The organism is Saccharopolyspora sp. MMCC62 (genome assembly GCF_057736575.1).
Window position 1 is genome coordinate 399,510 of the sequence record NZ_JBYKCM010000002.1, and the last position, 112,371, is coordinate 511,880.

Genomic DNA, 112,371 nt, shown 5'->3' on the forward strand with positions numbered 1-112,371 from the left:
GGGCCGCGGCGAGCTCACCGCGGGCGACCGCGTCCAGCAGCCCCGCCAACGGGGTGCGCAGCAGCGCCAGCACGGCCTGCGTCTCCGGGTCGCCGAACCGGCAGTTGAACTCGATGACCTGCGGACCCGACGAGGTCAGCGCCAGGCCCGCGTACAGCAGGCCGGAGAACGGGGTGCCGCGTTCGGCGAGCTCGTCCACCACCGGTTGCACCACGGTGCGCACGACGTCCTCGGTGAAGCCCTCCGGCGCCCACGGCAGCGGCGCGTAGGCGCCCATGCCGCCGGTGTTCGGGCCCGCGTCGTCGTCGCCGACGCGCTTGAAGTCCTGCGCGGGCAGCAGCGGGACCACCGTGGTGCCGTCGACCAGGCAGAACAGCGAGGCCTCCGGACCGTCCAAGAAGGACTCCAGCAGCACCGGGTGCCCGTCGTCGAGCAGCGTCAGCGCGTGCGCGCGCGCCGCGTCGAAGTCGGTGGTGACCAGCACGCCCTTGCCGCCGGCGAGCCCGTCGTCCTTGACCACCCAGGTGGGGCCGAAGCGGGCCAGCGCGGCGTCCAGCTTCGCCGGGTTGTCCACCGTCTCGCTGTGCGCGGTGGGCACCCCGGCCGAGATCATGACGTCCTTCGCGAACGCCTTGGAGCCCTCGATGCGGGCGGCGCCCTTCGACGGCCCGAAGCAGGGGATGCCCGCGGCGCGGACGGCGTCGGCGGCTCCGGCGACCAGCGGGGTCTCCGGGCCGAACACGACCAGGTCGGCCTTCCAGCCGGTGGCGAGCTCGGTCACCGCCGCCGGATCGGCGACGTCCACCGCGTAGGGCTCGGCGAGCGCGGCGATGCCCGCGTTGCCGGGAGCGCAGGCCAGGGCGGTCACCGACGGGTCCTTCGACAGCGCCAGCACGATCGCGTGCTCACGGCCGCCTGCCCCGATCACCAGGATTCGCACGAGCGGAAGCGTAGAGCGTCCCGCGCGCCGCCGACGGCGGCCCCCCGGCGCGATGTGGTGAACCGGACATGACCGGCCGGTGACCGGCGGAGATCATCTCGCGGTACGTTTCCCGGCCTCCCGGTGCGGCAGCCGCGAACCGGGCCCGGCGCGGGAGTGCGCGGGCGGAGGCGTGTCGCCGTTCCTTCACCCCGTCGTCGGATGTTCTTGTCCCGTTGGTCGCCCGCCACCGCGAAGGTCGGGCCGGGCGCGCGGCCCTTCCCCGCGCCACGAACTCGCTGGAGGACAGATGTCGATCCGGGTGCGCCTGGCGGCGCTCGCCGTGACCACCGCCGCCGTGCTGAGCGCGATCGCCCAGCTGCCCGCCGCGGCGCCCACCGCGACCGCCGCTCCGGAGGCCGGTCGCGTCGAGGTGTTCGGGCACCGGGGCGCCTCCGGCTACCGCCCGGAGCACACGCTGGCCTCCTACGAGCTGGCGGCGCGGATGGGCGCCGACTTCATCGAGCCGGACCTGGTGCCCACCAAGGACGGGGTGCTGGTGTCCCGGCACGAGAACGAGATCAGCGGCACCACGGACGTCGCCGACCACCCGGAGTTCGCCGACCGCAAGACCACGAAGACCATCGACGGCGCCGAGCTGACCGGCTGGTTCACCGAGGACTTCACCCTCGCCGAGCTGAAGGCGCTGCGCGCGAAGGAACGCATCCCGCAGCTGCGGCCGAACAACACGATCTACGACGGCCGCTTCGAGGTGCCGACGTTCCAGGAGGTCGTGGACCTCTCCCGCCGGTTGTCGGCGGAGCTCGGCCGCGAGATCGGCGTCGCCCCGGAGACCAAGCACCCCTCCTACTTCCAGCGCATCGGCCTGCCGCTGGAGCCGCGCGTGGTGCGCGCGCTGGACGAGAACGGGCTGAACCGGCCGGACGCGAAGGTCGTGGTGCAGTCCTTCGAGGTCGCCAACCTGCGGGAGCTGGACCGCTCGCTGCGGGTGCGGCTGGTGCAGCTGATCGCGGACAGCGGCGCGCCGCAGGACTTCGTGGAATCGGGCGACCCGCGCACCTACGCGGACCTGGTGACGCCGGAGGGCCTGCGCGGCATCGCGGAGTACGCCGACGTGATCGGCCCGGACACGAAGGTGCTGCTGCCGGTCGACGAGTCGGGGCACCTCACCGGGCCGACCTCGGTGACCGCGGACGCGCACGCGGCGGGCCTGCAGGTCGTGCCGTACACGGTGCGCGCGGAGAACGACTTCCTGCCCGCGGACTTCCGCTCCTCCGCGGTGCCGTCCGAGTTCGGCGACGTGCTCGGCTACTTCGACGCGCTGTTCGCCCAGGGGATCGACGGGGTCTTCAGCGACTTCCCGGACATCGCGGTGGAGGCCCGCGGCTGAGCCGGTCCGGTCAGGGCCGCCGCGGGGCGGCCCCGACCGCCCGGAAGTGCGCGTTCGACGCGGGCACGAACAGGAGCACCAGTCCCGCGCACACCGCGACCAGGTGCGCGGCGCGCAACGCGGCGAACGTCCACGCCCACGGCCCGGTACCGGTCAGGAAGGCCTGCTCGACCGGGAGTCCGCCCAGCACCTCCGCGATCGGCGGGCCGACCATGCTCGCGGTGCCGAGGCCGCCGACGAGCACCGCCACCGCGATCCGCACCCCGTTCCCGCCGCGCCGCAGCCGCAGCACGAGGACCAGCACCGCGGCGTAGACGGCGCCACGCAGCACCAGCTGCCCGGCGAGCCCCTCGGCGGGCGCCCCCTCCGCGACGAGCCGCCCGACGTGCAGCACCGTCTCGGCGACCCCCGCCGCCACGGCGCAGGTCCAGGCGATGATCGAGCGGCGCACCGCCGCCGGTGCTGCGTCCTTCGGTTCCACGGCCCGTCTCCCCACGTCGTCCCCCGGCTGCGGGTCGAACGTAAGCGGCGCGGCGGGGCGCGGGGATCGGGTTCGTCCCGGATCGCGGCTCGGGGTGGTCCCGGACCGGGCTCAGGAGGCGGCGACCGGGCGGGGCGCGGGGGTCGCGGCGGACTCGGACCCGGCGAGGAGGCCGCGGCGGGCGAGGATCGGGCGCACGCCTTCGCCGAACCGGTACGCCTCCTCCAGGTGCGGGTACCCGGAGAACACGAACTCCTCCACGCCGACGTCGTGGTACTCGGACATCAGGTCGGCGACCTCCTCGTGGCTGCCGACGAGCGCGGTGCCCGCCCCGCCGCGCAGCAACCCGACGCCGGACCACAGGCCCGGGTGCACTTCGAGCTTCCGCGCGTCCTCGTGCAGCACCCCGCCGTGCAGCTCGGCCATCCGCCGCTGCGCGGTGGATTCGGTGGCGGCGAACTTCGCCTGCGAGGCGGCCACGTCCGCCGGGTCCATCTGGTCCAGGAAGCGCTGCGCGGTCGCCCACGCCTCGGCGGAGGTGTCCCGGGTGATGGTGTGCGCGCGCAGCCCGAACCGCAGGGTGCGGCCCTCCGCGGCGGCCAGCTCCCGCAGCCGGGCGATCCGCTCGCCGACCTGCGCGGGCGGTTCGCCCCAGGTCAGGTGCACGTCGGCGCGGCGGGCGGCGACGGGCAGCGCCGCCGGGGACGAGCCGCCGAAGTACAGCGGCGGCACCGGGTCCGGCACCGCGTGGGCGGTGGCGCCGCGCAGCCGGTAGTGCTCGCCGTCGAAGTCGGCCGGTTCCCCCGACCAGATGGCGCGCAGCGCGGCGAGGAACTCGTCGGTGCGCTCGTAGCGGCGGTCGTGGTCCAGCCAGTCGCCGTACCGGCGCTGCTCGGTCGACTCGCCGCCGGTGACGATGTTGAGCAGCAGCCTGCCGCCGGAGACCTGCTGGTAGGTGGCGGCCAGCTGCGCGGCCAGCGTCGGGGTGAGCGAGCCGGGCCGGAACGCGACGAGGAACTTGATCCGCTTGGTGCGCCCGAGCAGCGCCGCGGTGGTCACCCACGCGTCCTGGCACCAGCTGCCGGTGGGGGTGAGCATGCCGGTGAACCCGAGGTGCTCGACGGCCTGCGCGACCTGCGCCAGGTAGTCGATGTCCGGTTCGCGGGGCGTGTTCGCGGCGGCCGCCGTGACGTGCGGTCTGTCCACGATGGACCGTCCGTCGCCGTGGGTGGGCAGGAACCAGTGCAGGGTGATGCTCATGCGTCTCCTCCTGGTCAGCGGACGGCGGCGAGCCGCTGCGCGAAGCGGGTGTCGACGTACTCGGCGAAGTCGAAGCTCCGCGGGATCTCCCCGGCCTGCACGAACGCGTCGGCGAGCTCCTGCGAGGAGCGGACCACCGCGTCGTCCAGCGGGATCGGCAGGTTCGGGCCGGCGTCGGTGGCGCGGCGGGTGACCTCGATCGGCAGCCCGGTGTCCTCGGCCCACGCCCGCGCGCGCTCCGCGCGGTGCGAGTCGGAGAACAGCTGGGCCTGCGCGACGCGGACCACGTAGTCGGCGAGCGCGGTGTTCTTGGCGGCGTCCGCGAGCGCCTCGTCGCTCGCCACCTGGAAGTCGAGGCCGTTCGAGATGCCGGTGCCGTCGGTGAGCACCTTCGCGCCGGTCTCCAGCTGCACCTGCGCGAAGTACGGGTCCCAGATCGCCCAGGCGTCCACCTCGCCGCCGTTGAACGCGCCGAGCGCGTCGGCGGGCTGCAGGATCACCAGCTGCACGTCGTCCGGGGTGAGCCCGACCTTCCGCAGGCTCAGCAGCACCTGCCCGTGCGCCGAGCTGCCGCGGGCCAGCGCGATCTTCTTCCCGCGCAGGTCCTCGACCCGCCGCAGCGGGGAGTCCCGGGGCACGATCAGCGCGTCGCTGGTCACGTTGCCCTTCGACGCGGACACGACCTTCACCTCGCGCTTCGCGGCGGCCGCGAACAGCGGGGGCGTGTTGCCGACGCCGCCGATGTCGATGGCCCCGGCGGACGCGGCCTCCAACAGCGGCGGGCCGGAGGTGAACGTGGCCCACTCGATCGCGTAAGGCGCCCGGTCCAGCCCGGCGGAGCGCAGCAGGGACTGCGAGTTGCCCTTCTGGTCCCCGACGCGCAGCCGCACCCGGCGCAGCTCGTCGTCGCCGACCGGCGGCGGGACGGGCGCGGTGGCCGCATCGGGGCCGCGACCGCACGCGCCGAGCAGCCCGGCGGTCGTGGTGGTGAGGGCGAGGGCGGCGAGGAATTCCCGACGGTGCACGGTGTCATCGCTTTCGCTGAGCAGAGCGGAACCCGGGCCGCGCGGGGCGTCCCGGACGAACTGGTGACCGCCCGTCCTTCAACCCGCCCGGTGGGTGGTGTCCGTGTCTCGTCAGCGGCGGAGCCGCTGAGCCGCCGACCACCTGATCAGCCGGACCACCCGCGGGCTCTCAGCGGTTCCCTCGCGAGGACGGCGATTTCGCTGTGTACGGACCGGTACATGAGAAATCGCGGCCACACCGGGAAAGCGGGCAGCGAGGGAACCGCTGAGGTTCCGCTACCCGAGCACTGCGCAACAGAAGTTGAAAGACGGGCGAAGAAGACCCTCAGCGGAGGCGACAGAGGGCGCTGGCCTGCCGCCGGAGGTCGACGTGCAGGCGCCCGGTCAGTGCGGTGCGCGCGGTCATGCCCAGCAGGTTCGCACCGGCGCGATCTCCCGGTCAACGCCCGCCGGACCGCGTCCCACCAGGTGGCACCGCAGCGCAACGCCCCGCCCACCACGGAGGTGAGCGGGGCGCGGGTCCGGCGTCGACGACGATCAGCAGCTGCCGAGCGCGTCCTTCAAGGCGGTCTTCTCGGCTTCGGTGACGGTCAGCTCGTACTTGTGCTTGGAGCCGATCCACATCGAGGCGTAGGTGCAGTGGTAGCCGGCTTCCGGCGGCATCCACTGGTCCGGGGTCTTGTCGCTCTTGGACTGGTTCACGTTGTCGGTGACGGCGATCAGCTGCGGGCCTTCGAGGTCGTTGGCGAAGGCCTCGCGCTGCTCGTCGGTCCACTCGGAGGCCCCGGAGCGCCAGGCCGCGGCCAGCGGCACCACGTGGTCGATGTCCACATCGGACGGTTTGGTCCAGCTCCCGCCGTCGTATGGGCTGTTCCAGGTGCCGGAGGTCGGGTAGCAGTCCGAACCGACCTCGACGTCCTCCCCGTCGCGCTTGAGCACCGACTCGCGGGTGTTGCAGCCGTCGGGGCCTTCGATCCAGTGCGGGAACCGGTCCCGGTCGTAGCCGTCGAGGGAGCCTTCGGGGGCGACCTGCAGCGCGTCGAGCTGGGTCTGCGCGGTCGCCGCGTCGGGGATGCCGGGCGGTTCCGCACCGGCGGGCACGGCCAGGCCCAGCGACAGGGCGCCGGCCAGGGGGAGAGCGGTCAGGGCTGCGCGAAGCGAACGTGTCGGCATGGGGTCCTCCGCTGGGCTGATCTCGCCGATGTCGATCCTGACCTTCATCGAGCGAGGTGGCCATGGCAATGCCCCGAAGTGACTAGGCGGTGACCTGTCGTGAAACCGCCACCGGCGCCGCGCCGGTTCTGGGAAAACCGTGTGTGCGCAGGGGTTTTCGGTCTCCGGTCAGGGCCGCACGAGCAGCAGGTCCTCGGTGTGGCGGTACCAGGCCCACTTGGTCACCGGCCGCGGGTGCGGCACGCCGTCGCGGAGCACGGTCGCCTCGCGGAACCCGGCCTGCACCGCGCGGCCGCGGGTGGTGTCCCGGCGGGTGCGCAGCAGGCCGCGGTGCACCGCGGTGACCCGCAGGCCGTCCGCGGCCGGGTCCAGGTTCGCCGACATCGGGTCGGAGGTCGGTTCCGGCAGCGGTTCCGCCGCCGGGTCGGGGGTGATCTCCAGGCTCCGCGCCGGGCCGTGCAGCACCCGCTGGTCGTCGCAGTACACCTGGCCGGTGATCGGCTCCACCCGGCCGCTCGCGATCAGCAACCCGCCGTTGTCGTCGCGCACCAGCGCCGACGGCCGGGCCGCCCCCTCGAACGCGAGCCGCTCGGCGTCCGGGCCCACCGGGATGCCCCACAGCCGGGTCGCGGGCGACTCGGCCACCGGCACGTAGCCGACGGCGAGGTCGGCGATGCGGTTCCGGCGCAGCAGCCGCAGCACCACCGCCGCCAAGTCCGCATCGGTACCCTGGACGACGACTCGCCCGGGGCCGTCGGGCAGCAGCGCATCGACCTCGGCCTTCCCGGGAGCAGGCGGAACCGGATGCCACTCCACGTGACCGCCCGGACGCGTGGGGTGGTCACCGTTTGTGCAGCACAGTGCAGTGGTACTCACGTTTCGCTCCTGGTTTACCCTGATCGACCGGCATCAGTGTCGCGTCGGAGCGGGGAGTCGCTCGCGCGGACCCACAGTCCAGGTTGGAGTTTCACATGCCGGCGATCGTGCTGATCGGAGCCCAGTGGGGCGACGAGGGCAAGGGCAAGGCGACCGACCTGCTCGGTGAGCAGGCGCAGTGGGTCGTGCGCTACCAGGGCGGCAACAACGCGGGTCACACCGTGGTGCTGCCCGACGGGCAGGACTTCGCGCTGCACCTCATCCCCTCCGGCATCCTCACGCCGGGCGTGACGAACGTGATCGGGAACGGCGTCGTCGTCGACCCGGGCGTGCTGCTCGACGAGCTCGCGGGGCTGGAGGAGCGCGGCGTCGACACCTCCCGCCTGCTGCTGTCCGCCGACGCGCACATGATCATGCCGTACCACGTGGCGATCGACCGCGTCACCGAGCGCTACCTCGGCAAGAAGCAGATCGGCACCACCGGCCGCGGCATCGGCCCCGCCTACCAGGACAAGGTGGCCCGCGTCGGCGTCCGCGTGCAGGACCTGCTGGACGAGAAGATCCTGCGGCAGAAGGTCGAGGCCGCGCTGGAGTTCAAGAACCAGCTGCTGGTCAAGGTCTACAACCGCCGCGCGCTCGACGCCGACGAGGTCGTGGACACCGTGCTGGAGCAGTCCGAGCGCTTCGCCGGCCGCATCGCCGACACGAAGCTGCTGGTCAACGAGGCGCTGGAGCGCGGCGAGACGGTGCTGCTGGAGGGTTCGCAGGGCACGCTGCTCGACGTGGACCACGGCACCTACCCGTTCGTGACCTCCTCGAACCCGACCTCGGGCGGGGCGTGCGCGGGCTCCGGCATCGGGCCGACCCGGATCAACGCCGTGATCGGCATCCTGAAGTCCTACACCACCCGCGTCGGCGCGGGCCCGTTCCCGACGGAGCTCACCGACGAGGCGGGCGAGAACCTGCGCAAGCAGGGCGGCGAGTTCGGCGTCACCACCGGGCGCTCGCGGCGCACCGGCTGGTTCGACGCGGTCATCGCCCGCTACGCGACCCGGGTCAACGGCATCACCGACTACTTCCTCACCAAGCTGGACGTGCTGTCCGGGCTGGAGACGATCCCGGTGTGCGTCGGCTACGACGTGGACGGGCAGCGGGTCACCGAGATGCCGATGACGCAGACCGGCGTGCACCACGCGGTGCCGGTGTACGAGGAGCTGCCGGGCTGGTCCGAGGACCTCAGCGCGGCCCGCAGCTTCGAGGACCTGCCGGTGAACGCGCAGAACTACGTGCTGCGCCTGGAGGAGCTGGCGGGCGCCCGCATCTCCGCGATCGGCGTCGGCCCCGGCCGCGACCAGACGATCGTCCGCCACACGATGGCGTGAGCTGAGCACCGAACACCGCAGGTGAACGGCCCGCCCACCCGGTTCTGCCGGACGGGCGGGCCGTCCCGCTCCGCGCGGGCCCTCGCACCCGGCGCGGCCGGTCACCTCCGGCGCGGACCGCTCACTTCGCGCGGGGGTGCAGCGGCGGCAGGGCGGCGATCGCCTCGGTCCGGGTGAGGCCGGTGGCCTGCAGCAGGTCGACCGCGATCGAGCGGACCTGCAGCACCACCACCTGCATCGAGAAGTCGCCCTCGCCGAGCAGCTCCACCGAGGACTTCCGCGCCACCGCGCGCGCCGCCTCCCGCGCCTGCAGGGGCTCGTTGCCGCCCGCCAGCTCGTCGCGCAGCAGCACCACCGACCCGGCCAGCTCCTCCAGCAGGCCCGGCAGCGGGCGCGGCACCGGCTCGTCGTCCCGCAGCGCCGACATGGCGCGCCGCGCCAGCACCCGGGTGTTCCGCAACGCGCGGTCGATCGGCGTGGCCGCGGCCTCGTAGCGCTTCAGGTCGCCGCGGCGGCGCCAGCGGATCGGCGCGATCTTCGCGATCTCCCCGCCCGCGTCCAGCGCGGTGCGGAACTCGTCCACCAGCTCCTGGCTCTTGCGCACCTTCGCCAGCGTGTCCGAGGCCAGGTCGGTGTCCCGCCGCGACACCGCCCACGCCACCCCGCGCAGCCCGTCGGTGAGCGCCCCCAGCACCAGCCTGCCGTTGCGGTGCGCCACCGCCAGCGGGTTCGCGGGCAGCAGCGCCGCCACCGCGAACCCGATCAGCCCGCCGACCGCGGCATCGATCATGCGGGTCAGGCCACCCGCCGAAGCAGGCGGCAGCAACGTCGCCACCAGCACCGACGAGGACGCGGCCTGCAGCACGATGATCGCCCCGCTGTCCGCGAGCACCGCCGTGCTCATCGCCAGCGCCACCACCAGCGCGATCTGCCACGGACCGGTGCCGATCGCCGAGATCAGGATGTCCCCGACCCCGATGCCGATGCTCACGCCGACGACGAGCTCCAGCGCCCGCCGCAGCCGCTGCCCCAGCGACACGCCCAGCGACACCACCGCGGCGATCGGCGCGAAGAACGGCGCCGGATGCCCCACCAGGCTCTTCGCCACCGCCCACGCCAGCCCGGCGGCGACGGCGCACTGCACGATCGGCACCCCCGACCGGAACAACCGCCGCAACCGCCGACTCAACTCCTGCCGAACCCGATGCACGAGCCCATTCTCCGCCACGTCGATCGTGGACGGGAACAGCGCCGGAACGTCCTCCCGATCGCTCCGCGGTGGACGCTTCGGCGCTACCCGCCGGGGTGGATGGAAATCGCTTCGTCGGGGCCGTTCAGCCGGATGGCGGGCACCCCGAGGTAGCGGGTGAGCCCCGGGATGAGGTCGGGCAGCTCCGGGGTGGCCGGGTAGTCCATTCCCACCAAACCCTCCCGGGAACCGCCGAACCGGTGGTCGCGCGCGTGCGATTCGCCCACCACCGCCGCGTACGCCCCGGGGTGCCGGGCCTGGTCCTGCTCGATCTCCCGGGCCGCGAAGGCGTTCATCAGCCCGGCCCGTTCGTGCTGGGTCCAGCGCCGCCCGTCCTCGGGGTCCGCCGCGAGCACGAATCCGCGCTGCACGTTGAAGGAGTCGATGCCGCGGATGCGGACGCCACCGACCTGGCGCGCCGCCCGCAGGAGCCGTTCCGGGCCGGGGTTTCGCAAGCTGGCGAGGAACGAGGTGAGCGGGTCCGGCATCCGGGCCTGCTCGTCCGCGAAGTACTCGTCCACCAACCGCTGGACATCACCGGCGCGGAGGATTTCGAGGTAGATCGTCCGGAGCCCGAACGACTTCGCCGCTTCCAGGTTGTTCGCGAGGAACAGGTAGGCGCTCGGGTCGGTGTGCCGTTCACCGATCAGCAGGCCGTCGCGGCCGTCCTCCTGGAGGACTTCGCGCAGCAGGTCCAGCGACGGGACCGACGGCCGCCCCCGCATCGGGTCCGGCGGCTCCACGGCCCCGGCCGCCGTGCCGGCCCGTTCGACCGCGGCGCCGCGCCCCAGCGCCACCCGCTGCTCGTCCGCGTCCTCCCAGTAGCCGCGGGTCGACTCGACGCCCTGGCCGTACCGGGCGAACGCCCGCGCCCGGTCGGCGGGCAAGCGTTCCCCCTGCTCGCCCTGCTCCTCCGCGTGCAGCGTCGCCGCGCGGGCGCGGAGGACGTCCGCCAGCTTCGGGTAGATCTGCGGGAGCAACCGGGCGTCGTAGCGCACCAGCACCGTTCGGGTGCCGCCGTCGAAGCGGATGTCCTCGTCCTCAGCGAAGCGCGGGTTGTCCTGCTCCGCCGCGTCGAGCACCGTGTTCCACTCGTCGGCGACGTCCGCGTCGGGGGACCGTCGTCCGGTGCCGCAGCAGAACAGCTGCGACCAACCGCTCTGCCGCTCCGGCAGCGGTCGCGGCGGGAAGCCGACCTCCAGTGAGTGCGTCGGCGCCGATGGCCCCGCCCGCCCGGGCGCCGGGGCCGGGCCGCCGAGCTCGGACAGCTCCACGCCCTCCTCCGCCGCCCGCGCCACCACGGCGTTGCCCACCGTGCGTTGCAGGGCCAGCAGTCGTCGCTGCTCCGGTGAGCCGGAGAGCACGCGCCGCACCGGGGACCGCCCGGACCGCCGCGCGGGCTCGGCCGGCACCGCCTCCACGTCGCGCACGGCACGCCTCCTGCTCCCGGCAACCCGAGTGCCCAGCGTCGCCGGTGCGGGCCAGGGACCGGAAGGGCTCCGAGCCCCCAGGCGGGGGCAGCGCCCTTGCGCGAACGGGCAGCGGGAGGCACCGGCACCCCCGGTTCCTCCCGCGCAGCCCGTTCCCGCCCAGGCGTCACGCGACTCCGGTGGCCTCCACCGACGCCGGGTCGCTGTCGAGCAGGAGCTGGCGGCAGCGGTCGAACTCGTCGGTCTCGCCGATCGCGCCCGCGGCCTTGGCCAGCACGGCGACGGCGCGCAGCACGCCCTGGTTGGGGCGGTGCCGCCACGGCACCGGGCCGAAGCCCTTCCACCCGGAGCGGCGCAGCGCGTCCAGGCCCCGGTGGTAGCCGGTGCGGGCGTAGGCGTACGCGGCGATCGTCTCGCCGTTCTCCAGCGCGGCCTCGCCGAGCTGCGCCCACGCGGCGCTGAAGGTGGGGTGCTCGGCGGCCACCAGGGCCGGGTCGGTGCCCGCGTCCAGCGCGGCCTGCGCGGGCTCGTTCTCGGGCAGCAGCGTTTCCGGTGGCTCCAGCAGGTTCGTCATGGCGCCATCTTGTCACCGGACGCACGAACGCCACCCCGGCGGCCGGGGTGGCGTTCGACGAGCGGTGCGGCGGTCAGCCGGCCAGCATGCGGCCCGCGGACTTGAGCGTTTCGCAGCCGTGCGCGACGCGCGCGGCCATCGCCTGCTCGGCGGCCTTCAGGTAGCTGCGCGGGTCGTAGACCTTCTTGTTCCCGACCTCGCCGTCGATCTTCAGCACGCCGTCGTAGTTCTTCAGCATGTGGTCGGCGATGGGCCGGGTGAACGCGTACTGGGTGTCGGTGTCGATGTTCATCTTCACCACGCCGTAGGACACCGCTTCGTGGATCTCCTCCAGCAGCGAACCGGAACCGCCGTGGAAGACCAGGTCGAACGGCTTCGAACCGGCGGGCAGGCCCAGCTTCTCGGAGGCGACCTCCTGGCCCTGCTTGAGGATCTCCGGGCGGAGCTTCACGTTGCCCGGCTTGTAGACGCCGTGCACGTTGCCGAACGTCGCGGCCAGCAGGTAGCGGCCCTTCTCACCGGCGCCGAGCGCCTCCACGGTGTGCTCGTAGTCGCCCGCGGCGGTGTAGAGCTTCTCGTTGATGTCGTTGGCGACGCCGTCCTCCTCGCCGCCGACGACGCCGACCTCCAGCTCCAGGATGATCTTCGCCTTGGCGGCGAGGTCCAGCAGCTCGGAGGCGATCTGCAGGTTCTCGTGCAGCTCGATGGCCGACCCGTCCCACATGTGCGACTGGAACAGCGGGTTCTCGCCGCGGTCCACCCGCTCCTGGCTGATCTGGATCAGCGGGCGGACGTAGCCGTCCAGCTTGTCCTTCGGGCAGTGGTCGGTGTGCAGCGCGATGTTCACCGGGTACTTCGCGGCCACGACGTGCGCGTACTCGGCGAGCGCGGTGGCGCCGGTGACCATGTCCTTGACCTTCGTGCCGGAGGCGAACTCGGCGCCACCGGTCGAGACCTGGATGATGCCGTCGCTTTCGGCCTCGGCGAAGCCGCGCAGCGCCGCGTTGAGCGTCTCCGACGAGGTCACGTTGATGGCCGGGTAGGCGAATTCACCTGACTTCGCCCGGTCCAGCATCTCCGTGTAGACCTCGGGGGTCGCGATGGGCATCGGTCGTCCTCCTCGGGGGATGGAGTCGTTCTTGGCAGCGGGGAGCCGCGCCGAATCCTACGAGGGCGCGCGGGGTCCGCGCGGGCCCGTGTCGATCAGCGCTACCCGTTCGCGTCATAGGGAAGACCACTGGATCGGTGCGGATCTGCACCCCTGTCGGAATCCTCACACCTTCGGGGGTGCGGGGTCGCCTGAACAGGCCAGTGGATCAGGAAACCCAGGAACCGGTGATCGCGTGCCACTCCCGGATCGCGGTCGACGCGAGCACCCCCTCCCGGAGGTACGGGTCGGCGTCGAGCAGGCGCTGCACCGCCGCCTCGTCCTCGGCCTCGTACACCAGCTGCGCTCCGGCGCCGTCCGCGTACGGGCCGCCCGCGAGCAGCACGCCCTGCTCGGCCAACGACTTCGCGTACACCCGGTGGTCCGGACGCACCGCGAGCCGCCGTTCCTCGTCATCGCCGTAGACCATTTCGACCACGAACTTCGCCATTTCGGACCTCCCTGATCACGAACCTCGGGCGGACGCTACCCGGCCGAGGGACAGCCGCCCGGTGAGCCGGTACTTTCAGATCATGTTCGGGGATTCCTCATCGGGGGTCGAGCGCAGCGTCGAGCAGACGCTGGGCCACCTCCGCGCCATCGACACCGCATCCACTCCCACCGACCAGCCGCTCACCCTCGAAGACCTCTACCGCCAGCAGCGGATGCGCATGGTCCGGCTGGCGATCCTGCTGGTCGACGAACCGGCGACCGCGGAGGACGTGGTGCAGGAGGCGTTCACCGGGCTCTACCGCAACTGGTCCGGGCTGCGGGACGCGAAGGCGGCGATCGGCTACCTGCGCACCGCGGTGGTCAACGGCAGCCGTTCGGTGCTGCGCCGCCGGAAGACGGCCCGCGAGTACCAGCCGCCGCACCAGGCCGACGCGCGCTCCGCGGAGTCGCTGGCGATGCTCACGGCCGAGCACCAGGCGGTGGTGGCCGCGCTGGGCGAGCTGCCGCCGCGGCAGCGCGAGGTGCTGGTGCTGCGCTACTACGGCAACCTCACCGAGGCGGAGATCTCGGAGGCGACCGGGGTGTCCAAGGGCACCGTGAAGTCCACCGCCAGCCGCGGCCTGGAAGCGCTGCAGAAGGTCATGCGCTCGCACTGACCGCCGTCCGCCCACGTCAGCGGTCGCCCGCCGTCGTGCGACCGCTGATCAGGTGAGCCGGGTGCGGAGCGCGAGCAGCGGACACCACCGCGCCGCGCTTCCCGCACCGCCACCGCGACCGGCGCGGAGCCCGCCTCCGGCTGATCGAGATCACCCGATCCACACCGGCCTTTCACCCGGACGCCGCCGCGACCGGGCGACCCCGCGCCGCTCCGGATGAAGACCACACCGGAATGGTGTAGACCACCGGAGTGCCGGTGCCGGAGGATGGACGCCGGACGTCGACCGCACACCCGAGCGCCGCCCGCCGCGCGGCGCCGCCCGCACCCGCGGATCGCGGGACGAGGGCCGAACGAAAGTGGGGACCCCCCGTGAGCAGCGCGCACGACACCGGCGCAGGCACCCTCACCGCGAGCCGCATCGTCACCCCGGAAGGCGTGCTGGAGGACGGCTGGATCCGCCTGTCCGGTGGCACCATCGCCGAACTCGGCACCGGCCCGGCCCCCGCGGGCGCCACGGACCTCGGCGACGGCTGGCTGGTGCCCGGCTTCGTCGACATCCACTGCCACGGCGGAGGCGGCGGCGCCTTCACCGGCCGCGACGCCGAGCAGGCGCGGGCAGCGCTCGCCGCGCACCGCTCGCACGGCACCACCACCATGCTCGCCAGCCTCGTCACCGCACCCGTCCCCGACCTGGCGGACCAGGTCAGCGCGCTGCACGACCTCGTCGTGGACGGCCTGGTCGACGGCATCCACCTCGAAGGCCCCTTCCTGTCCGAGGCGCGGTGCGGCGCCCACGACCCGGCGCTGCTGCGGGCACCGGACCAGCACTCCGTCCGGACGCTGCTCGACGCGGGACGGGGCTCGATCCGGATGGTCACGCTCGCCCCCGAGCTCGACGGCGCGGTGGACGCGGTGCGCACCCTCGCCGAGCACGGCGTCATCGCCGCCATCGGCCACACCGACGCCGTCCGCGAGCAGGTGCTGCCCGCCGTCGACGCGGGCGCCACCGTCGCCACCCACCTGTTCAACGGGATGCGCCCGCTGCACCACCGCGAACCCGGCCCGGTCGGCACCCTGCTCGACGACGAGCGCGTCACCGTCGAGCTCATCTGCGACCTCGTGCACCTGCACCCCGCCGTGGTGGCGTTCGCCGCGCGGCACGCCGGCACCGGGCGGACCGTGCTGATCACCGACGCGATCAGCGCCACCGGGGCCGGGGACGGCACCTACGAGCTGGGGAAGCTGCCGGTCACCGTGGTGGACGGGGAGCCGCGGCTCGCGGACGGATCGCTGGCGGGCAGCACGCTCACCATGGACGTCGCGTTCCGCAACCTCGTCGAGGGCGCCGGGCTGCCGGTGACCGATGCCGTGCACGCCGCGTCGACCCGGCCCGCCGAGCTGCTCGGCGCCGCCGACCGGGTCGGCTCGCTGCGCCCCGGCCTCGCCGCCGACTTGGTGCTGCTGGACGACGACCTCCGCCTCCGGCGCGTCATGAAGTCCGGGATCTGGCTGGACTGACCGCGCCCGCCGTGCCCGCCTCGCCACGCGTCCGCGATGTCCGGCCGCGCCCCTCGCGGTGGTTAGGCTGACCGGTATGGATAGCTCGCGGGACACCCCGGAAAGCCTGTTGTCCGCGGCGCTGCGCGCGCAGGCGGTGGGCGGGCAGCCCGGGAACGCCGCCCCGACTCCGCCGCCGATGCCGATGGCGCCGCCGCCGGCCCCCGCGCGGCGCAGGCTGCCGGTGGGCCAGGTGCTGCTGTTCGCGATGCTGCTGGGCATCGCGGCCGGCGGCGTCGTCGGCGTGCTCACCCTCGGCTGAGCGGCCCGCGCCCGCGCCACCTGCGATACCGGACGAATGGGACGTTCGACGCGGAGCACGCGGGTTCGGATCCGGCGGGCTCCCGGCGTGGCGGCTTGCGCCGAGCCCGGTGGCCGAGGTCGGGCTGGCCGTTCGCGCTCAGCGGGCACCGGTACCGTTGGCGAGCGTGACGACCGAACTCCCCGCGATGCTCAACGCCGCCGGAACGTCCACGCTCGCCCTGCTGCCCTCCTGGCTGGATCCGGAGACCATCGTCAGCTCGCTCGGCCCGTTCGCGCTGATCGGCGTCTGCCTGATCATCTTCGCGGAGTGCGGCCTGCTGATCGGGTTCTTCCTCCCCGGTGACTCGCTGCTGTTCGTGACCGGCCTGTTCGTGGCGACCGGGGCGATCTCCACGCCGCTCTGGCTGACCTGCCTGCTGCTGGCCGCGTGCGCGTTCATCGGCAACGTGACCGGGTACTGGATCGGCCGCAAGGTCGGGCCGACCCTGTTCAACAAGCCCGACTCCAAGCTGTTCAAGGCCGAGCACGTGGACAAGACCCACGAGTTCTTCGAGCGCTACGGTGCGCGGGCGATCATCCTGGCGCGCTTCGTGCCGATCGTGCGCACGTTCATCACCGCCGTCGCAGGCGTCGGGCAGATGGACCAGCGGAAGTTCTTCGCCTACTCGGCCGTGGGCGCGGTGCTGTGGGCCGCGGGCATGACCGTGCTGGGCTTCTTCCTCGGGAACATCCCGATCATCAAGGAGAACCTCGAGGCGATGGCGATCCTGATCGTCTTCATCTCGATCGTGCCGATCATCATCGAGTACGTGCGCGGCCGCCGGGCGAAGGCCAAGGACGCCGCCTGACCCACCGACCACCCGAAAGCCCGGCCGCCTCCCGGCCGGGCTTTTTCACGTCCTCACCAGGCGCGGGACGGGTCCGCGTGCTGCGCGATCCACGCGTGCATCGCGATCCCCGCGGCCACCCCGGCGTTGATGGACCGGGTGGAGCCGAACTGGGCGATGGACACCACCAGGTCCGCGGTGCCCCGCGAATCGGCGCCGAGACCGGGGCCTTCCTGGCCGAACAGCAGCACGCAGCGCTCCGGCAGCGCGGTCCGCTCGATGGGCGTCGCGCCGGGGATGTTGTCCACCGCGACGATCGCGAGCCCCTGCTCGGCGGCGAACTCGCGCAGCGACACCAGGTCCGGGTGGTGGTGCACGTGCTGGTACCGGTCGGTGACCATGGCGCCGCGCCGGTTCCAGCGGCGGCGGCCCACGATGTGCACGGCCCGGGCGGCGAACGCGTTCGCGGTGCGCACCACGGTGCCGATGTTGTGGTCGTGCTGGAAGTTCTCGATGGCGACGTGGAAGTCGTGCCGCCGGGTGTCGAGGTCCGCGACGACGGCGTCGCGGCGCCAGTAGCGGTAGTGGTCGACGACGTTGCGGCGGTCGCCGTTCGCGAGCAGCTCCGGGTCGTAGCGGTCGTCGTCCGGCCAGGGGCCGGGCCAGGGGCCGACGCCGACCTCGGGGCCCCACTCGGTCGGGCCCGGTTCTGCGGCGGTCGGTTCTGCGGCGACCGGCTCCGCGGCCACCGGCTTTCCGGCCACCGGCTCCCCGATCACCGGATCTCCGCTCGACCGCTCCCCGGCCACCGGTTCCCCGGTGCGGCCGGGCGCGTCCACGTCCTGGTTCATCGCCCGGACAACTCCTCCCACGGCACGGCGCCGTGCAGGTCGACCAGCAGGTCCAGCATCGGCAGCACCGACTCCGGCGTCGCCGCCCCGGGCCGGAACGCCACCAGGTGCTCCGGCCCGAACTCCAGCACCACGCCCGCGGTGCGCTCGTCACCGAGCAGCGAGCGGGCCGCGGCCGCGGGCAGCGCGCGCCGGGCGAAGTCGGCGTCCGTCGAGGTCAGCAGGTAGGCGCGGTCGAACTCCGCGTCGCCCAGCTCGACCCGCAGGTCCTGGCCGAGCGCGCCGAACACGCCGGACCGGGCCAGCCGCAGTTCCGGACCGGGCACCGGCCGGGGCAGCGCCACCGCCACCCCGAAGGTGAACACCCGCTGCCCGACGCCCGGCGGCCGCCGCAGCTGCACGGCCTCGAAGGGGAGGCCGCGGTGCTGCCCGGCCAGGTGGAAGTGGTCCTGCAGGCCGCGGGAGCTCGCGAACTCGCGCAGCGCCCGCACCCGCTGCCACAGGTCGTCCGCGGGCACCTGCCGCCAGCCCGCACCGGACCGCAGCAGCCGCTGGTAGTTCCGGACGGAGCGCTTGCGGCCGAGCACGGCCACCGCGACACCGCCCGCCAGGATCAGGACGATCAGCAGGAACGCGAGCGGGACGACGGCACCCACGGGATCAGCTCAACCCGAGGTCGGAGAGGTCCAGCAGCGAGCGGTAGGTCAGCCCGGCGGCCTCGATGGCCTCCTGGGCGCCGGTGCCGCGGTCCACCACGGTCACCACGCCGACGATGTCGGCGTTCTCCTCGCGCAGCGCTTCCACGGCGGTGAGCACGCTGCCGCCGGTGGTGGACGTGTCCTCGACGGCGAGGACCTTGCGGCCCGCCACGTCGGGGCCTTCGATGCGGCGCTGCATCCCGTGCGCCTTGGCGTTCTTGCGCACCACGAACGAGTCGAGCGGGCGGCCGGACGCGTGCATCATGGCGGTCGCGACCGGGTCGGCGCCCAGGGTCAGCCCGCCGACGGCGGTGTGCTCCCAGTCCGCGGTGAGCTGCCGCAGCAGGGTGCCGATGAGGGGGGCGGCGGCGTGGTGCAACGTCGCCCGGCGCAGGTCGACGTAGTAGTCGGCCTCCTTGCCGGAGGACAGCGTCACCTTGCCGTGCACGACGGCGATCTCGGTGACGAGTCGGGCGAGTTCGGCGCGTTGTTGCTGGTCGACCTGAGTCACGAGCCCCGATCCTACTGGCGCCGCGCCGCGCCGGATCAGGTGCGGCCGGGAACGGTGCGGCGGACCACGGCGCGCTGCACCCGGTGCGGGATGAGCCGGCCGACGGTGACCAGCGCCTTGTACTGCGGGCCGGGGATGGACACCGACCGGCCGCGGCGCAGGTCGGCGAGCCCTTCGTGCACCACGTCGTCGGCGCGCAGCCAGAACGCCTTCGGCAGCCGGTCCATGCTCAGCCCGGCGCGCTGGTGGAACTCGGTGCGGGTGAACCCGGGGCACAGCGCCATGACCCGCACCCCGCTACCGGTCAGCGCGGAGGCGAGGCCTTCGGAGAACGTCGTCACCCACGACTTGGTGGCCGCGTAGGTCGAGCCCGCCACCGAGAAGAACCCGGCCACGCTGGACAGGTTGATCACGTCGCCGCCACCGCGGGCGCGCATCCCGGGCACGGCCGCGTGGGTCAGCCGCAGCACCGCGGCCACGTTGAGGTCCAGCTGCTTGCGCAGCGTCGCGGGCTCGGTGTCCCAGAAGGCGCCGCCGGTGCCGAAACCGGCGTTGTTGACCAGCAGGTCCACCGGTCGCCGCTCGTCCGCGACGCGCCGCTCCACCTGGGCGAGCTGCGCGTCGTCGGCGAGGTCGGCGACGAGCACTTCGACGGTCACCCCGTGCCGGTCGCGCAGCGCCGCGGCGAGCTCTTCGAGCCGCGCGCCGTCGCGGGCGACGAGCACCAGGTCGTGCCCCTCGGCGGCCAGCCTGCGGGCGAAGGCGTTGCCGATTCCGGAGGTGGGGCCGGTGACGAGTGCGGTAGGCATGCTGCGCACCGTATCGCCTCGCCGGCCCGCACCGGTCAGGACTGGTTCTCGGAGTGCTCGGCCCGGTCCACCCGGACCGTGGCGTTGGTGTCCGCCGGGGAGCTCGCCCCGGTGGCGCCCTTGAGCTGCCGCGTCGTTTCCTCGGCGGCGGGTTCGGGCTCGTTCGGGTCGGTCTCGAACGGGTCGATGATGTCGGCGAGTTCGCCGAGGGCGCGCAGCAGGCGTTCGAGGCGGGCCGGGTCGGCGCTGTCGGGTTCGATCGCGGCGAGCACCCAGTCCTGCTCGAGCCACACGACGGTGACGTCGGCGCCGACCTCTTCGGCCGCTTCGACGAGCGACGGGGTGACGAGCGGGCGGGCCGCGGCGACCTCGGTGACGAAGGCGTAGCGGGACCCGACGGGGCCGAGCAGGTCGAGCCCGGAGTCCTGCGGCACCGGCACGTCCGGCTGCCACAGCTCCAGGGTGGTGCCGATGCTGCGGCGGCAGCGGACCCCGGCGAGCACGGTGGCGACCTTGCCGTTGGTGGTGAGGTCGAGGACGTAGACCTGGCGTCGCCCGTCGGCGGTGAACGTGGAGCCCGCGACGACGTCGGTGGCGGTGCCACCGGCGTGCTGCGCGAGGGCGCCGCGCTCCCAGCGCGTTGGCAGCACCTGGTCGACTTCGGCGAACTGCCAGCCGCGCAGCGCCGCCCAGCGACGTCGCTCCCGGTTGTTCGGGGCGCGTCGTGCGCGGTCGGCGATCAGCAGCGCGATGCCCGCGGCGATCGCGAGGACGGCGACGAGGAACCAGACCCAGGCAGGGATACCCACACCGCGCAGGGTAGTCCCGTCCGCATCGTCCGCGAAGATCGCCGGGGTCCCGGCCCCGGAATTGCGCCATCCGTGCGAGCTGCGCTGCACGGATGGTCCGCGGCGGTGCGCGCTCCGGAGGCGGCCGGGTCCGGGGTCGTCCGTTTCGCCCGGCCCGGTCGGCGATGGGGTGATCACCCGGTCGTCCGGGGGTGGACGTGAAGAAGGACGGGTGCGATGTCCGCATCCCGTCCTCGTCTACTTCATGCATCGGCTCGCGTGATCGGCTTCTGGAGCGGCCGATCGGGTGAACGTCGGATCAGGTCTCGCCGCGGCGCATCGCGTGCACCTCGGACCAGTCGGGTGCCGCGCCCGGCAGCGGGGTCCGGTCTCCGGCGTCCCGATCTCCTATTCCCCGGCCTTCGGCGCCCCGGCCTTCGGCACGGAGCCCTTCGACGACGGCGGCCAGGTAGCGGGCCCGCAGCTCGGCGCGACGCGGTTCGGCGACGGGCAGCGCCGGGTTGAGGTGCTTGAACAGCAGCACCACGTCGGCGGCGGTGAAGTCGGGGCGCAGTTCGCCCGCCTCGTGCGCGGCCCGCACCACCTCGTCCACGGAGGCGGCCATGTCGCGGCGCGCGGCGAGGTAGTCGGCGGTGTGCTCGACGCCGGGTTCGTCCGGGGGCAGCACGGTGCCGACGCCGCTGCCTTCGGCGAGGCAGCGGCGCAGGAAAGCGGTGAACGCCCGCCACGGGTCGGGTTCCTCCGCACGGGCCGCGGCGGCTTCGTCGACGATCCGGCGCAGGCAGCTGATCCGCACCTGTTCGGCGAGGTCGGTCTTGCTGGGCCAGCGGCGGTAGATGCTGGCGACGCCGACTCCGGCCCGGTGCGCGACCTCCGCGATGGGGGCGTCGAAGCCCTGCTCGGCGAACACGTCCCGCGCTGCGGCGATGACGCGCTCGGCGTAGCCGGCGGAGCGCTGCGCTGTGGTCATGACCACAGGCTACGCGGGAGCGGAATGTTCCGGTCCGGTCCCGGGTTGGTGCGGAGCGGAATCATCCGTTCCGCACGAGGAGAGCCATGACCACCCCGGAGCTCGCACTCGACCGCCCGCTGCGCGCCGGTCTCGCCCGGCCGGTGCTGACCCGGCGCGGCGCCTTCTGGTTCGCCGGCGCGCTGCTGGCCCTGTTCCTGATGGCCTCGACCGCACCGTCCCCGATGTACGCGATCTACCAGCAGCGCTGGGGGTTCTCCGCGACGGTGCTGACCGAGGTGTTCAGCGCCTACATGGTCGGCATCCTCGCCGCGCTGCTGCTGGTGGGAGCGCTGTCCGACCGGGTGGGGCGGCGGCCGGTGCTGCTGGCCGCGCTCGGCCTGGAGATCGTCGCGGTGCTGGTGCTGGCGTTCGCACCGGACGTGGGCTGGTTGTTCGCCGGGCGCGCGCTGCAGGGCATCGCGACGGGGGCGGCGACGGGGGCGATCAGCGGTTCGCTGCTGGACTTCCAGCCGCCCGGCACCAGCCGCGGCGCCACGGTGAACGGGGTCTCCGCCGGGGCCGGGATGGCGCTGGGGTCGGGCCTGTCCGGGGCGCTGGTGCAGTTCGCGCCCGCGCCGACGGTGCTCGCCTACCTGCTGCTGGTGGGCGGGTTCGCAGTGGCGGTGCCGCTGGTGTGGCTGATGCCGGAGCCGGTGCGCGGCAGGCGGCTCGCGCTGCGCGTGGCGCTGCGACCGCAGCGGCCCGGGGTGCCCGCGGGGCGCGGGCGGGCGTTCGCGCTGCTGGCGACGACGATGCTCGCGGCGTGGACGGTCGGCGGCATGTTCATGTCGCTGGGGCCGTCGGTGGCGAAGAGCCTGGTGAGCGGTTCGCCGTACCTGGTGGGCGGGCTGTCGGTGGTCGCGGTGGCCGGGGTCGGCGCGGTGTCCCAGCTGCTGCTGTCCGGATGGCTGGGCCAGCGGGCGGTCCGGGTCGCGGCGCCGGTGCTGATCGTCGGGCTGGCCGTGGTGGCCGGGTCGGTGCCCGCGGGCAGCGCCGTCGGGTTCTTCGCCGGGTCGGCGGTGGTCGGCGCCGGCTGGGGGATGATGTTCATGGGCGGGTTCCGGCTGCTCACCGGGCTGGCCGATCCGGAGAACCGGGCGGCGACCTCGTCGATGATCTACATCGTGGCGTACCTGTCGGCGACGGTGCCGAGCATGCTGCTGGGCATCCTCACCACCTACGCGGGCCTGGCCACGACGACCGTGGTCTTCGCCGCCGTGGCCGCCCTCTTCGCCGCCCTGGCCTGGCTCAGCACCTACGTCCGCCACTGACCGGCGAACTCTTGACGGAGTCTTTCCACTCGGGTGGCGGAGTGCTCGGATGGCGGAACCCCAGCGGTTCCCCCGCTGCGGGATCGTTCTCACCGGTGGCTCGGCCACAGGCGACAACGCCGTCCTCGCGGGGGAACCGCTGAGAACCCGCGGGTGGTCGGGCTGCGCAGGTGGTCGGCGGTTCAGCGGCGTCGCCGCTGACAGGAAACCGGCAAGACCCGCAGCACCGGATCAGAGGCGGGCAGTGCGGTTCCGCCGAGCACCCCCGGGCCGAGCCGAGCAGGCGATCACTCAACCCGGACCGTGAGGGCCGAGTTGTCGTCGGCCACGTCCACGCGGACCTTGTCCCCGTCCCGCACCTCGCCCGCCAGCAGCTGCTTCGCGAGCTGGTCGCCGATCGCGGACTGCACGAGCCGCCGCAGCGGCCGCGCCCCGAAGATCGGGTCGAACCCGTTGAGCGCCAGCCAGTCCCGCGCGGCGGGCAGCACGTCCAGGGTCAGCCGCCGCTGGGAGAGCCGCTCCGCGAGCCGCTGGACCTGGATGTCCACGATGGACGTCAGCTCCTCGGTGGACAGCGAGTGGAACACCACCATGTCGTCGAGCCGGTTGAGGAATTCCGGCTTGAACTGCTGGCGCACCACGGCGAGCACCGCTTCGTCGCGCTGCTGCTCGGTGAGGTTCGGGTCGGCGATGGCCTGCGAACCGAGGTTCGAGGTGAGCACCAGGATGGTGTTCCGGAAGTCCACCGTGCGCCCTTGGCCGTCGGTGAGCCGACCGTCGTCGAGCGCCTGCAGCAGCACGTCGAACACGTCCGGGTGCGCCTTCTCGACCTCGTCGAGCAGCACCACCGAGTACGGCCTGCGCCGCACCGATTCGGTGAGCTGGCCGCCCTGGTCGTAGCCGACGTAGCCGGGCGGGGCGCCGACGAGGCGGGCCACCGAGTGCTTCTCGGAGTACTCGCTCATGTCGATGCGGATCATCGCCCGCTCGTCGTCGAACAGGAACCCGGCGAGCGCCTTCGCCAGTTCGGTCTTGCCGACGCCGGTGGGCCCGAGGAACAGGAACGATCCGGTGGGCCGGTCGGGGTCGGCGACGCCGGCGCGGGCGCGGCGCACCGCGTCGGACACGGCGCGCACGGCTTCGCTCTGGCCGACCACGCGGGTCTCCAGCTCGTCCTCCATGCGCAGCAGCTTCGCGGTCTCGCCTTCGAGCAGCCGCCCGGCCGGGATGCCGGTCCAGGAGCTGACCACGTCGGCGACGTCGTCGGGCGTGACCTCCTCCTGCAGCATGGCCTTGCGCTCGCTCTGCGCTTCGGTGGCGGTGCCGAGCTCCTTCTCCAGGGCGGGGATGCGACCGTAGCGCAGTTCGGCGGCCTTGCCGAGGTCGCCGTCGCGTTCGGCGCGGTCGGATTCGCCGCGGAGCTGTTCGAGCTGCGTCTTGAGGTCGCGGACCTTGTCGATGGACTCCTTCTCGCCCTGCCAGCGCGCGGTGAGCTCGGAGAGCCGTTCGCGCCGGTCGGCGAGCTCGCCGCGCAGGGTGGCGAGCCGGTCGACGGAGGCGGCGTCGGATTCCTTGGCGAGCGCCATCTCCTCGATCTCCAGGCGGCGCACGGCGCGTTCCACCTCGTCGATCTCCACCGGCCGCGAGTCGATCTCCATGCGGAGCCGGGACGCGGCCTCGTCGACGAGGTCGATGGCCTTGTCCGGCAGGAACCGCGCGGTGATGTAGCGGTCGGAGAGCGTGGCGGCGGCGACGAGCGCGCCGTCGGTGATCCGCACGCCGTGGTGCACCTCGTAGCGCTCCTTGAGGCCGCGCAGGATCGCGACGGCGTCCTGCGGGCTCGGTTCGCCGACCATGACCTGCTGGAAGCGGCGTTCCAGCGCGGCGTCGGTCTCGATGTGCTCGCGGTACTCGTCGAGGGTGGTGGCGCCGACCATGCGGAGTTCGCCGCGGGCCAGCATCGGCTTGATCATGTTGCCGGCGTCCATCGCGCCTTCGCCGGTGGCACCGGCGCCGACGATGGTGTGCAGCTCGTCGATGAACGTGACGACTTCGCCCGCCGAGTCGGTGATCTCCTTGAGCACGGCCTTGAGCCGCTCCTCGAACTCGCCGCGGTACTTGGCCCCGGCGATCATGGAGCCGAGGTCGAGGGCGATGACGCGCTTGCCGCGCAGCGATTCGGGCACGTCACCGGCGACGATGCGCTGGGCGAGGCCTTCGACGATGGCGGTCTTGCCGACGCCGGGTTCGCCGATGAGCACGGGGTTGTTCTTGGTGCGCCGGGACAGCACCTGCACGACGCGCCGGATCTCCGAGTCGCGGCCGATGACCGGGTCGAGCTCGCCGTTCCGGGCGCGCGTGGTGAGGTCCTGGCCGTACTTCTCCAGGGCCTGGAAGGTGCTCTCCGGGTCGGGGCTGGAGACGCGCGCCGAGCCGCGCACCTTCGCGAAGGCGTCGCGCAGCGCCTCGGGGGTGGCGCCGTGCCTGCGGAGCAGGTCGGCGACCTGGCCGCCTTCGGCCGCGAGACCGACCAGCAGGTGCTCGGTGGAGACGTAGTCGTCGCCCATCTCGGTCGCCAGGTGCTGGGCGTGGGTGACGGCCTTGAGCGCGTCGCGGGATAGCTGCGGCGCGGACACGGTCGAGCCGGAGGCCGCGGGCAGCGCGTTGAGCAGCGCTTCGACGTCGCGGCGCACGTCCGCCACGTCGGCGTCGACCGCGGTCAGCAGCGGCGCCGCGATGCCGTCCCCCTGCGCGAGCAGCGCGCCGAGCAGCCGGGCGGGGCCGACGTCGGGGTTGCCCGCCACCGTGGCGGCCTGGGCCGCCGAGGAGATCGCCTGTTGGGTTTTGGTCGTCGGGTTGAAAGCGTCCATTCCTCCACCTCGCCGGGGCGTCGCGCACGAGCTCCCATGCTCGCGCCGGACGCCCGCCGTGCAACACCGGCGGAGGTCCGGAACGGCAGCAACGGCACCTCCGCATGAAAGTTGAGTCCGTTGCGCTCAAGCCTACACCCGCTGCGGCTCGCGGGGCACCTCTACGGCTGTACGCGCAATTTCACTCACCCATTTGACGGGTTTCCGGTCACAACGAGTCACAAAACGGGTGCGATTTTACGGACTGATCACCCAAAAGTATTGAGTCACCAATGTCGCCTTGGTCCACTTCCCGCCATGCCCGACACATCCGGCCCGCTCCCGGCGAGCCCACCCCCGCACATCGAGGTGCTCGCCGCCGGAGACGGCGCGCTCTCCGATGTCGAGAACACCATCAACACCGTCTTCGAACCGATCTCCACCGGGTTCTCGAACCTCGTGTTCGGCGAACTCACGCTGTTCGGCGTCACGTTCCCCTGGATCGTGGCCTGGCTGGTCATCGCCGCCGCCGTGTTCACCGCCGCGTTCGGCTTCATCCAGTTCCGCTCGCTCGGCCTGTCGCTGGCCCTGGTCCGCGGGAAGTACTCCCGCCCGGACGACCCCGGCGAGATCACCCACTTCCAAGCGCTGTCCTCCGCGGTCTCCGCGACGGTCGGGCTCGGCAACATCGCCGGGGTCGGGGTCGCCGTCACCGTCGGCGGCCCCGGCGCGACCTTCTGGATGATCGTGTGCGGTCTGCTGGGCATGTGCACCAAGTTCGTCGAATGCACCCTCGGCGTGAAGTACCGCGACATCCACGAGGACGGCACCGTCTCCGGCGGCCCCATGCAGTACCTGCGCAAGGGCATCGCCGAACGGTTCCCCGGCGGCTTCGGCGCCCGGCTCGGCAAGGTGCTGGCCGTACTCGCCGCGATCATGATCCTGTTCTTCGGCATCGCCGGGGGCAACATGTTCCAGGCGAACCAGACCTTCGCCCAGCTGCGCAACGTCACCGGCGGCGAGCAGGGCTGGCTGGGCGGGGACGGCGCCGCGCTCGTCTTCGGGCTGGTGCTGGCCGGGCTGGTCGGCGCCGTCATCATCGGCGGCATCAAGTCCATCGGTGCCGTCACCAGCAAGCTGGTGCCGACGATGGCGATCATCTACGTGGTGGCCTGCCTGATCGTGATCGGCGTGAACATCACCGCGGTGCCCGCCGCCGTCGGCGAGATCGTGCGCGGCGCGTTCACCCCGGCCGCCGGGTTCGGCGGGGCGATCGGCGTGCTGATCATCGGATTCCAGCGGGCCGCGTTCTCCAACGAGGCAGGCCTCGGCTCGGCGCCGATCGCGCACTCCGCGGTCAAGACCCGGCACCCGGTCACCGAGGGCTTCGTCGCGCTGCTCGAACCCTTCGTGGACACCGTGATCATCTGCACCATGACGGCGCTGACCATCGTCATCGCCCGCACCGAGTTCTGGCTCGACGCGCAGCAGCAGGTGCTCGGCGGCGGGGAGACCCCGGACGGGGTCACCGTCACCTCCGAGGCGTTCGCGACCGTGCTGCCGTGGTTCCCCTACGTGCTGACGCTCGCGGTGGCCCTGTTCGCCATCTCCACGATCATCACCTGGGGCTACTACGGGCAGCGGGCGTGGCTGTTCCTGTTCGGCAAGTCCAAGGCGAAGGAGACGGCCTACAACGTGCTGTTCTGCGCGTGCACCGTGATCGGATCGGTGCTGACGCTGACCAGCGTGCTCGACTTCGCGGACGCGGTGCTGTTCGCGCTCGCCCTGTTCAACATCATCGGGCTGTACCTGCTGCTGCCGGTGGTCAAGCGCGAGCTCCGGAGCTTCCGCGAGAAGCTGCGCACCGGGGAGGTGACCCCGGTCGAACCGCCGGAGAAGGTGGGCTGACCGCCCCCGGACGTGCGAGAGGGGCGCTCGCCCCCGGCGAACGCCCCTGCTCACGTGTTCCACCCGCCCCCGTGCGGGCGGAACCTCTCCGCGCGGCCGCTCCGGCCCGGCCCCGTCCGGGACCCGGAGCGCCGCGAGGTCTCCGGCTCAGTCCTGCCGCACCGCCTGCACGTCGATGTCCACCCGCAGGGTGGTGCCGATCGCGGCGATGCCGGTGCGCAGCGCCTGGTTGAAGGTGATCGCGAAGTCCTCGCGCCGCAGCTCCGCGGTGGCCGACGCGGACGCCCGCGAGCCGCCCCACGGGTCCGGCCCGACGCCCGCGTAGTGCGTGTCCAGCACGACCGGCCGCGTGACGCCGCACAGCGTCAGCTCCCCGGCGAGCTCCCAGCGCTCGCCGCCCGCGGGCCGCAGGCCGGTGGCGGTGAACGTGATCTCCGGGTGCTGCTCGACGTCGAGGAAGTCCGCGGTGCGCAGGTGCGCGTCCCGCTGCTCGTTCGCCGTGTCCACGCTGGCCGCGACGATCCGCACCGAGACCCCGGTGGCCTCGATCGGGTCGCCGACCCGCACCTCACCGCTGAACTCGGTGAAGCGCCCGTGGATGCTGGTGATGCCGAGGTGGCGGGCGCTGACCCGGATCGAGGAGTGCGCCGGGTCGATCGCCCAGGTCCCCGGCGCGGGCAGCTCGTTGCCGCCCGCCCGGCTCAGCTCCAGCACGCCCAGCGCCGCCTCCTGCCCGGACCGGACCAGCGTGGTCCGGGCCAGTGGCTCGTAACCGAGGTTGGTGACGATCGCCGTGTAGGTGCCGGGCGCGAGCCCGTCGGCGACGGCGCCGCCGTCCTCCGCGGTCTGCACCCGCGCGGCCTGCGCGCCCGCCCCGTCGATGAGGGTCAGCGCCGCCCCCGGCACCGGCCACCCGTCTCCGGTGCGCACCTGCGCCGTCACCGTTCCGGCTCCGCTCACCTGCGCACCGCTCCTTCCGCTCTGCACCGCGGTCATGCTCAGTGCCCCAATTCGACGTCGTGCGTGGTGCGCGCCCCGGCGAGCCGCAGCGGGGCCGCGACCGGCGGGTAGCCGGTGGCGATGACCGTGTAGTCCCCGTCCGGCAGGTCGGTGAACGCGTAGCCGCCCTCGGCGTCGGTGGTGACGGCGCTGACGACCTCACCGGCGGCGTCGAGCAGGGTCACCCGGGCGTCCGGGACCGGCAGGCCCAGGTTCGCCGAGCGCACCACACCGGTCAGCGCGGCCCCCGCTTCGAGCTCCACGTCCAGCGCGACCCGTTCGCCGTCCGCGACGGCCACCGGGGTGGCGACCGGGCGGAAGCCCTCGGCGGTGGCGGTCAGCGCGTAGGAGCCGCCGACGAGGTCGGTGAACGCGTAGCTCCCGTCCGGGCCGCTGGCACTGGACCCGACGACCTCGCCGCGCAGGTCGGTCAGCACCACGGTCGCCCCGGAGATCTCGCGGTCGCCGCAGTGCACGACGCCGCCGACCCGGCCGGACCCGAACATCCGCACGTCGTGGCGGACCGGCTTGTCGCTGACCACGACCATCGAGGCGGTCGGCTGGTAGGTCCCGGCGGCCGCGATCAGCACGTAGGTGCCGCCGCGGGGGACGTCGAGCCGGTAGCCGCCGTCGGCGTCGGTGCGGGCCCGCTCCACCTGCCTGCCGAGCGAGTCGGTGAGGGTCAGCACCACCCCGGCGACCGGGTTGCCGGTGGAGTCCTGCGCGGCCCCCTGCACGTACAGCCCGCCGCCGCTCGTCCCGGCACCGGCGAGATCGCCGGCCAGGTGCCGCCCGCCGCCGTTCCCGTTCACCCCGGCTTGCGTCGTTGACCAGGCACGGGAGTGGTTGCCCACAGAGTTGTCCACAGGCTCGCCGAAGTGCGGTGCCGCGGCGTGCGACCCCCCTGCAAGCTGCGCGGAACCACTCTGGCGGGCGACCGGCGTCGTCTCCGCGCCGATCGAGTTGTCCACAGGAAGCGGTTGGTTGTCCACAGTTTCCGCCCGAACTTCGTCTTGGGATTCGATGGTCCGCCGCAGCGGGACCTCCTTGATGAACACCACCGCCAGCAGCGTGATCACCGAGATGCAGGCGGAGACCAGGAAGATGTCCCCGATCGCGTCGCCGTAGGCGGAGCGCACGACCTCTTGCAGCGGGCCGGGCAGCGCGCCGATGTTCAGCGAACCGCCGCCGCCGCCCGCGCCGGTCGGAATGCCCCTCGCGGCCAGGCCGTCGTTGACGTAGTCGGTGACCCGCGCGGCCAGCACCGCGCCCAGCACCGACACCCCGGCGGAGCCGCCGAGCGTCCGGAAGAACGTGACGACCGAGGTCACCGAACCGACGTTCTTGCCGGTGGTGACGTTCTGCACGGTCAGCACCAGGTTCTGCATCAGCGAGCCGACGCCGATGCCCATCAGCGCCAGGTAGAACCCGACCAGCACGAGGTTCGTGGTGTGGTCCATCGTCGACAGCAGGCCCATGCCCACCACGAGCACGATCGAACCGAAGATCAGGAACGGCTTCACCTTGCCGCTGCCCCGCGAGATGATCTGCCCGGAGATGGTGGAGGACAGGAACAGCCCGAGCACCATCGGCAGCGTCATCAGCCCGGCGTGCGTGGGGCTGAAGCTGCGGGCGATCTGGAAGTACTGCCCGAGGAACACCGAGCCGCCGAACATCGCGGTGCCGACCGCGACGGTGCCGATGGTGGCCAGCGTGACCGTGGGGTTGCGGAACATGCTCAGCGGCACGATCGGTTCCGGGAACCGCGATTCGATGATCACCGCGATGATCAGCGAGAGCACCCCGCCACCGACGTACAGGGCGGTCTCCGTCGAGGCCCAGTCGAACTGCTTGCCCGCCATCGAGACCCACACCAGCAGCAGGCTCACGCCGCCGACGAGGAACAGCGCGCCGAACCAGTCGATGCGCACCGGCCGCTTGATCACCGGCAGCTTCAGCGTGCGGCCGAGGACGATGAACGCGATCACCGCGATCGGCACGGTCACCCAGAAGCACCAGCGCCAGCCGAGCCACGAGGTGTCCACGATGAGCCCGCCGACCAGCGGCCCGCTGACCGTGGCGACCGCGAAGGTGGCGCCGATGTAGCCGCTGTAGCGGCCGCGCTCCCGCGGCGACACCATCGCGGCGATCACGACCTGGATCAGGGCCTGCAACCCGCCCATGCCGATGCCCTGCACGGCGCGGAACGCGATGAGCTGCGGCATCGTCTGGGCGAAGCCGCCGAGCACCGAGCCGAGGGTGAACACGGTGATCGCGATCTGGTACAGCAGCTTCTTGCTGAACAGGTCGGAGAGCTTGCCCCAGATCGGGGTGGAGGCGGTGGAGGTCAGCAGCATCGCCGTGACCACCCAGGTGTACTGGCTCTGGCTGCCGCCGAGGTCGGACAGGATGCGCGGCAGGGCGTTGGACACGATCGTCGAGCTGAGGATCGCGACCAGCAGCGCCAGCATCAGTCCGGACATCGCCTCCAGGATCTGGCGGTGCGTCATGGACGAGCCGGTGGTGACCTGGTGGCGGCCTCCGTCCCGGTGCGCGGCGGACCCGTCGTCGGCGGGCCTGCCGGTCGGCGGCGAGCTCGTCGACGTGGCTTCGCCGATGGTCGAGCGGGTCATCGAGTTCCTTCCTGGGACGACGCGGTGGGGCGTCGGTCGTCGGTGGGCACCTGCGGCCGGGCCGGGTGCGAGGTTTCTTCGTGGGCCGCGGCGTGCTCGGGCAGCACGGCGCGGCGGAGGTCGGAGGCGGCGTGGTCGAGCAGCTCGGCCAGGTCGCGCACGCGGGAGTCGTCCCAGTCGCTGAGCGCGCTGCTGAGCCATTCGGCGCGGTGCCGCTCGATGCGGGCCAGCGCCTGCTCGCCTTCCTCGGTGGCGCGCAGCAGGGATACGCGGCGGTCCTGCGGGTCGGCGCGCCGGGTGATCAACCCGGCGGTCTCCAGCTGGGAGACCTGCCTGCTGACGACGGACGCGTCGACGAAGCGGTGCGCGGCGAGCTCGGAGGCTCGCGATTCCCCGCAGTGCACGAGTTCGCCGAGGAGTCCGCTGGCCGCGTACGGCAGGTCGGTCCGGGCTTGTTGGTTGAGGATCTGCACCGCGGTCTGCTTGAGCCCCATCAGCGCGCGGAGGGGCCGCAGCAGTTCGCTGCACGTTTCCGGTGTCGGTCCCACGAGCCACTCCTTTAGTTGCTGCACGCAACTATAAAGAGGTTAGTTGCAGAAGGCAACTTATCCAGAAGTGGGACGCCCCACCCCCGCCACCGGGAATACCGAAGCGGAACGACGAGCCGCGAGGGCTGCCTGCCTGGGAACCCGCCCGGCCGGTCACATCCGTTGCCGGTCAGCGGCGAAGCCGCTGAGCAGAAACCACGCACGCAGCAGGACCACCCGCGGGTTCTCAGCTGCTTCCTCGCGAGGACAGCGATTTCTCCTGTGGCGGAGCCACCGGTGAAATCGATCCCGCAGCGAGGAAGCAGCTGAGGTTCCGCCACCCGACCACCACGCAGAACGAGCCCGAAGAGACGATCAGTCAGAACATGCGGTTCAGTTTTGCCAGGAGGCGGGACAGGTCCTGCAGGTCCTCGGTGCTCCAGTGCGCGAACTCGCCGTGCATGTGCTTGCGCCGCTGCTTGCGGACCTGCGCCAACCGGGACCGCCCGGACGCCGACAACTGGATGCGGCGCGCCCGGCCGTCGTCCGGATCGGGAACCCGCTCCAGCAGGTCCAGCTCGACCAGCGTCGCGATCTGCCTGCTGACCGTCGACTTGTCCAGGCCCGTCCGGTCCGCCACGTCCATCCCGCGCAGCGAACCCGCGTCGTCGACCATCAGCAGCAGGCTGTACGACGCCGGATCCAGGTCCGGGTGGACCTGCGAGGCCACGGTCATCGAGAAGTTGCGGGCGCGCCGGAACATCATCACGAGTTCGCGTTCGACCGCTTCGGCCGCGCCCCTGCGCTCCCGGTCCGACGTGCCCGCACCGGTGGCCGGGCTGCCCGCCGACGTTTCGATCCGCTCGATCACGGCTGTGTTCTCCGCCCGCCGTCCTGCACTGGCGCGTCGCTCCGCGCAGCACCAGTGTTCCTGCTGTCCAGTGTCCCCCCGCCCCAGGGGTGCACCGGGGCCGCGTTCCCCGGCGCGGGCGAGCGATCATTCGGTGAAGTAGTTGCCGCCCTTGCGCTTCGCGTCGTCGGTCCCCCAGCTGCGCTTGCGCAGCACCGGGACCATCCGGGGGATGTGCTTGCGGCAGTGGATGTAGGCCTCCTCGACCTCGACGACCACCCAGCGCTCCGGCGTGCGGCCGCGGTCGAACTCGACCGGCAGCTCCGGGTGCCGCTCGCGCAGGTCGGCGTCCTCCACGATCTCGGCGGTGCCGTTGACGTGCAGGCCGATGAGGTCCTCGGTGAAGTCGACCATGAGCATGCCCAGGTGCGGGTTCTCGCTGATGTTGCCGAGGCTGGCCATCACGCCGTTGCCGCGGTACTCGGGGTAGGCGAGGTGGTGGTCGTCGAGGACCTCGATGAACCCGGGCGGGCCCGCGCGGAGGCTGGAGTCGCATTCCCCGCCGCCGTCCGCGGTGGCGACGAAGGCCATCTCCATCCGGGCGATGAACTCGCGCATCCGGGTGTTGAGGTGGTCGAGGACCTGGTCGTCGTAGAACCGCCGGGCCCGCTTCTCGGTGCCGTGGGCCTCCTGCAGCACGTGCTCACCGGCGGAGCCGGGCAGTTCCGCCGCGGGGCGTTCGTCGACCTCGGTGGCCCGCCGCCCGCGCCGCACGTGGTCGGGGCCCGGGGCCGTCCGCTGCCGGTTCACGTGCTCGGCGCGGCCGGCGGGCTCGGCGGTCTGAGTTTCGGGACGCACGCGCACAGAGTGTCATGCACACCGGCCGGCACACACCAGCAGACGCAGGTTTCCCCGCTACATATCCGCCGTTGTCGACGTTGCGTAGTCGAAACGCCCTCAAACGTGGCATCAATAGTGTGAGGACACGACGAGGCGTTATGGTCCTCGACGTCGGGGGACATCACGCAACGCAGCAGTGTGCACCTGACCGGATGCTCACCGACCTCGTGGAGACCGCGACCGAACCATGCCAGCGAACGCCGTACTGAGCCCGGGCCCCCGTCCCAACCGGCCGACGCCGGAACGCGCGAGCCAGATGGTCCACCTGATCCGGGAGAGCTGGGCAGGCATCGACGCCCGCTCCGACGAGGTCGCCAGGTTCTTCTACGCCATGCTGTTCAGCATCGCGCCGAACACCCGCGAACTGTTCTCCGCCAACATGGAGACCGTTCGCGACCGGCTGATGCGGGCGCTGGTGCACATCATCCAGATGATCGACCGGCCCGACGACCTGCTGCCGTTCCTGCACCAGCTCGGCCGGGACCACCGCAAGTTCGGCGTCGTCTCCCAGCACTACGAAGCGGTCGGCACCGCGCTGCTCGCCGCGATCAAGAAGCACTCCGGCCCCGCCTGGACCCAGGAGGTCGAACGCGCCTGGGCCGAGGCCTACACCGTGATGGCCACCGCGATGATCAGCGCGGCCAACGAGGACGACGGGCCGGCCTGGTACGACGGCGAGGTCATCGGCCACACCCGGATCAACCGCGAACTCGCCGTCATCCGGGTCGAGACCGACCACCCCGTGCCCTACCACCCCGGCCAGTACGTGAGCGTCGAAGTGCCGCAGCGGCCGCGGCTGTGGCGCTACCTGAGCCCGGCGAACATGCCCGGCGACGACGGCGTCCTCGAATTCCACGTGCGCGCCGTCGACGGCGGCTGGGTCAGCCGCGCGCTCGTCGGGCACGCCCAACGCGGCGACCGGTGGCGGATCGGTTCGCCGATGGGCCAGCTGCACGTGGACCGGGAGAGCGAGCGGGACGTGCTGATGATCGCGGGCGGCACCGGGCTCGCCCCGATGCGCGCGATCGTCGAGGACCTCGCCCAGTACGGCGAGAACCCGCAGGTCCGGCTGTACTACGGCGGCCGCACCCGGGACGACCTCTACGACCTGGCGAACCTGCAGCGGGTGGCGATGACCAACCCGTGGTTCACCGTCGTCCCGGTGCTGGAGCACGACCCGGGCGCGATCGGCGCCGAACAGGGCACGCTGGCCGACGCGGTCGCCCGCTACGACTGGTCGCAGCACGAGGTGCTGCTCAGCGGTTCCCCGTCGATGGTCCGCGCCACGGTGTCGAAGCTACTGGTCACCGGTGTTCCGCTGGACCAGATCCACTACGACCCGTTCTCGCTGGACTGACCGCCCCCGCACGCGCGAACGCCCCGGACCGGGAGCGGTTCGGGGCGTTCGAAGGACTGGCGCGGCCTACCGGCGCGAATCCGGTTTCCAGACGACCAGGGCGGTCTCCTGGTGCACGGGCACGAGGTCCCGGCGGTAGGAGGCGTGCACCTGCGCGGCGGTCTGCTCGGCCGCGGCGTGCGCGGCGGTGAGTTCCTCCAGCAGGCCCTGCACCTTGTCCCGCAGGGCGTCCACCTCGTTCTCCAGCTCGATGATCCGCTTCACGCCCGCGAGGTTGACGCCCTCTTCCTGGGACAGCCGCTGCACCTCGCGCAGCAGGGCGATGTCCCGCGTCGAGTAGCGCCGCCCGCCCGCCGGGGTTCGACCCGGCGAGACCAGGCCGAGCCGGTCGTAGCTGCGCAGCGTCTGGGCGTGCAGCCCGGAGAGCTCCGCGGCCACCGAGATCACGAACATCGGCGTGTCCTCGTTGGCCCCTGGCGGGAATCCGATCGTCACGTTCAGCCGCGCGCCCCGTGGACCGTCACCCATGACTACCTCCCGAGCAGCTCGTCCCACTCCGCACGCGGATCGTGCTCCGCCGTGGCCTCCGCGTAGGACCGCAGAGCGTCGGCCGCCGCGTCGTCCAAGCTGGACGGCACCGCGACCTGCAGCGTGACCAGCAGGTCACCGCTGCCGCCCGCCTTCCGGCCGACTCCCTTGCCGCGCACCCGCAGGGTCCGGCCGCTGGCCGTGCCCGGCTGGACCTTCAGCGAGACCTTCCCGTCGAGCGTCGGCACGGTCAACGTAGTTCCCAGCGCCAGCTCGGGGAAGGTCACCGGGCACGTCACGGTGAGATCATCACCGGATCGTCCGAACACCCGGTGCGCGTTGACGTGCACGACGACGAACAGGTCGCCCGCCGCCGCGCCGTTGCGCCCCGGTTCGCCCTGACCGGCGAGCCGGATCCGCTGGCCGTCGTTCACCCCGGACGGGATGCGCACGGTCAGGGTGCGGGTGCGGGTCGCGACCCCCTCGCCCCGGCAGTCCGGGCACGGGTCGTCGATGATCTGCCCGCGGCCGCGGCAGTCCGGGCAGGGCTCGCTGAACGCGAAGGCGCCCTGGTTCCGGGTCACCAGGCCCGCACCGGAGCAGGTGCTGCAGGTGCGCGCCCGAGTTCCCGGCTTCGCGCCGGCCCCGTGGCAGGTCAGGCAGGTCGCCGGGCTGGACAGCCGCAGCGGCACGGTCGCACCGCGCACCGCCTCGGCGAAGTCGATGCGGACCTCGGTCTCCACGTCGGAGCCGCGCTGCGGTCTGCTGGCGCTCGCGGCACCACCGCGGCGACCGGCGCCGCCGCCGCCGAACAGCCCGCCGAACAGGTCGCCGAGCCCGCCGGCACCACCGCCACCGCCGCCGGGTCGCGGTCCGGCGCCGCCGCCGAACAGGTCGCCCAGGTCGAATCCGCCCGCGCCACCGGCTCCCGCACCGCCGCCGAAACCGCCGAAGCCGCCTTGGCCGCCGCCGAAACCGCTGCCGAACAGGCGGCGCGCCTCGTCGTACTGCTTGCGCTTCTCCGGGTCGGACAGGACGCCGTACGCCTCGGAGACCGCTTTGAACTTGGATTCGGCCGCGCTGTTGCCGGGGTTGGCGTCGGGGTGGTTCTCCCGCGCCAACTTCCGGTAGGCCTTCTTGATCTCGTCAGCACTCGCGTCGGACGAGACGCCCAGCTCGCCGTAGAAATCCTTGTCGAGCCATTCCCTGGCACTCACCGGGCGCCCCTCCTTCCACTTCGCTGTCGCATCGGGCCGGTCTGGGCCGGCGTGGTCGTCGCCATCGGCGCGAACCCGACCCCGCCCGGCCGCGCGGGCCAGGCGAGGCCACGCGGGACGCGGCCTCCCGTATCGGTCGTGCCGCGTTCCGCCGAGCGGGGTCGTGGTCTCACTGTGCCGTGTCCTCGCCGGTCTCGGCACCGCTCTCCGGTGGTGCCGCCGCTTCCGGCTCGTGGTCGGTGACGGCGACCATCGCGGGCCGCAGCACCCGGTCGCCGAACCGGTAGCCACGCCGCATGACGGTCGTGACGGTCGGTCCGGACACCTCCGAGGAAGTGGTGTGCTGCACGGCCTCGTGCACCGACGGGTCGAACTCGTCGCCCTCGGCGCCGAAGGCCACCAGGCCCGCGTTGGTCAGCGAACCGACGAGCTTGTCGGCCACCGACTTGAACGCGCCGGTGAGGTCGCCGTGCGAGTCGGCCCGCTCCAGGTCGTCGAGCACGGTGAGCAGGTCACCGGCCACCGACGCCTTGGCCGCGTTGACCACCGATTCGCGGTCGCGCTCGGTGCGCCTGCGGTAGTTGGCGTACTCGGCGGTGACCCGCTTGAGGTCCTCGGTGAGCTCGTCGACCTGCTTGCGCAGCTCGGCGTCCGCACCGCCGGCCTCGGGCTCCTCGGACGTCGCCTCGGCGGCGCCCTCGTTCACCTTGGCCAGTTCCTCGTCCAGCGTGCCGGACATGCTCTCCGTCACCTGCCCCTGCTCGGTGGCGGCCCGGGGTTCACCGGTCTGCGGATCGATCCGCCTGCGGTCCCGGACCACCACCGGCTCCTGTTCGTCCTGCGCCGGCTGCTGCCGGTCGGAGTCGCTCGAGCTCTCGGAGGTCACTTCTTCTTCTTTTCGTCCTCGTCGTCCACGATCTCGGCGTCCACCACGTCCTCGGCACCACCGCTGGTCGCACCGGCACCGGCGGTCGCACCCGCCGCGTCACCGGCCGCCCCGGCCGCACCGGCGGCGGCAGCGTCGGCACCGGCGTCGGCGTAGAGGGCCTGGCCCAGCGCCTGGGACTCGGTGGCGAGCTTCTCGACCCCGGTCTTGATGGCGGCGACGTCCTCGCCCTTCAGGGCTTCCTTGACCTCGTCGACGGCCGCCTTGACCTTGGTCTTGGTCTCCTCGGGCAGCTTCTCGTCGTTGTCGGTGAGGACCTTGTCCGTCTGGTAGACGAGGGTCTCCGCCTGGTTGCGGGCCTCCGCCTCCTCGCGGCGGTTCTTGTCCTCCTCGGCGTGCGCCTCGGCGTCGGAGACCATCCGGTCGATGTCCTCCTTCGGCAGCGCGGAGCCGCCGGTGATGGTCATCGACTGCTCCTTGCCGGTGCCGAGGTCCTTCGCGTTGACGTGCACGATGCCGTTGGCGTCGATGTCGAAGGAGACCTCGATCTGCGGCACGCCCCGCGGCGACGGCGGCAGCCCGGTGAGCTCGAACATGCCGAGCTTCTTGTTGTGCGCCGCGATCTCGCGCTCGCCCTGGAAGACCTGGATCTGCACCGACGGCTGGTTGTCGTCCGCCGTCGTGAACGTCTCCGAGCGCTTGGTCGGGATCGTGGTGTTGCGCTCGATCAGCTTGGTCATGATGCCGCCCTTGGTCTCGATGCCCAGGGACAGCGGGGTGACGTCCAGCAGCAGGACGTCCTTGACCTCGCCGCGCAGCACACCGGCCTGCAGGGCGGCGCCGACGGCGACGACCTCGTCCGGGTTCACGCCCTTGTTCGGTTCGCGACCACCGGTGAGCTCCTTGACGAGCTCGGTGACCGCGGGCATCCGGGTGGAACCACCGACGAGGACCACGTGGTCGACGTCGGCGACCTTCACGCCCGCGTCGCGCACCACGGCCTCGAACGGCTTGCGGGTGCGCTCCAGCAGGTCGGAGGTGATGCGCTGGAACTCCGCACGGCTCAGGGTCTCGTCGAGGAACATCGGGTTCTTCTCGGAGTCCACCGTGATGTACGGCAGGTTGATGTTGGCCGTGGAAGAGCTGGACAGCTCGATCTTGGCCTTCTCCGCGGCTTCCTTGATCCGCTGCAAGGCCATCTTGTCCTTGGTCAGATCGATGCCGTTGGAGGTCTTGAACTTCTCGACCAGCCAGTCGACGATGCGCTCGTCCCAGTCGTCGCCACCGAGGTGGTTGTCACCGCTGGTCGCGCGGACCTCGACGACGCCCTCGCCGATCTCCAGCAGGGACACGTCGAACGTGCCGCCACCGAGGTCGAAGACGAGGATCGTCTGCTCCTTCTCGCCCTTGTCGAGGCCGTAGGCCAGCGCAGCGGCCGTCGGCTCGTTGACGATGCGCAGCACGTTGAGGCCCGCGATCTGGCCGGCCTCCTTGGTGGCCTGCCGCTGGGCGTCCTCGAAGTAGGCGGGGACGGTGATCACCGCGTCGGTGACGTCGTCGCCCAGGTAGGCCTCGGCGTCGCGCTTGAGCTTCATCAGCACTCGCGCGCTGATCTCCTGCGGCGTGTACGCCTTGTCGTCGATCTCCGTCTTCCAGTCGGTGCCCATGTGGCGCTTGACCGACCGGATGGTGCGGTCCACGTTCGTGACCGCCTGGTTCTTCGCTGGCTGACCCGTGAGGATCTCGCCGTTCTTCGCGAAGGCGACGATGGACGGCGTCGTCCGCGAGCCCTCGGAGTTGGCGATGACCGTCGATTCACCGCCTTCGAGGACGGAAACGACGGAGTTGGTCGTCCCCAGGTCGATGCCGACCGCTCGCGCCATGGATGGTTCCTCCTGCTTCCCTGATCTTGCGCCCCGGACCGGGTAGTCCGTTGAGCCTTGCCGACTCAAGTTTTACCCCCGGCCCGCTCCGGTCGTCAAACCGGGTTGAGCGCAGTCCGCTCAATGTTTCTGCCTGGACAACGCCTGAGCTGCGGCGGAAGTTCCCGGCGGGCCGCCGAGATCCGGGTCACGCCCCCTCGCCCGCGGCCGAGCCCCTCCGGTGATGAGCCGAGACCACTCCGGTGATGAGCCGGGACCATTCCGTCCGGCGGCCGGGACTCCTTCGTTCGGCGGCCGGGACCGGAGTCGGCGCGGCGGAGGCCCGCCGTCAACCGGCGGAGACGCGGACCGAACCGGTCCCGGAGCGCAGTTCGAGCCGCCGCGGCGAGCCCGGATCGGTGGGCACCTCGACATCCGCCGAACCGAGCCCCGCGCGCGCGTCGACCCGGTACGCGCCGTCCGGCACCTCCAGTTCGACGGTGCCGGTCCCGGTCTCGGCCCGCACCGCGCGCGGCGCGGTCAGCTCGAGGTCGATGGAGCCGGTCCGCGCGTCGGCCACCACGGTCCCGCCGGCGAGCCCCTCGCCGTCGATCCGACCGGTCCCGGTGGACACCTCGACGTCGCCGCCGAGCTCGTGCAGCTCGATGCCGCCCGCGCCGCTGCGCACCCGCACCGGGCCGGGCACGCCGGAGATCCGCACTTCGCCCGCGCCCGCCTCGACCTGCGCGGCGGCCATGCCGTCGACCTCCACCGCGCCCGCCGCGCCGGTGCCGTCGACCGGGACGGCCGCGGGGAGGTCCACCTCGTAGTCGACCGAGCAGTCGTCCGGGCAGCCCGGCAGCACGAGCACGCCGTCCTCGACGCGGTGCAGCGGCTCGGCGCCCGCGGGCCGGTCGCGGGACCGTTCGCGCACCTCGCCGCGCCCGCCGGCCACGTGCCGGACCACCACGTCGCCGTCGGTGCGGTCGAGGTGCACGGCGGTGATGCCGGGCAGCTCGGCGATGACCTCGGACCGCTCGCCGCGGTCGCCGTCGCCCCGGTCGCCCCCGTCGCCCCGGTCGCCGTCGCCTTGGTGGACGTGCACGCCGCCCCAGTTCACCTCGCCGCCGTGCCCGCTCCAGCCGCCGGTCCGCTCGACCCGGTCGCAGCCGATGACCAGCCCGGCCACCAGCAGGCAGGCCGCTCCGGCGGCCGCGAGACCCGTTCGCACCATGCACCTCCCGCTCCGCCCGCACGGTAACGACCGCGGGCCGTCCCCGGACGGGCGATCGCCGAGGTGTCGCCCGGTCAGCGGACGCGACCGACGTCAGCGGTGGCCGGGACCAGGGGCGGTCGAGGGCGGCGGCGATCAGGACCAGGGGATCCGGACCGAGTGCGACCGGGCTCGGCAGCTGTCGGAGCCGACGGCGGTCAGGACCGACGGCGATCGGGGCGAGGGATCGGGACCAGCAGCGACCGGAACCGGCGACCGGCGTCGGAGCGACCGGGTTCAGCGCACCTCGGCGCCCAGTGGCCGGAGCAGGAAGCGCAGCACCGGCTCGAAGTCCGCGGCGCCGGGCGGCTCGTCGGCGATCAGCGCCTGCATCAGCAGCCCGTCCACCGCCGCGAAGAACGCCGTGACCAGCTCCGGAGGCACGTCGAGCCGCCGGTCGGCCTGCCCGGCGGCGACCTCGATCCACCGGCGGGCGGCCGGGCGCAGCGCGGGCCTGCGGGCGGCGAGCAGGTACAGCTCGTACTCGGCGATGGTCCGCGCCCGCCTGCCGTCGACCAGCAGCGCGAGGTTCTCCGCGATGGTCCGCGCCCACGCGCCCGCGTCCGGCGGGGTGCGGGCGCGCATCCGGCCGATGTCGGCGACGAGCAGGTCGACGCTCTCCAGCAGCGTCGCGACCAGCAGTTCGTCGATCCCGGCGAAGTAGTAGGAGATGGAGGCCGCCGGGACGCCCGCCTCGCGGGCGATGGCGCGGTGGCTGGTCCCCGCGATGCCGTCGCGTTCGACGACCCGGAGGGTGGCGTCGAGGATGGCGCGCCTGCGGCGTTCGCCCTTGGCGCGGCGGCCGTCGGTCTCGGCGGTCAATGCGCGCCGCCCAGCTCCAGCGCCAGCACCCCGCCGATGATCAGCGCGAGCCCGCCGAGCTGCACCGCGGTGATGCTCTCGCCGAGGAAGGCGACGCCGATGAGCGCGATCAGCGCGACGCCCGCGCCGGACCAGATCGCGTACACCACGCCGACCGGCAGCCCCGCCTTGAGCACCAACCCGAGCGCGGCGAACGCGGCGCCGTAGCCGAGCACGACCAGCACCGAGGGCAGCGGCTTGCTGAACCCCTCGGAGAACTTCAGCGAGACGGTGCCGATCACTTCGGAGCAGATCGCCAACGCCAGCAGCAGGTACGCCACCCGGTCCCCCCTCGGAGAAAGCTGAACAGATGCCCTAGTTCTTTCTCCGGCAGGTTACGCCCGCTCCGGCCGTCCGCGGCAGGTCCGTTCAGCGCTCCGACCGGCGCGCGTCCGGCTCGTCGCCGTCCTCGTCGCCGGAGCCGCCGTCCTCGTCGGAGTCCTCGTCGTCCTTCCCGAACAACGCCTGCGAGACGAGCGCGATGGCCCAGATGCCCAGCGGGAAGATCGGGAAGAAGAAGATCGGCCCGCCGCCGGCCAGCGAGATCACGAGCCAGATCCCGACCAGCAGGACCGCGGTCCGCCCCCAGTCCCGCCACTCCTTGGAGATCGGCGGCACGCGGAACCGCTTGGCCGGTGGCGCGGCGGCGGGCTCGGCGGCGGGCAGGTCCGCGGTGAGCGGCACCAGATCGGCCCTGGTGACGGCCGCGTAGGCGTCGCGTACCCGCTCGTCGTACTCGGCGAGGCCCAGCCGGCCCTCGTCGAAGGCCGCCCGCAGCCGCTCGGCGACCTGGTCGCGGTCGGCGTCGGACACGCGCAGGGCGGGGTACTCGGCGTCGTCCATCGTGTTCCCCCACGGCTCGATGACGTCGCGACGTCCGATCGCCGCTCGTCCGAGAGCTCTCAGGCTACGCGGCGGCGGACGTCCGGGAGCTCGTGTCGATCGAACGCCGGCCGGTTCGGGAGTAAGTGGTGAACGTCGCACTCGTCCGCATCGGGCGTCGTGCGGCGGGGTCCGCGGCGCGGCGGTGGCGCCGATGCGACCCGGGATGGTGCACTCAGCAGCGAGAACGCGGCACTCGGTGCCGTTACGCCGTGGCCGCCACCACGGCGAACATCCCCCCGAGCGCAAAGCTGCACGATCGCCCAACTAGTTTTTCGGCAGGGGGTTGCGCAGAATCACCCCGTTCCCACCACGCCGGAGCCCCGCTGGTTACCGATCGGTAATAAGGCGTACGCTCCTCAAACGGACAACCCCCGAACATGGAGGCCGCGAGCATGGGTGCTCTGCAGCTGGTCCTGGGCCTGATCTGCCTGGCCGTGACGGCCGTCGCGGTGGTCATGGTCGTCAAGACCGTGCGGCGGATGATCTCGTCCATTCGCCTCGGACAACCGGACCCGACCAGGCGCGGCCCGTTCGGGGCGAGGTTCGGCAACATGGTCAAGGAGATCTTGGGCCACACCAAGATGCTCAAGTTCGGCCACGTCGGCGTCGCGCACTGGTTCGTGATGGTCGGCTTCGGCGGCCTGAGCCTGAGCGTGCTGGAGGCCTACTTCGAGGTCTTCGTGCCGACCTTCGAGACCCCGCTGCTGAGCTGGTTCGGCCCGTGGAACCTGATCGTCGAACTGCTGGGCATCACCACGGTGCTCGGCGGGTTCTGGCTGATCGGGGTGCGCCAGCTGAACCACCCGCGGCGCGCGGACCGGGTGTCCCGGTTCGAGGGCTCCAACTTCGGGCAGGCCTACTTCGTCGAGGCCGTCGTGGTCCTCGAAGGCTTCGGGATCATGGGCCTGCGGGCGTTCAAGCAGGCCTCCGGGCTGTTCGAGGCGCCGTTCTGGTCCTCGCCGCTGACCTACGCGCTCGGCGGCATCCTCCCGTCCAGCACCGCCGCGATCTCGATCTTCGCCGGCTTCAAGATCCTGTCCGCGATGATCTGGGTGATCGTGATCGCCTCGAACATCACGATGGGCGTGGCCTGGCACCGCTTCACCGCGTTCTTCAACATCTACTTCAAGCGCGAGGTCGGCGACGGCCGGGCGCTGGGCGCGCTGCAGCCGATGATGTCCGGCGGCAAGGAGCTCGACTTCGAAGAGGCCGACCCCGACGAGGACGTGTTCGGCGTCGGCAAGGTCGAGGACTTCAAGTGGAAGGGCTGGCTGGACTTCACGACCTGCACCGAGTGCGGTCGCTGCCAGTCCCAGTGCCCCGCCTGGAACACCGCGAAGCCGCTGTCGCCGAAGCTGCTGATCACCTCGCTGCGCGACCACGCCTACGCCAAGGCCCCGTACCTGCTCGCCGGTGGCAGCAAGGACATGGCCGGGGACGAGGTCGGCATCACCGGTGACGGCGCCGAGGAGAAGCTCGCGGGCATCAACGCGCTCGCGCTGGCCGAGGCGGAGCGCCCGCTGGTCGGCGGCCCCGAGGAGATGGGCGTCATCGACCCCGAGGTGCTGTGGGCCTGCACCTCCTGCGGCGCCTGCGTCGAGCAGTGCCCGGTGGACATCGAGCACGTCGACCACATCGTCGACATGCGCCGCTACCAGGTGCTGATCGAGTCGAACTTCCCCACCGAGCTCGGCGGGATGTTCAAGAACCTGGAGAACAAGGGCAACCCGTGGGGCCAGAACTCCAAGGACCGGCTGAACTGGACCGAGGACCTGGACTTCGAGGTGCCGGTCTTCGACGGTGAGCTCGCCGATGACACCGAGTACGTGTTCTGGGTCGGCTGCGCCGGCGCCTTCGAGGACCGCGCCAAGAAGACCACCCGCGCCGTCGCCGAACTGCTGCACATGGCCGGGGTGAAGTACACCGTGCTCGGCGGCGAGGAGACCTGCACCGGCGACCCGGCGCGGCGCGCGGGCAACGAGTTCCTGTTCCAGATGCTCGCCCAGCAGAACGTCGAGGTGCTGAACTCGGTGTTCGAGGGCCGCGAGCCCGGCAAGCGCAAGATCGTCGCGACCTGCGCGCACTGCTTCAACAGCCTCGCCAACGAGTACTCGCAGCTCGGCGGGAACTTCGAGGTCGTGCACCACACCCAGCTGCTGAACAAGCTGGTGCGGGAGAAGCGCCTCGTCCCGGTCGCCCCGGTCGCCGAGGACGTCACCTACCACGACCCCTGCTACCTGGGCCGCCACAACAAGGTCTACACGCCGCCGCGCGACCTGGTCGGGGCCTCCGGCGCGAACTTCCGCGAAATGCCGCGGCACGGCGACCGCTCGATGTGCTGCGGCGCTGGCGGCGCCCGCATGTGGATGGAGGAGAAGACCGGCAAGCGCATCAACGTGGAGCGCGTCGACGAGGCGCTGGGCACCGCGCCCCAGAAGATCGCCACCGGCTGCCCGTTCTGCCGCGTGATGCTCAACGACGGTCTCACCGCCCGCCAGAACGAAGGGGCGGCTTCGGAGAGCGTCGAGATCATCGACGTCGCGCAGCTGCTGCTCTCCTCGGTCAAGCGCGGCGGCGACGGCGCCTCCGCCCCGGTCGCCGACGACCCCGCGGAGACCGGCGGCGCGGAGACCGGCGGCGAAGCCGAAGCCAACGGCAAGGCCGACGTCCCCACCGACGCCGAACCGACCGGCACCCCCCTCCCGGACCAGGACAAGTCCGAGAACTGACCCGCACCGAGCAGAAGGGGCAGGCCCGTGGCGGGCCTGCCCCTTCTCCGTTCGGTCCGACCCCGGTGAGGTGGCGGGGTCCGCGACCGGATCTCGCGGTGCGCGAGGTCAGCCGGCGATCTTCCCGGCGACGAAGTCGCTCACCGGCATGCCCTTGTGCCAGCCGGCCTTGCTGCTGTCATTGCCCGCACCGTTGCCGTTCACCCCGCTGTGGTGCACTCCCACGTTGGTGCCGTCCTGGTTGTTGGTGACGTACCCGTCGGCGAGCGCCGCGGGGGCGGCGAGGGCGCTCAGGCCGAGCATGATTCCGGCGGTGGCTGCGGTCTTCGCGAACTTCGAGAGCTGCATGACTACCTCTCCGTCGTCCTGTGGGTGTGGCGCCGAGCTGTGTCGATCGCCGATTTCAGTCCTACGGGGTGAAGGTCGACTCAGCGCGCTCCACCTCGATCTGCCACCCGACCCGGTGGTCCTAATCGCGAGAACGGGGATACTTCCGAACCGCCGAGCACGCGCGGTGACCAGCATTCGTTCCCAGGTTCGAGTGCTCGGCTCGACAACGCTTGCGGGATCGAGCCGAGGTCGTGTCGCTGCGCTCGGGCGACGCTGGATGCCAGGTGCACGCCAAGGCGCCGCCGTTCGAGGCCGAGGTCCCGTTCCCGTTGTCCTTCGACCCGGCTGGTTGGTGGAGGACTGATCCCGCGAGGCGGCGGGCTCAGTGCGGCAAGCGCCGGAGGAACGCACTCCACGCCTTCGCGGAGAAGGCGAGGGCGGGGCCGGCGGGCTCCTTCGAGTCCCGCACCGCCACCGCAGGCCCGGCGAAGGCGACCTCGACGCAGTTGTTCCCAGTACCACCACCAGAGCGGCTGCTCTTTCGCCAAATTGCCTGCGTGGAAGCGACTTCGACGCACGCGTTTCCTGAGCCATTTCCGCTGCGGCTGCTCTTCCGCCAGGAGACTGCCGTCAGATCAATCGAGTACATCTGGCCTCGCTTCGTTCGAGTCACCCAAGAACGCGTCAGCAGCTCGTCCGATCAACTCCCTGGATGCTTCGGCTGAGAGCGCTCCGGCGGACAGCTGATCGAACACGAGTCCAGCTTCTCTGACCTCAGTCTCCTTTTCAACGTGCACAGCACCGGCCGCATAGGCGACGAACAGCACGTCGCAGTCCTGTGGGTCGGGGAAAACGAGGAGGGTGAAGGCCCCTTCCATCCCAGCGTGCGGCCTGTCGCTTTGCGCGAGGATTCGAACGTCGACCGAGTCGGTGCGATCGATCAGGTCCACCACGTGCTTGAGCTGCTCACCCATCACCTGAGCCCCGCCGATCGGCCTCCGCAACGCCGCTTCGTCCACGAGAGCGGTGAGCGACACCGGAAAGTCGTCGTCGTCCAGCCGTTGCTGCCGGATCAACCGCACCGCGATGTCGTCCTCCGTGCAGCGCTTCGCCTGGTCACGCCGCTGGGAAACGAAGATCGCCCGCATGTAGTCCTCGGTTTGGAGGAGGCCGGGGATGTACATGAGGGAGAGCTCGCGGACGTGCGACGCCTCGGTCTCTAAGTCGACATAGCCACGATCTTCCACTCCGTACGCCCGCCACCAGCCCTTCTGCTTGGCGGCACGGGCGAGTTCGAGGACATCGGGGTCGTAGCCGTCGTAGAGGTCCATCATCGAGCGCACCTCGTGCACGGTGGCCGCGGTTTCGCCGGTCTCCTTGCGGCTCAACGCGCTCTTGGACATGTCCAGCTCGATCGCGGCCCGGTCCTGGGTCATCCCGGCCTGCTCGCGCAGCCGCTTGATGGTGCGCGCGAGCCGTCGCCGGCGGAACGTGGGACTGGTGCGGGCCACCGGACCTCCCGGGCGGGCTTCGATGCCGCCACCATGATCGCAGCGGGATTCCGGCAGCGGGATTCCCGAATCCGGTGATCCACACCTGCGCACCGGAGGCACGCGAGTCCCGTGTGGACAGTGGTTCCCGAGTTGTCCGCTGATCGGGAGGAGCACCCCATGGCACGCGCGAAGTTGTTCGGCCTGGCCGAGATCGACCCCGACACCGAGGAACCCGACCCCGAGCAGGTCCACTTCTGGGGCATGGAACTGCCGGACGGCCACGCCGTCCTCTACTTGCGCGCGGGCGGCAAGAGCCGGGTCGCCACCTTCGGCTCGGCGCGCCGCGCCGCCCAACGCTTCGGCCCGCTCTACGACCTCGCCCTCGTCTACCTCTGAACCCACCCCACCCGCACCGCTCCCGAGTGAACGGACCGTTTGCCCAATCCCACTGGACGAACGGTCCGTTCACTCGCTTATCGGCGTCGCTTCGCCCTCAGCGCGGCGAGAGCGGTTGGAGTGAACGGACCGTTCGCCCAATCCCGTTGGACGAACGGTCCGTTCACTCGGCGGCAGCAGGCTCGTGTCGGGCGGGCGGGGCGGTCAGCGGGGCAGGGAGGTGAAGAACTCGCGGACGTCGGCCGTGAACAGGTCCGGGACTTCGGCGGCGGGGAAGGTGCCGCCGCGGTCGTGCTCGGTCCAGCGCACGATGTTGTTGAGGCGTTCCGCGAACGGGCGCACGGGGGCGAGCACGTCCTTCGGGAACACCGCGACGCCGTGCGGGACGCGGCCGACCTCCAGCGCGTCCAGCGCGCCTTCGGCTTCGGCGTGCTCGGCGCTGTCGGGGGTCTCGACGAAGGACCGCGCCGCCGAGTGCGCGGTGCCGGTCAGCCAGTACAGCATCACCGTGGTCAGCATCCGGTCGACGCCGAGCGCCTCGTCGGGGGACTCGACGCAGTCGGTCCACTCCTTGAGCACGCCGACGATCCACGCCAGCTGCCCCACCGGCGAGTCCGCCAGCGAGAAGGCGAGCGCCGCCGGTTTGGTGGACTGGATCAGCTTGTAGCCGTACAGCTCGGAGGTGTACCGCTGCCACGACGCCATCCGCGCGTGGTCGGCTTCGGTGAGCTCGTCCATCTCGCCGGGCGCGCCGGTGGGGAAGGTGATCATCCCGTTGGTGTGCACGCCGACGACCCGGTCCGGGGCGCGCAGCGCGACCTCGCGGGAGATCCAGGTCCCCCAGTCGCCGCCCTGCACCCCGTAGCGCCGGTAGCCGAGGCGGTGCATCAGCTCGATCCACGCCCGCGCGATGCGCTCCGCTCCCCAGCCGAACTCGGTGGTGGGCCCGGAGAACCCGTAGCCGGGCGGGGATGGGATGACCAGGTGGAAGGCCTGCGCCGGGTCGCCGCCGTGCGCGCGCGGATCGGTGAGCGGGCCGATCACGTCGAGGTACTCGGCGATCGAGCTGGGCCAGCCGTGCGTGAGCAGCAGCGGCAGCGCGTCCGGCTCGGGGGAGCGGACGTGCAGGAAGTGCACGCGCTGCCCGTCGATCTCGGTGGTGGCCTGCGGGTGCGCGTTGAGCAGCGCCTCCTGGGCGCGCCAGTCGTAGCGGTGCCGCCAGTGCTCGACGAGCTCGCGCAGGTAGGCGACGGGCGGCCCGTGGCGCCAGCCGGTGCCCGCGACCTCGTCCGGCCAGCGGACGTGCGCCAGCCTGCGGTCGAGATCGTCGAGCTCCTCCTGCGGAACCTGGATGCGGAACGTCTCCACCAGCGCCTCCCCATTTGCGTACTCTGTACGGTACACAGTACGCGAACACTGCGGGCGTCGACCGGTGAAGATCTCGGGATGGGAACGCGAAAAGGCGCCCCGGGAACACCCGGGGCGCCTTCGACGGTGGAGGGGAGCGGTCAGCTGCCCATCTCCTCCAGGGAACGGCCGTTCGTCTCCTTGAGGTAGCGGAGCACGAACACCAGCGAGATCAGCGCGAACGCCGCGTACATGAAGTACGTCGCGGGCAGGTTCCAGTCCCGCAGGCTCGGGAAGCTCACCGTGACCAGCCAGTTCGCCACCCAGTTCGCCATGGTGCCGACAGCCAGCGCGGCGGCGCGGATGCGCGGCGGGAACATCTCGCCGAGCAGCACCCACAGCACCACGCCCCACGAGGCGGCGAAGAACAGCACGAACGCGCTCGCCGAGATCAGCGCGACCACGCCCCAGCTCGACGGCAGCACCGCGTCCTCGCCGACGACCTGCGCGAAGCTGAACGCCCAACCGGTGACCGCCAGCGAGATCGCCATTCCGATGGAACCGATGACCAGCAGCGGCTTCCGGCCGATCTTGTCGACCAGCGCGATGGCGATGAACGTGCCGATGATGTTCACGATCGAGGTGAACAGGCTCAGCAGCAGCGAGCTGCTCTCCTCGATGCCGACGGACTGCCACAGCGACGAGGAGTAGTAGAAGATCACGTTAATGCCGACGAACTGCTGCAGCGCGGCGATCGCCATGCCGACCCACACGATCGGCAGCACGCCGAACCCGCCGCGCAGGTCCGAGAACCGCGGCTTGCGCTCGCCGAGCACCCGGCGGATCTCGGAGATCTTCCCGTCCACGTCACCGGGCTCGATCTTGGCGAGGACCTCGCGGGCCTTGTCGTCGCGGCCTTCGGCCACCAGGTAGCGCGGCGACTCCGGGATCATCGAGGCCAGCACCAGGTACACCAGCGCGGGCACCGCCGCGACGCCGAGCATCCACTGCCAGGCCTGCAGCGGCCCCAGCTCGTTGGAGGCGCTGCCACCGGCGGCCTCCGCCAGCCCGTAGTTGACCAGCTGGGACAGCGCGATGCCGAGCACGATCGCCAACTGCTGCAACGAGGTCAACCGCCCGCGGTACGCGGCGGGCGCGACCTCCGCGATGTAGGCGGGCGCGATCACCGACGCGATGCCGATGGCGATGCCGCCGACGATCCGCCAGATCGCCAGGTCCCAGATGGCGAAGGGCACGGCCGAGGCGATCGCGCTGATCACGAACAGCACCGCCGCGATCTGCATGACCCGGATGCGACCGATCCGGTCGGCCAGCCCACCGGCGATGCCCGCGCCGACCGCCGACCCCAGCAGCGCCGAGGAGACGACCAGCCCCGTCATCGCGGAACCGACCTGGAAGTAGCCCTGGATGGCGTCGACCCCACCGTTGATCACGGAAGTGTCGTAGCCGAAGAGGAATCCGCCGAGCGCCGCCGCGCTCGCGATCATCACGACGTGCCCCAGGTGCCCGGTCGAGGCACCGGGGTCGCGCGACTGCGTAACCGACATCGAGTTCTCCTGTGCCCGCTCGCCGGTCTGCCTCGCTGCACACCTGGGGAGAGCGCCGGGCTCTGGGGACTTTAGGGTCTGAACCACCCTTTTTCTTCCTCGATTCAGGGTGAGGATGCTCACCGTGGCGACTGAATCGGTCCCGTGGTAATTACGTGCGCACGCAACGTTGCCGGACAGGTGCTCCCACCTGGAACAACAGGACATTCCACCCGGATTTTCGAGGCGGGCGGGCGGCTCGGCCGGAGGCTCAGCGGCGGGTGTCGACCCGCTGGAAGTTCAGGTGCGCGCGCGACGGCGTCGGCCCCCGCTGCCCCTGGTACCGGGAGCCCGCGCGCGTCGTGCCGTACGGGTGCTCGGCGGGGCTGGAGAGCCGGAACAGGCACAGCTGCCCGATCTTCATGCCCGGCCACAGCGTGATCGGCAGGTTCGCCACGTTCGACAGTTCGAGGGTGATGTGCCCGGTGAACCCGGGGTCGATGAACCCGGCGGTGGAGTGCGTGAGCAGCCCGAGCCGTCCCAGCGAGGACTTGCCCTCCAACCGGCCGGCCAGGTCGTCCGGCAGCCGCACCCCTTCGAAGGTGGAGCCGAGCACGAACTCGCCCGGGTGCAGCACGAACGGATCTTCGCCGGTGACCTCGACCGGCGAGGTCAGCTCGTCCTGCTGCTGCGAGGGATCGATGTGGGTGTACTTCGAGTTGTCGAAGACCCGGAAGAAGCGGTCCAACCGCACGTCGATGCTGGACGGCTGGATCATGGCGACGTCGAACGGATCGAGTTCGAGTCGTCCTTCGTCCAGCTCTTTACGCAGGTCCCGGTCACTCAGCAGCACAGGGGCAAGCGTATCCGGCGGACCCCTGGCGATCTTCGGCCGCCCGCCGTGCTAGAGTTGGCCGCGCCGGAGACGGCGAGTGCGGATGTAGTTCAATGGTAGAACATCAGCTTCCCAAGCTGAATACGCGGGTTCGATTCCCGTCATCCGCTCTCTTCCACGAAGGCCCAGCTCAGCGGCAGGATTTCCCCGCCGAGCCTGGGCCTTCGCCGTTTCCGGAGGACGGGGCTCAGCGCCCCTCCTGATCCGCGCGGCCGGCGGGTTTCGGGGCCAGGACCTGGCGCCAGTAGCCGGTGACGCTGCGCCGCACCTGGTCGACGTCGACACCGCGACGGTCCAGCAGCAGCTGCAGCGCGATCCCGCGCAGCTGCCCGACCACGGCGATCGCGACGTCCTCGGGTTCCAAGCCGGAGTCGACGACGCCGTCCGCGATGCCCGCCGCGACGTCGTCGCGCAGGTCGGCGCGGAAGGCGGCATCGCGCTCGCGGAAGACCGGGGCCAAGTCGGGCTGCGTGGCGGCCTCGACCCACAGCAGTATGAAGGCCTGGTTGGACACGTCGAGGCGAGCGAGTCCGCCGAGGTAGTCGTCGATCAGCCGCAGGACGCGGTCCGGTCCGGGCGGCAGGTCGTCGCGGCCGGACACGAACGCGGCCTGCGTGGCCCGCGCGAGGCGCTCCACCAGCGCCTGCTTGCCACCGAAGTGGTGCGTGACGATGCCGCGGCTGTAGCCGGCGCGTTCCCCGACTCGCGCCAGGGTGAGCGAACGGACCCCCTGCTCGACGACCAGTTCGGCGGCGGCCGTCAGCAGTGCGCTCTCGGCCTGGTCTCGGCGTTCCTGCTGGGTGCGGCGGGTCGTGGCCATGCACCGGAGCCTAGTGCGAACTTGCGTGTTGCTCAACAAGCTTGTGCTACGTTGATGCGTGTCAGACAACAAGTAACTGAGAGGTGGCTCCGTGCCGCGCACTCCGCTCGTCCTCGTCCACGGCAACCCCGAGACGGCGACCATCTGGGGACCGCTCATCAGGGGTTCGTGGGACGCGGCGAGCGCCCCTACAGAAACAGGGCCTGGGACACGGTACCGTGTGACCCATGTCGCTAGAAGCGGAACTTCAAAAATATCGGCGACAGCTTGCAACGGATGCGTACCCGATGTCCATTGGCGAGCTGAGCAATCTCTATAGGGATAACGAACTTGACATTCACCCCGAGTTTCAGCGAATTTTCAGATGGACAGATGCCCAAAAGACAAGGTTGATCGAAAGCATCCTCCTCGGGATCCCATTGCCGAGCATCTTCGTGGCCCAGAATGAGCAAGGCATTTGGGATGTTGTCGATGGCGTTCAGCGACTCTCCACGATTTTCCAATTCATGGGAATACTTCGCAACGAGTCAGGAGAATTGATATCTCCGCTTGTCTGCAAGGAAGCGCCCTTCCTTAAAGCCATGAATGGAATGAGCTACGAGCCGCGAGAGGTTGCAACAACGACGCTGGATAGTGCGCAGCGTCTTGACTTCAAGCGCGCTCGGGTCGATGTGAAGATTATCAAGCGAGAGAGTGACCCGCGCGCGAAGTACGACCTATTTCAGCGCCTCAATTCTTACGGCAGCCTCGCCACCCAGCAGGAGTTGCGGAACTGTCTGCTTGTCAGCTTGAGTAAGGCGCATTATGAATGGCTTAGCATTTTGGCCAATGAGACGACCTTCCTCGAGGCGATTGAGCTTCCGGATCGACTCGTAGACGAGAGCTATCATCACGAGCTTGCGCTCAGATTTGTCTGCCTTCGCCAACTTCCCGAAGAAGAGCTCCCGAAAATCGGAAATATTGGTGAGTACCTGACGAATTTTGTCTTGCCATTCTCGCAGAAAAGCACTGCTGATCTTGAGCGCGAACGCGACATCTTCCTCCGTACGTTCTCTGTTTTGGGCAAGGCCAAAGGTGGGGCGATCCTGAAGAAATGGAGCGTGAGCAACGAACGAGCGAGCGGCCCATTCTCGCTCACGGCTTTCGAGGCACTCGCTCTAGGCGTTGGATTTTACGACGCCGATCCTCGAATTACGTCGGAAGTAGTTAACGAACGTCGATTGTCCCTGTGGTCGAATCCTGCTTACCAGGCGGGTTTCGCCACGGGAATGCGAGCTGATACGCGGATGCGCCAGACTATCCCTACAGGTCGCCAGCTCTTCTCTCCGGAGCTGTAACTAGATGGATAGCGATGCATTCGCAGACAAACTACAGCGAAGTATATCAAAGAGAAAGCAGGAGCTTGCCCGAATCAAGTTTTCCATCGACGGCACCGGGCAAGGATCCGGCAACCTCGGATGGCAAATTCGCGCAGCCGCTGTTATTTCTTATTCACACTGGGAGGGATTCGTTAAGGATTCCAGCAAGGCATACATAGAATTTATTAATTCACAGGGATTGCAGACAAGGCTGCTCCATTACGGCCTGCAGGCAGCGTGTTGTTCATCCCATATGCGCCAGGTGGGCGCCAGTCGAAAGCTGAGCTTCCTCGGAGAGAGACTTGCCGATATGGACACTAAGAGGTCCGAGGTCTTCTCAGTTAACCCAAATAAGATAGTCGAGACGGAAAGCAATCTATCGTCGACAGTCTTTCGTGAGCTGATTGATCGGCTGGGTTTAAGTTATTTAGGGATCTACGATACTCGAATCCAGTTCATCGACGAGAAGCTTGTTCACGGCAAGAATCAAGTCGCACACGGCGAACTTGTCGAGTTCGAGTTCGATCCGGAGACTGCTTACGAGCGAATCGATGGGACGCTACTACTATTGAATACATACTCAGATCAATTGCTCGATGCAGTGCAGTTCAAGCGATACTTGCTACCCAGCGAAAATCCCAAAACAAAGGGGAGTCTATTTTAGGGGATCGCGATCGTCGACGATACATACCGCAACCCCACCCTTGGATACGTATTCAAATCTCGGAGCTTCGCTCCGAAGCGCGTGTCGCGGCAGAGCAGGGGACGAGGTGTCTTCGTCCGCCGGTCTGTGCAGGTACGACACCTCGCCTCCAACCGCTTCACCCGCTGTCACCGGGAGGTCCATCCGGCGCAGAAGCTGAGGAGACCGGATCCGCGCCACGCGTTGACCAACTGGAGGTCTCCACCGCTGCGGCGCCTGCGCGATCCACGACCGGCTGTGGCTCGGCGGCGGTGAAGACGTTGTCATCGCTCCCGCCGTTTCCTTACCGACGGGCAGCCCGTCCAGACTGCGGGGTTGTACCGGCTGACCTCGATCGTGGCCGGGTCCCCCGATCGGCGACTGAGGCACCGGCCCGAGCGGAATCTATGCTCGGTTGGAAGAGCTGCGGTACGAGTTGGACCACTTCACTGAGGGACCTGGCGTGGAGCGGGGCCATGCGCAACCGAGTCGACCTGCCGTTCTACCGTGCCGTTCTGGGGCCTCAGGGCGATGCGGAGCACGCGGGCCTGATGATATGGACGCCCTGCTGCTGACAGCCGAGGAGACGCCAAGCTGCTCCCCATCGGACGCTGCAAGCTCGATCGGCCCGACGCCGTGACCCTGTCCCCGCCCGGGTTCGGCGTGCCCAGGCCCCGCGGCTTCGAGCCGTCGATGCCGGCCTACCGGGACTGGCTGGCGTCCCAGCTGGAGCTGTTCCGCGCTCCGGTGGACCTGGTGGGCCACGACTGGGGCGGCATCCACGTCGCCGCGCTGGCGATGAGCCGTCCGGATCTGATCCGCAGCTGGGCCTCCGACGCGCTCGGCGTGTTCGCGCCCGACTACGACTGGCACCCGCGGGCGCAGGTGTGGCAGCAGGAGGGGCCGGGGGAAGCCTCGGTGCAGGAGTTGTGGGGAGGTGACCTGGAACAGCGCCTCGCGGTGGCGTCGGCCCTCGGCATGACCGGCCGCATGGCGGAGCGGGTCGCGGCGGGCATGGACCCCGAGATGGGTGGCTCCGTCCTCAAGCTGCTGCGGTCGGCACGACAGCCCGCGATGTCCGAAGCAGGACGGCTGCTGCCGAGCGCCGCAGCACGCCCGGGGCTCGCTCTCCTCGCCGTCGACGACTTCGAGCGGGCCAGCGGGACGCTGGTGCAGCACGAGTGGGCGGCGCGGCGAGCGGGCGCGCGGCCGGCGCACCTCGAGGGCGTGGGCCACTGGTGGCCCGAGGAGACGCCGGCGCCGGTCGCCGCGGCTCTGACGAAGTTCTGGGCAGAGCTGCCGGAACCCGCGCAGACCTAGTCCGGCAGCGCCCCGGGCGGGACGAACGGCAACGGCGCGCGCCGTGCCCAGGTTCCCGTTCGGCACCCGGCTGCGCGGGTTCGATACCCGGCATCCGATCTCCGCCACGAAGGCCCGGTTCACCGATGTCCACATCGGAGCTGGGCCTTCGTCGCGCGCTCCCCCGATCAGCGGATCGGGAACGGCCGCCACCGCGTCAGGACCGGGGCGGGACGAGGCGGTCGAGTTCGTCGAGGACGCGCTGCCACGGGACCTGCTGGCCGAGTCCGCTGCGCGGTTCGTGCGCCGCCCACCACCGCTCGCCGGTGAGCAGGTGCACGCCCGCGTCCTGCAGCGCCGAGGTGTGCCACTTCCACGCCGGATGGCGGTGGTGCGCGGCGTTCACCGTGGGGAACACGACGACCGGCGCCGTGCCCGCGCCGACCGCCTCGACCGCGGTGGTCAGCGCCTGGCTGTCGCCGAGGCCGAGCGCGAGCTTGCTGACCGTGTTCGCCGTCGCCGGGCACACCAGGAAGCAGTCGATCGGCGGGTGCGGGCTCGGTTCGGACGGCATCCGGGACGCCACCCGGCACGGCAGGCCGGTGAGCTCCGCGATCCGGTCCAGTTCCCCGGAAGCCGCGAGCCACGCGCCCGCGGTCGGGGTGAGCGTCACCGCGACCCGCCAGCCGCGGGACAGCGCGGGTTCGACCAGCTCGGCGCGGATGTGCTCCACCCCGCCCGCGGCCGAGCCGATCAGGGCCAGGGTGCGCGTCGTGTCGATCATGCCGCCATCATCGCCGACGCCGGCCGCCCCGCGCGCAGCTCCGATCAGATCGGCGGCTGCGGGTCGTACTGGATGCCGCGGCGCACCTCGCGGGCTCGCTCCACCCCGGCGAGCCGGGACACCAGGTGCAGCGCCATGTCGATGCCCGCCGAGATCCCCGCCGAGGTGATCAGGTCGCCGTCGTCGACGAAGCGGTCGTCCGGGCGCACCTCGGCGGTCGGCTCCAGCTCGGCCAGCAGGTCCAGCGAGCGCCAGTGCGTCGTCGCCGGGCGCCCCGCCAGCAGGCCCGCCGCGGCGAACACCAGCGAACCGGTGCACACGCTGGTCAGCAGCGGCACCGCGGCGCGCTGCTCGCGCACCCACGCGAGGTGCGCCGCGTCGCGCAGCATCGGGCGGGTGCCCTGGCCGCCGGGGTGCAGCAGCACGTCCAGCTCCGGCACGTCCGCGAACGAGTGTCCTGATCGGACGGTCAGGCCCTTCGCGCAGGCGATCTCGCCGCCGTCGCGGGAGAACGTGCTGACGGCGTAGCCGTCCCCGGGGTACGTCCGCGTCCAGAACGACAGCACTTCCCACGGCCCGAGCGCGTCGAGCTCTTCCACGTCCGGGAACAGCAGGATGCCGATGTGCTTGGTCATGCCGGGCTCCTCACCTCGTGCTCAGGACGCGCGGCGGCGGGACCACCGGCGCGGGACTGCTGTTGGAGGAGTCGGTCCGGTGGCGCGGAAGGTTCCCGGGAACCCGCCGGACGCGGCACCGCACCGCGGTTCGGCTGTTCAGCCGCGCACGCGTTGCGCGGCGGTGCGGGCGGTGGCCTGCACGGCCCGCCGGTCCACGCGCGTCGGCTCCCGGTCGCGCAGCACCTCTTCGCCCGCCACCCAGACGTCGCGCACGCAGCGGGAACCGGCCGCCCACACCAGGTTCGACAGCAACTGCTCGTCGGGGGTGTCGATGCCGGTCGCGAACGCCGGATCGTCCACGTCCAGGTGCACGACGTCCGCCCAGCGCCCCGGTTCCAGCGCGCCGAGGTCGTCGCGGTGCAGCGCGGCCGCCCCGCCCCTGGTCGCGGCGAGCAGTGCGCCCGGTGCGGTCAACGCCATCGCGTCCCCCGTGGACAGTCGGGCCAGCATCACCGAGAGCTGCACCTCCTCCCACAGGTCCAGGTCGTCGTTGCTGGACGGGCCGTCGGTGCCCAGGCCGACCGGGATGCCCGCGGCGAGCAGGTCGACCAGCCGCGCGGTGCCGGAGGCGAGCTTCGCGTTCGAGCCGGGGCAGTGCGCGATGCCGGTCCCGCGGTCGGCGAACAGCTTGATGTCCGCATCGGACAGGTGCACGCAGTGCGCGGCCAGCACCCGGCCGTCCAGCACCCCCAGCGAATCCAGCAGCGCGGGCACCGAGCCGTAGCGCTCCCGCTGCTCCCGGTCCTCGTCGGCGGCTTCGGCGACGTGCGTCTGCACCAGCGCACCGCGCTGCTGCGCGGATTCACCGATGGCGCGCAGCGCTTCCGGCGGCAGCGTGTAGGCGGAGTGCGCGCCGTAGCCGAGCTCGATCCGGTCGGCGGGCCCGAACCGCAGGCCGTCCGCGTCGATCCAGCGGTCGATGTCGTCGATCATGCCCCGCCAGGAACCCATGCCCTCCAGCCCGGGCGCGGAGATCACGGCCGGGCCGAGCACCACCCGGGACCCGACGGCCAGCACCGCTTCGGCCACGGACTCCCCGGAGAAGTACATCTCGGCGCTGGTGGTGACCCCGGCGCGGAGCATCTCCACCGAGCCGAGCTCCATGCCCGCGCGGATGTCCGCGGGCCGCAGCCGCGCCTCCGCGGGCCAGATCACCTCGCGCAGCCAGCGCAGCAGCGGCAGGTCGCCGCCCATGCCGCGCAGCAACGTCATCGGGCTGTGCGCGTGCGCGTTGATGAGGCCGGGCAGCAGGATTCCGCCGCACTCGCGCACCACGGTGTCCTGCGCGCGCGGCGGGGCGCCCTCGCGCGGGCCGCAGTAGCCGATGCGGCCGTGCTCGTCGACGTCCACGACGGCGTCGCGGATCACCGAGCAGTCGGCATCGCAGGGAACGGCGATCGGGGCGTGCAGGCGCAGGGCGGTCGGCATGGGCGCATTCTGCCGCAGCGGTGCGCCGTCCGGAACGGCGGTGGCACTCCACCGAACCGTCCACTGTGGATGGACGGTGTGGCGGGAGGTCAGTCGTCCATCAGGCCGGTTCGCCACGCCCAGGACGCCGTCTCCACCCGGTTCCGGGCGCCGATCTTCGTCTGCGCCGCCGCCAGGTGCGTCTTCACCGTGGACAGCGACATGAACAGCTCGCCGCCGATCTCCACGTTCGTCAGGCCGCGCGCGGTCGCCCGCACCACGTCCAGCTCCCGCTCGGTCAGCTCCTCGCGCAGCGGTTGCACGCCGCGCCGCGGCCGCTCCGGCGGCTTCGCGAAGTGCTTCAGGAGCCGCACCGTGATCTGCGGCGACACCAGGGCGTCCCCGCGCGAGGCGGCGTTGATCGCCTCGATCAGCAGCGCCGGGCCCGCGTCCTTGAGCAGGAAGCCGCTCGCGCCGTTCGCCAGCGCCGAAGCCACGTACTCGTCCAGGTCGAAGGTGGTCACCACGACCACCTTGATCGGGTCGGTGACGTCCGGGCCCGCGAGCTGCTTGGTGGCCTCCAGGCCGTCCAGCCCGGGCATCCGGATGTCCATCAGGCACACGTCCGGCCGCAGCTCCCGGGCCTTGTTCACCGCGTCCAGCCCGTTGGCGACGTCGGCGACGACCTCGATGCCGTCCTGCGACTCCAGGATCATCCGAAAGCCGGCCCGCACCATCTCCTGGTCGTCCGCGATCAGCACCCGGATCATCGGTTTCCCCTCCTCGTCGTGCACCGCGCGCTCACCCGGCCTCGCGCTCGGCCAGCGGGAGCCATGCCTCGACCCGCCAACCGGCGTCCGGCACCGGTCCTGCGCTGAAGCGGCCGCCGAGCAGCTCGATCCGCTCGCGCATGCCGACGAGACCGTATCCTCCGGAGCCGCCGGCCGGTGCGGCGCGCCTGCCGGAACCGTCGTCGGTGACGCGGATGTGCAGGTGCTCCTGCGGAGAGCGCACCACCACGCGGATCGCGGTGGCGTCCGGGGCGTGCTTGCCCGCGTTCGTCACCGATTCCTGCACCAGGCGCAGCGCGGAACGGGCGACCTCCTGCGGGACCTCCCGGTCCAGTTCGAGCCGCAGCGACACCTTCGGGCCCGCGCCCTCGGCGAGCGCGGTGAGGTCGGCGGCGAGGTCCGTGGTGGCCTGCTCGGTGGCGCCGCTGGTGCCGGCGGGTTCCGCGCCGCGCATGCTCGCCACCAGCCTGCGCATCGCCACCAGCGCTTCGGTGCCGCTGCCCGCGATGCGCTCCATCGCCTCGACCGCCGCCTCCGGTTTCTGCGCGGCGACCAGCTGCGCGGCCTGCGCCTGCACCACGATGCCGGTGACGTGGTGGGCGACGACGTCGTGCAGCTCCCGGGCCAGCGCGAGCCGCTCGGCCTGCTGCGCCTGCTCCACCGCGGTCTCCACCGTGCGGCTCCGCTCCCCGTCCCTGGCCCGGAAGTACAGCCCGGAGCCGACGGCGAGCGCCAGCAGCAGACCGCCCAGCATCAGCGCCTGCAGCGCCCCGCCCCCGCTGCCGGCGAACGGGCCACCGGGGATGAGGATCGCCGCGACCAGCGCCGCACCGGTCAACGCCGCACCGGCGAGCAGTGCCCGCCGACTGCTCGCATACCGCACCAGGTAGGCCAGCACCAGCATCCCGGCCGCGACCGACGAGACCGGCACCACTTCCAGCAGCCCGTTGTACGGCGACTCCTGTCCGATGAGCCGAGCCGCCACCCCCGCGCACAGCGTTGCGGTCGCGGCCAGCAGCGCGACCTCCACCGGCCGCAACGGTGCGATCACCGCGAGCGCGGCGAGCACCAGCGAGCCCAACAGCAGCACCAGGCCCGACGCCGACCCGTCGAACGTGGACCCGGCGTCCACGAACAGCAGCACGGACAGCCCGGCGATCATCGGCCACTGGCGGCGGAACAGCTCCCGCAGCGGCGTCGAGGCGGCGCTGAGCTGCCAGCCGCGCAGGTACGTCCCGGTGCCCACCGCCAGCAGCAGCTGGAGCACGCCGAGGGCCATGATCTGCCCCTGCGAATCCGGTGCGTCCCCGCGCAGGTACATCGATCCGAGGCAGGCCAGCACGAGGCCCGCCGTCACCGGCGCCGCCTTCAACGGCGACAACCTCCGGTGCGCGAACAGCACCAGCAGCATTCCGGCCGCGTTCTCGGTGGGCAGGATCGTGCCCAGCCCCACCGAGTACGGATCGGCCCCGGCGATCCGGATCATCGCGCTGGACAGCAGCAGCACGGCCGCCGCGGCGGCCGAGCACACCACCGGGTGGCGGCGCCCCCGCACCGCCAGCAGCGCGAGCAGCGCGGCACCGGGAGCGGCGACCGGGCCGGTCCCCCCGTGTTTCACGAGCAGCACGACATCCGCGCAGCACAGCAAGGTCATCAGCGCGGCGAGGAACCACGGCGCCCGCACGAGACGACCGAGTCGCTGCGCCGACATCTCGGGCGTCGGGCTGGAACTCACGACGCGACCCTAATCCCCGGTCCGCGCGCGACGGCCCGGCCGAATGGTCCGAAACATCGCCCGATCGGACATCGAACGGTGTCCGGCCGACCGACGCGCCGCACCACCGCCGCACGAGAACGTGTTCCCCGGAAGCGCAGTGGCGGCCGGTCGCGCACCGGCGGGCGGAAGGAGATCGCGGTGGCGGCTGCACCGGAACACACCTCGACGGCGTTGCTGGAGGCGCGGGGCCTGACCACGTTCCCGCAGCTGTTCGGCGTGGACTTCGCACTGGCGGGCGGCACGGTCGCCGCGCTCGACGGCCCTTCTCGGGAGCCGAAGACGTGGCTGCTGCAGGTGCTCGCGGGATTGCGCCGCCCGGACGCGGGGACGGTGCTGTTCGACGGGGTGCGCCTCGACGCGCTCGCCGACCACGAGCTGCGGGAGGTGCGGCAGCGCCGCTTCGGGTTCGTGTTCGCGGACGGGATGCTGGTCCCGGAGCTGACCACCGCGGAGAACTGCGCGCTGCCGCAGATGCTGGCCGGGGCCGAGCGGGAGATCGCGGTGCACCGCGCGGACGGGGTGCTGCGCGAGTTCGGCCTGGAGCGGGTGCGGGACCGCTTCCCCGGGCAGCTCTCCGCGGCTCAGATCGAGCGGCTGACCGTGGCGCGGGCGATGGCCCACCGGCCGAACGTGATCTTCGCGGATTCCCCGGAGCTGACCGCGTCCACCACGGCGGAACTGCTGGATGCGGCCCGCGCGCACGGCATCGCGGTGGTGCTGGCGACCGCGGAGCCCGCGCTGCTCGCCAGGGCCGAGCAGGTGCTGCGGCTCGGCGCGCGCACGCCGGAGCTCGCGGTCGCGGCCTGACCAGTCGCGGCGTGCCGACCGGAAGTAGGAGGCGGGCCGACCCTTCGGCCGATCCCGGCCCTCCCCGCGGGCGGTGATGCTGGGGGTACTCGCCGACTCGGAGGTACCGCCATGCTGACCGTCACCGCCACCGCGCTCGGCACCATCGCCGCGGGGGCGGTGCTGCTGCTGATGGCCGTGAGCTCGCTGCTGCCCGACGTCGTCGAACACCGCGGCCGCGCCCTGCTCACCCCGAAGGCGAACGACCCGGCCTGACGACCGCCCCGCCGACCGGTCAGACCCGGTCGAAGAGGAGGTCGCGGATCTCGCGGCCCTCGTCGTGGGCGCGGCTCTCGAACTTGGTGACCGGCCGCCACTCGGGCCGCGGCGCCCACCCGCCGGGCTCGTCGGCGCACCGGTTGCGCAGCTCCGGTTCCGCCGAGCACACCTCGAGCATCTGCTCGGCGTAGTTCTCCCAGTCGGTCGCCAGGTGCACGTACCCGCCGGGGGCCAGCCGGGAGGCGATCAGCGCGATCGTCTCCGGCTGCACCAGCCGCCGCTTGTGGTGCCGCTTCTTCGGCCACGGGTCCGGGAAGAAGATCCGCACCCCGGCCAGCGAGCCCGGCCGCACGTGCTCGCGCAGCAGCACCACCGCGTCGCCGCGCAGCAGCCGCAGGTTCGACAGCTCCAGGTGTTCGGCGCGCAGCAGCAGCTGCGCCAGACCCGGCTTGTAGACCTCCACCGCGAGGTGGTCGACCTCGGGCGCGGCGGCGGCCAGCTGCGCGGTGCTCTCGCCCATGCCGGAACCGATCTCCAGCACCAGCGGGGCCTCGCGACCGAACCAGGCCGCCGCGTCCAGCGGTCCGGGCGGCAGCGCGTCCACCGAGTCGCCCATCGAAGGCCAGTGCCGGTCCCACGCGCGCTGCTGGCCGACGGTCATCCGCTCGCCGCGCTGGACATAGCTGACGATCGTGCGCCGGTGCTGGACCTGCTGGTCGGAAGTGCTCATCGAGAGGTGAGTATCGCAAACCCCCCGGGCAGGGCCGCTACCAGGATTCGACGACCGGCAGCGCGGCGAGCAACCCGGCGGTGCCGCTGAGCGGCAGCGGCGGCGGTGGCCCGTCGGTGTAGGCGGCGACGACCTGGACCCAGCCGGGGTGGTCGTCGGTGAGCGCGACGGTCGTCGGCGCCTGCCTGGTGCCGCGTTCGGAGGGCGCGTACTCCCAGTACCCGGTCTCGCCGTTGCCCGCCCAGGGCACGAACACCCAGCCGCCGCGGCTGACGAGCAGGCGGTGCACGTCGTCCTCGAACGCGAAGCCCTCGTTCCGCGAGGACAGCTCGCCGCGGTCCAGCGCCCGCAGCCACCACGGGGAGGGCAGCCTGCTCACCGGGCCGTGCAGCTTGCGGTAGAGGTCGAGCACCTTCTGCTCGGCGGCGGTGTGGATCCAGCTCCCGCGCAGCGAGGCGGGTGCGGCGGCTTCGGCGGCCGTGGGGTGCGCCTCGGTGGCCAGTGACCACTCCAGCCGGGGAACCGGTTCGAGGAGCACGTCGGTCTGGTTTCGCCGGGGACGCGGCGGATCGCGCCGCTCCGGCGAGCACTCGGTCGAATGCACCATGCCCACCAATCTGCTGTTGGAAGAAGCACGCGGACCGCTGTGGCGGCCGGCGTGGCGCATGCACCTCAGCGACGTTGATGTGGAGGCACGCGTCCTGCCTTATGCATTACCACAGGCCGACGATCATGTGAAGTTTCCGACACCGGTTGTGAACCATCGCATATCGGACTCGTTCGAGTGGTCGAGTCGACAGCGGGGCCGGGAGGCGGTGGAGTGGAGCCGTGGAACGCACCGTGCAGCGGGTGGAGGTCGACGGCGGGGTCGCCGTCGGGCTCGACGGGTCGCCGTCCTCGTTGCGCGCCCTGGACGTGGCCGCGCACGAGGCGGAGCTGCGGTCGGGGGTGCTGCACGTGGTGCGGGCGTGGAGCATGCGCACGGCGCCGCGGCCCGCGGACTGCCCGCCGGGAGCGGTGCCGAGCATGGACGCCTACCAGCGGTCGGTGGACGAATCGGCGGAGCGGATCGTGCGCGACCGGCTGGGTCCGGCGCCTCGGATCCCGGTGCAGCGGCACATCGTGCACTCCCCGTCACCGCAGGCGCTGCTGTCGGCGTCCCGCGGCGCGGACCTGCTGGTGGTGGGCCATCGCGGTCGCGGCGGATTCGCGGGCCTGCTGCTGGGCTCGGTCGCCGAACAATGCGTCCGCCACGCGGCCTGCCCGGTCCTCGTGGTGCGTCCGGCCGTGTGAGGCGGATCCGCCGAGCCGGAAGAAGAACCAAGATCCACTGGGAAAAGCACAGGGCCCGGGCCATCCCCCGAATGACAGCCCGGGCCCTCCCCCGTCCCGACCGCCGGCGCCCCCGAGCGCTGCTGCAGTCGGTCGATTCTGTTGTGCCGCACGGTCTTCGCGCCTCGCGAGCGCTCGACCGCCCCGGAGGTGTCGAGCCGGGCCCGGCACCTTGGTCCCTGATCCACCGTGGTGCGAATTCCGCTGTTCCGGCGTACGGCCGATGGTGCGGCCGAAGCGGATTCCGATCGGAACTGCGATCACGGCTCGATCTTGCCGAGATCTTATCTTCCGGGGTGATCAGCCTCTCGGGCGGGCCGGGTAACGCCGTGGCGCAGGCCGCACCGGCCGCTCAGGCGTCCCTGCGCCGGGTCACGACGATCGCCGCAGCGAGCGAGACGACCGCGAACGCCGCGAAGTACGCCAGCGAGGCCCACGGTCCGAGCGGCACCGCGCTCGGGTCCGGGTAGGTCGTCAGGAAGCGGCCGCCGACGTTGAACGGCATCCACTGCACCAGATCGGGGCCGATGTTGGGGACGAGCGCGATGAGCGACTCCCCGAGCAGCACCCACACGATCAGCAGCGTCACCGCGCCCGCGGTCTGCCGCAGCAGCGTCCCGATGCCGAGCGCGAGCACGGCGGTCACCGCGAACAGCGGTCCGGCGCCCGCGACCTCGCGGATCCGGTCAGCGCTGTCCAGCGCCAGCTCGGGCCCGGGAGCGAGCAGTCGAGCGAGCCCCCAGGAACCGAAGCCGGCCAGCTCGCCCAGCACGAACCCGGTGATGCCGACGACCGCGGCCTTCGACAGCAGCACCGAGGCCCGGTTGGGCGCGGCCTGGAACGTGGCGCGGATGGTGCCGAAGCGGTATTCGGTGGTGATCGCCAGCACGGCCATCACGAGCACGACCATCAGCCCGAACTGGTGGCCGGACATGGCCCCGCCGACGGAGAGGCCCTCGTCGGCGGAGACGGCCATGGCACCGGCGAAGGCGACCGGCAACCCGACGGCGAGCGCCGCGCACCACCACGGCGACCGGGTGGAGAACAGCTTGATGCGTTCCACGGCGAGCAGGGTCATCGGACGTCCTTCCCGGCGGTGGCGAGCGCGCCGCCGAAATCGGTCTGGTATTCCACGGCGTCCCCGGTGAGCTGCATGAACGCTTCTTCCAGCGAACCGCGCTGCGGGGACAGCTCGTGCAGCACGACGCCGTGCGCGGCGGCGATCTCGCCGACCCGGTCGCTCTCGGCGCCGGTCACGACGATCGTGTCGGGCGCGGTGGGGTCGGCGGGCTTGACGACGATGCCCGCCTCGGCGAGCAGTTCGCGCAGCCGGGCCGCCTGCGGGGAGCGGACGGTCAGCGAGGTGAGACCCGCGCCCGCCACGAACTCGTCGGTGCTGCACTGGGCGATCAGCTCGCCCTTGCCGACGACGACGAGCTGTTCGGCGGTCAGCGACATCTCGGTGAGCAGGTGGCTGGAGACGAACACCGTGCGGCCCTCGTCGGCGAGCTTGCGCATGAAGCGGCGGATCCAGTGGATGCCTTCGGGGTCGAGCCCGTTGACGGGTTCGTCGAACAGCAGGATCTTCGGGTCGCCGAGCAGGGCGGCGGCGATGCCGAGCCGCTGCGACATCCCGAGGGAGAACCCGCCGGCGCGCTTCCCGGCGACCTCGCCGAGGCCGACCATGTCGAGGACCTCGTCGACGCGGGACACCGGGATGCGGTTGGACTTCGCGAGCCAGCGCAGGTGGGCGTGCGCCGAGCGGTTCGGGTGCACCCACTTGGCGTCGATGAGCGCGCCGACGGTGCGCAGCGGTTCGCGCAGCTCGCCGTACAGCTTGCCGTCGACCCGCACGCTGCCCGCGGTCGGGCGGTCCAGGCCGAGGATCATGCGCATCGTGGTGGACTTGCCCGCGCCGTTCGGCCCGAGGAATCCGGTGACGGTGCCGGGCTTCGCGGTGAACGACAGGTCGTTGACGGCGACCTTCGACCCGTATCGCTTGGTGAGGCCTTCAGCCTCGATCATGGTGACCTCCGAGTGCGGGGCGCGCCTCGGCGGTGGTCCGGGCGCCGAGGTGAACTCTGCCCGGCGCGGTGGGTCGGGCACCTCGGTCGTCCGGCCACGACGGGTGAGCCGTTCGGCCTGTTCGGACGGGTCCCCGCGTAGTTCTTGCGTACTACCCGCGGACCGTTCGGCCGGCTCGCGCCCGTCCGTTCCGCAGCGGCGGCGGAGCGGCTGAGCAGCCGACCGCGCCGCCGCGGATGCGCAGCGGTTCCCGCGCGAGGACGGCGAGGTCGCCGGGGTGCGGACGGACGTCGCGGCCGCGCCGAGGAAGCGGCGGCGCGGGCACCGCCGAGGTTTCCGCCACGGCCCCACGACGGGAGCGGGGCGACGAGATCAGGGGAACCAGCGGGCGAGAGCGGCGACCACGCCGTCCTCGGTGACGGGCCCGGTGGTCTCGGTGGCGGCGGCGCGGACCTGCTCGGGAGCCTGGCCCATGGCGACGCCGTGCGCGGCCCAGCGCAGCATCTGCACGTCGTTGGTGCCGTCCCCGGCCGCGAAGGTGTCCTCTGCGGACACTCCGAGCTCGGTGCGCAGCTTCTCCAGCGCGGCGCCCTTGGTGACCCCGGCGGGCACCACCGTCACCCACGGTTCGTAGTGGTCGATGGTGGTGGTGCAGCCGGGGAGCTCGGTGTCGGCGAGCGCGTCGAACACCTCCTGCGGCGGGTGGTCCTCCCAGTTCGCGATGAGCCGCGGCACGGGGGCCGAGACCAGTTCGTCGAGGGACGCGAGCCGCTGCGGCCCGTGCAGCTGGTACTCGCGGAACGGGCTGGTGACGAGGCTGCCGGTGCCGACCTGCTCCACCGCGTAGGAGGCGCCGGGCAGCAGCGGGGCGAGGCGCGCAAGCACCGGCGCCGGGTCGAAGGTCTCCACGGCCAGCGCATCGCCGGTGGCGGCGTCGAGGGTGACCGCGCCGTTCGAGCACAGCGCCACCCCGCTGTCGAGGCCGAGTTCGCGCAGCACCGGCAGCGTGCCGAGCATGCTGCGCCCGGTCGCGATCACGACGTGCGCGCCGGCGGCCGCGACGCGGCGGACCGCGTCCCGCACGGCCGGCGAGATGGTCTGCGAGTCGGGGTCGAGCAGCGTTCCGTCCACGTCGAGCGCGACGAGCCTGGGCTTCCATGCGGGATCGGGCACGCCGACCAGGCTAGCCGTCCACCAGCGCGGACGGGCCGACCCGGCGGACGGCCGCGCACCTCGATCTCGCGCGGCGGGGCCACCGGATCTCCGGCGGGAGCGGGACGGGTCGTCCCGGGGCGCCGGGACGGGACGGATGTGCCGTCCCTCGATGCGGGGCCCCGCGGCGCGAGGAGGGGCCTCAGCGTTCGCCGAGGCGGACCAGGCCGGTCTCGTAGGCGACGATCACCGCCTGCACCCGGTCCCGGACGCCGAGCTTCGCCAGCACCCGGCCGACGTGGGTCTTCACGGTGGCTTCGGAGACGTGCAGGGTCGCGGCCAGTTCCTGGTTGTTGAGCCCCTTGCCCACCAGCGCCAGCACTTCTCGCTCCCGCTCGGTCAGCACGTCGAGCGCGGCGCGGTCCCGGACGCCGGGGGTGGAGGTGTCCAGGAACCGCTCCAGCAGCCGCCGGGTGACGCTGGGCGCGACGACCGCGTCGCCGACCGCGACGGACCGCACCGCCGCTACCAGGCCGCTCGGCTGGATGTCCTTGAGCAGGAATCCGCTCGCTCCACCGCGGAGGGCGGCCAGGGAGTACTCGTCCAGGTCGAACGTGGTGAGCACCAGGACCTTCGCGTTGCAGTCGGCGGTGATCAGCCGGGTCGCCTCGATGCCGTCCAGCACCGGCATCCGCACGTCCATCAGCACCACGTCCGGGTCCAGCCGCCGGGCGAGCCGCACGGCCTCCGCACCGTCGCCGGCATCGCCCACGACCTCGATGTCCGGGTGCGCGTCGAGCACCATGCGGAACCCCATGCGCATCAGTTCCTGGTCGTCGACGAGCAGCACCCGGATCATGGCCACCGACCCTAAGCGCCCGGGCGGTCCGGGGGACCGGTTCCGGATGATCTCCGTGACAACCCTCGCCGGCCCTACCCGCCCGCGGTGACCGCGGGCGGCGCGCCGGACGGCGTCCCGTCGTGCCGGAGCCCGATGTGCCACAGGTCGCGCCAGAGCAGCTCCCACGGCCGCCGGGGTTCCGCCACGACCCACACGGGAGTGCCCTCGTACAGCGACGGCAGGCCGGTGCGCACCGTGTCCGCCCGCCGCACGGAACCGAAGTGGCGGAGGAGGAAGTCCCGCCGCCCGCCCACGTAGATCGCGCTCCGGACGCGCTCGGCGGGCCTGCCGAACGCCCAGTACCCGCGGCTCGCGCTGTACACCTCGGTACGGCCGTAGTGGTGCACCGCGCTCGCCACCCAGTAGTCCTCGGCGATCACCGGTGCCGCGTGTTCCTGGGCGTTGCGCTCGACGATCGCGGTGAGCTCCGGCCAGCCCACGCTGCCGGTGCCCACCAGGTCGAACCGCGGGATCAGCGCGACCGGCAGCACCGGCAACGTCGCCACGGCGGCGACCAGCGCGGAGACCGCGTACAGCCGCACGGAGAACCACCGCGCCCGGAGCTGGACGGCACCGACCGCGAACAGCAGCCCGTACACGCCGGCCGAGTAGTACGGCCGCGATTCCGTCAGCGCCACCAGCACGACCACCCCGAGGACCGTCCAGCCGAGGAAGCGGTACGGCCGCAGCTCCGGCGCGCGCAGCAACCGCCAGCAGCCGAAGCACACCAGCACTCCGCCGGGAATTCCCGCGCACAGCACCACGGCGGGCAGCAGGAGCACGCCGAAGGAGCTCTCCGCGGCGACGGCCTCGCCCATGCTCAGCTGCGGCCAGCCGTGGGTGGCCTGCCACCACAACGTCGGCGCCGCGGTGAGCAGCGCGCCCGCCGCACCGGCCCACAGCAGCGGGCGGCGCAGCAACGACCGCGGCCCGGCGCACAGCAGCACGAGCCCCAGCACCAGCCACAGCACCGGGATCAGCAGCTTGACCTGCATCGCCAGGGCCGTGCAGGCACAGGCCGCGAGCAGCAGCCGGTCCTGCCGCACGCCCTGCTCGCGCAGCCGCACCCAGCGGACCAGCGGCCACAGCACCGCGGTCCACAGCAACGGGTCGAAGGAGACGGTCGCGAGCATGTGCCCGCCCGCCGACGTCTGCCCGGCGACTGCCCAGGCCCCGCCCGCCAGCAGCTGCGCCCGGCGATCACCGCCGAACTCCCGCGCGAGCAGGGCTGTCAGCACGACCCCGGTTCCCGCCGCGAGCGCGGGCAGCAGCCGCAGCGCGAGCAGCGAACCGGGGAACGCGGTGTCGGCGAGCAGCGCGAGCAGCGGCACCAGCGGAGGCTGGTCGACGTACCCCCAGTCCAGGTGGTGCCCGGCGGCGAGGAAGTACAGCTCGTCGGCGTAGATCCCGTAACGGCCGCTGGTGAGCAGCAGCACCCCGATCACGGCGGCGGCGATCAGCAGCAGCGGCCGGGTGGCGAGCGCGGGCAACGCGGATGGTGCGGCGGCGGTACCCGGTGCGGGCGGTGGAACGAGGCGGGAACGCTCGTCGAGTGCGGGCGGCATGACCACTTCCCGGTTCGGGGCTAGGACCGGCCCAGACTCCGGCGCGGACCGCTGCGCGCGCGTCCGCCTGAGCGTTGAACCCGGCACCGCCGCACGTCCCACCGGGGTAGGACGTCAGCTCATCCCGGCGACGCACGGCACCCGACCGGCGAACTGGGGATTTGTCGACAAGTGGCCGAATCCCCGGCGACATGTCGACCGGTCGACCCGGTGGGACAGGGGCGCGGCGTTCGCGCCGGGACCGCCGATCAGTTCGGCGCAGCCGCGTCGGAGCTCACCAGCGGCAGCACCGCGTGCACCCGCCAGCCGCCCTCCGGCCGGGGTCCCGCGATCAGCGCCCCGCCGTACAGCGCGGCCCGCTCGCGCATCCCGGCCAACCCGTTCCCCTCGCCCGAGCCGGTTCCGGCGAGCACGGCGGCCGACGGCGACCCGTCGTCGCTGATCTCCAGCCCGACGGCGCGGCCGTCGTTGTCCACCCGCACGACCGCCGCTCCGCCGCCGTGCTTGAGCACGTTCGTCAGCGCCTCCTGCGCGATCCGGTACACGGCGAGGCCGAGCCCCGTCGGCAGGCCCTCGACATCCCCGGTGAGTTCGAGCCGCACCGGCAGGTCCGGGCACCGCACCCGGTCGACCAGTTCGCGCAGGCTCACCGATCCGGGCGGCGGGGGCCAGGCCCCGCCCTCGGCCGGGTCGCGCAGCACCTCCAGCAGACCGCGCAGCTCGGCCAGCGCCGTCCGGCCCGTGTCGCCGATCGTGCGGGCCGCCCGCTCGGCGAGTTCGGGATCGGTGCGCAGCGCGTAGCTCGCCCCGTCGGCCTGCGCGATCATCACGCTGAGCGAGTGCGCGAGCACGTCGTGGATCTCGCGGGCGATGCGGTTGCGCTCCTCGGCGACGGCGAGGCGGGCGCGCCGGTCCCGCTCGAATTCCGCGCGCCGCAGCCGGTCCTCGACCTCCCGCAGGTGCGCGCGGCGGGCGGCGATGAATTCGCCGAGCGCCCAGAGCAATGCGGTGAGCAGCAGGTGGAACAGCGTCGCGCTGACCACCGCGAGCTCCGGCCACCCGGACGGGAGCGGGCCGACGGCCACCAGTCCGGTCAGCACGACCAGGTTGAACGCCACGGCCAGCACGGCCCCGGCCCACCGACGCCCGGCCACGATCAGCCCGTACAGCACCAGGAACACCGCTACCTGCCCCGGGTTGACCAACGGCCGCAGCGCCAGGACCACGTGCGTCCCGACCGCCCCGGCGAAGACTCCGGTCGCGGCGAGCAGTGGTGCTCGGCGGCGCAACGCGACCGGCGCGCAGGCGAGCAGTTCGAGGTACGGCGGCAGTTCGCGCCACCCCAGGCCGTACGCGTCGGGTTCGGAGATCAGGAAGGCGACGAACAGCAGTGCCGCGGTCCACCCGTCCACGGCCGTCGGATGCGCCCGCGCCCACGCGCTCCAGTTCCGCATCGGCCCAGCGTAGGCGCGGAGCATCGCCGGATCGTCATACTCGCGGCGCGTTCCCGTCCTACCGGGGTCGTAGTCGAGCCTCCGCCCGGAGCGGGGTCCGCGGTCGGATCAGCCGGTGCCGGTGCGGGGTTCCGCGTCGAGGTGGCCGCTGGTGCGGGCGCTGATCTCCTCCTGCAGCGACTTCTCCCGCTGCTTGGTGCGCAGCCGGGCGAGCAGCCAGATCGTGATGCCGTGCGCGACCGCGAGCACCAGCAGCAGCACGCCGACCCGGGTGAGCAGGGCGTGCAACGGGTCGCCGCCGCCCATCCGGACGGTGGACAGCAGCGCCAGCACGCCGAGCGTCGTCAAGTGGAACAGGACGGTGATCAGCTGGTTCGCCGAGTCGGCGACCTTGCCGTCCGGGTAGGCCGCGGCCAGGTAGGTGGTGCCGCTGCGGCGCAGCAGCCACCCGTCGACGAAGACCAGCGCGGTGCCGATGACCAGGAATGCGAGGGTGTAGCCGGTTTCCACGGGTATCACCGAATTCCGCTGTCGAGTGCGTGGTGCGCATGTCCGTGCACTCGCCGGGTTCCCGGGTAGATCGTCGGGCAAACCGATCTCGGCCCCGGCTCGTGGCAGGATGGCCGCGATCACGGGCCGCGTCCAAGGAGGCAGGGGTGACTTCGCCGGTCGAGCAGCAGCGCTGGGCGGGTCCGCTGTCGGCGTCGGTCGCGCGGATGTGCGCGGGGCTGCGCGGCCAGGTCTGCGAGCGCACCGCCGCCGGGTTCGACGAGGTGCTGCACCGGATGTCCGCCCCGCTGCAGGTGGCGGTGGCAGGCCGGATCAAGTCGGGCAAATCGACGCTGGTGAACGCGATGATCGGCAGGCGGGTGGCGCCGACCGACGTCGGCGAGTGCACCCGGCTGGTGACCCGCTTCCAGTACGGCACGGTGGACCGGGTCGAGGTGGTGTTCCACGACGGGTCGAAGCAGGCGGTGCCGTTCGACACCGACGGCGGCATCCCGGCCGAACTGGGCGTGGAGCCGGAGCGGGTGTCGCACCTGGAGGCGTACCTGACGAACGCGGTGCTGCGGGACCTCACGGTCATCGACACCCCGGGCCTGGGTTCGCTGGACGCGGCGTCGGTGGCGCGGACCGAGCAGCTGCTCGGCGCCCGCGAGCCGGACGACCTGGACCCGGTGTCGCGCAGCGCCGTCGCGGGCGCGGAGGCGGTGCTGTACGTGGTGACGCAGGCGGTGCGCGCCGACGACCAGCTGGCGCTGGACGCGTTCACCGCGGCCACCGCGAGCCGGGACGCGGGTCCGGCGAACGCGATCGCGGTGCTGAACAAGGCGGACACCGTCGAACCGGACTCGGTGCCCGGTTCCGGCGGCGAGGTGTGGCGGGCGGCGGAGTCGCTGGCCGCCGAGCAGGCCGCGCTGCTCGGGCCGCGGGTGGCGGAGGTGCTGCCGGTGATCGGCCTGCTCGCCGAGACCGCGGAGACCGGCGGGTTCGGCGCGGCGGACGCGGAGGCGCTGCGCGCGCTGGCGGAGCTGGACGAGGCGGACCGGCTGACGATGCTGATGTCGGCGGACCTGTTCACCGGCTGGGAGTGCGCGGTCCCGGAGCGGGCCCGCGAGCGGCTGCTGGAGCGGCTGGACCTGTACGGGGTGCGGCGGGCGCTCGCGGTGCTCGCGGACGATCCGGAGATCACGGCGGGGGCGCTGCGGCGGGCGCTGCTGGACAGCTCGGGCCTGGCCGGGGTGCTGGGCCGGTTGGACGAGGTGTTCCGGGCGCGCGCCGACGGGATCAAGGCGGCGGCCGCGCTGGCATCGGTGACGGCACTGGCGCAGGCGTCCGGCGACGCGGGCGAGCGGCAGCGGGTGCACGACGCGATCGAGGTGCTGCTGAGCAGGCGGGAGGCGCACCAGCTGCGGGTGCTGGAAGCGTTGACGCTGGTGACCTCGGGGGCGGTGCGCTTCCCGGAGGACTTGGCGGCCGAGGTGCTGCGGATCGGCGGCAGCGCCGATCCCGGCGCCCAGCTGGGGTTGGCGGGCCGGCCGCAGCAGGAGCTCGTGGAGTACGCGCTGGAGCGGGCGAGCTGGTGGCGGTCGTTCGCGTCGTTCGGCGCGACGCCCGCGCAGAGCCGCGTCGCGTTCGTGGTGCACCGGGCGTACTTCCTGATCTGGCAGCAGCTGCAGCCCGGCCAGGTCCGGGCACCGGGCTGAGCGGCGGGCGAGCGGAGGGCGCGGCGGTGCGGGACTGGCTTCGACGACGATCTTCACTCGATCGTGGAACCGAGCGGGCGGCCGCCGCGTCGGAACCGGCTGCGGAGGAACCCGCGGAACCGGACGCCGAGTTGGGGGCTGACATGACCGCCGTGCGCATCGACCCGCTCGACCAGGCGCTGTCCGAACGCACCGAGCTGATCAGGCTGTGCCTGTACGCGCTGGACCGGGCCCGCAGCAGCGGCGTCGCCGAACGGATCGCCGAAGGCCTCGACGGCGTCGGGGTGACCCGGCTGCGTCCCGAAGGGCTGCCGTTCGACCCGGCGCGGCACGAGGCCGGTGGCACCGTGGCGACCGACGATCCGGCGCTGGACGGGCTCGTCGCCGAGACCGAGGTACCGGGCTTCGCCGACCGCGATCAGGTGCTGCGCGCCCCGGTCGTCACCGTGTACCAGGTGCGCCCGGGACCAGCGGCGAGCTGAACCGGAAACCCGCCGACCGGGAGGCCGACCGGGACCGGGCCGCCCGGCGTTCCGGCGCGCGCTCGGCGAGGTCGGGCAGCACCGAGCTCACCGACATCAGCAGCAGCACGGCGAGCGCGAGGACGAGTCCGGCGACGGTGCCGAGGGTGGTGAGAGTGGTGAGCATGGCGTTCCTCCTAGCCGGTGACCGAGCCCCGCATTCCGAGGTGACACCAGAATCGCTGGTCACCCCCCGGTCGCGGATCGGCCGTGCGGCTCGGCCGCGCTAAGACATCCGGCCAAGGACCGTCCGGCGCACCCGGCCGATCGGTCGAGGGCAGCGGCCCGGCGCCGGCCGGACGGCCCGGCCGGGTCCGACCAGGTGATCCCCGCCGACCGGATGGCCGGAACGCCGGACTCCTCGGGACAGCGCCGGGCTCCTCGGGTCAGGTGGTGCCGGGTTCCTCGGGTGGGCGGCTCCGGGCGCCGCAGGTCGGGTGATGCCCGGCTCCTCGGGCCGGATGGTGCCCGGCTCCTCGGATGGGCGGCTCCGGGCGCCGCAGGTCGGGTGGACCCGGGCTCGTCGCGCCGGGTGGCCCCGGGCTCGTCGGGTCAGGTGATGCCGGGCTCGTCGGGTCGGGTGGACCGCGCGGGAAGCGGACCGCGAGCGGCCTCGCGGGCGGTACATTCACGGCCGCGCCGCGGCCGGTCCGGTCCGGCGGACCAGCCCGGCGCCGAGCGCGGTGCCCGATGCAGCGACAGGAGCGTGCGCATGACTTCGGCCGGTCCGGCGACGACCGGGGTGCCCGTGGCCGCGGCCACCTTGCCCCAGCAGGTCAAGCAGACCAGGGACCGGCTGTTCGCGCTGCTGCGGGAGGTCGACCCGGACGCGGCCGACTGGGCGGACCGGGTGCGGCGGTCCCGGCCGGTGGTGCCGAGCGTCGTCGTGGTCGGGGAGACGAACCGCGGCAAGAGCTCCCTGGTGAACGCGCTCGTGGACACCCCCGGACTGTCCCCTGTGGACGCTTCGGTGGCGACGTCGACGTACCTGGAGTTCCGGCACGGCGAGCAGTGGCGCGGCCTCGCCTGCTACCCGGCCGACGCCGAGCCGGTGGAGTTCGCGGTGGCCGAACTGCCCGCGTGGTCCTCGGCGCGCACCACCCCGCCCGCGGGCGAGCTGCCGCCGCGGCACCTGCGGATCGAGGCTCCGCTGGACGTGCTGGCCGCGCTGACCGTCGTGGACACCCCGGGGGTCGGCGGCCTCGACTCGGTGCACGGGGAGCTCGCCGCCGAAGCGGCCTCCGCGGCGACCGCGCTGCTGTTCGTCGCCGACGCCTCCGCCCCGTTCACCCGCGGCGAGCTGGACTTCCTGCACGGCGCGGCCGACCGGGTGGAGACCGTGGTGTTCGCGCTCGCCAAGACCGACCAGCACCGCGGCTGGCGCCGGGTGCTGGAGGAGAACCGCGCGCTGCTGGCCGAGCACGCCCCGCGGTTCGCCGACGTGCCGATCCACCCGGTGTCGGCGCGGCTGTGGGAACTCGCCGCGCAGGCGCCGAACGAGCAGGCCGCGACCATGCTGCGGGAGCGGTCCGGGGTGGCCGAGCTGCGCTCCGCGCTGGAGCAGCTGGTCGGCGGCCGGGCGGCGATGCTCGGCGAGGCCAACACGATGCGCGCGCTGTCCACCGTGCTCGGTGAGCTGGCGGTGCGGCTGGCCGCCGAGCAGCGCGCGCTGACCGTCGGCGAGGACGAGGCCGAATCGCTGCGCGCCCGCCGCGACGAGCTCACCGCCTCCCGCCGCTCCTCCACCCGCGGCTGGCAGCTGAAGCTGCGCGGCGAGATCCAGCGCACCCGGGTCGAGGTCAGCCACGAGGTGACCCGGCAGATGCGGGAGGTGCAGAGCTGGTTCCGCCGCGCCATCGACCTCGCCGAGCACGGCGCGCTCGCCGCCCTGCCGCACCAGGTGGACACCGCGCTGCAGATGGTGTCCTCGCGGGTGTCCGGACTGCTGTCGGCGCGGCTGGCGAAGGTCGCCGAGGTGTCGCTGGCGGAGCTGTTCTCCGCGGAGGAGCTGGACGTGATCCGCTCCCAGTTCGCCCGCGGCGCCCAGTCGCCGATCGCGCTGCGGCCGCCGGACAAGCGGGCGCCGACCTCCGAGGACAAGCTGCTGGTGTTCATGGGGATCTCCGGCGGCCTCGGGGTGGGCCGGGCGGCGGCGATGCCGCTGGCCGGGATCGGTGTGGGCGTGCTGAACCCGGTGGTGCTGCCGGTGACGATCGTGCTGGGCCTCGGCGCCGGCTGGTGGATGGCCCGCACCCGCAAGCACGCGGCGGACAAGCAGCACCTCAAGCAGTGGCTCACCGAGGCCATCGCGGACGCGCGCTCCGCACTGGACCAGCTGGTGTCCGAACAGCTCATCGAGGCGGAGCAGCAGCTGTCGCTGGCGCTGGACGACGCGCTGGGCAGGCGCATCGAGTCGATCGAGGCGGAGCTGCGGGAGGTCGACAAGGCGCTGAAGATGGACGCCGCCGAGCGCAGCCGCCGGTTGCACACCGCCGAGCAGCGCCTCGCCGAGACCCGCACCGGCCGGGACCGCGCGGAGCACCTGCTCGGCGCGATCCGCGGCCTCCGCGACCGCGCCGAGTGACAGGTGTCGAGTGACAGGTGTCGACTGGCAGGTGCCGGTTGCCGGGTCAGGGCAGCAGCACCAGCTTCCCGCCCGGGTGCCCTTCGGCGAGGAACCGGTGCGCCGCCGCGGCCTCGGCCAGCGGGAAGGTCCGCGCGATCGGCAGCTCCAGTCGTCCGGCGGCCGCCGCGGGCAGCAGCCGCTGCCACGCCGCCGCGCGGAGCTCGGTGCCCGGATCGGCGCCGGGACCACCGCCGACGAGCCGGATCCCGTCCGCTGCGCGGTGGAACGCGGCGGCGCTGGTGATCCGGTCCGGGGCCACGACCGCCAGCGAGACGTCGATCGCCTCGTCGGTGCCGACGGTGTCGATCGCGCCCGCGACGCCGTCCGGCGCGGCCGCGCGCACCCGCTCCAGCAGACCGTCCCCGTAGGACACCGGCACGACGCCGAGCCCGCGCAGCCGCTCGTGCCGGGATTCGCCCGCCGTGCCCACGACCCGCGCCCCCGCGGCCACCGCGAGCTGAGCGGCGAGCACGCCCACCGCACCGGACGCGCCGTGCACCAGCACCGTCCGGCCCTCGACGTCGCCGAGCAGCGACAGCAGGTGCACCGCGGTGCCGCCCGCGAGCAGCAGCCCGGACGCGCTCTCCCAGGACAACCCGGCCGGTTTCGGGACGACGGCGCTCGCGGGCACGTCCACCTCGCCCGCGTAGGCGCCGGGCGCGGGGTGCACCACCACCTCGTCCCCGACGGAGATCGGACCGGCCGCCCCGGTGGCGCCCTCGCCGACGGCGGTGACCACGCCGGCGAGCTCGTTGCCCACGGGCAGCGGCAGCTTCGCCGGGTCGGAGCCGAAGGCACCGCTGTAGAGCTTGTGGTCGATCGGGTTCACCCCGATCGCGCGGGCTTCGACCACGACGCGGCCGGGGCCGGGCGGAGCCACCTCGGCGTCGACGGCGGACAGGACTTCCGGGCCACCGAACGCGGTGGCGACGATGCGAACGACCATGACCGGCACAACACCGCCCCCGCTCACCGGATTCCCGGTCGAGCGGCTGACGCGGCGGAACCGGACGGCTCTACGCTGCGTCGTAGGTGAGCCGAGGCCGAAGTGGGGGTCGAGATGTACATCGAGGAGACAGGTGCCGGGGACGGCGACATCAAGGTCACCGTCGAAGGCGTGGAGTACACCGCCGAGGCGAACTACGACCTCGACGGCGACGGCGTGGACGACGCGGTCACGATCCTGACCGAGGACGGCCACGTGGCCTACCTCGACGAGGACGCCGACGGTTCCGCCGAGGTGATGCAGACCGTGGACGCGGACGGCACCGTCGTCGGCCAGGCCCGCTTCGACGCCGCCACCGGCGACTGGGTCGCCGAGCAGCCGGAGCAGCACCCCGGCGCGGCCGACCCGCGGCACCCGGCCGGAGCGCCCCTGGTCATCGACGCCCCGGGCGGCGAGCAGCAGGTCGGACCGGCCACCGAGGACACCGACGACGACGGCCGCCCCGACACCGCGGTGGTCACCACCGAGCGCGGCACGATGCTGGTCACCGATGTGGACGGCGACGGCTCCGCCGACCAGCTGGTGGAGATCGGCGACTCCGGCGAGGTCACCATCACCCACCACACCGGCGCAGGGGAGTGGACCGTGGTCGAGCAGGGCACCCTCGACGAGCAGGGCCGGTACGTGCCCGCACCGCACCCGGCGGTGGGCGCGACCGACGATGCGACGTGGACGTTCGGCGATCCGGAACCGCCGCAGGACCGGGCCCAGCAGGTCGCCCAGGAACGGCCCGCGACCTGCTCCGATTCGGACGCCGCCTGGAGCTGAGTCCCCCCGCCACGCCGAGCGCTCGAATTCCTCCTATCCGGTGGAATCCGAGCGCTTTTCGCGGTCCGGTCCGGGGTGCGAACGGCACGGGATGTCCGCCCGGCCGTCACCTCTCGTTCGCGGGGCTGTCCGCTTCGCCGGAAATCCTTGGTCATCCGTGCGCGCGGGCGACCGAATTTTCGTCTAGACCTCTGGGTCACCGGGGTTCTGAATCGATCCCCTTATCGTTCCTGTGAGAGAACCTACACAGCTGATCTCCATTGCGGGCGCCCGGCACCGTTAGCCTCGGTGCATCCCTTTCCAAGCTCCGCCCGTTCTGCGGGTGGGGCGAAGCATTCTCTGAACACGCCGGTGGCACCGCCGCCGCCGGACGAGCATTCCGGGCTGTGGCGCCCAGTCAGGAGACACGAAGCGATGACCGCCTTGACCATCCCAGGTCTCGACCAGGCACCCACCGATCACGCACGCCTGCTGTCGTGGGTGCGCGAGGTCGCCGAGCTGACCACGCCCGAGCGGGTGGTGTGGTGCGACGGCTCCCAGGAGGAATGGACGCGGCTGACCGACGAGCTGGTCGAGGCGGGCACCTACACCCGGCTGGAGAAGAAGCCCAACTCGTTCTGGGCCGCCTCGGACCCGACCGACGTGGCGCGCGTCGAGGAGCGGACCTACATCTGCTCCCGGGAGCGCAAGGACGCGGGCGTCACCAACAACTGGATGCAGCCCGACGAGATGAAAGCGATCATGACCGAGCTCTACCGGGGCTCGATGCGCGGTCGCACGATGTACGTCATCCCGTTCTGCATGGGTCCGCTGGACGCCGACGAGCCGAAGCTGGGCGTCGAGATCAGCGACAGCGCCTACGTGGTGACCTCCATGCACATCATGACCCGGATGGGCGCCAAGGTCCTGGAGAAGCTCGGCAGCGACGGCGCGTTCGTACCCGCGCTGCACTCGGTGGGTGCCCCGCTGGAGCCCGGCCAGCAGGACGTGCCCTGGCCCTGCAACGACACGAAGTACATCACCCACTTCCCCGAGGAGCGGATGATCTGGAGCTTCGGCTCCGGCTACGGCGGCAACGCGCTGCTCGGCAAGAAGTGCTACTCGCTGCGGATCGCCTCCGCGATGGGCCGCGACGAGGGCTGGCTCGCCGAGCACATGCTGATCCTCAAGCTCACCTCGCCGGAGGGCAAGGTCCACTACGTGGCCGCCGCGTTCCCGTCGTCGTGCGGCAAGACGAACCTGGCGATGCTGCAGCCGACCATCCCCGGCTGGAAGGCGGAGACGCTCGGCGACGACATCGCCTGGATGCGCTTCGGCGAGGACGGCAGGCTGTACGCGGTGAACCCGGAGGCCGGTTTCTTCGGCGTCGCCCCGGGCACCGACGAGAACACCAACCCGAACGCGATGCGCACCATCGAGCAGGGCAACACGCTGTTCACCAACGTGGCCCTCACCGATGACAAGGACATCTGGTGGGAGGGCATGGGCGAGGCGCCCGCGCACCTCACCGACTGGAAGCAGCGGGACTGGACGCCCGACTCGGACGAGAAGGCCGCGCACCCCAACTCGCGCTACTGCACGCCGATGTCGCAGTGCCCGATCCTCGCCGACGAGTGGGACGACCCGCAGGGCGTGCCGATCTCGGCGATCCTGTTCGGCGGCCGCCGCAAGACGACGGTCCCGCTGGTGAACGAGTCGTTCGACTGGCAGCACGGCGTCTTCATGGGCACCACGATGTCCTCGGAGACCACCGCCGCCGCCACCGGCCAGGTCGGCGTGGTGCGCCGCGACCCGATGGCGATGCTGCCGTTCATCGGCTACAACGTCGGCGACTACTTCCAGCACTGGGTGAACATGGGCAAGTCGGCGGACGCGTCGAAGCTGCCCCGGATCTTCTACGTGAACTGGTTCCGCCGCGACGAGTCCGGCAAGAAGATCGTGTGGCCGGGCTTCGGGGAGAACTCCCGCGTGCTCAAGTGGGTCGTCGAGCGCATCGAGGGCACCGCCGCCGCCGAGGACACCCCCATCGGCCGGGTTCCCTCCGCCGACCAGATCGACCTGTCCGGGCTGGACACCTCCCGCGAGGATGTCGACATCGCGCTGCACGTGGACGTCGACGAGTGGAAGGCCGAGATCCCGCTGATCGAGGAGTGGTTCGCCACCATCGGTGACGACCTGCCCTCCTCCATCCGGGACGAGTTCGACGCGCTCAAGCAGCGCCTCGGCGTCGCCTGACCCGGCACGACCCCGAGAAGGGCCGCCCCCCGCCGTGCGCCGGGGGGCCCGCCCCGGGTGCGGGGGCAAAAAAGCCCAACATCCGCTTGCACGCGGGCCCCCACCCCCCAACCCCCCGGGCGCCCCGGGGGCCGGGGGGGGCCCCCCCCTTCCGCGTTTCCGGGAGAAAATCCGCAATTCTGCGGATTCATCGCGGCCGCACTCCGCGAAACCGGCGAATCGGTCCGGAACTTCCGAAAAATGGATCGCCGGAACGGAACCCGCCGGGCACCCCGCACGTCCTAAGAACAACGGATCACGAGGGGAGGAGGTGTGTCATGGCGGGTGCGGCGCTGTTGCTGCTGGCGTTGATCGCGATCGTGATGGTCTTGCTCGCACCGGACCGGCACGACGACGAGGACGACCACGAGGTGCGGATTCCCGCGCCCCGCGCGGAGGGCGAGCTCGGCTCGGCCCACCGGGGAGCGATCGACGAGAAGGAACGAGCCTGATGGACGGTGCTCCGGGAGTTCTGGGGTCTGCGGGTGGACGAGCGGCGAGTGGAGATCATCCCCTCGCCGCTCGTGCCACTTCCGCTCCCGCACACGTCATTTGATCGCCCCGGTGAGCGTGAACGCCCCGCCCAGCGACCGGGACACCAGCAGGTACAGCCCGATCACCGGTGCCGTGTAGAGGATCGAGTAGGCGGCGAGCTGCCCGTAGGCGATCAGCCCGCCCTGGCCGAAGAACGCGAACACCCCCACCGAGGCCGGCTGCTTCGCCGGGTCCAGCAGCAGCACGAACGGCACGAAGAAGTTCCCCCAGGCGTTGATGAACGTGAAGATCCCGACCACGCCCATGCCGGGGACGATCAGCGGCAGCACCACCGACCGCAGCGCCTGCATCGCCGAGGCCCCGTCCACCCAGGCGGCTTCCTCCAGGCTGATCGGCACGCCGTCCATGAAGTTCTTCGTCATCCAGATCGCCACCGGCAGCGAGGTCGCGGCCAGGAACAGCGTGGTGCCGAACATCGAATCGACCAGGTCCAGCCGGACGAACATGCTGTACACCGGCACCATCACCGCCGTGACCGGCAGCCCGGTCGCGAACAGCACGGTGTACAGGAACGGCCGCCGGAACCGGGACCGGTAGCGGGACAGCGGGTAGGCGCACAGCACCGCGGCCGACACCGAGATCAGCGCGGCACCGCCGGACAGCAGCAGCCCGTTCCACAGTGGACGGAGGCTGGTCTCCCAGTTCAGCACCTGCTCGAAGTTCCCCAGCGTGAACCGCTGCGGCACCGCGGCCGACAGCGGCGCCTCCGCGTCGAACGCGGCGGTGAGCAACCACAGCAGCGGCGCCAGGAACAGCAGCGCGATCACCCCGAGCAACGAGCCGACCAGCGCCGACTCGCCCCGGCGGCTCACACCTCCTCCCGCAGCGTGCGGGCGTACACCACGGCGAACAGCGCGCCGACCGCCAGCAGCACCAGCGAGATCGTGGCGCCGTAGCCGATCTCGTCCAGCTCGAAGGCCTCGTCGTACATCAGCAGCGGCAAGGTCTGCGTCGCATCCCCCGGACCGCCCGCGGTGAGCACGTAGATCAGCGTGAACACCCCCAGCGTCTGCAAGGTCACCAGCATCAGGTTGGTCAGCACCGAACGGCGGATCACCGGCAGCACCACGTGCCGGAAGCGGCGCAGCGCCCCCGCCCCGTCCACCTCGGCGGCCTCGGTGAGCTCGGTCGGCACCTCGGACAGCGCCGCCTGGTACACCAGCATCGAGAACGCGGTGCCGCGCCACGCGTTCCCCACCACGATCGCCAGCAGCGGCGCGCTGAACAACCAGTCCTGGCTCAACCCGACCGCGCCGAGCAGCGCGTTCAACGTGCCCTCCGGGTTCAGGAACGCGTACAGCGCGAACGCGGCCACCAGCTCCGGCAGCACCCACGCCGACACCACCGCCACGCCCACCGCGTTCCGCAGCACCCGGTTCCGGTTCCGGGTGAGCACCGCGATCAGCAGTCCCAGTCCGTTCTGCCCGATCACCGCGGAGCCGACGGTGAACACCACCGTCAGCCACGCCGAGTGCCACAGCGCCGGATCGGCGAACAAGCGGCGGAAGTTCGCCGGCCCCACGAACTCCGGCGAGGTCGCCGCCGCCCCGGTCAGCGCCGCGTTGGTGAACGAGACGTAGCCGCTCCACAGGATCGGACCCGCCACGAACAGGCCGAGCAGCAGCACCGCGGGGGCCATCGGCAGCATCCACCGCGACAGCACCCCGGCGCGCATCAGCCGCCCCGGGTCTCGTCCGGGCCCGCGATGCGCCGCACCTGCTCGGTCCACCGCCGGGACACCTGCTCCGGGTCCGCGCCGCCCGCGACGTCGAGCACCGATTGCTGGATCTCCTCGGAGATCTTCGGGTACTCCGGCAGCGTCGGCCGGTAGTGCGTGCCCTCCAGCAGGCCCAGCCAGAACTCGACCAGCGGGTTCGCCGCGGTGAGCCGCGGATCGGCCGCCGAGTCCTCCCGGGACGGGAGGTTCCCGGAGGACAGCGCGTACTCGGTGACGTTGTCCCGGTTCAGCGCGATCTTCAGGAACGCGAAGGCGTCGTCCTGCTTGCTGCCGGAGGCGCTCATCGCCAGCGTCCAGCCGCCGGACATCGACACCGTGCCGCCGCCGTCCTGCGCGGGCATCGGCGCGGCCGACATGGTCGCCGGCCAGTCCCGCCAGCCCGCGGATTCCCACTGCCCGGAGGCGAAGCTGCCGTCCAACCGCATCGCGACCTTCCCCTGCCGCGTGAGGTCGTCGCGGAGCTTCTTGTCGTACTGGGCGTCGGCGATCTGCGCGGGGCTCTGGGTGAGCCCTTCGCCGACGGCGGTGGACAGGAAGCGCATCGCCTCGGTGAAGCCCGCGTTCGGCGCGATCCACTTGCCGTCGTGCAGCGCACCGGTCCCGGTGCCGTGCAGCAGCATCAGCACCGTCTGCATGGTCACCGCTTCGCCCTCCGCCTTGCCCAGCGGCAGGTCCAGCCCGATCACGTCGGGGAACCGCTGCTTCACCCGGCGGGCGGCGTCGAGCACGTCGTCCCAGCCGTCCGGTTCCCAGTCGGCGGGCAGCCCGGCGCGGGCGAACAGGTCGCGGTTGAACCAGATGCCGCGGGTGTCGGTGTCCAGCGGGATGCCGTAGGTGCGGCCGTCCGCGGCGCGCCCGGCCTGCTTGGTGGTGTCGATGAAGTGGTCCCAGTCCGCCCAGCCGGCGAGCCGCTCGTCCAGCGGCGCCAGGTAGCCGGCGGCCACATCGGAGTTGACGGTGAAGCTGTCCTCGTAGAGCACGTCCGGCGCGGTCTTCGCGGAGCGCATCCGCAGCTGCAGCTTCGACAGGTACTCGCCCTCCGGGGCCACCACCGGGTTCAGCGCGACGTGCTTGCCCGGGTTCTCCTGCTCGTACTGCTGCTTCACCCGCTGCATCAACGCGTCGACCTGCGTCGAGTTCCCGTAGCGGTGGTAGGCCACGTCGATCGTGTCCGGGTCGTCGGCCGTCCCGCCGCCGCAGCCGGTGGCTGCCAGCACTGCGGCGATCAGGACCAGGGGTAATCGTCGGCGAGGCATCGATCCTCCCGGTGCGGGACTCGTCCCGGTAGCCGTCGCGGCCGCCCCGGTCGGGGACCGGCCGGTCTTCGATGAGCTGCGCGATCAGCTGACCCGCTCGGCGCTTGCGCCCGATGTGAGATCAGGATCACACTGCACCGTAATTCCATTCGATGAAGCAAGTCAACGACACGAGCGCCTCGGGAGCCCCCGCATGCGGCAGGAGTTCTGGCAGGGCACCAACCTCCCCCGGGTGGGCGGGTTCAACCGCGCGGTCGTGCTGGACGCGATCCGCGCGAACGGCGGCGTCAGCCGCGTCGAACTCGCCCGCAGGACCGGGCTCACCGCGCAGACCATGTCGAACATCGTGCGGGCGCTGATGGCCGACGGGCTCGTCACCGAGGACGGGCACGCGCCTTCCACCGGCGGCAAGCGGCGGGTGATGCTGCGGGTCGCGCCGGACGCGTACCAGTCGGTGGGCCTGCACCTGGACCCGGAGCGGATCACCGGGGTGCTGCTGGACCTGGACGGCCGGGTGCGGACGCGCAGCACCCGGCGGGTCGCCGCGGGCGCCTCCCCGGAGGCCGTCGTCGGCGCGCTCGCCCGCACCGTCGGGCACCTGGTGCGGCGGTCCGCGGCCGGGGACGGGCGGGTGCTCGGCGTGGGGCTCGCCGTGCCGGGCCCGGTGGACGACACCCACCGCCGGGTGTTCAGCCCGCCGAACCTGCCCGGCTGGCCCGACGTGCCGCTCGCCGACCTGGTGGAGGAGCGCGCCGGGCTGCCGGTCGTGATGGACAACGACGCCACCGCCGCGGCCATCGGGGAGCGGTGGTCCGGCGGTGCGGAACGCGCCGGCTCGTTCGTCTACGTCTACCTGGGATCGGGAGTGGGGCTGGGCGTGGTGCTCGGCGACCAGGTGTACCGGGGGATCAGCGGCAACGCCGGCGAGGTCGGGCACCTGCCCACCGGCACCGGCAAGGAGTGCGCGTGCGGCAAGCGCGGCTGCCTGGAGGCCTACTGCTCGATGCGGGCCGTCGTCGCCGAATGGACCGCGGCGGGCGGCGAGGACGGCGGGGCCTCGATCTCCGACGCGTACCAGCGGATCTGCCGGGACGCGGCGCGCGGTGACGCGAGCGCCGCGCGGCTGCTGCGGCAGGCCGCGGGCAGGCTCGGGCAGGCGCTGGCAACGGTGGTGAGCGTGCTGGACGTGGACCGGGTGGTGCTCGGTGGTCCCGCGCTGCGGCACGCCGGGGAGATCATCCGGGAGCGGGTGCGCAAGCAGCTGCTGGGCCAGGTCCGAGCGGCGCGGGCCCGGCCGGTGGAGGTGCACTCGGCGCTGATCGGGGAGGACGCGGGCGCGGTCGGTGCGGCGTCGCTGGTGCTGGACCACGCGTACTCGCCGCGGCTGGCGACGTTGCTGGGCGGGTAGTCGTCGCCGGGCAGGCAGGTCGTTGCCGGACAAGCAGGTCGTTGCCGGACAAGCAGGTCGTTGCCGGGCGGGCAGGTCGTTGCCGGACAAGCAGGTCGTTGCCGGGCGGGCAGATCGTTGCCGGGCGGGCAGGTCCGGCGCGGGTTCCGCCCGCCCCTCGGCGCGGGGCGGGCGGAACTCCGTCAGGCGTCGGCCCGCACCTCGTCGGCGGTCGTCCCGGCACCGTCCCGGACCGCCCCCGCGATGGCGTGCCCGAAGGCCGCCATGCCGCGGGCGTTCGGGTGCAGCGGCGCGGCCACCGAGGTCGGCAGCACGCCTTCCAGGTACTTCTCCTGCGGTGCCGCGCACACGTCGTGACCTTCGCTGACCGCGCCGATGTCCACGAACTCCGCGCCGTGCGCGGCCGCGCGCTCCCGCAGCATATCGCTCAACTTGTCCACATTGGACTGGATGTAGTCGGCGTCGCGGCCCCAGATCGGTTCCTTCGGGTAGCACCCGCCGGGTCGGACGTAGGTGCCGTAGCCCGCGACCACGACCTTCGCCCGCGGCGCGCGGGCCGCGATGCCGTCCAGCGCCGCGTCGAGGTCACCGGAGATGCCGTCGATGCGGGCCGCGAGTTCGTCGCCCTCCGCCGTGAACTTCGCGGCGCAGGACCGCCCGATCGGCTCGGGGAACGCGTTCAGGCAGCTGACCGCGGCGCCGACCAGGCCCACGTCGTTGCCGCCGATGGTGAGCGTGACCAGGTCGGTCCCGGGGTTCAGCGCGTCGAACTGCGGTGGCAGGAAACCGTGCTGGCGCCCGGTGAAGTCCTCGATCTCGGCGCCGGAGCAGGTCGCGTCGGTGAGCTCCGCGCCGAGCTCCTCGGCGACGACCCGCGGGTAGTTCCGGGTGGAGCGCAGGCAGGCCAGGTTCGGGTCCGGGCCGGGGATGAGCGGACCCGCGGCGGCGGAGTCGCCGAGCGCCACGTAGTCGATCGGTGCTGCGCTGACCGGTGCTGCGCTGACCGGTGCGGAGCCGACCGGCTCGGCGGCGTGCGCGGGCAGGGGCGTCAGCGCGCAGGCCGCCAGGGCGGCGGCCACGCCCCACCGGGCCGTCGGGCGGGGGCGCGCGGTGGTCCGGCCGAGGCGTCGTCGGCGGCCGGGAGCAGCGGGCGGGATGTCCACGGAGACCTCCGGGAAAGGGCGGGCAGGCCACTGTGATGTAGCACGATCACCCGCGAATTCCCGCCGCCGACGGGGTCATCCACCCCCATGATCAGCACATCGGGTGAACCCGACCCGACGCCCCCGTTCACCGACCCGGCCCGGAACCCCCGCACCGGATCGCGGTTCTCCCCGTCAGCGGCGGAGCCGAGGAGCGGCGACCACCCGAGGCACCGGCACCGCCGCGAGTGCTCGGCGTCCTGCTCGCGAGGACGGCGTCGTCCCACGTGGCGGAGCCACCCGCTCCCGCGGCGAGGAGGGCGCCGAGGTTCCGCGACCGGACCGCCGGACACCGGACGACCAGGCACCGCACCGGACGACCGGGCGACCGGATCCGGGAGTCCGTCGAAGGATCAGCGCTCCTCGCGGCGCAGGGCTCGGGTGATGCCTGCGGCCACCGTCGTGGCCAGCACCCAGCCCACCGCGATGAGCACCACGGTGATCCACTGCGAGTTCCCCTCGGCCCGCCACATCACGTCGTGCCCGAGGTTGATGATCGGCACCAGCTGGTCGACGGTGTACAGGAACGGGTTCCACACCGGATCGTCGTCGGCGTTGATCGGCTTCAGCTCGTGGTTGCTGAACCAGGCCGAGCCGGCCGCGGCGAACGCGAGCAGCCACAGCAGCGCCCGCAGCGGCCGGTACCCGTAGGCGACGGTGCTGCGCTGCAGCAGGCTCCACAGCCGCACGGGTGGTCGCAGCAGCAGCGGGGACGCCCCGGCCAGCGCCTGGTACCGGCGGCGCTGCTTCTCGATGAGGACCGTGACCGCGTGCTCTTCGTTGCCGTTGTTGCGGAACACGGTGGCGAGCTGGTCGTACGGCCCGGGCTGGTAGCGCCCGGAGGTGGCGCGCAGCCACGCGAGCCGTTCCCGGACCCGCGCCCCGTCGGTGGGTTCGATGGGGTGGCTGAGGTTGTAGTAGGTGAAGTCCTCGACGTCGACCCCGCCCTGCGCGTCCCAGGTCTCGGCGTTGTCGGCGAGCAGTTCGCACTGCGCCTGCCGCAGCACGACCCGGCCCTGCGGCGGGGCGCTGGGCAGCAGCGTCAACTCCTGCGCCACCAGACCGAAAGCGCCGAACGCGTTGGCGGAGGTCCCGTCGCCGAGCAGGCAGCCCCAGAAGTTGGCCTGCCTGCCGATGACGGCCCGCCGCAGCTGCACCTCGCCTTCGGCGCGGAACGGCCGGACGCCTTCCGCGCACACCAGGTCGCGTCCGATGTTCGCGGCCCGCAGGTCCAGCGAGGACTTGTAAGCCTTGCGGTGCCGGTGCCAGGCGGGCTTGAGCAGGTGCGCGGCCCGCAGGTCCACGTTGGCGCCGATGTCGGCGCCTTGCAGCTGCAGGGTTCCGGAGATGTCGGCCTCGCGGCAGTCGAAGTTGCTGCCGACCTGGATCCGGTTGGCCTGCAACGTGTCGGTGCGCGGCCCGACGAGGGTGGCGCCGGTGAGCTGGAAGCTGCCGTGCACCTTCACGTCCACCATGCGCATCTGCCCGCGCAGCACCGCTTTCGCCGCTTCGAGGTTGCCGAGCACCTCGGTGCCGTCGAGGTGCAGCGCGCGCATCGGCTGCTCCACGGACGCGGCGGCCGAGCGGGACCAGCTCAGGTCGATCTGCGCGCCCGCCATCCGCAGGTCGCCACCGATCCGGCTGCTGACCAGGCGGATCGTGCCGCCGCTGCGGAAGTTCTGGTCGAGCTGCACGTCGCCGCGCACTTCACCGCGGTCCAGCAGCAGGGTGCTGATCGGGTCGTCGTGCTGGGACTCGCCGCGCTTCGGCGGCGCCACCCCGGGTTCGAGCACGGCGTCCCGCAGCCGCAGGTCCCCTTCGATGTGCGCGCTGGGCAGGTACAGCAGTCCCGCGACGCTGAACGGTCCGCCGCCGATCGGGTCGACGTCGCCGCGGAAGCTGCCGCCGATCTGGATGCCGTTGGCGTTGATGGCGGTGCGGCCGCGGTTGCGCAGCGCTCCACCGGAGAAGTTGAGGTTGCCGCCGATCTTCGCGCCCGGGATCCGCACCTCCCCGGCCACCTTGAGCCGCAGCCCGAGCAGCGCCCCGGCGATCTCCAGCCGGTCCGCGTAGATGGCGCGGCCACCGGGGTTGCGCAGCTCGGAGTCGTTGAGCAGCAGCGAACCGCCGAGCTGGGCGTCGGCGAGGTCCACGATCCCGCCGATGCTGGTGCAGTTGCGCAGCACCGTGTCGTGGCTGGTGCGCAGGTTCCGCCCGTTCAGCCCGGGGAAGCGGCAGCCCCACAGCACCAGGCCGGCGAGCGTGGCCTGGCGCAGGTCGGGACGCATGTCGAAGCGGCAGCGCACGAACTCCAGCAGGTACGGCAGTTCCGCGGCGCGCAGGTCCAGCCTGCCGGTGATCACCGCGTCCTCGATGCGCACCACGGGTTGCTGCCCGCCGCGGCGCCAGAACGCGCGCCAGCCCTGCTCGTCCGGCGATTCGACGAGCTTGCGGGTGAGGTACTCGCCGCGGATCTCCCGTTCCGGGTCGAACATGTCGGCGTGCACGTCGAGCGGGACCACCGGGCCGTCGGGTCTGCGACCCCACGCCCTGCCCTGCCCGAGCAGGTCGTCGAGCCGCTGCTCGGCAGCGGTCGGTGCCCCGATGTTGTCCCACGGCCTGTTCGGCACGATCCCGCCCCCGACATCGAATCCGGCGAACCCAACGCAGCGTAGTAGATCAACTACCACCGACAGCTCAGACGCGTGAGTTCAGCTTGGGGTTGCGACGGGCTCATCCGACACCGCCGAGGGAGCGGAACGGCACACCGCCCGACGCCCGCGACACCACCGAACGTCCGAACAGGACTACTCCGGTGGGGATCGCGGCACCGGGTCGGCTGGACGACCGGGTGATCGCGGCTACGCACCGCAGCCGCGACCACCGCACCGCTGCGCCGCACGGGCGCACCGGAAATCCGGGAACTCCGGCGAACATCCGCCGGGCCGGGTCACTCCACCGGGCGGGCGTGCGTCGGGTCCAGCACCCGGGACAGGAAGGTCTTGGTGCGCTCCTCGGCGGGCGCGCCGATCACCTCGGCGGGCGGCCCCTGCTCGACGACGACGCCGCCGTCCATGAACAGCACCCGGTCGGCGACCTCGCGGGCGAACTGCATCTCGTGCGTCACCACCAGCATCGTCATGCCCTCGTCGGCGAGCCCGCGCATCACGCCGAGCACGTCGCCGACGAGCTCCGGGTCCAATGCGGACGTCGGCTCGTCGAACAGCATCACGTTGGGGTGCATGGACAACGCGCGCGCGATGGCGACCCGCTGCTGCTGGCCGCCGGAGAGCTGCGCGGGCAGCGCGTACTCCTTCTCGGCCAGCCCCACCCGCTCCAGGTTCTCCCGGGCGACGCGGTCGGCTTCGGCCCGGTCCCGGCGCAGCACCTTGCGCTGCGCCACGGTCAAGTTCTCCAGCACGCTCAGGTGCGCGAACAGGTTGAAGCCCTGGAACACCATGCCGATGTGCCTGCGCGCGGCGTCGATGTCGGTGTCCGGGTCGGTGACCTCGACCCCGTCCACCGCGATGCGCCCGGCGCTGGGCTCCTCCAGCAGGTTCACGCAGCGCAGCAGGGTGGACTTGCCGGAACCGGACGGCCCGATCACGCACACCACCTCGCCGCGGTCCACGGTCAGGTCGATGCCGCGCAGCACCTGCAACGAGCCGAACGCCTTGTCCAGCCCGGAAATCTCGATCATCGCGCTCATCCGGCGCCCCTCACTGCCTCGTCGTGGTCCGTCACTTGCCGCGGGCGGGCCGGCCGCCGCCGTAGCGGCGCTCCAACCGGTTCGACAGCCGCGACAGCGGAATCGTGATGATCAGGTAGCAGAGCCCGGCGAGCAGGATCGGCGTCAGCGACTGGTACTGGGTCAGCGCGCCGCGCCCGAACTTCGACAGCTCGTACTGGTTCGCGGACAGCCCCAGCAGGTAGATCAGCGACGAGTCCTTGGTGAGCAGGATCAGCTCGTTCGTCAACGGCGGCAGGATGATCCGGAACGCCTGCGGCATCACGACGGTCACCATGGTGCGCGCCGGGGACATGCCCAGCGAGCGCGCCGCCTCCACCTGGCCCGGCGGCACCGCCTGCACGCCGGCCCGGATCGTCTCCGCCATGTAGGCGGCGCCGACCAGCCCGAGGCTCAGCATCACCGTCGAGTAGATGTCGAAGACCAGCTGGAACGCGATCGGCACCCCGTAGCCGAGCGCGATGAACACCAGCAGCGCGGGCACCCCGCGGAAGAACTCGATGTAGGCGGTGGCGATCCACCGGTACGGCGCCACCGAGGACAACCGCATCAGCGCCAGCACCACGCCGACCACCAGGCCGAACGCGAAGCCCAGCGCGGTGTAGACGATGGTGTTGACCAGCGCCGTGGTGATGATCCCCGGGAACTGGGCGACGGCCACGTCCACGTTGAAGAACGCGTCGGCGATCTTGCCCCAGTCGGCGAGCAGCGCGACCAGCACGATCACCACCGCGAGGACGGCGTACTGCACGCCGCGGATCATGCGGGCGCGCTGCCGCTTGCTCGACCGCGGCTTCGCGGGCGTGTCGGTTGCTGCCATTCCTCAGACTCTCCCCGGACGGTTTCCTCGGCGCTGGGCTGGTGGTGGCGTGCGGCTGGTGGTGGCGTGCGGCGGGCCGGATCGGCGCCGCGCAGCAGCCGGGGCCGGGGCCTGCGGCTCCCGGCCCCGGCTGGGCACGTCACGGCTGGTTCGGGCCCTTGCCGAACCACTTCTCGTAGATCCGGTCGTACTCGCCGGATTCCCGCGCCTTGCGCAGCGAGTCGTCGATCTTCTGGACGAGCTGGGCGTTGCCGCGCTGGACGGCGATGCCGTAGACCTCGCCGGTGCTGTACTCGGCGGTGACCTCGGTGTCCGGGTTCTTCTTGGCGAAGTCGAGCATCACGCCGTTGTCGTTGATCCCGGCGTCGACCTTCCCGCTCTGCACCGCGTTCTGCAGCAGGCCCAGGTCTTCGTACTGGACGATCTCGTAGCCGTGCTCGGCCTTGTGCTGCTCGGCGTACTCCTCGCCGGTGGTGCCGAGGTGCACGCCGAGCTTCTTGCCGCGCAGCGCGGCCATGTCCGGGTAGGGGTTCTTCGAGTTGACCAGCAGCGCCTGCTTGGCGTCGAAGTACGGGTCGGAGAAGTCCATGTTCTGCTTGCGCGTATCGGTGATCGTGATCGCGGCGGCGGAGAGGTCGCACTTGCGCGTGTTGAGGACTTCCCCGGACTGGATGCCCTCGAACGGCGAGTCGAAGAACGTCTGCTCCAGCCCGAGGTCGCGGGCGACGAGGTCCACCAGCTCCACGTCGAAGCCGACGGTCTTGCCGCCCTCCTCGAACTGGAACGGCGGGTACGGCAGCTGGGTGCAGGTCGTGAGCTTGCCCGGCTCCACGAAGCGGAGCTCCCCGTCGGCACCGGTGGGCGCGATGGACTGCGCGCAGCCCGCCGCGGTCAGCACCAGCGCGGGCAGCAGGGCGAGAGCTCTCCAGGTGGTCCGACGCGCCACGATGTCACTCCTAGTAGGTGATTACGCGAGTGCTGAGATGGTGCCACCCGAACGGGGTCAAGTCTCGGCTCTCGATGTTGCGAAGCTGTCAAATTTTTCCGCGCCGGTCACCGGACCCCGCGGAGTCCGCACCACCGAGCCGTTCGACCTTGCGCGAGCACCACCCCCGACGGGCGGTTCTTGCCGGTCGAGCCGAGCCGAGGCTCAGTTTCATGCGCGGGACGCCCCTGGTCAACAGGGAATTCACCATCGAATCCCTCCCGGAATGTGAGAGAAATCTTGTTGCCCCGGCAAGCGTGGGCCGTTCGCCGGAGATCGCTGCGCCGACCGCCGCCGCGTTCCGCCGATCACGGACGGTGTTCGCGCACCGCCGTTGGAGGGATCCGGGCAGCGGTTGCCGGACAACCCCACGTTCGGCCCCTGCCGCGGTTCGCCGAGCTTCGGCACACTCCGCCGCCGAGGAGGCGATGCCGATGACCGACGACCGGACGCCCTGCCCCCGCACCACCACTCCGCCCGCAGCTCCGCCCACCGCTGCCCCGACCGCACCACCGGGTCGACCGCCCGCGCGGCGGCTCGCGATCGCGGGCGCGCTGCTGGCCTGCGCCGGGTTCGCGCCCGCCCTGACCGGAGCCACCGCGGCCGCCCAGCCGAGCGCGGCAGCCCCGCCGAGCACCGCGACCCGATCCATCGCCGCAGCCCAGCCGGCCGCCGCAACCCAGCCGTCCCAGGCGATCCGCCCCGCCGAGCCACCGGCGCGGGACGGCGCACCGCTGGACGTGCTCCAGCTGAACCTCTGCCACCGGGACACCGCGGGCTGCTCCACCCACGAGGACACCGCGGTGCGCTCCGGGATCGCGGCGATCCAGCAGCGCGAACCGGACGTGGTCACGCTCAACGAGGTCTGCGCGCACGACATCACCACGATGTCCCGCGAGACCGGCTACCGCGCCGAGTTCACCCCCGAGCTGACCGCGGACGCCGCACCGGTGCGCTGCGCCGACGGCCGCGGCGATCACGGGATCGCGGTGCTGACCCACCGCGACCTGGGCGCGCTGGACGGCGCGGTCGTGGAGCGCGGCTTCGCGGCGCAGGACGCGGGCCCCGCCCGGCGGGTGCTGCTGTGCGCTCCGTTCCCCGCGCTGTCGGCCTGCACCGCGCAGCTGTCGGACGCCGATCCGGCGATCGCCCGGCAGCAGTGCGCCGAGCTGGTGCGCGCGGCGGTGGACGTCGGCAGGCCGGCGGTGATCGGCGGCGACCTCAACCTGACCGCGGACGCGGACGTGCGCGGCTGCCTGCCCGCGGAGTGGTCGCACGCCGGGGACGGCGCGGTGCAGCACGTGTTCGCGGACAGCGGGTTCGCGTTCGTGCGCAGCGAGAACCTGCCGGTGGACGGCAGCTCGCACCCGGGCCTGCTGGCCGAGCTCGCCAGGTGAGCGGGAATCTCCGGGTATCCCCTGAGGCGGACTGATCCTCGATCAGGCACGCTGGAACGAAGATCGCGAAACTTCCAGGAGGAATCAGTCGATGAACCTGTCCCGTCCCCAGCACGACAAGTGGATCGCCGGCGTCTGCTCCGGCCTCGCCGCGCGCTTCGGCCTCAGCAAGGGACTGGTGCGATTCCTGTTCATCCTGTCCTGCCTGCTGCCCGGCACGCAGGTCATCGTCTACATCGTGCTGTGGATCCTGATGCCGAAGAGCAGCTGACTCCGGACGCCCGCCCGAGCACCGGCCCGGGCGGGCGCCACCGGTCCGATCAGCGCCGGGCGTGCGCGTCCAGCGCGTACGCGATCGCCGTGGTGATCTTCGCGGCGAAGTCCAGGTGCAGCGACTCGTCCGGCACGTGCGCGTTGCTGCCCGGCCCGAGCGCCCCCGTCACCACGAACTGCGCGTCCGGGTAGGCCCCCTGCAGCAGCCCCATCAGCGGGATGGAGCCGCCGAGGCCCATCGTCGCCCACGGCGCGCCGAACACGTCCTCGCTCACCGCGTCCAGCGCGGTCTCCAGCCACGGCTCGGTGTCCGGCGCGTTCCAGCCCGCCGCGCCGTCCGACAGCGGGAACGTCACCTCGGCGCCGTAGGGCACGTCCGTGGACAGCGCCGTGCGCAGCGCCGCCAGCGCCAGCTCCGGGTCGGTCGTCGGCGGGGTCCGCACGCTCAGGGCCAGCGTCGTGGACGGCCGCAGCACGTTGCCCGCGTCCGGCAGCGACGGCAGGCCCTCCGCGCCGATCACCGAGACGGTGGGGCGCCAGGTGTTGTTCAGCGCCAGCTCCACCTCGTCCTCGGAGACCCAGCGCATCCCCTCCCGCGCGGGAACCGAGTCGCGGATCAGGCCGGGCGCCGCGGCCACCGCGGCCCGCGCCTGCGCCACCCGGTTCGCCGGGATCTCCGCGTTCAGCTCCGGCAGCAGCACCTCGCCCGTCGCCGAGTCCTCGATGCGGTCCAGCAGGGCGCGCAGCACGCGGAACGAGCTGGGGACGATGCCGCTGGCGGTGCCCGAGTGCTGGCCGCCGTCGAGCACCCGCACCTGCACGCCCACCCGCACGTCGCCGCGCAGCGAGGTGGTCAGCCACATCCGGTCGTAGTCCGCGGCGCCCGAGTCCAGGCACACCACCAGCGACACGGCGCCGAGCCGGTCCGCGAGGTGCTCCAGGTAGGCGGCCATGTCCGGGCTGCCGGACTCCTCGCCGGTCTCCAGCAGCAGCACGCAGCGCGCGTGCGCGCCCCCGTGCGCGCGGATCGACTCGATCGCGGTGATCGCGGCGTAGGCGGCGTAGCCGTCGTCGACGCTGCCGCGGCCGTAGAGCCTGCCGTCGCGGATCACCGGCGTCCACGGGTCCAGGCCCTCCGACCAGCCACCGACCGGCGGCTGCTTGTCCAGGTGGCCGTAGAGCAGCACGGTGTCCTGCGAGCCCGCCTCCGGCACCGGCTCGGTCGCCGGGACGTCCACCAGCAGCAGCGGGGTGCGCTCCGGCAGCCGCACCACGTCCAGCCGCACGCCGGGGATATCCCGGGCGGTGATCCACTCCTGCACGTGCGCGATGGCCGCGTCGAGCTGACCGGCCGACTCCCACTCCGCGTCGTAGGCGGGCGAGACCGCCGGGATCCGGACGAGTTCGGAGAGGCTCGGCAGGACGGAGTCCTGCCACGCCTGTTCAACGGCGGTGCGCACGGCGGAACGATCCATGCCGCGATCGTATGCCCGGGCCCGCACGGCCGACCCGCGCCGGGTGCGCCGGCGGGCTCCCGCGGACGAGGCGCGACGGCGTCACCGACCGTGACGGAGGCGCGCGCAGGTTCACGCGGGCCAGTTCGCCGACCGCCCGACCGTGGCTGGCGTGTTCTCGAAACCGCAGATCATCAGTGCTCCGCAGTATCGGTACCGCGACGGTCCCGACGGCGTTAGTCGGAACCCCATTGCTTGGATGACCTGCGATTTCCGCGTCAAGGACCGGAAGCTACGGTTCCGTAGGGAACGATCTCCGCGACCTCGCGAACTGAGATCGTCCCTGTGGCAGGGCTCACTGAATCGGCGGTACGCGTGCCAGGATGGCCAGGAGCGATCCAACCCACCCCGCCCGACCACCCGCACGGCCCCGACCCGGGCCTGCGGAGCACGAGCGGGGTACCCGGACCACGTCGCCACAAGCGACCGGCCCGGCGCGACACGAGGAGATCCGCATGTCCCCGGAACACTGGACGCCACCAGCCCATCCAGCCGACGACGGCGTCACCACCGAGCCCCCTGCCGCTACCGCAGCGAAACCCACACGGGAGCAGGTGATCGCCGGTTTGCGCGCGACGAGCGAGGGCGGAGCTGATCTCGTTCAGCTCCTCACCCCGGAAGGCCAGCGGGTCTCGCACCCGGACTTCGACATCGACTTCACCGCGGAGCAGCTCCGCGACCTGTACCGGGACATGGTGCTGGTCCGGCGCTTCGACCGGGAGGGCAACGCCCTGCAGCGGCAGGGCCAGCTGGGCATCTGGGTGCCGCTGCTCGGCCAGGAGGCCGCCCAGGTCGGTGCGGGCCGCGCGATGCGCCCCCGCGACATGGCCTTCCCCAGCTACCGCGAGCACGGCGTCGCCTGGTGCCGCGGGCTGGACCCGACCGAGCTGCTCGGCATCTTCCGCGGGACCGACCACGGCAGCTGGGACCCGCTGAGCACCGGGTTCCACCTCTACACGATCGTCATCGGCAACCAGGCGCTCAACGCGACCGGGTACGCGATGGGGCAGAAGTTCGACGGCAAGGTCGGCGACGACGACGGCGAAGCGACCATGGTGTTCTTCGGCGACGGCGCCACCAGCCAGGGCGACGTGCACGAGGCGATGGTGTGGGGCTCGGTGTACGACGCGCCGCTGGTGCTGTTCTGCCAGAACAACCAGTGGGCGATCTCCGAGCCGCTGGAGCGCCAGACGCGGGTTCCGCTGTACCGGCGCGCGGAGGGCTACGGCTTCCCCGGCATCCGCGTCGACGGCAACGACGTGCTCGCCACCCTCGCCGTGTCCAAGTGGGCGCTGGACGAGTGCAGGCACGGCAACGGGCCGGTGCTGATCGAGGCGTTCACCTACCGGATGGACGCGCACACCACCACCGACGACCCGACCCGCTACCGGCTCACCGACGAGCTGGAGGCGTGGAAGCTGAAGGACCCGATCGAACGGCTCCGGGTGCACCTGGTGCGCGAGCACGACGCCGGGCAGGACTTCTTCGACGAGGTGCAGGCCGAGTCCGACGCGCTCGCCGCCCGGTTCCGCGAGTTCTGCTTCGCGATGCCCGAACCCGACCCGTCCCGGATCTTCTCCGAGGTCTACGCGGAGGAGAGCCCGGTCGTGGCCGCGCAGCGCGACGAGCAGCTGCGCTACCTCGACGGGTTCGCCGAGCCCGCGCAGGGAGGTGCGCACTGATGGCGGCACCCGCGATGGAACGGACCGACGTCAACGACGGCAGCACGGGCCGGTCGTCCGTGCAGACCACGACGATGGCGAAGAGCCTCAACCTGGCGATGCGCTCGGCGCTGGAATCGGACCCGAAGGTCCTGGTCATGGGGGAGGACGTCGGCAAGCTCGGCGGCGTCTTCCGCGTCACCGACGGCCTGCAGAAGGACTTCGGCGAGCACCGCGTGCTGGACACGCCGCTGGCCGAGTCGGGGATCATCGGCACCGCCGTGGGCCTCGCGATCCGCGGCTACCGGCCGGTGTGCGAGATCCAGTTCGACGGGTTCATCTTCCCCGGCTACGACCAGATCGTCTCGCAGCTGGCGAAGCTGCACTTCCGCAGCCAGGGCAAGATCGAGATGCCGGTGGTGGTGCGGGTGCCCTTCGGCGGCGGCATCGGCGCGGTCGAGCACCACTCCGAATCCCCGGAGTCGCTGTTCGCGCACGTGGCGGGGCTGAAGGTGGTGGCCTGCTCGAACCCGGCGGACGCGTACTGGATGCTGCGGCAGGCCATCGCCTGCGACGACCCGGTGCTGTTCTTCGAACCGAAGCGGCGCTACTACGAGAAGGCGGAGCTGGACACCGAGGCGGAGCCGCCGCCGCTGTTCACCTCCCGCGTGCTGCGGCGGGGTTCGGCGGCGACGATCGCGACCTACGGGCCGACGGTGCACACCTGCCTGGCCGCGGCGAGCGCCGCCGCCGAGGAGGGCACCGAGCTGGAGGTCATCGACCTGCGCAGCCTGTCCCCGCTGGACCTGGAGCCGGTGTTCGAGTCGGTGCGCCGCACCGGCCGGCTGGTGCTGGCCAGCGAGGCTCCGGCGGAGTCCTCGGTCACCTCGGAGATCTCCGCGCGGGTGCAGCAGGAGTGCTTCTACTCGCTGGAGGCACCGGTGCTGCGGGTGACGGGCTTCGATGTGCCCTACCCGCCGACGAAGCTGGAGAAGCACTACCTGCCGGACCTCGACCGGGTGCTCGACGCCGTCGACCGCTCGCTGGCCTTCTGAGGGAGCCTGGGATGCCGCAACTCAAGCACTTCCCGCTGCCGGACGTCGGCGAAGGCCTCACCGAAGCCGAGATCCTCGGCTGGAAGGTGCAGCCGGGCGACTCGGTGACGGTCAACCAGGTGTTCGTGGAGATCGAGACGGCGAAGGCGGCCGTGGAACTGCCGTGCGCCTACGAGGGCAAGGTCGTCGAGCTGCTCGCCGAACCGGGCCAGACCGTCGAGGTCGGCACGCCGATCATCTCGATCGACGTGGACCCGGACGGCGCCGCGCCGGGTGAACCCGAACCTGACTCGTCCGGGGAGGCGTCCGGCGAGGCGAAGACCCTGGTCGGGTACGGGCCGCAGGCGACGAGCTCGAAGCGCCGCCCGCGCAAGGCCGCCGCCGCGACGGTGCCGGCCGGGACCGCGGTGTCGGCCGGGACGGCGCAGCAGGCGCTGCAAGGTGCGATGGCGGGGTCGCTCGCGTCCCCCGCCGTCCCCGCGCAGGCCACCGCGCCCGCCGCACCCGCGCCGGAACCACCCGCGCCGGAACCGCCCGCGCCCGCCGCGGCCCCGGCGGGTGCGCCCGCACGGGGTTCGGTGCCGCTGGCGAAGCCGCCGGTCCGCAAGCTCGCCAAGGACCTCGGCGTGGACCTGCGGGCGCTCGCCGGCTCGGGCGCGGGCGGGGTGATCACCCGCAAGGACGTGGAGTCCGCCTCGGCCCCGGCCGAACCGGCTGCTACTCCGGCCGCGGCTCCGGCGGGTGCGCGGGAACGCCGGGTGCCGATCAAGGGCGTCCGCAAGGCCACCGCGCAGGCGATGGTGCGGAGCGCGTTCACCGCACCGCACGTCACGGAGTTCCTCACCGTCGACGTGACGCCGATGATGGAGCTGCGGCAGCGGCTGAAGTCGCACCCCGAGTTCCAGGGCGTGAAGCTCACGCCGCTGGCGTTCGCCGCGAAGGCGCTGTGCCTGGCGGTGCGCCGCACTCCGGACGTGAACGCCACCTGGGACGAGCAGGCCGGCGAGATCGTCTACAAGGACTACGTGCACCTGGGCATCGCGGCCGCCACGCCGCGCGGCCTGGTGGTGCCCAACGTCCGGGACGCGGACGGCATGTCGCTGCGGGAGCTCGCGGCGGCGCTGGAAGCGCTGACCACGACCGCGCGGGAGGGCAGGACCACGCCCGCCGAGATGACCGGCGGCACGATCACGATCACCAACGTGGGCGTGTTCGGCGTGGACACCGGGACGCCCATCCTCAACCCGGGCGAGTCGGCGATCCTCGCGTTCGGCGCGATCCGGGACATGCCGTGGGTGGTGGACGGCCAGGTGGTGCCGCGCAAGGTGTGCCAGCTGGCGCTGAGCTTCGACCACCGGGCGGTCGACGGCCAGCAGGGTTCGCAGTTCCTGGCGGACGTCGGCGCGCTGCTGGCCGACCCGGCGACGGCGATCACCTACTGATCACCTGCTGATCGGCTGCCGGTCGCGCTGCTGACGACGGCCGGGGTGCGCGTGCACCCCGGCCGTTCGTGCGCGGTGCGGGTGTTCCCGCCCCGGCGCTCAGTCCTCCTTGCGGCGGCGGCCGCCGGAGCGGGCACCGCCCCCGTTCGCGGCCGCGTTCTGCCGGGCCGCGCCGTCGGACTCGGCGGACCCGCCGCCGAAGTCGAAGCTGTGCGAGTCGAACTCGTGCACGTCGATGTCCGGCAGACCGCCGAGCTCGTTGTTCAGCTCGCCGAAGATCGGCGTTCCTGGATCGGGCTTGTTCACCGCTTCGCCCTCCCGTTTCGTTCTCGAAGCCGTGTTGCTGAGGTCGAGCCGGCACCGCACGGCACCGGACTCGTGGCGCGACCGGCTCTCCCAGCCGATGGCACCGGTGAGCCCACGCGCTCACCGTGCCGATCAAACGCGAACTAGTCCGTTCGCCTCGCGCCGACCGCTGATGTTCATTCCTTCGGGCGTGTACATGATGCCTCGCAGCGCTCCGGAGGACGCACACCCCTGGAACTTTCCCTCCCACATTCCAACATCGGGCCCGCGTCGAGCATTCCCCGAGTGGTGTTCGCCACGCTCCGGCAACCTCGCGCGGGAGCGGCAGCAAACCCCGAGTCAACAGGCGGAAGCCCGACCTCGAGGGGAAATCCAGTGATCTAGCTCACTCGGAGTCAACGCCGGGGGTCGCTCAAACATCACTCGAACGTGTGGCTGCGATGGACGGTTCCCGTCGGGGGGACCGCGCAGCGGCACCGGGGAGATGAATCCGATGTTCCGCACCAAGCACGGCAAGATCGCCGCCATCCTCGGGTCCGCGCTGTTCGCCGGAGTCGCGGTCGCGGGCACGGCCCAGGCCATGCCGCACGACCACCCGAACTACGACGAGTACTGCACCCCCGAGCAGGTCGACGTCACCATCGGGCCGCTGGACCACGCGATGATGCACGAGGGCGGCGACGTCCGGTTCAGCGCGAAGCCCGGCCAGAGCTGCCTGCTCGGCGGCGCCCCCGGCCTGAACTTCCTGGACGTGCAGGGCGATTCCGCGCAGATCCCCACCCGCTACCCCAGCGGCGAGGCCGAGGTGCACCGCGTCGACGAGGACCACCCGGTCTCGGCCGGTTTCAGCTACCTGGTGACCGACCCGAACACCGGCAACAGCATCCCCGGGTCCGTGCCCGGCGCCCTGGAGATCTCGTTCCCCGGCCCGGTCAGCCCGTACAGCGTGACCCTGCCCTGGAACGGCGCCACCGTCCCCGGCCCGGTCACCGTCACCAACCTGAACCCGCAGACCCAGGCCTGACGACGGGTCGCCGCCTCGGGGCAGGCGGCGACCCCAGCATCGATCAGCACTCCTAGTATTCAATCGATGACCGACCGTGATGATCTGCCGTCCAAGAACCGGTTGAACGTGATCGGCAAACGCATCCGCAAGCGAGCACGCGCCGAAGCGCTCGCCCTGGACGGCGAGTTCGCTGCCGAGGACGAACGGATCGTCCGGCAGTGGCGGGCCCTGCACTCGGACTGCTTGACGACGACCAGGAACGGGCTGGGAGTCCACGTGATGCGAGTACTGCGCCGCGACTCGACCGCACAGCTCGTGACGCAACGGCTCAAGCGCTACCACAGCATCGTGGCCAAGCTCGTCCGGGACAAACCGCGGCTGAGCGAAATCCAGGACATCGCGGGATGCCGAGCGGTGCTGCCGTCTCCACTGCTGGTTCGCGAGGTCGTCGACCGCATCGGGACGGCGCGCAAGCTGACGGTCGAGGAAGTGCGCGATTACGAAGCGACCCCGCACTCCGGCGGATACCGCGCAGTGCACGTGCGGTGCCGCCGGGGTGATTTCAAGGTCGAGATCCAGCTGCGCACCGATCGTCAGCAGCAGTGGGCCGAGCTGGTCGAAGAATGGGACACGACGCTGGGGACTGACATCAAGCACGAATCGGCACCGGCCCCGGCCATCAGGTACTTCCGCCAGCTGCGTGAGCACTTTCATCAGATCGACCAAGACCAGGCAGTACCGGACAGAGCTATGCTGCTGGACGCGGCCGCGGATGTTCGGCGTTGGCTCACCGAGGAGGCGTTCGCATGACCGGTAACGACACCTGGTTCCTGCTCGTTCGCTACCCGCGCACCGGAACCACAGAAGTTCAGACCTTCGACGACGCGCTGGTGGCGGCCCAGGCCTACAGCGAGACGGAGGCACACCTGGAGTGCGGCCGGGAAGAGGCGGACGCGGTGCTGGTGGGCGCGCCGAGCCGTGAAGTGGTCGAGGAGCGGTACCCCAGCTACTTCCTCCACGCCACGTCGGTGCGGGCCAAGATCGAGCACTTGCTCGGCAGCATGCCCGCCCTCCCCGCATAGATCGGACCGGAACGGCCGAAGCCCCTGGCACCGTCGGTGCCAGGGGCTTCGGCGGACCACCGGATCACTGGATGTGGCGGCCGGAGATGGCTCGGGAGACGACGAGCTGCTGGATCTGCTCGGTGCCCTCGAAGATGTCGTAGATCTTCGCGTCGCGGTGCAGGCGCTCCACCGGGAACTCGCGGGTGTAGCCGTTGCCGCCGAGGATCTGGATGGCGCGCTCGGTCGCCCAGGTGGCGACGCGGCCGGCCTTGAGCTTGGACATGGAGCCCTCGCCCGCGGTGAACGGCTCGTCGTTGCGGCCCATCCACGCCGCGCGCCACACCAGCAGCCGCGCCGCGTCGATCTCCATGCGCATGTCGGCGAGGGTGAACGCGATCGACTGGTTGTCGATGATCGGGCGGCCGAAGGTCTCGCGCTCCTTGGCGTACTCCAGCGCGTGCTCGTAGGCGGCGCGGGCGATGCCGAGGGCCTGCGCGCCGACGGTGGGGCGGGAGAGCTCGAAGGTCTTCATCGCAGCTTGGCCACCGCTCTTCGAGCCCTTGCCGCCTTCGCGGGCGCGGGCGAGCTTCTCGTCCAGCTTCTCCTTGCCGCCGAGCAGGCAGCTGCCGGGGACCCGCACGTCGTCCAGGAACACGTCCGCGGTGTGCGAGGCGCGCAGCCCGTGCTTCTTGATCTTGCTGGGAGCTTCCAGGCCCTTGGTGCCGGGCGGGATGATGAACGCGGCCTGCCCGCGGGAACCGAGCGAGGAGTCCACGACCGCCTGCACGACGTGCACGTTCGCGATGCCGCCGTTGGTGGCCCACGCCTTCTGGCCGTTGAGCACCCACTCGTCGGTGGCCTCGTCGTAGACGGCGCGGGTGCGCATCGCCGAGACGTCGGAGCCCGCGGCGGGCTCGGAGGAGCAGAACGCGCCGACCTTCGGGTCGTTCTCGTCGCCGTAGCACTGCGGTACCCACTCGGCCATCTGGTCCGGGGTGCCCGCGGCGAAGATGCCCGCGACCGCCAGCGTGGTGCCGAAGATCGCCATGCCGATGCCGCCGTCGCCCCAGAACAGCTCTTCGTTGGCGATGGGCAGCGACAGGCCGGTGTCGTCGGCCCAGAACGTCGCGATGGTCTCGAAGCCGTACAGGCCGACCTTCGCGGCCTCCTGGATTATCGGCCAGGGGGTCTCTTCCCGCTCGTCCCACTCCGCCGCGGCCGGGCGGATGACCTTCTCGGAGAAGCCGTGCACCCAATCGCGCAGGTCGCGGTGTTCCTCGCTCAGTTCCAGGGAGAAGCTCATCGAATTCCTTCGGTTCGTGGCGGAGTGCGTGGTGTGGAACGGGGTGCGGAGCGTTCCGGTTCCCGAGCGTTCAGGTTCTCAGAAGTGGCGGGGCGGAGCGGGCGCCCGCGGCCGGAGACCCCCCGATCGCCGAGGCCCCGATCGCCGAGATCCCGGGCGCCGATCAGGCCTTGGGGATCTGGAAGAGCTTGGTGAGGCCTGCGGCGAATCCGACGTCGCCCGCGACCTTCAACTTGCCGGTCATGAACTGCACCGGGGCGGAGGCGTTGCCGGAGACCAGCTTCAGGAACTCCACCGGCGTGATCATGATCGTGACCCGCGGGTCGTCGTGCTGCGGTTCCTTGTTCACCGTGCAGGTCCCACCGGAGAGCACCGACTCGTAGCGCACGGTGTCCTGCTCGTCGGTGCCGATGCGCCAGCGCACCACGGCTTCGGTGGAGCGGGCCTTGTCCGACTTGTAGTGCTCGCTCATACGGCGGAACACCTCGTCGAGCACCTGCACGCGCAGTTCGGGGCGGGCCATGACCGCTTCCACCTGCTTGGCCGAGGCGCGCGAGATCAGCTTGGCGAACTGCTCCGGGCGGAGTTCGCTGAGGTCCGCCGCACCGCCGGAGGCGTGCTCGGAGGCCGCGGCCAGCAGCGCGACGAACTCGTCTTCGCCGATCTTCTTCGGGTCGACCTCGGCGAGCGCGGCGACCGGATCCGTGTTGGACATGTGACCTCCCCTTACCTACTGACAAGTAATACTACGCGCGAGTAGGTTAGGCGGGCAAGGCATCCCGCTGATCGTTCTGCTCTAGCCTCTCCGGCAGATCAGGACCAGCCGAGCCACGCCGCGGACCCGGCCCCGCAACACCGCCCGCGGCGGGAAAACAGGAGGTGGGATGCGGCCCGACCCGGACGATCACGAGGCGAGCCCACGACCCCGCAGCAGGCGGCTACCGCGGTCGGTGCGCGAACGGCAGATCCTCGACGCCGCCGTCGAGGTCTACGCGGCACGCGGCTTCCACCTCGCGTCCATGGACGAGATCTCCGAAGTCGCAGGCATCTCCAAACCGATGATCTACGCCTACCTCGGTTCCAAGGAAGAGCTGTTCGTGGCGTGCATCCAGCGGGAGGCCACCCGGCTCATCGAAGCCATCAGCACCGCCGTGGACCCCGAGGTCGGCCCCGACGAGCAGCTCTGGCGGGGTCTGCGGGTCTTCTTCGACTACGTGCAGCGGAACCGGGCCAGCTGGGTGCTGCTGCACCGGCAGGCACCCGCGGGCGGCGAACCGTTCGCCGCCGAGTTCGGGCAGTGGCGGGAGCGGGCGATGGTCCTCATCGCCTCCCTGCTGGCCCGCGCCACCGAGGGGGCGGCGCAGCCGATGCAGCCGCAGCAGATGGAACCGTTCGCGGCCTCGCTGGTCGGCGCCGCCGAATCGCTGCTCGACTGGTGGGTGGAGCACCCGGAGCACACCGCGGACGGGCTGGCGATGCGGTTGATGAACCTCGCGTGGATGGGGTTCGGCGACCTCGTCGAAGGACGTTCCTGGTCGCCCGGCGGCGACGCGTCGGGCTGCACCGCGTTCGACTGAAGCGGCGCGGTGGTGGCGGTCGAGCCACCACCACCGCCCGCACCCGGGTTCCCGCGCGCACGCGAACCCGGCCCCGCCTTCCCGCAGGTCAGTGCAGCCGCCCCACCAGGTGCGGCTTGCCGGAACGGGAGTGCACCGCGAACGTCCCGGCGTCCCGATGCGCGGTGAACTCCACCGTCGAGGGCAGCAGCAGCGGCTTCACGAAGTCCACGTCGACCGCGTACGAGTCCGGCAGCCTGCCCTCCAGCGCCGCCAGCGCCCGCGCCTTCGTCCACATGCCGTGCGCGATGGCGCGCGGGAAGCCGAACGCCTTCGCCGTCAGCGCGCGCAGGTGGATCGGGTTCTTGTCCCCGGACACCTCCGCGTAGCGGCGGCCCTGGTCGGCGGGCACCCGCCAGCGGGCGGTGGCCGAACCCGGCTCGACCTCGGCGGCCCGCTCGGCCCGCGGCGCCGACTCGTCCGGCTTGCCGCGGCGCAGGTAGGTGCTGGTCTCCCGCCACACCACCTCGCCCTCGACGCTGGTCTCGGTGACCACGTCGAGCTGCCTGCCCTTCGGGTGCGGGCGCAGGTCCGCCACCCGCACCCGCTGGGTGAGCACGTCGGTGACCAGGAGCGGCCGGTGCACGGTGATGCTGTTCGCCACGTGCACCAGCCCCACCAGCGGGAACGGGAAGCCCGGATCGGTCATCAGCCGCACCGACAACCCGAACGAGAGCACGTGCGGGTAGGTCGCGGGCAGCACGTCGCGCAGCCCGAACCCGCAGACCCGGCCGTACTCGGCCAGGTGCTCGGGGTCGACGGTGATGTCGCGGCGCACGTACTCGGTCGTCGGCAGCTCCCCGCCGCGGCGCAGCGGCCCGGTGGCGGCGGCCTTGAGGTACAGCGCGGAGAGGTTCGGCGGCGCGTCGATCTCGGTGCTCATCACGCCCCCAGCAGGCTCTGGCCGCAGACCCGCACGACGTTGCCGTTGACCCCGGAGGAGGCCGGGCTGGCGTACCAGGCGATGGTCTCGGCGACGTCCACCGGCAGCCCGCCCTGCGAGAGGCTGCTCATCCGGCGGCCGGCCTCGCGGATGAACAGCGGGACGGCCGCGGTCATCTTCGTCTCGATGAAGCCGGGCGCGACGGCGTTGATGGTGGCGCCGCGGCGGGCCGCCACCGGGGCCAGCGCCTGCACCAGGCCGATCACGCCCGCCTTCGAGGCCGCGTAGTTCGCCTGGCCCACGTTGCCCGCGATGCCGCTGATGGAGGCGACGCCGATCAGCCTGCCGCCCTCGCGCAGCGGGGAGCCCTCGGCGAGCAGCGCCTCGTTGATGCGCTCCTGCGCGGTCAGGTTCACCGCGATCACCGAGTCCCAGCGCGCGTCGTCCATCCGCCCGAGGGTCTTGTCCCGGGTGATGCCCGCGTTGTGCACGACCACGTCGAGCCCGCCGTGGCGTTCGGCGAAGTGCTCGGCGATGCGCTGCGGCGCGTCCTCCGCGGTGATGTCCAGCTGCAGGGTGGAGCCGCCGATGCGGTTGGCGACCTTGGCGAGGTCGGCGCCCTGGGCGGGGATGTCGAGGCAGACGACGTGCGCGCCGTCGCGGGCGAGGGTCTCGGCGATGGACTCGCCGATGCCGCGGGAGGCGCCGGTGACCAGGGCGACCTTGTCGCGCAGCGGCTTCTCCCGGTCGACCTGCGGGGCGTCGGCGCGGCCGACCCGGATGACCTGGGCGGAGACGAACGCGGACTTGGCCGACAGCAGGAAGCTCAGCGTGGAGTCGAGGGACTGCTCGGCACCTTCGGAGGCGTACACGAGCTGGGCGGTGGCGCCGCGCTTGAGCTCCTTGCCGACGGTGCGCACGAAGCCTTCGAGGGCGCGCTGCGCGACGCGCTCGCCCGCGCCGGTGGTCTCCTCCGGCGGGGTGCCGAGCACGATGACGCGGCCGCAGGTGCCGACCTGGCGGATCACCGGGCTGAAGAACGCGCGCAGCTGGGCGAGCTGGGCGCTGGAGGTGATGCCGGTGGCGTCGAAGACGAGCGCCGCGTAGCGGGCGTCGTCGGCCGCCTCGGTGCGGACCTCGGCGCCGACGGACTTCAGCGTGCCCGCGACGGCCTCGCCGAGCCGCGATCCCGCGGCGGCGCCGGTGAGCACCGGCCCGTCCACGACCGGGTCGCCGGGCCGGTACCTGCGGAGCGGGGTGGGCGTGGGCAGGCCGATGCGCTTGGCGATCGTTCGACCGAACCCGGTCGAGGTGAACTGCTGGTACCGGTCGGACATGCGCACTCCCGTGAGCGGGTGGTCGGTGGACTGGGCGGGCGGCCCGCGCGCCGGGCGCGGCGGGCGCTCGGGTGGGTGCGGGCTCGACGTCTAACCTACCCGCGGGTAGGTTAGAACGTCAGCGGGGCCCGCACCAGAGCTCCCGCCCACCGATCCGGTGATCAGCACCAGTCGAACCCCACGGACCGCCGGTCCCGTCCCGAAGGAGTCCCGCATGCCCACCACTCGACGCGTCGCGATCGTCGGCGGCAACCGGATCCCCTTCGCCCGATCCGGCGGGCCGTACACGCAGGCGTCCAACCAGGACATGCTCACCGCCGCGCTGGACGGGCTGCTCGCCCGCTTCGGGCTGCAGGGCGAGCTCGTCGGCGAGTTCGTCGCGGGCGCGGTGCTCAAGCACAGCCGCGACTTCAACCTCGCCCGCGAATCCGTCCTCGGTTCCCGGCTCGACCCGCGCACCCCCGCGCACGACGTGCAGATGGCCTGCGCGACCGGGCTGGAGGCCGTCACCTCGGTCGCCAACAAGATCGCCCTCGGGCAGCTCGACTCCGGCATCGCCGGTGGCGTGGACAGCGCCAGCGACGCGCCCATCGCGGTCAACGACGACCTCCGCCGGGTGCTGCTCGCCGCGAACCACGCCAAGAGCACCGGTGGCAAGATCAAGGCGCTGACCGGGGTGCGGCCGCAGCACGTGGTGCCGGACATCCCGGAGAACTCCGAACCGCGCACCGGCCTGTCCATGGGCGAGCACGCCGCCCGCACCGCGCTGGACTGGCAGGTCGGCCGCGAAGACCAGGACGAACTCGCCGCGCGCAGCCACCAGCGGCTCGCCGCCGCCTACGACCGCGGCTTCTTCGACGACCTGCTCACCCCGTTCCAGGGCCTCACCCGGGACCAGAACCTGCGGCCGGACAGCAGCGCCGAGAAGCTCGCCAAGCTCAAGCCGGTGTTCGGCAAGGGCGAGGGCGCCACCATGACCGCGGGCAACTCCACGCCGCTCAGCGACGGCGCCGCCGTGGTGCTGCTGGCCAGCGAGGAGTGGGCCGAGGCGCACAAGCTGCCGGTGCTGGCCTACCTCAGCGACATCGTGCCCGCGGGCGTGGACCACGTCAGCGGGGACGAAGGCCTGCTGATGGCTCCCGCGTACGCGGTGCCGAAGCTGCTGGAGCGCAACGGGATCGGGCTCGGCGACTTCGACTTCTACGAGATCCACGAGGCGTTCGCCTCGCAGGTGCTGGCGACGCTGAAGTCGTGGCAGGACCCGGACTTCTGCAAGGACCGGCTGGGCCTGGACGCGCCGCTCGGCGACATCGACCCGGCGAAGCTGAACGTGAACGGTTCCTCGCTGGCCGCCGGGCACCCGTTCGCCGCCACCGGCGGCCGCATCGTCGCCACCCTGGCGAAGCTGCTGGCCGAACGCGGTTCCGGCCGCGGCCTGATCTCGGTCTGCGCGGCGGGCGGGCAAGGCGTCACCGCCATCGTCGAACGCTGATCGGGCGGTGCGGGGCCCGCCCGGGGGGGGGGGGGGGGCGCCCCCCCCCCCCCCCCCCCGCGGGGGGGGGCGGGGGGCGGGGGGGGCGGGGGGGGCCCCCCCCCCCCCCCCCCCCGCGCTACGCCGCCCGCCGCGCGCGCGTCCGCTCGGGCTGCCAGGTCGCGACCAGGACGGCGGCGAGCAGGAGCTGGGCGACGTCCCCGGCGTAGTACAGGAGCTCCGCGCCACCGCGCACCTCGACGGCGGGACCCTGCACCGCCGTCCACCCGCCGTACATCAGCTGCGCGATGATCGCGTGCACCGCGATGGCGCAGCCCAGGAACACCAGCCGGGCGCGCACCGGCGGCCGGTCCGGCGCCGGGTCCGGACCAGCGATGACGTGCACGAACAGGTAGCCGGCCAGCAGGAAGTGCGCGAACAGCAGCCAGTGCCCGACCGGGTGCTCGCCCACCTCGTGCAGCGGGGTCGTGTACAGCAGCACCAGACCACCCGCGGACAGCAGCAGTGCGACCTCGGGCCGGTTCAGCACCCGCACCGGCCCGCTGCGCAGCACCGCAGTCAGCCGCCGGCCGAACCACGGCGGAGCGGTGCGCAGCAGCAATGTCACCGGGGCGCCCAGCGCCAGCCCGAGCGGGGCGTACATGCCGATCAGCAGGTGCTGCACCACGTTCCCGCGGAAGTCCCCGCCTGCGAAGCTCGCGACCGGCGGCAGCAGCGCCACCGCCAGCACCCCGAGACCGGCGGCGAAGCAGGCGGTGCGCCACCGGCACCAGCCGCGCCCCGGGTTGCGGCGGCGGGCCAGCCCGGCCAGCCGGAGGTACCCGGCACCGACCAGCGCCAGCGCGAGCACGGACGGCAGCGCACCGGCCGCGTGCACGTCGTGGCTCATCGAGCACCACCACCGCCCTGCGCGCCGTCCTGCGCGCCGCCGCGCTGCGCACCGGTGCCGCGCGCACCACTTCCGTGCGCACCACCGCGCCGCACGCCACCGCGCCGCGTGCCGCCGCGCCGCGCACGACCGCCTCGCGCACGACCACACCGCGGGCCGCCGCGCCGCGCGCCAGTGCCGCGCGCACCGTTTCCGTACGCGCCACCGCGCTGCGCACCACTTCCTGGCGCACGACCGCGCTGCGCACCACTGCCACGCACACCACTGTCACCACCGCGCTGCGCGCCACCGCGCTGCGCGCCACCGCGCTGCGCACGACCGCCTTGCGCGCCGCCGCCCCGCTGCAGCAGGTATCCGGCCACGACCAGCAGCGCGCCGAGGGCGAGGAAGCCCAGGTCCCACCACGCCCGGCCGGGCCCGCCGCGGACGTGGTGGACGCCCAGCAGGTGGTGGTCCAGCACGCCCTCGACCAGGTCGAACGAACCCCAGCCGACGAGGACCCAGCCCCACAGCACCCGCGAGCCCCACACCCGGCGCCGCCTGCGGGTGACCCGCGAGTGCAGCAGCGCCAGTCCGCCCAGCACCGCGAGCCAGCAGGCCGCGTGCAGCACCGCGTCCCGCGCCGTGTTCATCTCCGAACCGGGCCCGCCCGGCGCGCGGTGCCAGCGCAGCAGCCGGTACAGCAGGAAGCCGTCGACGAATCCGCCGAGCCCGATCCCGAGCACGACTCCCGGTAACCGGAACGGCCCGGGTCCGGTGTCCGCCTCGGCATCGCGCGCACTCCCCATCCCCATGTCATCCCCCAGTCGCCGATCCTTCCCGGCGGTGTTCCCCGGCCGGCGGGGCGCGCAACCGCGCGTGGCGACGGCGGGCGCGGGTAGCCGACCTGGCATGGGCAAGAGCAGTGCGGACTACGAGCGCGACTACACGGACCCCGGGCTGCGGGAGCGGTTGAAGGAGGAGCTGAAGGCCTCCGGCGACGGCGGCGCTCCCGGGCAGTGGTCGGCGCGCAAGAGCCAGCTCCTCGCGCAGCGGTACGAGCGGCACGGCGGCGGCTACCGGCATCCGGGGCGGCGCACCCGCGCGCAGCGGGACCTGGAGCGGTGGACCGACGAGCGCTGGCAGACCGAGTCGGGCTCGGCGCAGGCCCGCCACGACGGCACCACCGAGCGGTACCTGCCGGCGGACGCCTGGGCGGAGCTGTCACCGCGCGAGCGCCGCGAGACCCGGCGCGCCAAGCGGGCGGCGTCCCGCCGGGGCGAGCAGTTCGCCGCGAACCCGCCCGCCGCCCGGTCCGCCCGCAGGTCCGCCGAGCTCGACGAGCTCCCCGCCCGGGAGGCCGCGCGGCGCGCCCGCGACCTGCCCCCGCGCGAGGCGGCGGCCGCCGCGCGGCACGAGCGCGCCCACCGGGCTCGCAAGACGGTGCTGCGCGAGCTCGACCGGGCGGGCCGCCGCTAGGTCGTTCCGCGGTAGGTCGTTCCGCGGTGGGTCGTGTCCGCGCTGTCCGCGCTAGGTCGTGTCCGCGCTGGGGCGTGTGGTGGTCGTGTCCGCGGCGGGCTGTTCCTCGCCGGGCCGTTCATGCGGTGGGGCGTCTCGCCGGGCCGTTCCCGCGATGCCGTCCCGCGGTGGGTGATCTCGCGCCCGTTCCCGCGGCGCCGTCCCGCGCTGGGTGATCTCGCGCCCGTTCCCGCGGCGCCGTCCCGCGCTGGGCGGTCTTGCGCGCCCGGTTCCCCGCCGGACCGTTCCCGCGTCGGCGCGGATGTCGCGAGCCACCGCGAAACGCGGCCGCGGTGACCGTCCGCGCTGGTCAAACCGGTTCCGGCACCGACATGGGTGGTTCCGGCACCACCCACATTCGCGTGACATGACTCACACCCGAGTCGGTGTGTAACAACGCCGGGGGTGCCGCCGATATGGATGGTGACCCCGCGGTGCTGTCGGACCCCCGACCTGGCAGCACCGCGGGGCTTTCCAATTCCCGGGCCCAGCGCCCCGGCGAACCTCTCCTCCCGAACGCTCCCGGCGCGGTCCGCGCACCGGAGATCAAGCGCGCAGGAGCTCCCGGAATTCCCCACCCGCACCCGCCTCCCACCATGTGGACGCGGGAACAGCGTCCCGGCGGACTGTTGTTGACTCCGCACGTGAGCACCGCGTCGCACCTCCGCACCCGCGTCCGCGCGCCCGAGCTGACCGGGCGGCAGTGGCTGAACACCGGCGGCCGGGAGGTCCTCCTCTCCGACCTGCGCGGCAAGATCGTGCTGCTGGACTTCTGGACGTTCTGCTGCATCAACTGCCTGCACGTCATCGACGAACTCCGCCCGTTGGAGCAGGAGTTCGCCGACGAGCTCGTCACCGTCGGGGTGCACTCGCCGAAGTTCGAGCACGAAGCCGACCCGGACGCGCTGCTCGCCGCCGTCGAGCGCTACTCGGTGCACCACCCGGTGCTCGACGACCCGGAGCTGTCGACCTGGCAGAACTACGCCGTCAAGGCGTGGCCGACGCTGGCCGTGGTCGACCCCGAGGGCTACCTCGTGCACGTCGCCGCCGGTGAGGGCCACGTGGACGCGCTGCGCAGCGTGCTGCGCGAACTCGTCGCCGAGCACGACGCCAAGGGCACCCTGCACCGCGGCGACGGCCCCTACGTGCCGCCGGAACCCGCCGCCACCGAGCTGCGCTTCCCCGCGAAGATCGCCGCCGGCCCGGGCACCGTGCTGGTCTCGGACTCCGCGAACCACTCGCTGGTCGAGTTCGACCGCGACGGCGAGACGGTGCTGCGCCGCATCGGCAGCGGCGAGCGCGGCGCCCGCGACGGCGGCCCCGACGAGGCCTCCTTCGCCGAACCCGCCGGGATCGCGGTGCTGCCCGAGGCGGTCGCCGCCGAAGCCGGCTACGACCTGGTCGTCGCCGACACGGTGAACCACCTGCTGCGCGGCGTGCGGCTCGCCGACGGGCACGTCACGACCATCGCGGGCACCGGCGAGCAGTGGCGCGACGGCGCGGACGGGGGCCCGGGGACGGACACCCCGCTGACCAGCCCGTGGGACGTCGCCTGGTGGGAACCGGCGGGCGGCGTCGTCATCGCGATGGCGGGCAACCACACGCTCGGGCTGTTCGACCCGCACACCGGGCGGGTCCGCCGCTTCGCGGGCACCACCGTGGAGGGCCTGCGCGACGGGGACGCGGCCGAGGCGTTCTTCGCCCAGCCCTCCGGCCTCGCCGACGGCGGCGACCGGTTGTGGCTCGCCGACTCGGAGACCTCCGCGCTGCGCTGGGTCGAACCG

The 112,371-nt window shown here is 72.1% G+C and carries 107 protein-coding genes and 1 tRNA gene (2 of these 108 running past the window's edge); 37 read left to right on the forward strand and 71 right to left on the reverse strand.

What is annotated here, in order from left to right; genetic code table 11:
* Positions 1-940: the 5' portion of a phosphoribosylamine--glycine ligase gene (gene purD, locus AC29IT_RS06060; protein WP_488218092.1), read on the reverse strand. Its footprint begins 320 nt before the window's first position; 940 of the gene's 1,260 nt are visible here — the first part of the coding sequence; it begins with the start codon at positions 938-940; the stop codon falls past the left edge of the window.
* Between the two features lie 289 nt (positions 941-1,229).
* Here purD and AC29IT_RS06065 point away from each other — a divergent pair, with 289 nt between their 5' ends.
* Positions 1,230-2,330 (forward strand): glycerophosphodiester phosphodiesterase, encoded by a 1,101-nt coding sequence (locus tag AC29IT_RS06065; protein WP_488218093.1) that lies wholly within the window; start codon positions 1,230-1,232, stop codon positions 2,328-2,330.
* A 10-nt stretch (positions 2,331-2,340) separates the two neighbouring features.
* On the opposite strand, the gene AC29IT_RS06070 is transcribed toward AC29IT_RS06065, so the two are convergent.
* The 6 genes from AC29IT_RS06070 to AC29IT_RS06095 all read right to left on the reverse strand — a co-directional run bounded on the left by AC29IT_RS06070 (position 2,341) and on the right by AC29IT_RS06095 (position 7,145).
* On the reverse strand, positions 2,341-2,811 hold the full coding sequence (locus AC29IT_RS06070; protein ID WP_488218094.1) for a hypothetical protein: 471 nt from the start codon (positions 2,809-2,811) through the stop codon (positions 2,341-2,343).
* Between the two features lie 111 nt (positions 2,812-2,922).
* Positions 2,923-4,071: an LLM class flavin-dependent oxidoreductase gene (locus tag AC29IT_RS06075; RefSeq protein WP_358437502.1), complete on the reverse strand. Its 1,149-nt coding sequence runs from the start codon at positions 4,069-4,071 to the stop codon at positions 2,923-2,925.
* A 14-nt stretch (positions 4,072-4,085) separates the two neighbouring features.
* Positions 4,086-5,096 (reverse strand): ABC transporter substrate-binding protein, encoded by a 1,011-nt coding sequence (locus AC29IT_RS06080; protein ID WP_358437499.1) that lies wholly within the window; start codon positions 5,094-5,096, stop codon positions 4,086-4,088.
* 325 nt (positions 5,097-5,421) lie between these two features.
* Positions 5,422-5,502, reverse strand: a complete 81-nt coding sequence (locus AC29IT_RS06085) for a putative leader peptide (protein WP_358437547.1) — start codon at positions 5,500-5,502, stop codon at positions 5,422-5,424.
* A 131-nt stretch (positions 5,503-5,633) separates the two neighbouring features.
* The gene (locus AC29IT_RS06090; RefSeq protein WP_488218095.1) at positions 5,634-6,269 is read right to left on the reverse strand and encodes an HNH endonuclease family protein; all 636 of its coding nucleotides are present in this window, start codon (positions 6,267-6,269) and stop codon (positions 5,634-5,636) included.
* Positions 6,270-6,437: 168 nt separating this feature from the next.
* Positions 6,438-7,145, reverse strand: coding sequence for a hypothetical protein (locus AC29IT_RS06095; protein ID WP_488218096.1), 708 nt, complete (start codon positions 7,143-7,145; stop codon positions 6,438-6,440).
* Between the two features lie 95 nt (positions 7,146-7,240).
* On the opposite strand from AC29IT_RS06095, the gene AC29IT_RS06100 reads away from it, so the two are divergent.
* A complete protein-coding gene (locus AC29IT_RS06100; protein WP_358437492.1) occupies positions 7,241-8,527 on the forward strand; it encodes an adenylosuccinate synthase in 1,287 nt (428 codons plus the stop codon).
* Between the two features lie 121 nt (positions 8,528-8,648).
* Here AC29IT_RS06100 and AC29IT_RS06105 read toward each other — a convergent pair whose 3' ends face one another.
* From AC29IT_RS06105 to AC29IT_RS06125, 5 genes are all read right to left on the reverse strand, one after another.
* Entirely contained in the window at positions 8,649-9,737 is a 1,089-nt protein-coding gene (locus tag AC29IT_RS06105) for an FUSC family protein (protein WP_488218097.1), read from the reverse strand.
* A gap of 83 nt (positions 9,738-9,820) precedes the next feature.
* The gene (locus tag AC29IT_RS06110) at positions 9,821-11,206 is read right to left on the reverse strand and encodes a TraB/GumN family protein (protein ID WP_488218098.1); all 1,386 of its coding nucleotides are present in this window, start codon (positions 11,204-11,206) and stop codon (positions 9,821-9,823) included.
* A gap of 166 nt (positions 11,207-11,372) precedes the next feature.
* Positions 11,373-11,780 (reverse strand): DUF3151 domain-containing protein, encoded by a 408-nt coding sequence (locus AC29IT_RS06115; RefSeq protein WP_358437483.1) that lies wholly within the window; start codon positions 11,778-11,780, stop codon positions 11,373-11,375.
* A gap of 73 nt (positions 11,781-11,853) precedes the next feature.
* The gene (gene fbaA / locus AC29IT_RS06120) at positions 11,854-12,888 is read right to left on the reverse strand and encodes a class II fructose-bisphosphate aldolase (protein WP_358437480.1); all 1,035 of its coding nucleotides are present in this window, start codon (positions 12,886-12,888) and stop codon (positions 11,854-11,856) included.
* A gap of 208 nt (positions 12,889-13,096) precedes the next feature.
* On the reverse strand, positions 13,097-13,378 hold the full coding sequence (locus tag AC29IT_RS06125) for a YciI family protein (protein WP_358437477.1): 282 nt from the start codon (positions 13,376-13,378) through the stop codon (positions 13,097-13,099).
* 82 nt (positions 13,379-13,460) lie between these two features.
* On the opposite strand from AC29IT_RS06125, the gene AC29IT_RS06130 reads away from it, so the two are divergent.
* From AC29IT_RS06130 to AC29IT_RS06145, 4 genes are all read left to right on the forward strand, one after another.
* Positions 13,461-14,036 carry a SigE family RNA polymerase sigma factor gene (locus AC29IT_RS06130; protein WP_358437543.1) on the forward strand — a complete coding sequence of 192 codons (576 nt, stop codon included), beginning with the start codon at positions 13,461-13,463 and terminating at the stop codon, positions 14,034-14,036.
* A gap of 371 nt (positions 14,037-14,407) precedes the next feature.
* Positions 14,408-15,556: an N-acetylglucosamine-6-phosphate deacetylase gene (gene nagA, locus AC29IT_RS06135; protein WP_488218099.1), complete on the forward strand. Its 1,149-nt coding sequence runs from the start codon at positions 14,408-14,410 to the stop codon at positions 15,554-15,556.
* Positions 15,557-15,632: 76 nt separating this feature from the next.
* Positions 15,633-15,857: a hypothetical protein gene (locus tag AC29IT_RS06140; protein ID WP_488218100.1), complete on the forward strand. Its 225-nt coding sequence runs from the start codon at positions 15,633-15,635 to the stop codon at positions 15,855-15,857.
* 187 nt (positions 15,858-16,044) lie between these two features.
* Complete coding sequence (locus tag AC29IT_RS06145; RefSeq protein WP_358437540.1) at positions 16,045-16,707, forward strand: VTT domain-containing protein; 663 nt, start codon at positions 16,045-16,047, stop codon at positions 16,705-16,707.
* 53 nt (positions 16,708-16,760) lie between these two features.
* Here AC29IT_RS06145 and AC29IT_RS06150 read toward each other — a convergent pair whose 3' ends face one another.
* The 6 genes from AC29IT_RS06150 to AC29IT_RS06175 all read right to left on the reverse strand — a co-directional run bounded on the left by AC29IT_RS06150 (position 16,761) and on the right by AC29IT_RS06175 (position 21,334).
* Positions 16,761-17,537: a TrmH family RNA methyltransferase gene (locus tag AC29IT_RS06150; RefSeq protein ID WP_488218101.1), complete on the reverse strand. Its 777-nt coding sequence runs from the start codon at positions 17,535-17,537 to the stop codon at positions 16,761-16,763.
* The gene (locus AC29IT_RS06155; protein WP_358437468.1) at positions 17,534-18,193 is read right to left on the reverse strand and encodes a hypothetical protein; all 660 of its coding nucleotides are present in this window, start codon (positions 18,191-18,193) and stop codon (positions 17,534-17,536) included. The genes AC29IT_RS06150 and AC29IT_RS06155 overlap by 4 nt, the downstream gene beginning before the upstream one ends.
* Before the next feature lie 4 nt (positions 18,194-18,197).
* Positions 18,198-18,746 carry an orotate phosphoribosyltransferase gene (pyrE, locus tag AC29IT_RS06160; RefSeq protein ID WP_358437465.1) on the reverse strand — a complete coding sequence of 183 codons (549 nt, stop codon included), beginning with the start codon at positions 18,744-18,746 and terminating at the stop codon, positions 18,198-18,200.
* A gap of 35 nt (positions 18,747-18,781) precedes the next feature.
* Positions 18,782-19,555 carry an SDR family NAD(P)-dependent oxidoreductase gene (locus tag AC29IT_RS06165; RefSeq protein ID WP_358437463.1) on the reverse strand — a complete coding sequence of 258 codons (774 nt, stop codon included), beginning with the start codon at positions 19,553-19,555 and terminating at the stop codon, positions 18,782-18,784.
* Positions 19,556-19,590: 35 nt separating this feature from the next.
* Complete coding sequence (locus AC29IT_RS06170) at positions 19,591-20,364, reverse strand: type III secretion system chaperone family protein (protein ID WP_358437460.1); 774 nt, start codon at positions 20,362-20,364, stop codon at positions 19,591-19,593.
* 298 nt (positions 20,365-20,662) lie between these two features.
* Positions 20,663-21,334: a TetR/AcrR family transcriptional regulator gene (locus AC29IT_RS06175; RefSeq protein ID WP_358437457.1), complete on the reverse strand. Its 672-nt coding sequence runs from the start codon at positions 21,332-21,334 to the stop codon at positions 20,663-20,665.
* A gap of 86 nt (positions 21,335-21,420) precedes the next feature.
* On the opposite strand from AC29IT_RS06175, the gene AC29IT_RS06180 reads away from it, so the two are divergent.
* Entirely contained in the window at positions 21,421-22,647 is a 1,227-nt protein-coding gene (locus AC29IT_RS06180; RefSeq protein WP_488218102.1) for an MFS transporter, read from the forward strand.
* A gap of 287 nt (positions 22,648-22,934) precedes the next feature.
* Here AC29IT_RS06180 and clpB read toward each other — a convergent pair whose 3' ends face one another.
* Complete coding sequence (clpB, locus tag AC29IT_RS06185) at positions 22,935-25,517, reverse strand: ATP-dependent chaperone ClpB (protein ID WP_488218103.1); 2,583 nt, start codon at positions 25,515-25,517, stop codon at positions 22,935-22,937.
* A gap of 297 nt (positions 25,518-25,814) precedes the next feature.
* On the opposite strand from clpB, the gene AC29IT_RS06190 reads away from it, so the two are divergent.
* Positions 25,815-27,404, forward strand: a complete 1,590-nt coding sequence (locus AC29IT_RS06190) for an alanine/glycine:cation symporter family protein (RefSeq protein ID WP_488218104.1) — start codon at positions 25,815-25,817, stop codon at positions 27,402-27,404.
* Positions 27,405-27,551: 147 nt separating this feature from the next.
* Here AC29IT_RS06190 and AC29IT_RS06195 read toward each other — a convergent pair whose 3' ends face one another.
* The 5 genes from AC29IT_RS06195 to AC29IT_RS06215 form a co-directional block, all read right to left on the reverse strand.
* Complete coding sequence (locus AC29IT_RS06195) at positions 27,552-28,364, reverse strand: YceI family protein (RefSeq protein ID WP_358437445.1); 813 nt, start codon at positions 28,362-28,364, stop codon at positions 27,552-27,554.
* 38 nt (positions 28,365-28,402) lie between these two features.
* A complete protein-coding gene (locus tag AC29IT_RS06200; protein ID WP_488218253.1) occupies positions 28,403-30,913 on the reverse strand; it encodes an MFS transporter in 2,511 nt (836 codons plus the stop codon).
* 119 nt (positions 30,914-31,032) lie between these two features.
* A complete protein-coding gene (locus AC29IT_RS06205) occupies positions 31,033-31,584 on the reverse strand; it encodes a MarR family winged helix-turn-helix transcriptional regulator (protein ID WP_488218105.1) in 552 nt (183 codons plus the stop codon).
* 358 nt (positions 31,585-31,942) lie between these two features.
* A complete protein-coding gene (locus AC29IT_RS06210) occupies positions 31,943-32,434 on the reverse strand; it encodes a MarR family winged helix-turn-helix transcriptional regulator (RefSeq protein ID WP_488218106.1) in 492 nt (163 codons plus the stop codon).
* Positions 32,435-32,560: 126 nt separating this feature from the next.
* Positions 32,561-33,187: a pyridoxamine 5'-phosphate oxidase family protein gene (locus tag AC29IT_RS06215; RefSeq protein ID WP_488218254.1), complete on the reverse strand. Its 627-nt coding sequence runs from the start codon at positions 33,185-33,187 to the stop codon at positions 32,561-32,563.
* A 382-nt stretch (positions 33,188-33,569) separates the two neighbouring features.
* Between AC29IT_RS06215 and AC29IT_RS06220 the strand changes: the two genes are divergently transcribed.
* Positions 33,570-34,670 carry a globin domain-containing protein gene (locus AC29IT_RS06220; RefSeq protein WP_488218107.1) on the forward strand — a complete coding sequence of 367 codons (1,101 nt, stop codon included), beginning with the start codon at positions 33,570-33,572 and terminating at the stop codon, positions 34,668-34,670.
* A gap of 66 nt (positions 34,671-34,736) precedes the next feature.
* Here the strand turns inward: AC29IT_RS06220 and AC29IT_RS06225 are convergent, their stop codons facing one another.
* From AC29IT_RS06225 to AC29IT_RS06260, 8 genes are all read right to left on the reverse strand, one after another.
* Positions 34,737-35,198: a heat shock protein transcriptional repressor HspR gene (locus AC29IT_RS06225; protein ID WP_358437433.1), complete on the reverse strand. Its 462-nt coding sequence runs from the start codon at positions 35,196-35,198 to the stop codon at positions 34,737-34,739.
* A gap of 2 nt (positions 35,199-35,200) precedes the next feature.
* Positions 35,201-36,415, reverse strand: coding sequence for a molecular chaperone DnaJ (gene dnaJ, locus AC29IT_RS06230; RefSeq protein WP_358437430.1), 1,215 nt, complete (start codon positions 36,413-36,415; stop codon positions 35,201-35,203).
* Between the two features lie 169 nt (positions 36,416-36,584).
* Positions 36,585-37,301: a nucleotide exchange factor GrpE gene (grpE, locus tag AC29IT_RS06235; RefSeq protein WP_358437428.1), complete on the reverse strand. Its 717-nt coding sequence runs from the start codon at positions 37,299-37,301 to the stop codon at positions 36,585-36,587.
* The gene (gene dnaK, locus AC29IT_RS06240; RefSeq protein WP_358437425.1) at positions 37,298-39,184 is read right to left on the reverse strand and encodes a molecular chaperone DnaK; all 1,887 of its coding nucleotides are present in this window, start codon (positions 39,182-39,184) and stop codon (positions 37,298-37,300) included. The genes grpE and dnaK overlap by 4 nt, the downstream gene beginning before the upstream one ends.
* Positions 39,185-39,512: 328 nt before the next feature.
* On the reverse strand, positions 39,513-40,397 hold the full coding sequence (locus AC29IT_RS06245; RefSeq protein WP_358437423.1) for a DUF4097 family beta strand repeat-containing protein: 885 nt from the start codon (positions 40,395-40,397) through the stop codon (positions 39,513-39,515).
* Between the two features lie 276 nt (positions 40,398-40,673).
* Entirely contained in the window at positions 40,674-41,258 is a 585-nt protein-coding gene (locus AC29IT_RS06250) for a TetR/AcrR family transcriptional regulator (RefSeq protein WP_358437420.1), read from the reverse strand.
* Positions 41,255-41,578 carry a DMT family transporter gene (locus AC29IT_RS06255; RefSeq protein ID WP_358437417.1) on the reverse strand — a complete coding sequence of 108 codons (324 nt, stop codon included), beginning with the start codon at positions 41,576-41,578 and terminating at the stop codon, positions 41,255-41,257. The genes AC29IT_RS06250 and AC29IT_RS06255 overlap by 4 nt, the downstream gene beginning before the upstream one ends.
* A gap of 88 nt (positions 41,579-41,666) precedes the next feature.
* The gene (locus tag AC29IT_RS06260; protein ID WP_488218108.1) at positions 41,667-42,140 is read right to left on the reverse strand and encodes a DUF1707 SHOCT-like domain-containing protein; all 474 of its coding nucleotides are present in this window, start codon (positions 42,138-42,140) and stop codon (positions 41,667-41,669) included.
* 434 nt (positions 42,141-42,574) lie between these two features.
* Between AC29IT_RS06260 and AC29IT_RS06265 the strand changes: the two genes are divergently transcribed.
* The gene (locus AC29IT_RS06265) at positions 42,575-44,911 is read left to right on the forward strand and encodes a (Fe-S)-binding protein (RefSeq protein ID WP_488218109.1); all 2,337 of its coding nucleotides are present in this window, start codon (positions 42,575-42,577) and stop codon (positions 44,909-44,911) included.
* A 108-nt stretch (positions 44,912-45,019) separates the two neighbouring features.
* On the opposite strand, the gene AC29IT_RS06270 is transcribed toward AC29IT_RS06265, so the two are convergent.
* From AC29IT_RS06270 to AC29IT_RS06280, 3 genes are all read right to left on the reverse strand, one after another.
* A complete protein-coding gene (locus tag AC29IT_RS06270) occupies positions 45,020-45,259 on the reverse strand; it encodes a hypothetical protein (protein ID WP_358437405.1) in 240 nt (79 codons plus the stop codon).
* Positions 45,260-45,623: 364 nt separating this feature from the next.
* Positions 45,624-45,890 (reverse strand): DUF397 domain-containing protein, encoded by a 267-nt coding sequence (locus AC29IT_RS06275; RefSeq protein ID WP_488218110.1) that lies wholly within the window; start codon positions 45,888-45,890, stop codon positions 45,624-45,626.
* Positions 45,877-46,752: a helix-turn-helix domain-containing protein gene (locus AC29IT_RS06280; RefSeq protein WP_488218111.1), complete on the reverse strand. Its 876-nt coding sequence runs from the start codon at positions 46,750-46,752 to the stop codon at positions 45,877-45,879. Before AC29IT_RS06280 ends, AC29IT_RS06275 begins: the two co-directional genes overlap by 14 nt.
* A gap of 159 nt (positions 46,753-46,911) precedes the next feature.
* Here AC29IT_RS06280 and AC29IT_RS06285 point away from each other — a divergent pair, with 159 nt between their 5' ends.
* Positions 46,912-47,130: a hypothetical protein gene (locus tag AC29IT_RS06285; RefSeq protein WP_358437397.1), complete on the forward strand. Its 219-nt coding sequence runs from the start codon at positions 46,912-46,914 to the stop codon at positions 47,128-47,130.
* Between the two features lie 204 nt (positions 47,131-47,334).
* On the opposite strand, the gene AC29IT_RS06290 is transcribed toward AC29IT_RS06285, so the two are convergent.
* From AC29IT_RS06290 to dcd, 3 genes are all read right to left on the reverse strand, one after another.
* Positions 47,335-48,498, reverse strand: a complete 1,164-nt coding sequence (locus AC29IT_RS06290) for an epoxide hydrolase family protein (RefSeq protein WP_488218112.1) — start codon at positions 48,496-48,498, stop codon at positions 47,335-47,337.
* Between the two features lie 140 nt (positions 48,499-48,638).
* Positions 48,639-50,045, reverse strand: a complete 1,407-nt coding sequence (locus tag AC29IT_RS06295) for a sugar porter family MFS transporter (protein WP_488218113.1) — start codon at positions 50,043-50,045, stop codon at positions 48,639-48,641.
* Between the two features lie 250 nt (positions 50,046-50,295).
* Positions 50,296-50,877, reverse strand: a complete 582-nt coding sequence (gene dcd, locus AC29IT_RS06300) for a dCTP deaminase (protein ID WP_358437389.1) — start codon at positions 50,875-50,877, stop codon at positions 50,296-50,298.
* Positions 50,878-50,958: 81 nt separating this feature from the next.
* Here dcd and AC29IT_RS06305 point away from each other — a divergent pair.
* Positions 50,959-51,029, forward strand: a tRNA-Gly gene (locus tag AC29IT_RS06305).
* Positions 51,030-51,106: 77 nt separating this feature from the next.
* On the opposite strand, the gene AC29IT_RS06310 is transcribed toward AC29IT_RS06305, so the two are convergent.
* Positions 51,107-51,739 carry a TetR/AcrR family transcriptional regulator gene (locus tag AC29IT_RS06310; RefSeq protein WP_488218114.1) on the reverse strand — a complete coding sequence of 211 codons (633 nt, stop codon included), beginning with the start codon at positions 51,737-51,739 and terminating at the stop codon, positions 51,107-51,109.
* 227 nt (positions 51,740-51,966) lie between these two features.
* On the opposite strand from AC29IT_RS06310, the gene AC29IT_RS06315 reads away from it, so the two are divergent.
* From AC29IT_RS06315 to AC29IT_RS06325, 3 genes are all read left to right on the forward strand, one after another.
* Positions 51,967-53,076 carry a DUF262 domain-containing protein gene (locus tag AC29IT_RS06315; protein WP_488218115.1) on the forward strand — a complete coding sequence of 370 codons (1,110 nt, stop codon included), beginning with the start codon at positions 51,967-51,969 and terminating at the stop codon, positions 53,074-53,076.
* A 4-nt stretch (positions 53,077-53,080) separates the two neighbouring features.
* The gene (locus AC29IT_RS06320; RefSeq protein ID WP_488218116.1) at positions 53,081-53,761 is read left to right on the forward strand and encodes an MAE_28990/MAE_18760 family HEPN-like nuclease; all 681 of its coding nucleotides are present in this window, start codon (positions 53,081-53,083) and stop codon (positions 53,759-53,761) included.
* Positions 53,762-54,382: 621 nt separating this feature from the next.
* A complete protein-coding gene (locus tag AC29IT_RS06325; RefSeq protein WP_488218255.1) occupies positions 54,383-55,099 on the forward strand; it encodes an alpha/beta fold hydrolase in 717 nt (238 codons plus the stop codon).
* A 196-nt stretch (positions 55,100-55,295) separates the two neighbouring features.
* Here the strand turns inward: AC29IT_RS06325 and AC29IT_RS06330 are convergent, their stop codons facing one another.
* The 5 genes from AC29IT_RS06330 to AC29IT_RS06350 form a co-directional block, all read right to left on the reverse strand.
* The gene (locus AC29IT_RS06330; protein WP_488218117.1) at positions 55,296-55,862 is read right to left on the reverse strand and encodes a flavoprotein; all 567 of its coding nucleotides are present in this window, start codon (positions 55,860-55,862) and stop codon (positions 55,296-55,298) included.
* 44 nt (positions 55,863-55,906) lie between these two features.
* A complete protein-coding gene (locus AC29IT_RS06335) occupies positions 55,907-56,497 on the reverse strand; it encodes a DJ-1/PfpI family protein (RefSeq protein ID WP_488218118.1) in 591 nt (196 codons plus the stop codon).
* A gap of 138 nt (positions 56,498-56,635) precedes the next feature.
* Positions 56,636-57,967 (reverse strand): amidohydrolase family protein, encoded by a 1,332-nt coding sequence (locus AC29IT_RS06340; RefSeq protein ID WP_488218119.1) that lies wholly within the window; start codon positions 57,965-57,967, stop codon positions 56,636-56,638.
* Between the two features lie 89 nt (positions 57,968-58,056).
* Positions 58,057-58,716, reverse strand: coding sequence for a response regulator transcription factor (locus AC29IT_RS06345; RefSeq protein WP_358437374.1), 660 nt, complete (start codon positions 58,714-58,716; stop codon positions 58,057-58,059).
* Positions 58,717-58,747: 31 nt separating this feature from the next.
* A complete protein-coding gene (locus AC29IT_RS06350) occupies positions 58,748-60,472 on the reverse strand; it encodes a sensor histidine kinase (protein WP_488218120.1) in 1,725 nt (574 codons plus the stop codon).
* Positions 60,473-60,652: 180 nt separating this feature from the next.
* Here AC29IT_RS06350 and AC29IT_RS06355 point away from each other — a divergent pair, with 180 nt between their 5' ends.
* Both AC29IT_RS06355 and AC29IT_RS06360 read left to right on the forward strand, forming a co-directional pair.
* Positions 60,653-61,321, forward strand: a complete 669-nt coding sequence (locus AC29IT_RS06355) for an ABC transporter ATP-binding protein (RefSeq protein WP_488218121.1) — start codon at positions 60,653-60,655, stop codon at positions 61,319-61,321.
* Between the two features lie 111 nt (positions 61,322-61,432).
* On the forward strand, positions 61,433-61,576 hold the full coding sequence (locus AC29IT_RS06360) for a hypothetical protein (protein ID WP_358437365.1): 144 nt from the start codon (positions 61,433-61,435) through the stop codon (positions 61,574-61,576).
* 19 nt (positions 61,577-61,595) lie between these two features.
* Here AC29IT_RS06360 and trmB read toward each other — a convergent pair whose 3' ends face one another.
* Entirely contained in the window at positions 61,596-62,309 is a 714-nt protein-coding gene (gene trmB / locus AC29IT_RS06365) for a tRNA (guanosine(46)-N7)-methyltransferase TrmB (protein ID WP_358437363.1), read from the reverse strand.
* 37 nt (positions 62,310-62,346) lie between these two features.
* Entirely contained in the window at positions 62,347-62,916 is a 570-nt protein-coding gene (locus AC29IT_RS06370; protein WP_358437360.1) for a hypothetical protein, read from the reverse strand.
* A gap of 221 nt (positions 62,917-63,137) precedes the next feature.
* Here AC29IT_RS06370 and AC29IT_RS06375 point away from each other — a divergent pair, with 221 nt between their 5' ends.
* Positions 63,138-63,602 carry a universal stress protein gene (locus AC29IT_RS06375; protein WP_358437358.1) on the forward strand — a complete coding sequence of 155 codons (465 nt, stop codon included), beginning with the start codon at positions 63,138-63,140 and terminating at the stop codon, positions 63,600-63,602.
* Positions 63,603-63,993: 391 nt separating this feature from the next.
* Here AC29IT_RS06375 and AC29IT_RS06380 read toward each other — a convergent pair whose 3' ends face one another.
* The 7 genes from AC29IT_RS06380 to AC29IT_RS06410 all read right to left on the reverse strand — a co-directional run bounded on the left by AC29IT_RS06380 (position 63,994) and on the right by AC29IT_RS06410 (position 71,257).
* Positions 63,994-64,719, reverse strand: coding sequence for a hypothetical protein (locus tag AC29IT_RS06380; RefSeq protein ID WP_488218122.1), 726 nt, complete (start codon positions 64,717-64,719; stop codon positions 63,994-63,996).
* Positions 64,716-65,666, reverse strand: coding sequence for an ABC transporter ATP-binding protein (locus AC29IT_RS06385; protein WP_488218123.1), 951 nt, complete (start codon positions 65,664-65,666; stop codon positions 64,716-64,718). The genes AC29IT_RS06380 and AC29IT_RS06385 overlap by 4 nt, the downstream gene beginning before the upstream one ends.
* A 372-nt stretch (positions 65,667-66,038) precedes the next feature.
* A complete protein-coding gene (locus tag AC29IT_RS06390; protein WP_488218124.1) occupies positions 66,039-66,839 on the reverse strand; it encodes an HAD family hydrolase in 801 nt (266 codons plus the stop codon).
* Between the two features lie 181 nt (positions 66,840-67,020).
* Positions 67,021-67,677 carry a response regulator gene (locus AC29IT_RS06395; RefSeq protein WP_488218125.1) on the reverse strand — a complete coding sequence of 219 codons (657 nt, stop codon included), beginning with the start codon at positions 67,675-67,677 and terminating at the stop codon, positions 67,021-67,023.
* 74 nt (positions 67,678-67,751) lie between these two features.
* Positions 67,752-69,284 (reverse strand): glycosyltransferase family 39 protein, encoded by a 1,533-nt coding sequence (locus AC29IT_RS06400; RefSeq protein WP_488218126.1) that lies wholly within the window; start codon positions 69,282-69,284, stop codon positions 67,752-67,754.
* A gap of 248 nt (positions 69,285-69,532) precedes the next feature.
* Complete coding sequence (locus AC29IT_RS06405; protein WP_488218127.1) at positions 69,533-70,738, reverse strand: sensor histidine kinase; 1,206 nt, start codon at positions 70,736-70,738, stop codon at positions 69,533-69,535.
* Between the two features lie 108 nt (positions 70,739-70,846).
* Complete coding sequence (locus tag AC29IT_RS06410; RefSeq protein WP_358437340.1) at positions 70,847-71,257, reverse strand: hypothetical protein; 411 nt, start codon at positions 71,255-71,257, stop codon at positions 70,847-70,849.
* A gap of 197 nt (positions 71,258-71,454) precedes the next feature.
* Between AC29IT_RS06410 and AC29IT_RS06415 the strand changes: the two genes are divergently transcribed.
* On the forward strand, positions 71,455-72,945 hold the full coding sequence (locus AC29IT_RS06415; RefSeq protein ID WP_488218256.1) for a dynamin family protein: 1,491 nt from the start codon (positions 71,455-71,457) through the stop codon (positions 72,943-72,945).
* A 26-nt stretch (positions 72,946-72,971) separates the two neighbouring features.
* Positions 72,972-73,427, forward strand: coding sequence for a nucleotide exchange factor GrpE (locus tag AC29IT_RS06420; RefSeq protein WP_488218128.1), 456 nt, complete (start codon positions 72,972-72,974; stop codon positions 73,425-73,427).
* Here AC29IT_RS06420 and AC29IT_RS06425 read toward each other — a convergent pair.
* Positions 73,387-73,593, reverse strand: a complete 207-nt coding sequence (locus tag AC29IT_RS06425; protein WP_488218129.1) for a hypothetical protein — start codon at positions 73,591-73,593, stop codon at positions 73,387-73,389. The two genes, AC29IT_RS06420 and AC29IT_RS06425, sit on opposite strands and share 41 nt — an antisense overlap.
* Positions 73,594-74,178: 585 nt before the next feature.
* Here AC29IT_RS06425 and AC29IT_RS06430 point away from each other — a divergent pair.
* A complete protein-coding gene (locus tag AC29IT_RS06430) occupies positions 74,179-76,050 on the forward strand; it encodes a dynamin family protein (RefSeq protein WP_358437331.1) in 1,872 nt (623 codons plus the stop codon).
* Between the two features lie 46 nt (positions 76,051-76,096).
* Here the strand turns inward: AC29IT_RS06430 and AC29IT_RS06435 are convergent, their stop codons facing one another.
* Entirely contained in the window at positions 76,097-77,038 is a 942-nt protein-coding gene (locus tag AC29IT_RS06435; RefSeq protein ID WP_488218130.1) for a quinone oxidoreductase family protein, read from the reverse strand.
* Positions 77,039-77,140: 102 nt separating this feature from the next.
* Between AC29IT_RS06435 and AC29IT_RS06440 the strand changes: the two genes are divergently transcribed.
* The 3 genes from AC29IT_RS06440 to AC29IT_RS06450 all read left to right on the forward strand — a co-directional run bounded on the left by AC29IT_RS06440 (position 77,141) and on the right by AC29IT_RS06450 (position 80,592).
* The gene (locus tag AC29IT_RS06440) at positions 77,141-77,866 is read left to right on the forward strand and encodes a DUF6802 family protein (RefSeq protein ID WP_488218131.1); all 726 of its coding nucleotides are present in this window, start codon (positions 77,141-77,143) and stop codon (positions 77,864-77,866) included.
* Positions 77,867-78,280: 414 nt separating this feature from the next.
* Positions 78,281-80,101 (forward strand): phosphoenolpyruvate carboxykinase (GTP), encoded by a 1,821-nt coding sequence (locus tag AC29IT_RS06445; RefSeq protein WP_358437322.1) that lies wholly within the window; start codon positions 78,281-78,283, stop codon positions 80,099-80,101.
* Positions 80,102-80,418: 317 nt separating this feature from the next.
* Positions 80,419-80,592 (forward strand): hypothetical protein, encoded by a 174-nt coding sequence (locus AC29IT_RS06450; RefSeq protein WP_358445060.1) that lies wholly within the window; start codon positions 80,419-80,421, stop codon positions 80,590-80,592.
* A 96-nt stretch (positions 80,593-80,688) separates the two neighbouring features.
* Here the strand turns inward: AC29IT_RS06450 and AC29IT_RS06455 are convergent, their stop codons facing one another.
* Genes AC29IT_RS06455 through AC29IT_RS06465 form a run of 3 tightly spaced genes read right to left on the reverse strand, consistent with a single transcriptional unit; the run spans position 80,689 to position 83,689 of the window.
* The gene (locus AC29IT_RS06455) at positions 80,689-81,507 is read right to left on the reverse strand and encodes a carbohydrate ABC transporter permease (RefSeq protein ID WP_358445057.1); all 819 of its coding nucleotides are present in this window, start codon (positions 81,505-81,507) and stop codon (positions 80,689-80,691) included.
* The gene (locus AC29IT_RS06460; protein ID WP_488218132.1) at positions 81,504-82,424 is read right to left on the reverse strand and encodes a carbohydrate ABC transporter permease; all 921 of its coding nucleotides are present in this window, start codon (positions 82,422-82,424) and stop codon (positions 81,504-81,506) included. Before AC29IT_RS06460 ends, AC29IT_RS06455 begins: the two co-directional genes overlap by 4 nt.
* Complete coding sequence (locus AC29IT_RS06465; RefSeq protein ID WP_488218133.1) at positions 82,370-83,689, reverse strand: extracellular solute-binding protein; 1,320 nt, start codon at positions 83,687-83,689, stop codon at positions 82,370-82,372. The genes AC29IT_RS06460 and AC29IT_RS06465 overlap by 55 nt, the downstream gene beginning before the upstream one ends.
* 193 nt (positions 83,690-83,882) lie before the next feature.
* On the opposite strand from AC29IT_RS06465, the gene AC29IT_RS06470 reads away from it, so the two are divergent.
* The gene (locus AC29IT_RS06470; protein ID WP_358445049.1) at positions 83,883-85,097 is read left to right on the forward strand and encodes an ROK family transcriptional regulator; all 1,215 of its coding nucleotides are present in this window, start codon (positions 83,883-83,885) and stop codon (positions 85,095-85,097) included.
* Positions 85,098-85,279: 182 nt separating this feature from the next.
* Here AC29IT_RS06470 and AC29IT_RS06475 read toward each other — a convergent pair whose 3' ends face one another.
* From AC29IT_RS06475 to AC29IT_RS06495, 5 genes are all read right to left on the reverse strand, one after another.
* Positions 85,280-86,260, reverse strand: a complete 981-nt coding sequence (locus AC29IT_RS06475) for an SGNH/GDSL hydrolase family protein (protein ID WP_488218134.1) — start codon at positions 86,258-86,260, stop codon at positions 85,280-85,282.
* A 392-nt stretch (positions 86,261-86,652) separates the two neighbouring features.
* Positions 86,653-88,929 (reverse strand): bactofilin family protein, encoded by a 2,277-nt coding sequence (locus AC29IT_RS06480; protein WP_488218135.1) that lies wholly within the window; start codon positions 88,927-88,929, stop codon positions 86,653-86,655.
* A gap of 320 nt (positions 88,930-89,249) precedes the next feature.
* Entirely contained in the window at positions 89,250-90,008 is a 759-nt protein-coding gene (locus AC29IT_RS06485) for an amino acid ABC transporter ATP-binding protein (protein WP_488218136.1), read from the reverse strand.
* Between the two features lie 31 nt (positions 90,009-90,039).
* On the reverse strand, positions 90,040-90,867 hold the full coding sequence (locus AC29IT_RS06490; protein WP_358445039.1) for an amino acid ABC transporter permease: 828 nt from the start codon (positions 90,865-90,867) through the stop codon (positions 90,040-90,042).
* Between the two features lie 139 nt (positions 90,868-91,006).
* On the reverse strand, positions 91,007-91,813 hold the full coding sequence (locus AC29IT_RS06495) for a transporter substrate-binding domain-containing protein (protein WP_358445036.1): 807 nt from the start codon (positions 91,811-91,813) through the stop codon (positions 91,007-91,009).
* Positions 91,814-92,286: 473 nt separating this feature from the next.
* Here AC29IT_RS06495 and AC29IT_RS06500 point away from each other — a divergent pair, with 473 nt between their 5' ends.
* Both AC29IT_RS06500 and AC29IT_RS06505 read left to right on the forward strand, forming a co-directional pair.
* Positions 92,287-93,249 carry an endonuclease/exonuclease/phosphatase family protein gene (locus tag AC29IT_RS06500; protein WP_358445035.1) on the forward strand — a complete coding sequence of 321 codons (963 nt, stop codon included), beginning with the start codon at positions 92,287-92,289 and terminating at the stop codon, positions 93,247-93,249.
* A gap of 91 nt (positions 93,250-93,340) precedes the next feature.
* A complete protein-coding gene (locus AC29IT_RS06505; protein ID WP_358445032.1) occupies positions 93,341-93,520 on the forward strand; it encodes a PspC domain-containing protein in 180 nt (59 codons plus the stop codon).
* A 49-nt stretch (positions 93,521-93,569) separates the two neighbouring features.
* On the opposite strand, the gene AC29IT_RS06510 is transcribed toward AC29IT_RS06505, so the two are convergent.
* Positions 93,570-94,997 (reverse strand): M20/M25/M40 family metallo-hydrolase, encoded by a 1,428-nt coding sequence (locus AC29IT_RS06510; protein WP_358445029.1) that lies wholly within the window; start codon positions 94,995-94,997, stop codon positions 93,570-93,572.
* A 494-nt stretch (positions 94,998-95,491) separates the two neighbouring features.
* Here AC29IT_RS06510 and pdhA point away from each other — a divergent pair, with 494 nt between their 5' ends.
* Genes pdhA through AC29IT_RS06525 form a run of 3 tightly spaced genes read left to right on the forward strand, consistent with a single transcriptional unit; the run spans position 95,492 to position 99,194 of the window.
* Positions 95,492-96,718 carry a pyruvate dehydrogenase (acetyl-transferring) E1 component subunit alpha gene (gene pdhA / locus AC29IT_RS06515; RefSeq protein WP_488218137.1) on the forward strand — a complete coding sequence of 409 codons (1,227 nt, stop codon included), beginning with the start codon at positions 95,492-95,494 and terminating at the stop codon, positions 96,716-96,718.
* A complete protein-coding gene (locus AC29IT_RS06520; protein ID WP_488218138.1) occupies positions 96,718-97,752 on the forward strand; it encodes an alpha-ketoacid dehydrogenase subunit beta in 1,035 nt (344 codons plus the stop codon). The genes pdhA and AC29IT_RS06520 overlap by 1 nt, the downstream gene beginning before the upstream one ends.
* A gap of 11 nt (positions 97,753-97,763) precedes the next feature.
* On the forward strand, positions 97,764-99,194 hold the full coding sequence (locus tag AC29IT_RS06525) for a dihydrolipoamide acetyltransferase family protein (protein ID WP_488218139.1): 1,431 nt from the start codon (positions 97,764-97,766) through the stop codon (positions 99,192-99,194).
* Between the two features lie 99 nt (positions 99,195-99,293).
* On the opposite strand, the gene AC29IT_RS06530 is transcribed toward AC29IT_RS06525, so the two are convergent.
* On the reverse strand, positions 99,294-99,500 hold the full coding sequence (locus AC29IT_RS06530) for a hypothetical protein (RefSeq protein ID WP_224960509.1): 207 nt from the start codon (positions 99,498-99,500) through the stop codon (positions 99,294-99,296).
* Positions 99,501-99,993: 493 nt separating this feature from the next.
* On the opposite strand from AC29IT_RS06530, the gene AC29IT_RS06535 reads away from it, so the two are divergent.
* From AC29IT_RS06535 to AC29IT_RS06545, 3 genes are all read left to right on the forward strand, one after another.
* Complete coding sequence (locus tag AC29IT_RS06535; protein ID WP_488218140.1) at positions 99,994-100,524, forward strand: DUF4232 domain-containing protein; 531 nt, start codon at positions 99,994-99,996, stop codon at positions 100,522-100,524.
* A gap of 66 nt (positions 100,525-100,590) precedes the next feature.
* On the forward strand, positions 100,591-101,316 hold the full coding sequence (locus AC29IT_RS06540; protein ID WP_488218141.1) for a RelA/SpoT domain-containing protein: 726 nt from the start codon (positions 100,591-100,593) through the stop codon (positions 101,314-101,316).
* Positions 101,313-101,588, forward strand: coding sequence for a hypothetical protein (locus tag AC29IT_RS06545; RefSeq protein ID WP_358445014.1), 276 nt, complete (start codon positions 101,313-101,315; stop codon positions 101,586-101,588). The genes AC29IT_RS06540 and AC29IT_RS06545 overlap by 4 nt, the downstream gene beginning before the upstream one ends.
* Positions 101,589-101,652: 64 nt before the next feature.
* Here AC29IT_RS06545 and AC29IT_RS06550 read toward each other — a convergent pair whose 3' ends face one another.
* Both AC29IT_RS06550 and AC29IT_RS06555 read right to left on the reverse strand, forming a co-directional pair.
* Complete coding sequence (locus AC29IT_RS06550; protein WP_358445011.1) at positions 101,653-102,873, reverse strand: acyl-CoA dehydrogenase family protein; 1,221 nt, start codon at positions 102,871-102,873, stop codon at positions 101,653-101,655.
* Between the two features lie 163 nt (positions 102,874-103,036).
* On the reverse strand, positions 103,037-103,588 hold the full coding sequence (locus AC29IT_RS06555; RefSeq protein ID WP_488218142.1) for an SCP2 sterol-binding domain-containing protein: 552 nt from the start codon (positions 103,586-103,588) through the stop codon (positions 103,037-103,039).
* A 169-nt stretch (positions 103,589-103,757) separates the two neighbouring features.
* On the opposite strand from AC29IT_RS06555, the gene AC29IT_RS06560 reads away from it, so the two are divergent.
* Positions 103,758-104,450, forward strand: coding sequence for a TetR/AcrR family transcriptional regulator (locus AC29IT_RS06560; RefSeq protein WP_358445006.1), 693 nt, complete (start codon positions 103,758-103,760; stop codon positions 104,448-104,450).
* A gap of 88 nt (positions 104,451-104,538) precedes the next feature.
* On the opposite strand, the gene AC29IT_RS06565 is transcribed toward AC29IT_RS06560, so the two are convergent.
* Together AC29IT_RS06565 and AC29IT_RS06570 are read right to left on the reverse strand one after the other, a co-directional pair.
* Entirely contained in the window at positions 104,539-105,375 is an 837-nt protein-coding gene (locus AC29IT_RS06565) for a MaoC family dehydratase (RefSeq protein ID WP_358445003.1), read from the reverse strand.
* Positions 105,372-106,709, reverse strand: coding sequence for a 3-oxoacyl-ACP reductase (locus AC29IT_RS06570; protein WP_488218143.1), 1,338 nt, complete (start codon positions 106,707-106,709; stop codon positions 105,372-105,374). Before AC29IT_RS06570 ends, AC29IT_RS06565 begins: the two co-directional genes overlap by 4 nt.
* A gap of 214 nt (positions 106,710-106,923) precedes the next feature.
* Between AC29IT_RS06570 and AC29IT_RS06575 the strand changes: the two genes are divergently transcribed.
* The gene (locus tag AC29IT_RS06575; protein WP_358444998.1) at positions 106,924-108,201 is read left to right on the forward strand and encodes an acetyl-CoA C-acetyltransferase; all 1,278 of its coding nucleotides are present in this window, start codon (positions 106,924-106,926) and stop codon (positions 108,199-108,201) included.
* A gap of 118 nt (positions 108,202-108,319) precedes the next feature.
* Here AC29IT_RS06575 and AC29IT_RS06580 read toward each other — a convergent pair whose 3' ends face one another.
* Positions 108,320-109,090, reverse strand: a complete 771-nt coding sequence (locus AC29IT_RS06580) for a cytochrome c oxidase assembly protein (RefSeq protein ID WP_488218144.1) — start codon at positions 109,088-109,090, stop codon at positions 108,320-108,322.
* Positions 109,087-109,878 (reverse strand): DUF2243 domain-containing protein, encoded by a 792-nt coding sequence (locus tag AC29IT_RS06585; RefSeq protein ID WP_488218145.1) that lies wholly within the window; start codon positions 109,876-109,878, stop codon positions 109,087-109,089. Before AC29IT_RS06585 ends, AC29IT_RS06580 begins: the two co-directional genes overlap by 4 nt.
* Positions 109,879-109,981: 103 nt before the next feature.
* On the opposite strand from AC29IT_RS06585, the gene AC29IT_RS06590 reads away from it, so the two are divergent.
* On the forward strand, positions 109,982-110,548 hold the full coding sequence (locus AC29IT_RS06590) for a hypothetical protein (RefSeq protein WP_488218146.1): 567 nt from the start codon (positions 109,982-109,984) through the stop codon (positions 110,546-110,548).
* A gap of 635 nt (positions 110,549-111,183) precedes the next feature.
* Positions 111,184-112,371, forward strand: the 5' portion of a protein-coding gene (locus AC29IT_RS06595) for an NHL domain-containing thioredoxin family protein (RefSeq protein WP_488218147.1). 714 nt of this gene lie beyond the right edge of the window; the window shows 1,188 of its 1,902 coding nt (coding positions 1-1,188); its start codon is at positions 111,184-111,186; its stop codon lies beyond the right edge, outside the window.

Excerpts from the sequence above, each read along its gene's own strand:
- AC29IT_RS06510 (WP_358445029.1), bottom strand. The coding sequence starts at position 94,997 with ATGGATCGTTCCGCCGTGCGCACCGCCGTTGAACAGGCGTGGCAGGAC.
- pdhA (WP_488218137.1), top strand. The coding sequence starts at position 95,492 with ATGTCCCCGGAACACTGGACGCCACCAGCCCATCCAGCCGACGACGGC.
- AC29IT_RS06345 (WP_358437374.1), bottom strand. The coding sequence starts at position 58,716 with ATGATCCGGGTGCTGATCGCGGACGACCAGGAGATGGTGCGGGCCGGC.
- AC29IT_RS06335 (WP_488218118.1), bottom strand. The coding sequence starts at position 56,497 with ATGACCAAGCACATCGGCATCCTGCTGTTCCCGGACGTGGAAGAGCTC.
- AC29IT_RS06295 (WP_488218113.1), bottom strand. The coding sequence starts at position 50,045 with ATGTCGGTTACGCAGTCGCGCGACCCCGGTGCCTCGACCGGGCACCTG.
- AC29IT_RS06380 (WP_488218122.1), bottom strand. The coding sequence starts at position 64,719 with ATGACCCTGCTCGCCGTGGAACGCATCAAGCTGTTCTCCACCCGGTCG.
- AC29IT_RS06545 (WP_358445014.1), top strand. The coding sequence starts at position 101,313 with ATGACCGGTAACGACACCTGGTTCCTGCTCGTTCGCTACCCGCGCACC.
- AC29IT_RS06590 (WP_488218146.1), top strand. The coding sequence starts at position 109,982 with ATGGGCAAGAGCAGTGCGGACTACGAGCGCGACTACACGGACCCCGGG.
- dnaK (WP_358437425.1), bottom strand. The coding sequence starts at position 39,184 with ATGGCGCGAGCGGTCGGCATCGACCTGGGGACGACCAACTCCGTCGTT.
- AC29IT_RS06180 (WP_488218102.1), top strand. The coding sequence starts at position 21,421 with ATGACCACCCCGGAGCTCGCACTCGACCGCCCGCTGCGCGCCGGTCTC.
- AC29IT_RS06265 (WP_488218109.1), top strand. The coding sequence starts at position 42,575 with ATGGGTGCTCTGCAGCTGGTCCTGGGCCTGATCTGCCTGGCCGTGACG.
- AC29IT_RS06425 (WP_488218129.1), bottom strand. The coding sequence starts at position 73,593 with ATGCTCACCACTCTCACCACCCTCGGCACCGTCGCCGGACTCGTCCTC.
- AC29IT_RS06570 (WP_488218143.1), bottom strand. The coding sequence starts at position 106,709 with ATGTCCGACCGGTACCAGCAGTTCACCTCGACCGGGTTCGGTCGAACG.
- AC29IT_RS06115 (WP_358437483.1), bottom strand. The coding sequence starts at position 11,780 with ATGACGAACCTGCTGGAGCCACCGGAAACGCTGCTGCCCGAGAACGAG.
- AC29IT_RS06585 (WP_488218145.1), bottom strand. The coding sequence starts at position 109,878 with ATGGGGAGTGCGCGCGATGCCGAGGCGGACACCGGACCCGGGCCGTTC.
- AC29IT_RS06130 (WP_358437543.1), top strand. The coding sequence starts at position 13,461 with ATGTTCGGGGATTCCTCATCGGGGGTCGAGCGCAGCGTCGAGCAGACG.
- AC29IT_RS06315 (WP_488218115.1), top strand. The coding sequence starts at position 51,967 with ATGTCGCTAGAAGCGGAACTTCAAAAATATCGGCGACAGCTTGCAACG.
- AC29IT_RS06490 (WP_358445039.1), bottom strand. The coding sequence starts at position 90,867 with ATGGCAGCAACCGACACGCCCGCGAAGCCGCGGTCGAGCAAGCGGCAG.
- AC29IT_RS06090 (WP_488218095.1), bottom strand. The coding sequence starts at position 6,269 with ATGCCGACACGTTCGCTTCGCGCAGCCCTGACCGCTCTCCCCCTGGCC.
- AC29IT_RS06125 (WP_358437477.1), bottom strand. The coding sequence starts at position 13,378 with ATGGCGAAGTTCGTGGTCGAAATGGTCTACGGCGATGACGAGGAACGG.
- AC29IT_RS06245 (WP_358437423.1), bottom strand. The coding sequence starts at position 40,397 with ATGGTGCGAACGGGTCTCGCGGCCGCCGGAGCGGCCTGCCTGCTGGTG.
- AC29IT_RS06385 (WP_488218123.1), bottom strand. The coding sequence starts at position 65,666 with ATGATCGAGGCTGAAGGCCTCACCAAGCGATACGGGTCGAAGGTCGCC.
- AC29IT_RS06100 (WP_358437492.1), top strand. The coding sequence starts at position 7,241 with ATGCCGGCGATCGTGCTGATCGGAGCCCAGTGGGGCGACGAGGGCAAG.
- AC29IT_RS06470 (WP_358445049.1), top strand. The coding sequence starts at position 83,883 with ATGCGGCAGGAGTTCTGGCAGGGCACCAACCTCCCCCGGGTGGGCGGG.
- AC29IT_RS06525 (WP_488218139.1), top strand. The coding sequence starts at position 97,764 with ATGCCGCAACTCAAGCACTTCCCGCTGCCGGACGTCGGCGAAGGCCTC.
- AC29IT_RS06580 (WP_488218144.1), bottom strand. The coding sequence starts at position 109,090 with ATGAGCCACGACGTGCACGCGGCCGGTGCGCTGCCGTCCGTGCTCGCG.
- AC29IT_RS06075 (WP_358437502.1), bottom strand. The coding sequence starts at position 4,071 with ATGAGCATCACCCTGCACTGGTTCCTGCCCACCCACGGCGACGGACGG.
- AC29IT_RS06140 (WP_488218100.1), top strand. The coding sequence starts at position 15,633 with ATGGATAGCTCGCGGGACACCCCGGAAAGCCTGTTGTCCGCGGCGCTG.
- AC29IT_RS06445 (WP_358437322.1), top strand. The coding sequence starts at position 78,281 with ATGACCGCCTTGACCATCCCAGGTCTCGACCAGGCACCCACCGATCAC.
- AC29IT_RS06395 (WP_488218125.1), bottom strand. The coding sequence starts at position 67,677 with ATGATCCGGGTGCTGCTCGTCGACGACCAGGAACTGATGCGCATGGGG.
- AC29IT_RS06065 (WP_488218093.1), top strand. The coding sequence starts at position 1,230 with ATGTCGATCCGGGTGCGCCTGGCGGCGCTCGCCGTGACCACCGCCGCC.
- trmB (WP_358437363.1), bottom strand. The coding sequence starts at position 62,309 with ATGAGCACTTCCGACCAGCAGGTCCAGCACCGGCGCACGATCGTCAGC.
- AC29IT_RS06555 (WP_488218142.1), bottom strand. The coding sequence starts at position 103,588 with ATGTCCAACACGGATCCGGTCGCCGCGCTCGCCGAGGTCGACCCGAAG.
- AC29IT_RS06225 (WP_358437433.1), bottom strand. The coding sequence starts at position 35,198 with ATGGGTGACGGTCCACGGGGCGCGCGGCTGAACGTGACGATCGGATTC.
- AC29IT_RS06430 (WP_358437331.1), top strand. The coding sequence starts at position 74,179 with ATGACTTCGGCCGGTCCGGCGACGACCGGGGTGCCCGTGGCCGCGGCC.
- AC29IT_RS06505 (WP_358445032.1), top strand. The coding sequence starts at position 93,341 with ATGAACCTGTCCCGTCCCCAGCACGACAAGTGGATCGCCGGCGTCTGC.
- AC29IT_RS06535 (WP_488218140.1), top strand. The coding sequence starts at position 99,994 with ATGTTCCGCACCAAGCACGGCAAGATCGCCGCCATCCTCGGGTCCGCG.
- AC29IT_RS06270 (WP_358437405.1), bottom strand. The coding sequence starts at position 45,259 with ATGCAGCTCTCGAAGTTCGCGAAGACCGCAGCCACCGCCGGAATCATG.
- AC29IT_RS06500 (WP_358445035.1), top strand. The coding sequence starts at position 92,287 with ATGACCGACGACCGGACGCCCTGCCCCCGCACCACCACTCCGCCCGCA.
- AC29IT_RS06285 (WP_358437397.1), top strand. The coding sequence starts at position 46,912 with ATGGCACGCGCGAAGTTGTTCGGCCTGGCCGAGATCGACCCCGACACC.
- AC29IT_RS06450 (WP_358445060.1), top strand. The coding sequence starts at position 80,419 with ATGGCGGGTGCGGCGCTGTTGCTGCTGGCGTTGATCGCGATCGTGATG.
- AC29IT_RS06575 (WP_358444998.1), top strand. The coding sequence starts at position 106,924 with ATGCCCACCACTCGACGCGTCGCGATCGTCGGCGGCAACCGGATCCCC.
- AC29IT_RS06485 (WP_488218136.1), bottom strand. The coding sequence starts at position 90,008 with ATGAGCGCGATGATCGAGATTTCCGGGCTGGACAAGGCGTTCGGCTCG.
- AC29IT_RS06400 (WP_488218126.1), bottom strand. The coding sequence starts at position 69,284 with ATGCCGCCCGCACTCGACGAGCGTTCCCGCCTCGTTCCACCGCCCGCA.
- AC29IT_RS06330 (WP_488218117.1), bottom strand. The coding sequence starts at position 55,862 with ATGATCGACACGACGCGCACCCTGGCCCTGATCGGCTCGGCCGCGGGC.
- AC29IT_RS06465 (WP_488218133.1), bottom strand. The coding sequence starts at position 83,689 with ATGCCTCGCCGACGATTACCCCTGGTCCTGATCGCCGCAGTGCTGGCA.
- AC29IT_RS06340 (WP_488218119.1), bottom strand. The coding sequence starts at position 57,967 with ATGCCGACCGCCCTGCGCCTGCACGCCCCGATCGCCGTTCCCTGCGAT.
- AC29IT_RS06275 (WP_488218110.1), bottom strand. The coding sequence starts at position 45,890 with ATGTACTCGATTGATCTGACGGCAGTCTCCTGGCGGAAGAGCAGCCGC.
- AC29IT_RS06220 (WP_488218107.1), top strand. The coding sequence starts at position 33,570 with ATGGTCCACCTGATCCGGGAGAGCTGGGCAGGCATCGACGCCCGCTCC.
- AC29IT_RS06200 (WP_488218253.1), bottom strand. The coding sequence starts at position 30,913 with ATGACGCACCGCCAGATCCTGGAGGCGATGTCCGGACTGATGCTGGCG.
- AC29IT_RS06190 (WP_488218104.1), top strand. The coding sequence starts at position 25,815 with ATGCCCGACACATCCGGCCCGCTCCCGGCGAGCCCACCCCCGCACATC.
- AC29IT_RS06415 (WP_488218256.1), top strand. The coding sequence starts at position 71,455 with ATGTGCGCGGGGCTGCGCGGCCAGGTCTGCGAGCGCACCGCCGCCGGG.
- AC29IT_RS06550 (WP_358445011.1), bottom strand. The coding sequence starts at position 102,873 with ATGAGCTTCTCCCTGGAACTGAGCGAGGAACACCGCGACCTGCGCGAT.
- AC29IT_RS06370 (WP_358437360.1), bottom strand. The coding sequence starts at position 62,916 with ATGGTGCATTCGACCGAGTGCTCGCCGGAGCGGCGCGATCCGCCGCGT.
- AC29IT_RS06520 (WP_488218138.1), top strand. The coding sequence starts at position 96,718 with ATGGCGGCACCCGCGATGGAACGGACCGACGTCAACGACGGCAGCACG.
- fbaA (WP_358437480.1), bottom strand. The coding sequence starts at position 12,888 with ATGCCCATCGCGACCCCCGAGGTCTACACGGAGATGCTGGACCGGGCG.
- AC29IT_RS06085 (WP_358437547.1), bottom strand. The coding sequence starts at position 5,502 with ATGACCGCGCGCACCGCACTGACCGGGCGCCTGCACGTCGACCTCCGG.
- AC29IT_RS06165 (WP_358437463.1), bottom strand. The coding sequence starts at position 19,555 with ATGCCTACCGCACTCGTCACCGGCCCCACCTCCGGAATCGGCAACGCC.
- AC29IT_RS06560 (WP_358445006.1), top strand. The coding sequence starts at position 103,758 with ATGCGGCCCGACCCGGACGATCACGAGGCGAGCCCACGACCCCGCAGC.
- AC29IT_RS06150 (WP_488218101.1), bottom strand. The coding sequence starts at position 17,537 with ATGAACCAGGACGTGGACGCGCCCGGCCGCACCGGGGAACCGGTGGCC.
- AC29IT_RS06310 (WP_488218114.1), bottom strand. The coding sequence starts at position 51,739 with ATGGCCACGACCCGCCGCACCCAGCAGGAACGCCGAGACCAGGCCGAG.
- clpB (WP_488218103.1), bottom strand. The coding sequence starts at position 25,517 with ATGGACGCTTTCAACCCGACGACCAAAACCCAACAGGCGATCTCCTCG.
- AC29IT_RS06405 (WP_488218127.1), bottom strand. The coding sequence starts at position 70,738 with ATGCGGAACTGGAGCGCGTGGGCGCGGGCGCATCCGACGGCCGTGGAC.
- AC29IT_RS06145 (WP_358437540.1), top strand. The coding sequence starts at position 16,045 with ATGCTCAACGCCGCCGGAACGTCCACGCTCGCCCTGCTGCCCTCCTGG.
- AC29IT_RS06540 (WP_488218141.1), top strand. The coding sequence starts at position 100,591 with ATGACCGACCGTGATGATCTGCCGTCCAAGAACCGGTTGAACGTGATC.
- AC29IT_RS06260 (WP_488218108.1), bottom strand. The coding sequence starts at position 42,140 with ATGGACGACGCCGAGTACCCCGCCCTGCGCGTGTCCGACGCCGACCGC.
- AC29IT_RS06435 (WP_488218130.1), bottom strand. The coding sequence starts at position 77,038 with ATGGTCGTTCGCATCGTCGCCACCGCGTTCGGTGGCCCGGAAGTCCTG.
- AC29IT_RS06175 (WP_358437457.1), bottom strand. The coding sequence starts at position 21,334 with ATGACCACAGCGCAGCGCTCCGCCGGCTACGCCGAGCGCGTCATCGCC.
- AC29IT_RS06360 (WP_358437365.1), top strand. The coding sequence starts at position 61,433 with ATGCTGACCGTCACCGCCACCGCGCTCGGCACCATCGCCGCGGGGGCG.
- AC29IT_RS06320 (WP_488218116.1), top strand. The coding sequence starts at position 53,081 with ATGGATAGCGATGCATTCGCAGACAAACTACAGCGAAGTATATCAAAG.